Genomic DNA, 114,407 nt, shown 5'->3' with positions numbered 1-114,407 from the left:
GCAGGTGCTGTCCCCGGACCGCACCCTGTCCATCATCGCGCAGACTGCCCGCGCGCTCTCCGTCGCCCACGCCCAGGGACTGGTGCACCGCGACGTCAAGCCGGGAAACCTCCTGATCACCCCTGAAGGACGCGTAAAGGTCACCGACTTCGGCATCGCCCGCCTGGCTGACCAGGTGCCCCTTACCCAGACTGGCCAGGTCATGGGGACAGCGCAGTACCTGGCACCTGAGCAAGCCACGGGCCAGACGGCCACGGGCTCCTCGGACATCTACTCGCTGGGCGTCATCGGCTACGAATGCCTCTCGGGGCACCGGCCGTTCTCCGGTGAGTCCCAGATCGCCATCGCCCTCGCCCAGGTCAACGATGCGCCGCCGCCACTGCCGGAATCGCTGCCTACCCCGGTGCGCGCCCTCCTAATGTCCATGCTCGCCAAGGATCCGAAGAACCGGCCGGCCAACGCCATCAAGCTGGCAGAAGCAGCGGAAGCCATTCGGAACGGAGACGTGAGCGCCGCACGCGCTGCCGTCCCGGGCATGCTCCTGTTTGACGCTGACACGGGTCCCATCACAGCCCCCGTGGACACCGCAACTGCCCCTACCGGTGTTATCGGGTCCCAGCGGGACAGTTCGCCCACTCCCACCTCCGCGTTGCCGGTGTTCGGCGCTGGTGCTGCCGGTGCTGCAGCCGGAATGGCGGCAGGTGCTGGTGCTGCAGGGCCTTCGCCTGCGGATGCTGATGAACCCCAGGGTACGCTCGCCCGGGCCAATGCCCTCGCAGCCGAGCGGAAATGGGTTCCGGAAGAATCAACGTACGACGACGAGCCCGCCGATGAGCCCCGGCGCAAGGGCCGCAGCCCCTGGACCTGGCCCTTGATCGCCCTGGTCCTGCTGCTCCTGTTCGCGCTGGCCGGGTTCCTGGTGAACCAACTCGGAGTCTTCTCCCCGTCCGGCAATCCCTCGTCCAGTGCTCCCGCGACCAGCGCCCCAGCCACCTCGGCGACCCCCACTCGGACAACGCCGTCGGCCACACCCACCCAGACCCCCACCACACCCGAGCCCACCACCGCCCCGGTGCCGGAAACAGTGAACGTCATACCCGAGGCTTACCTGGGGAAGGACTACCGGACGGTTCAGTCCGAGCTGTCCGCGCTCAATCTAGATGTCACGGTGCAGCCCCAGGTTGATGCGAACTCCGCACCCAACTCGGTTATTGCCCTGTCCCGCTCGGGCCGGGTGGAAGTGGGCTCGCCGGTGACCATTACGTTTGCAGTGCCACCGTCGCCTGCTCCCACCACACCCGCTCCGGCACCGACGCCGACCCCGGCACCCACAACCTCCTCCGCAGCAGCAGCACCAACAGCACCGTCGCCACTCCCGAGTTGCGCCGCCGACGAGCAGCCGGGGCTGCCCCCGACCTGCCAGCCGTAATCCCCAGGACAACCCATGAACGAATCAGCGCGCACACCGTCGCACCGGGAGGACAACCTTCCGGTGGATAACCGGCGTGTCCTGAGCGGACGATACGAGTTGGGCGGCCTCATCGGCCGGGGCGGTATGGCGGACGTGCACCGGGGCCTGGACACCCGGCTGGGGCGTACCGTGGCCGTGAAGCTATTGCGCCCGGACATGGCGCGTGATCCCCAGTTCCAGGCGCGCTTCAAGCGCGAAGCCCAGGCCGTGGCTGCGTTGAACCACCCGTCCATTGTGGCCATTTACGATACGGGCGAGCACCTCGTCCACGACGGTTCGGATGACAACGTCCGGGTGCCGTACATCGTGATGGAATTTGTTGACGGCAAGACCATCCGGGACCTTATCCGGGCCAACGACGTCACGATCGCCCAGGCAATCGATTACTGCCTGGGTGTGCTCGCAGCCCTGGAGTACAGCCACAAGGCGGGCATCGTGCACCGGGACATCAAGCCGGCCAACGTGATGTATTGCGAAGGCACGGACTCGGTGAAGGTTATGGACTTCGGCATCGCCCGTGCCATTGCGGACTCCTCAGCCACCATGACCCAGACGCAGGCCGTGGTGGGCACTGCGCAGTACCTCTCCCCGGAGCAGGCCCGCGGAGAAACAGTGGATGCACGCAGCGACCTTTACTCCGCCGCCTGCCTCCTGTACGAAATGCTGACCTCGCGGCCGCCGTTCGTTGGCGACAGCCCAGTGTCCGTTGCCTACCAACACGTGCGTGAAATTCCAGCACCGGCCAGCAGCCTGAACCCGGAGATTTCGCCTGCGCTGGACACCGTACTGGCGAAGGCGCTGCAGAAGAACCGCGACGACAGGTTTCAGGATGCCGCCGCTTTTATGCGTGCCCTGCGGGCTGCCAGGGCAGGTATTCCTGTGCCCGCTGTCTCCGCCTCTGAGGCGCCCACCGATCCCAATGACCATATCCCAACGCCTTCCACTGGCCCTGTCACGGAAGCGTTTGCCGTGACCGGTGCCAGCTTCCTGGACGACGCGCCGACCGGCCGGCTCGCTGCCACGAGCGCACTGGCGGACGACGGCGTCAGCACAACTCCCGCCGCTTACGAACTTTCCACACGGGATGAATTACCCTTGGGCCTGCCTCCGGAACGGGAGCGAACTGCGCGCCAGAAGTCCCGCCGTCGTGCATGGATCAGCACCCTGGTGATTTTCACCGTCCTGGTCCTTGCCGGTGGCGGACTGTGGCTGTACAACATTGTGAACCGCCCGGCACCGCCGCCGCCCAAGATTGCGATTCCGGTGGTGGCCGCCATGACTGAGTCCGCGGCGCTGCAGGAGCTCTACGGCGCGGACTTCGAGCCCAGAATCGTCCGTTCGCAACACAATACAGTGCCCAAGGGCACCGCCATCGGCACGGATCCGGCCTCCGGCGTGGCCATGGAACCCGGGTCCGAGGTCATCCTGAACATTTCCGAAGGACCCAGCGCCGTCAAGATTCCTGACACCCTCCCGGGCAAGACCGAAGCTGCGGCGCGGGACATGCTGCGACAGATCGGGCTGGTGGGCGCACCCTCCACCACCACCGCCAACAGCGCCACGGTCCCGGCCGGCATCGTGATCACCACAAGCCCCGCCCCAGGGCAGAGCGTGGGCGTGGGCACAAGCGTTGAGCTGGTGGTGTCCACGGGCAAGGTGGCAGTACCGGAACTGCGCGGACTGACCCGGCAAGAAGCAGAAGCAGCCTTGAAGGAACTGGGCCTGGTACCTGCCGTCGCCGAGGCCGAGAACGCGCAGGTGGAACCAGGCAGGGTCACGGATCAGAGCGACGCCGTGAACGCCACGGTAGAACAGGGAAAGACCGTCACCATCGTGGTGGCCAAGGCGCCGCCCCCGCCGCCCACCCCTAAACCAACCCCTAAACCAACCCCTAAACCAACCCCTAAACCAACTCCGACTGAGACGGAGCCGGACCCAGACCCGGAACCGGAGCCGGACCCAGACCCGGATACAGAGAGGTCCGGCAGGAGGGGCTGACCCCCTACTGTCGCCTGCCTCAGCGGCTGGCTTCGGTCAGCAGCGTGCCGGACCGGTTCTGGTGGGTCAGTGCTGGATGAGCGGGCTCAGCTTGGCTGCCCGCGCAGCCGCGCCTTTCATGCCCAGGGACTCAAGCCAGTTTCCCAGCATCTGGTAGCCGCCCTCAGTCAGCACGGATTCCGGGTGGAACTGCACGCCGCACAAGGGCGCGGTCCGGTGTTGGAGGCCCATCACCACTCCGGTCGCGGTTTCCGCTGTGACCTCCAGGACGTCGGGAAGCGTGTCCCGCACCGCAGCGAGCGAGTGGTAGCGCGTGGCCGTAACAGGGGAGGGGAGACCGGAAAAAACACTGGTTCCGATGTGCTCCACCAGGGAGGTCTTCCCGTGCATAAGTTCCGGGGCATGGGTTACTTTGCCGCCGAAAGCTTCGGCCAGCGCCTGGTGACCCAGGCAAACGCCGAACATGGGCACGCTGTTCTCGCCGCACCACCTGATGAGTTCGATGCAGACGCCGGCTTCGGCCGGGTTGCCTGGGCCCGGAGAGATCAGCACGCCGTCGCGGGCGCCGGCCAGTTCAATGGCTTCCGCGAGAGTCACGTCGTCGTTGCGGACCACTGTGGTCTCCGCACCGAGTTCCTGGAGGTAGCCCACCAGGGTATAGACGAAGCTGTCGTAGTTATCCACCACGAGGATCTTGGTTGTGGTCATGGCTGGTTTGCGGAACCAATCGTTGAGTCGGTAAATGCGGTGTACTCGGACATCCAGGGAAAAAGGAACTGAACCATCAATACCAGTGCGACGGCGATGAGCACCAGCGAGGTGGCGATTCGCAGCCACAAAGGCCCTGGCAGATGGCGGAAGATCCAGCCGTACATGCTCAGCCCCTTCCAACCGCTGCGGCCACCTGGGCTGCGATTTCAGCTGGCGGACCGGCCGACGCAGGGCGCCAACTGTCCAGCAGGGCATAGGCGATGATGCGTTCTTCCGCCCCGAAGCGGGGGTTGCAGCTGGTCATGGTGAGGAACCTTTCCGTGGGGGTGACACCCGGAAGGGTGGGCACCGGTTCCAGGACGTCGGTCCGCGACGGCATCACGATCTGGTTGTTGCGGAAGACATACACGTAGTAGCCGTCCTTGGTCTGGACGTAGATCTTGTCCCCGGGCACCAGGGTGTGGATGTTGTCCAGAACGGCGCCGTGAGTCTGGCGGTGCCCGGCAACAGCGAAGTTACCCACCGCTCCGGGCATGGCCGTGTTGGCGTAGTGTCCCAATCCCAGCGTGTCCAGCACGTCGCCGGTGGTTCCTTGGACGATAGGCCGGGTGTAACTTTCGCCAAACCGGGGAATGTACATGATGCCGATGGTGCCGGCATGACCTGGCGCAGCTGAAACCACAGGGGGACCAAAATCCTGGGGAGCCGCCGGAGCTGCCGGCGCGTCCGGGGCGGCTGAAGCCGCAGCGCCGAGGTCCTGGGCGAACTCCTTGATGACTTCGCTCTGCTTCGCGTCAGATTCCACGTTGGTCCACCACAGCTGCCAGGCAACGAAGAGAAGAAGGACGATTCCTGCGGTAATGAGCAGCTCACCCACAACCTGGACGATACCGCGCAGAATTACGACGCCGGCAGCCGGCGCAGCGGCGGGCCTCGCCTTCTCCTGCAGTACCACGGGTTCTCCTCCGGGCGGGTGCGATGGGCATTGGTGACCCATGACTACGGCTAGAATTGGCTGCTAGTAAGAATCCAGATTTGACCAAGATCGCGCAGACCGCTGGCAACATCCTTCTTGCAGGATATCAAGCCCGGAACGCCGAGCTTGCCTCAGCCCGCCAAGGAGAGCCCGTGCCCGAGTCAAAGCCTCGCAAGAAGACCGCCAGCACCCCCCAGCAGGCTACGTCGCAGTCCTATAAGCCCAACCCCATCTGGTTCAAGCCGGTCATGTTCGGCCTAATGATCATCGGCCTCTTTTGGATCATCACCTTCTACATCAGTGAAGGCCGCCTCCCGGTCCAGGCGTGGGAATCCTGGAACATCGTGGCCGGCTTCGGCATCGCAATCATCGGCTTCCTGATGACCACCCGGTGGCGCTCATAGTTCCTGACCGCGGCGCAGTCGTCAGCGGTGCAGCTGCCGGTGGTGCAGTGGTCGGCGAGGACGGCCTCGCCCGGCCGGCGTGGGCATCGGTGGATCCGCTCCTGCGCGACTACTACGACCAGGAGTGGGGCGTTCCTGTCACCGACGAACAGGGGCTCTACGAGCGCATCTGCCTGGAGGGATTCCAGGCAGGTCTCTCTTGGGCCACCATCCTTCGGAAGCGCCCCGCTTTCAGGGCGGCCTTTGCAGACTTCAACCCCGACGCGGTAGCCCTTTTTACCGAGGCCGACGTCGAACGGCTTCTGCAGGACCCCGGCATCGTCAGGAACCGGCTGAAGGTCCGCTCTGCCGTGACCAATGCACAGGCCACCCTCGCGCTGCGGGACGAAGGCGGCCTGGTGGACTTCGTCTGGCAGTTCAAACCGGTTGATACGCCCCGCCCTGCAACCCATTCCGACATCCCCACCCAGTCGGCGGAGTCGATTGCCCTGTCCAAGGCACTTCGGAAGAAGGGGTTCTCGTTCGTCGGCCCCACCACCATGTTTGCCCTCATGGAAGCCATCGGCATGGTGGATACGCACCTGCTGGACAGCCACCGCCGAGGTTCTTCAGGAATCTGGCCGGGCCCCCGCCTCTAACTGGTTTTCCCCAACTGTTGGGAAAGTTATCCACACTGTTGAAAACCCCAACCTGCAAATAACAAGCAGGCTTCCTAAGCGCCCTGCAAGGCCCAACTGCTCATCATGCCGCCTAGATGCAGTTATTAACAGTGTGGAAGACCTGTGGATAACGAGGCCCCTCTGTGTGTGTCGTAAGTTAGCGATCCCGACGGACGGGGTGGTGGCTGGTAATGGAAACCCGGTTGAATGCGTTCATGGTGATTACCAGCCAACTGACAACCGAGAATTCCTCTTCCGTGAGGTGCTCGCGGGCGAACTCCTCCTCGTGAGCCTGTGAACGGTGGTCCGGCAACTCCGTAATGCTTTCAGCCAAGGCAAGGGCAGCCCGTTCCCTTTCGGTAAAGAGGGACGTCTCGCGCCAGGCGGGGAGCACCGCCAGCCGCTGGCCGCTCTCGCCGGCCTTCAGCGCGTCCCTTACGTGCAGATCCAGACAATACGCGCAGCCATTGAGCTGCGATATTCGGACGTGCAGGAGTTCCACGGTCTTCTCGTCCAACCCCGCCGCCTCGGCGGCCTCACGAACCTTGAGTCCCAGCCCGTTGAGCGCCCGCCACAGGACAGGATGCTGCTTGTCGAGGAAGACGTGCTTCGTGGTGGCGCTCAATGAATTTCTCCTCGTGGGAAGGCAATGGCAGCAGGTGCCGGAGCGCTGCCGTCAAGCAGCAGGCTGCCACCTAGCTTCGACTACGCAGCCAGAGTTGTCCACTTACCAACACAGCGATACCCACAACTTATCCACAGTTGTGGAAACAGCAGCTGCCAGGGTAAGCGAGCGGAGCCCTTCTCCCTGCGGAGCAGGCAATTGCGGAAGCACGATTACACCGCTGTTACTTATTAACACTGTGCACAAGCCTGTTGAAAGATACGCAGACCCGCCCGGGTAGGGCCCGCCAAGGGGTTCCTTCCCCGGCGATATCCACAGACGCCCGGATATTTCCCTCTTTGTCCACTTACGCACAGCGCTATCCCCACGAGTTATCCACAGATGTGGATTCCGGCTGGCACTGTTGCAGCGAACTCCCGCCACTTCGCTGGAAAGGCACCTTTCCCGTTTGAACTACAGGCGTGTAAGTTACGCACACTGTGGATAAGTCCTGTGGAAAAGAAAGGCCCCGACATCATAGATGTCGGGGCCTTTCAGGAGGACGTTTGCCCTAACCCTAGGGCGGACGTGTATGGGCTACATGGAGATTTTGGCCCAGCTCGCGGCGGCCAGCAGCACCAGGACCGCCACCAGGCCTGCCGCCTGGATGAGACCCTGCCGTGGTCCCCGTGGAGTGTAGGCGAGGACTGCCGCGCACAGAGCACCTGTTATCAGGCCGCCCAGGTGCGCCTGCCATGCGATCTGGGGGATCAGGAACCCAATCACACCGTTAATCGCAATCAGGACCCAGAGCTGGCGGGTATCCCCACCGCGATGGCGCTGCACCAGCAGCATGGCGCCGAAGAGGCCAAAGATGGCACCTGAAGCACCTACAACCCCCACCAACCCCTGTCCGGGCACCAGGACGGGATTCAGGAGCAGGTACCCAACGGAGCCGCCCACTGCAGAGATGAGGTACAACGCCAGGAAGCGGGCACGGCCCAGGAGTGGCTCGAGGGCCTGGCCGAAGATCCACAGCGTGTACATGTTCAGGGCAATGTGCAGGACGGAGTCCGGCGAATGCAGGAAAGCTGCGGTGAGCATCCGCCACGGTTCAAAGGCCCCGTATTCAGGGGTAGCAAACACGTTGTTGTAAGCGAACTGTTCGTAAACCACCTGGCCCGGAATGAGCCACTGCAGCGCGTACATCAGCGCGCAAACAGCGATGATTCCGTACGTCACCAGCGGTTTGCCCGACGCTGCGGCGCCGCCGTAGACCGTCCGGACCTCCGGCGTCGTGCGCCTTGTTTCGTTGACGCAGTCAATGCACTGGAATCCGACGGCGGCCGCCCGCTGGCAGTCGGGGCACGCGGGGCGCCCGCACCGCTGGCAGCGCACATAGGATGGCCGGTCCGGATGCCGGGGGCATACCGGAACCTGCGCGGACGGCTCAGCCGACGGAATTCCGTAACTCATGGGTTGAAATTACAGCTGTTCGATGTCGATGCTGTTGATGGTGACGTCCTCGACGGGACGGTCGCCCATGCCGGTACGGACGCCCTCGATGGCGTCGACAACCTTCTTGGATTCCTCGTCAGCCACTTCACCAAAGATGCTGTGCTTGCCCTGCAGCCAGTCGGTGGGAATGGTGGTGATGAAGAACTGGGAACCGTTGGTGCCCTTGCCCATCCGGATGCCGGCGTTTGCCATGGCCAGCTTGTAGGGCTGGTTGAAGCTGAGTTCGGGGTGGATCTCGTCGTCGAACTGGTAGCCCGGGCCACCCACGCCGCGGCCCAGCGGATCGCCGGCCTGGATCATGAAGTCCTTGATGATGCGGTGGAAGATGGTGCCGTTGTACAGCGGTGTGCCCGTCTTTTCCTCGCCGGACTCCGGGTGGGTCCACGCCTGCTCGCCGGTGGCGAGGCCAACGAAGTTTTTGACCGTCTTGGGGGCATGGTTGCCGAAGAGGTTAACGACGATGTCGCCGAGGCTGGTGTGGATGGTTGCTTTTGCGGTTGCGATTGCAGTCATAGGGCTCATTCTTCCATGACGGTCCGGGGTGGGGATGGCTGTGGCAACAGTTCCGCGCTGGGTGAAATCCGCCTAAAATCCGCCGAGAGAATAGCCGGTGAACACCAAGCCACGTAGGCTAACCACAGATCGTCACATTAAATCGGGAGGTAGTTGTGAAGAAATCGGATCGTATTGCCCGTGAGCTTGAGCTGTCAGTCACCAGCGCCGTAGAGAATGCCAGGGATTGGGCCGGCCCCCGTGTAGAAGCAGCGGTTGACCGCCTGCAGCACAGCCTGGATACCGCATCTCCCAAGATCCAGGAAGGGCTGAAGACGGCCGCGCACAGGGCAGCCGACGGCGTGGCCGTCGTGACGCCCCGCATCCAGGACGGCCTTGCGCAGCTCGCTCCCCGGATCAATGACGCGGTGGAGGGCGCTTCGCCTCGGCTGCATGAGGCCCTGGACAGGGCGACGCCGGTCATCCTTAATGCCCGGGACCGCGTAGTGGTGGAGTACCTGCCCCGCCTGTCGGACCAGATCGGTGTCGCGTCAGGGGTGGTGCACCGGACGCTGGAGAACACGCCGGCACACGTTGACGCCGTGGCCCAGAAGCTTGGGGACGTCGGGATCATTCACGCCCTGCAGGAGCAGGCCGTGGCCACCGGCACGCAGCTCAAGGCCGCCGCAACTCAGGCAGGCCGCACGGCTACCGTTCAGCTCGCTGAGCCGGAGACGCCGAAGAAGCGCGGCTGGCTAGTCTTCGGTGTTATTGCCGCGGCGGTCGCCGCCGGCGTGGCGGCCTGGAAAGCGTCCAAGCCGGTGGAGGACCCGTGGAAGACGCCGTCGCCCGTCACCGGGACTGGCACGCCTGCACCTGTTCCGGCCACCACCGTGAACGAGGTCCCGGAAGCGACCACCGGCTCCGCCTCCGAGGTTGCAGAGGCTGCCAAGGTCCCGGCCGGAGACGGCACTGACAAGGCCAAGCACGTGGCAGAGGACGTTTCCAGCAGCGCCGGCGGCGCGGACAAGGGCACCGTCCAGTCCTAGCAGACAACGTTTCTCTTGAGGGGTCCCGCCTTCCAGGCGGGGCCCCTCATTCGTCTCCGGGTATACCGCCCTCCCGGCGGGACATCTGATCGATGCTAGATTTGGACTGATGTCAGCCGACCAATCCTCTGGGGATGCCTTGAACGACGCAGCAGAACTGCCCCGCGTATCAATTGTTATCCCGGCATACAACGAGGAGAGCGTGATCCGGCAGTGCCTCATAGCTGCCATTTACCAGTCTGTCCCCGCCCACGAGATCATCGTGGTGGACAACCTGTCGAAAGACCGGACCGCGGACATTGTCCGGCAGATGCAGCTTGAGTACCCGGAAAGCCCCATCATCTTGCTGAGCCAGGACAGGGAACAGGGGCTCATTCCCACCCGGAACTTCGGCCTGGACAACGCCAGCGGCGACGTCCTGGGCCGCATCGATGCCGACTCCGTGGTGGAACCGGACTGGGTGGAACAGGTGCAGCGGGCTTTCGTAGACCAATCAGTCCAGGCTGCTACCGGCCCCGTGGTCTACTACGACATGCCCATGCGCCGCTTCGGCCTCAAAGCCGATGACAAGATGCGCCAGCTTATGCTGAAGCTCGCCAAACACCAGTACCACTTCCTGTTCGGCTCTAACATGGCCCTGCGTTCATCAGCCTGGCAAATCATCCGGTCAGAGACGTGCCGTGACGAGAAGGACGAGATGCATGAGGACATCGATCTTTCCCTGCACCTGGCGGACCACGACCTGAAGATCAGTTACTGTCCGCAGATGGTTTCCGGCATGTCCGCACGCCGGTTGGAGGACTCGCCGCGGGACTACCGCTATTACGTCACCCGGTTTGACCGGACCTACAAGGCACACAACGTCAAGAAGATGGCCCTCAAGGCGCCCATGGTGGTGTTTTTTTCGGTGTACTTCCCGGCGAAACTCCTGCGGGCCATCCACACAGTCAACACAGCCCAGCCAGTCCGCCGCGGCGGACAGTAGGCACTTCAGCAGCCTGGACTTCGCGCACGATCAGTCCGTCCCCAGTTCCGCCAGGGGACGCTCCGGCGGTCCATCAGCGTTGCCTGTACCTTTATCCCGTCCCCGCCACGCTGCCCTCCCGGGCTTTTGTCCGAGGACGACGACGGCGAGTCCCACCAGAATGAGCACCAGTCCGGCGTACGTGCCGGCAGGGAGCACCTCCTCGAGGAACATAGCTGCGAGAAGGGCCGCGCCGGGGATCTCCAGCAGGATGATCATCGACACCAGGAGCGGACTCATGGTGGCCAGCAGGTGGTTGAACGCAGTGTGCCCGATGAGCTGTGCGCAGACGGTGATGGCCGCAATGCCGAGCCACCCGGCCGCCTCGAAGCCCACCAGCGGCTGGCCGCCAAGCAGTGCCAGCATGGCCACCAGGGCAGCACACATGCCGTAGCACAGCGTGGTGTAGGTCCCCGTGGTCATGCTTTGCCGGGCCTTACCGCCCGCTAGCGTGTAAAGTCCGGCCAAGGCTCCACCGGCCACAGCCAAGAGGTCTCCCGTAAGGGCTTCGGGAGAAGATCCCATGTCGAAGCCAGTGATGGCCACGACGCCGCCAAAGGCGATGCCCAGCCCGGCCAGCACCTGCCAGCGGTGCCTGGTGCCCCGGAAAAGCTGGAAGACGGCGATCCACGCGGACTGGAGGCAGACCAGGGCTGTGGCTGCGGCAACCGACGTCAGCTGCAGGGACGTGATGAAGCAGGCAAAGTGCAGGGCCAGTGCGACGGCGGCCAGCACGGACCAGCGGAACTCCGCCTTTGTGACCCTGCCGAACTGGGCCGGCTCACGAATGAGGGTGGGGGTGGCCATGACGGCGGCGCCGATGGCATTCCGCCAGAAGGCTATGGCCAGCGCACTCACACTGGTAGCTCCAAGGGTGGCAGCTATCAGGGGGCCGGAGGACGCAACGCCCAGCACGCCCAGGGCCGCAAGAAAGAAGTTCACTGTCCAACCCTAATGTCGGCTGCCGCGGGGCAAAGCAAAAGTCCCGGCTAGCGCTTGACGCTAACCGGGACTTTCCTATGGTGGAGGCACGGGGACTCGAACCCCGAACCCCCTGCTTGCAAAGCAGGTGCGCTACCAATTGCGCCATGCCCCCATAAGAAGCAACCCGTCCATCATACCCTAGAACCAAGGGGCTGCTGACCAGCCCCGGGACCAGGTGTCCGGCCTAGTCAACCGTATCGGTTGACTTGCTCCAGACTGTTTTCCGGGCTTCAGATTCCTGTGCTTTGCGGTAGACCAGGATGCCTGCGATTGCGGCTGCCAGTACAAGCAACTTCTTCACATGCTCCCCATTCCGGTCCGGCCGCAGTAATGCGAACCAAACCTCCACTTGAACCTGCACAGGTTCCGTGGGCGTACCAGGACTTGAACCTGGGACCTCTTCGTTATCAGCGAAGCGCTCTAACCGCCTGAGCTATACGCCCCGATACCTCATCGGGCCGAGACATGACTTTACAGCACATCCCGGCCCGATCTCAAATCGGGCGCTTCCACCGGCAACTGTCCGGTGAAAACAGGGACCTAATCGTCGGTGAGGGTGACGCCGATGCCGCCCACCAGGGTGGCAGCGATGTTGTAGAGAACGGCAGAGAGCATGGAGAGCGCGGTCAGCAGGACAACGTTCACCACGGCGATAATGGTGGCAAAGGAAGCCACCTGGCCCAGCGAAGCAACCTTCTTCAGCTCGAAGCCGCCGCCCTCAGAGCCGGCAAGGGTACCCAGGAGGCTGTCCACCTGGTCGAAGATCCCTGTAAGGTCCAGGACGGTCCACAGAACAATTGCGGCCACCACGGTGACGATCCCCAGCGCCACCGACAGCAGGAACGCCATCTTCAACACAGACCAAGGATCCACCTTGCTGACCAGCAGCCGGGCACGCCTGACCTTGGCCTTCGGCGCCGGCTTCACCAGTCCGGGCGTGCCCTGCGCAGGACGCTGGCCCTGTGCGGGGTTTCCCTGTGCCGGCCGCTGGCCGGGCTGGCCCTGCAAGGGCCGCTGACCCTGTACGGGACTTCCCGGAGCCGTGCGTGGGGCTGGCTGGCCCGACGTCGGACGGTCACCTTGGACGGGGCGCTGAGCGGGAGCCGACGGGCGCTGGCCTGGAGCAGTTGCCGGGGCTGCCGGCCGCTGCTGGGGACGAACAGGAGCGTTCACGCGGGGCGCAGCCGAGGGCCGGCTTCCCTCGGGAACAGAAGTGTTCGGCTTGGGAAATGAGTCCGGATTACTCACTCGTTACCTCCGTGTTGTCTTCGTTCGGCTCAGCGTCGCCCGAGGCGTCCTCTGACTCTACGGCCGGTGATTCTTCTGCCAGTGCTGACTCTGCGGCTTCCTCCGGGGAACCGCCATCTTCTGCCAACGTTACGTCATCCTCAAGCGATTCCTCGCCCTCGAGACCGCGTTCGCTGTTGCGCGCCACTTCGATGATCCGGTCGTTTTTGTCCGGCTTGGCGAAGATTACGCCCATGGTGTCGCGCCCCTTGGCGGGGACACCGGCGACGGAGGAACGGACAACCTTGCCGCCCTCCATGACCACCAGCACTTCATCTTCTTCCTGGACAATCAGCGCTCCCACCAGGTCACCGCGTCCTTCTGCCAGCTTGGCGACCTTGATGCCCAGGCCGCCGCGTCCCTGGAGCCGGTATTCGTCGACCGCGGTGCGCTTGGCGTAGCCGCCCTCGGTCACGATGAACACGTACGAGCCGTCGGTCACCACGTTCGCGGCCAGCAACTCGTCCTCCTCGCGGAACTTCATGCCTGTAACACCGGAGGTGGCCCGGCCCATCGGGCGCAGGGCGTCCTCTGTAGCGGTGAAGCGGATGGACTGGCCCTTGCGGGACACCAGCAACAGGTCATCAGTTTCAGAAACCAGCTGTGCAGAGACCAGCTCGTCGCCGTCGCGGAGGTTGATGGCGATCACGCCGGCGGAACGGTTGGTGTCGTAGTCCTCCAGCCGCGTTTTCTTGACCAGTCCCCGCTTGGTGGCGAGAACAAGGTAAGGCGCCTGCTGGTAGTCCTTTAGGTCCAGCACCTGGGCGATGTGCTCGTCCGGCTGGAACGCCATGAGGTTGGCCACGTGCTGGCCCTTGGCATCACGGCCCGCTTCCATCAGCTCGTACGCCTTGGCGCGGTAGACCCGGCCGAGGTTGGTGAAGAACAGCAGCCAGTGGTGGGTGGTGGTGACAAAGAAGTGTTCCACCACGTCGTCGCCGCGAAGCTGGGCACCCTTGATGCCCTTGCCGCCGCGCTGCTGGGACCGGTAGTTGTCGCTCCGGGTCCGCTTGACGTAGCCGCCGCGGGTGATGGTGACAACCATCTCCTCTTCGGGGATGAGGTCCTCCATGGACATGTCGCCGTCGTAGCCCATGAGGATCTTGGTACGCCGGTCATCGCCGTGCTTGGCGACGATTTCACCGAGCTCATTGCTGATGATTTCACGCTGGCGCTGCTCGGAGCCGAGGATCTCGTTGTACTCGGCAATGAGGGCTTCAAGCTCTGAATGCCGGTCCTGGATTTTCTGGCGCTCCAAAGCCGCCAAGCGGCGCAGCTGCATGTCCAGGATGGCCCGGGCCTGCAGCTCGTCGATATCCAGCAGTTCCATCAGGCCGTCGCGTGCTGCCTCGGTGGTGTTGGAAGCGCGGATGAGGGCGATGACTTCGTCGAGCATGTCCAGTGCCTTGAGGAGCGCCCGCAGGATGTGGGCTTCTTCCTCGGCCTTGCGCAGCCGGTACCGGGTGCGCCGGGCGATAACATCCATCTGGTGGGTCACCCAGTGCCGAATGAAGGCATCGAGGCTCAGCGTCCTCGGGACTCCGTCGACGATGGCCAGCATGTTGGCGGAGAAGTTGCTCTGCAGCTCGGTGTGCTTGTAAAGGTTGTTCAGCACTACCTTCGGCACGGCATCGCGTTTCAGGACGATGACCAGGCGCTGGCCGGTCCGGCCGGAAGTTTCATCGCGCAGGTCGGCGATGCCCTGGATCTTGCCGTCCTTCACCAGTTCGGCGATCTTGATGGCCAGGTTGTCCGGGTTCGCCTGGTACGGCAGTTCGGTGACCACGAGGCAGGTGCGTCCCTGCAGTTCCTCCACGTTCACTACGGCGCGCATGGTCACGGAGCCGCGGCCGGTCCGGTACGCATCCTCGATGCCCTTGTGGCCCAGGATGGTGGCGCCGGTGGGGAAATCGGGGCCCTTGACCCGCAGGAGGAGCTCTTCCAGCAGATCCTCGCGGCTGGCGCCCGGGTTGGATAGGTACCACTGCACACCGTCAGCTACCTCGCGGAGGTTGTGCGGCGGAATGTTGGTGGCCATGCCGACGGCGATGCCCGAGGATCCGTTGACCAGCAGGTTGGGGAACCGGGCCGGCAGGATGGTGGGTTCCTGGTTCTTGCCGTCGTAGTTGTCCTGGAAATCGACTGTTTCCTCGTCAATGTCCCGAACCATTTCCATGGCCAGCGGCGCCATCTTCGTCTCGGTGTAACGGGGCGCAGCAGCACCGTCGTTGCCCGGCGAGCCGAAGTTGCCCTGGCCGAGGGCCAGCGGGTAGCGCATGGTCCAGTCCTGGATCAGGCGGACCAAGGCGTCGTAGATCGCGGTGTCGCCATGGGGGTGGTACTGGCCCATGACCTCGCCCACCACACGGGCACACTTGTTGAAGGAGCGCTCCGGGCGGTAGCCGCCGTCGAACATCGCGTAGAGCACGCGGCGGTGCACCGGTTTCAGGCCGTCCCGGACATCCGGGAGGGCGCGGCCTACAATAACGGCCATGGCGTAATCCAGATAGGACCGCTGCATTTCCGTCTGCAGGTCCACCTGCTCCACGCGGTCCGTCAGCACATCGCCTTCAAGAACGGTGTCCGGGTTCCCGGCCTCGGGGACCGGGTTCTCGGGTGTTTCGTCGCTCATTTTCTATTTCCGTTTCAGGTATATGTCAGTTCTGGAATATGCGAAAGCGGTGCGCTTAGATATCCAGGAACCTGACGTCCTTGGCGTTCTGCTGAATGAAGTTGCGGCGTGATTCCACGTCCTCGCCCATCAGGACGGAGAAGATCTGGTCCGCGGCGAGGGCGTCGTCCATGGTCACCTGAAGCAGGGTGCGGTGGTCCGGATCCATGGTGGTGTCCCACAGTTCTGTGTAGTCCATTTCACCGAGACCCTTGTAGCGCTGGATGCCGTTGTCCTTGGGGATGCGGCGCCCGGCTGCCTGGCCGGCAACCAGTTTCGCGTCGCGCTCCCTGTCGCTGTAGACGTAGTCGTGGGCGGCGTTGGACCACTTGATGCGGTACAACGGCGGCTGTGCGAGGTAGACGTAGCCGTTCTCGATCAGCGGACGCATGTAGCGGAACAGCAGGGTCATCAGGAGGGTGGTGATGTGCTGGCCGTCCACATCGGCGTCTGCCATCAGCACGATCTTGTGGTACCGCAGCTTCGCGAGGTCGAAGTCCTCGCCGATGCCGGTACCGAACGCCGTGATCATGGACTGTACCTCTGCGTTGCCCAATGCCTTGTCCAGGCGGGCGCGCTCCACGTTCAGGATCTTGCCGCGCAGCGGAAGGATGGCCTGGGTCTCGGGGTTTCGGCCGCGCTTGGCGGATCCACCTGCCGAGTCACCCTCCACGATGTAGACCTCGCACCTCTCCGGGTCCTTGGAAGAGCAGTCGGACAGCTTGCCCGGCATGCCGAAGGATTCCAGCGGGCTCTTGCGGCGGGCGTTGTCGCGTGCCTTGCGGGCGGCCATACGTGCCTGCGCAGCCGAAATTGCCTTGCGGATCACGTCCCTGGCTGGGCCGGGGTTCCGTTCCAGCCAGTCACCGAGGCCGTCGGTGACAACACGCTGAACGAAGCCCTTGACCTCAGAGTTGCCCAGCTTGGTTTTGGTCTGGCCTTCGAACTGGGGTTCAGCGAGCTTGACGGAAATGACGGCGGTGAGGCCCTCACGGATGTCGTCACCGGTGAGGTTGTCGTCCTTTTCCTTGATGATTCCCTTTTCGCGCGCGTAGCGGTTGATGAGGGACGTCATGGCAGCACGGAAACCCTCTTCGTGGGTACCGCCCTCATGGGTGTTGATGGTGTTGGCGTAGGTGTGGACGCTTTCTGAGTAGGCGTTGGTCCACTGCATGGCCATTTCCAGGGCTATCTTGCGGTCTTTGTCTTCGGTTTCGAAGGCGATAACGTCCTCGTGGACAACTTCCACCTTCTTGCCGGAGTTCAAGTGCTTGACGTAGTCCAGCAGGCCTTCGTTGTATTGGTAAACCACCGTGCGGTGCTCAGCGCTGACCTCGCCCTCGGTGACTACACCGTCAAGATCCAGGTCGGCGTCCGCTTCGCTGTCGCTGGCCGAGGTGCGTTCGTCCGTCAGGGTGATGCGCAGTCCCTTGTTGAGGAATGCCATCTGCTGGAAGCGGGCGCGCAGCGTCTCGAAATCGAACTCGGTGATTTCGAAGATCCCGGCGTCCGGGTAGAAGGTCTGGGTGGTTCCGGTGTGGTCGGTTTCCTCACCCTTGACCAGGCTGCCCTGGGGCTTGCCACCGTCGGCAAAGGACATCCGCCAGACGTGGCCCTGGCGGCGGACTTCGGTGTCCACCCTGCTGGAGAGCGCGTTGACAACGGAGATACCCACGCCGTGCAGCCCACCGGATACGGCATAGCCGCCGCCGCCGAACTTGCCACCGGCGTGCAGGATGGTCATAACAACTTCGACGGTGGGTTTGTGCTCGGTGGGGTGCATGTCCACGGGAATACCGCGGCCGTCGTCCACAACCTTCACGCCGCCGTCGGCCTGGAGCACCACCTCAATGTGTGTGCAGTAGCCGGCCAGGGCCTCATCCACGGAGTTGTCCACCACTTCGTACACCAAGTGGTGGAGCCCGCGGGGTCCGGTGGAGCCGATATACATGCCCGGGCGCTTGCGAACCGCTTCCAAGCCTTCAAGGACAGTGATGTCGCTGGCGCCGTACTCACGCGGGGTGGCAGCTTCCGCAGGGGTGTCAGGCGTGCGGGCATCCTCGACTGCGGGTTCAACTGCCAGAATATCCGTATTGTCGTTAGCCACAGGCGCTGTCGACTCCTCTGTTCTCGATGATGGCCGGCCGAATCTTTCCCTGGGTTCACCAGGAAAGTCATCTGCCGGCAGGCACAAACTTATAGCGCCGGTTACTAGCTGATGGCGGAACCCGATGTCCGCGTGCTGGAAGCCTGCGGAAAACGGACTCAGTCAACGTTTCACCCGCGCCCAGTTATCTACTCGATTCTACCGCGAAACGCGCAGTATCCCCGCATTCCAGGGGCGTGGATGGCGGCCGATGTGCCCACTGCAGGCCATAGATCCCACCTTGGGCGCTCCAACAGTCCGGCCTCCGGGTGCCTATACACCCTCCGGCCCTTGCAGGGCGCTACACGCCAATCAGGGGATTTTCAAGAGTTCGACGGCGGGCTATCCGTAGGTGTCGCGGGGTCCCCGGCCGTTGACGGACCGCCCACCCTTGCGCCAGCTCGGAGCGGAGGGTCCAAGGACCTGGATGCTGGTGACAACTCCATCACCCAGTTCCACCCGGAATTTCTCCAGCAGGCTCAGGCTGAGGAGCCGCAATTGTGTGGCCCAGGCCGTCGAATCGCACCTGACGTGCAGCGTGGTGTCGGTGAAGCTTTCCGGCGTGCAGTGGGCTGAGATTTCCGGTCCAACCAGGGTGGCCCACTCCGCCATGACGGAACCGACCGCAACCGGTGACGTCCAGCCGCGTTCAGCCACCAGTCGTCCCACTACTTTGCCGAGGCCCAAGGGATCGCGGCCGGTGGCATGGAATTGGCTGAAGCCGCGGGTGTCCCGGATTCCCCGTTTGGCCTTTTGGGTCCCGGGGCGCGTTGCAGCCCGGCGGATCTCGCCACGCGCTGCAGCGGCCTCCCGCATTCTGTTCAAGGCAGCCTGGGGCGCATCGATGTTGTCCGGGACGCGGCCGTCAGAGCCGCCGGGTTGTTTGCCGCCAGGTTGCTGGCCGCCGGATTCTTGCCCGTCCCTATTCATCGATACCTCCCGCGATGACCTTCACCCGCCGGCCGGACAGCTCTTCCGGGATATCGGCGTCGACGGCGGCGGTCACCAGGACCTGTTCCGCACCTGAGACTATTGCCGCCAGTTTACGCCGGCGCTGGACGTCCAGCTCGGCAAAAACGTCATCCAGGATAAGGATGGGGGCGGACCCTCCGGTGCGGGCATCGTCGAGCATCACGTAGTAGGAAGCGAGCCGCAGCGAAAGGCACATGGACCACGTTTCGCCATGCGAGGCATAGCCCTTCGCGGGTGCCTGGCCCAGGACCAGCTCCAGTTCATCGCGGTGCGGGCCCACCAGGGAGATGCCCCGTTCCAGTTCTTTCCGGCGTGCGTCGGCGAAGGCGCGAACGTACCGTTCCGTCAACTGCTCAACGGTCAGCTGGCGCAGGTCCTCCGCTTCCGCCAAAGCAGTCCCGGCTCCGGTGCCGCCATCACGCAGCAAGGTGGCGCCGTCGTCGTCCATCTGGTCCTGAAGCGTGGAGCGGTAAACGGCGTCAGCGGGCTTTGACGCGTCAGTCAGCTCAGCGTAGGCCCGGGCCAGGTGCGGGCGGAGGCGCTCCACCAGTTCAAGCCGCGCGTACAGCAGCTCGGCACCGGCCTTGGCCATGTGCTGGTCCCACACATCCAGTGTTGCCTCATGCGCGGAGGTGAACTTGCCGGCGCGGGCGGACTTCAGCAAGGCGTTGCGTTGTTTCAGCACCCTGTCGTAGTCGCTGCGCGTGGCCGCGTGGTGCGGAATGAGGCTGGCAAGCAGCTCATCGAGGAAACGGCGCCGGTTTGAGGGATCACCCTTGACCAGTGCCAGGTCTTCCGGGGCAAAGAGCACTGTCTGGCAGATGCCCAGCAGATCGCGGGCGCGCACAGGGTTACTACGGTTGATGCGCCCGCGGTTGGCGCGGCCGGCGTTGATTTCCAGTTCCAGGACTGTAATTTGCTCGCCGCGGACCAGCCTTGCCCGGACGAGCGCGCGGTCGGTGCCGAAGCGCAAAAGCGGCGCGTCCGAACTGACGCGGTGGGAGCTCAAGGTGGCCAGGTAGCCGATGGCCTCCATCAGGTTTGTCTTGCCGATGCCGTTGTACCCTACCAGGACGGTGACGCCCGGGCCCAGGGCAAGGTCAACCTGGGCATAACTGCGGAAGTCAGTCAGGGAAAGGTGTTCTAGGTACACGCGGGGTTCGGCAATTCTGGGAACCTTGAAGGTTCCCGGTGGTGGCTACTTGGCAGGACGGGTTGCGTGTCCGCCGAACTGGTGGCGCAGTGCGGACACCATCTTCATGGCCGGCGAGCTGTCCTCGCGGGACTCGAAGCGGGCGAAGAGCGCGGCCGTGATGGCCGGCGCGGGTATTGCGTTGGCAATGGCTTCTTCCACAGTCCACCTGCCCTCGCCCGAGTCCTCAACGTAGTCGTCGATGTTCTGCAGTCCCGGATCCTCGTCGAGTGCCTTGACCAGGAGGTCGAGCAGCCACGAACGGACCACCGTGCCCTTTTGCCAGGCGCGGAAAGTGCCAGGCAAATCGTTGATAATGTCCTTGGAAGCGAGCAGTTGGTAGCCCTCGGCGTACGCCTGCATGAGGCCGTACTCGATGCCGTTGTGCACCATCTTGGCGTAGTGGCCTGCGCCGACACCGCCCACGTGGACGAAGCTGTCTTCGCGTTCCCCCTCCGGACGCAGGGCGTCGAACACCGGAAGTGCCCGTTCGATGTCGGCTGCATCGCCGCCGGCCATCAGCCCGTATCCGTTCTGCAGCCCCCACACGCCGCCGGAAACACCGCAGTCCGCGAAGCGGACGCCCTTGGTGGCGAGGAGTTCCCCGTGCTTCTGGTCTTCGGTGAAACGGGAGTTGCCGCCGTCGATCACAAGGTCGCCCTCGTCAAGCTTTTCACTGAGTTCCCGGATGACGGCGTCCGTGATGTCCCCGGCGGGAACCATCACCCAGATCAGCCGTGGACTTGGAACTGCGGCAAGGAGCTCATCGATGGAGTCGGCGTCGGTGACGTCCGGGTTGCGGTCATACCCGGTGACGTCCACACCGCCCTTGCGCAGGCGTTCGCGCATGTTGAAGCCCATTTTGCCGAGGCCGATCAGTCCAATGTGCATAGTGCGGGTTCTCTTTCTGCATTGGGTGTCGGTTGTCGTTTTGGGGCCCAGAACGACAACAGCTGTCTGGGCCCACGCCGCCAGGGTTCCCTGGCCGAGCTTGCGAGGCGAGGGTGGCGGTGGGGACTAGTTGGGGAGGCGGACCGGCATCACGAGGTAACGGTAGTCATCCTGGTCCTCGCCATCGGCATCTGCCTGGGCGGTGATCATGGCGGGTTTTGGTGCCGTGGTGAATGAGAACCGGACGAACTTGGTTTCAATCACGCTCAGGCCTTCCACCAGGTAGTGGGGGTTGAAGGCAACCGTGATGTCGTCACCGGAAAGCTGGGCTTCCAGTTCCTCAGAGGCCTGGGCGTCTTCACCGGTGCCGGCGTCAAGGTTCAACAGGCCCTGAGTGAAGGCAAGGCGGACGGGGGTGTTGCGTTCAGCCACCAGGGACACGCGGCGTACCGCTTCCACAAGTTCCTGGGTCTGCACGGTTGCGTGGATTGGTGTTGAATCCGGGAAGAGCGAGCGGATCTTCGGGTAGTCGCCGTCCACCAGCAATGAGGTAGTGGTGCGGCCGCCGCTTTCGAACCCGATCAGGCGGCTGTCGTCATCTGCAAGGGCGAGATGGATATCGCCGCTGTTACCCAGGGTCTTGGCCACTTCATTCAGGGTTTTTGCCTTGACCAGGGCACTGGTGGAGATTCCGGGAGTTACCGGTTTCCACGGCACCTCACGCATGGCGAGGCGGTAGCGGTCCGTGGCGAGGAGCGTGATGAGGTCGTCCTCGATCTCCATCCGAACGCCAGTGAGGATGGGGAGGGTGTCGTCCTTGCTGGCAGCGATGATCACTTGGGAGACGGCCTGGGCAAAGGCGTCACCCGGAACCGTTCCGCTGACGGTCGGAAGTGCCGGAAGCGGCGGGTATTCAGCTTCGGGCATGGTGGCCAGGTGGAAGCTGCTTCGGCGGCAGGTCAGGGTCACCTTGTTGCCATCGGTCTCGACGTCGACCGGGGCCGAGGGGAGGCTGCGGCAGATATCTGCCAGGAGGCGGCCGGAAACCAGGATGGTGCCTTCGTCCCGGATATCAGCGGCGATTTCGAGGCGGGCGGAGGTCTCGTAATCAAAGCTCGAGAGGCTGACCGTGCCTGCTTCAGCCTTCAAAAGAAGACCGGAAAGGACGGGGACGGGCGGCCGCGGAGACAACGAGCGGGCTGTCCAGGTGACGGCTTCTGCCAGGACATCCCGATCGACTCTGAACTTCACGGAAGGGTGCCGCCTTTCATTGCTGCTGCGATTTTGCTCGGGAACTTCCCGCAGGAAGTCTCAAAAGGAGTTGTCCCGACACCTGAACCTGCATGGTCTGTACTGCCTGGACCACGCAGAAACCCAAGGATGGGAGCGCTGCTGACAGCTTAGCCGGAAGATCAGCGATTAACCCATCCCCCGTCCTGCAGTGCCAGGTCCCTTTGGGCCATGGGCCCCTCGGTGCGGGGCGGGAGATCGAAGTTGTTATTTGAGGGACTTCAAATTTTTGGGATTAGTAGTGTTAATAACTGCTGTGGAAACTGTGGATAACCTCGTCCGTCCGCAGGATCCGGCGGTTAAGCCCTGTTCATGGGGTGTGGGTGGAGCAGGTTTTAAACAGGGTGTGGATGGGGACAACATTTTTTGCGATTTTTCGAATCCACAGGCGCCTTAAGGGTTTTAAGCCCATTAACCGCGGTTGTCCCCTTAACTATCCACAGGCTTATCCACATGCACCTGTTAATAAGGTATAGATGCTCCCCTAGGAGTCGCGCTGCTGCTGCTTGATTCGGTTGGTCAGCTCTGTCACCTGGTTGTAGATCACACGGCGCTCTGCCATCAGTTCGCGGATCTTGCGGTCCGCGTGGATCACCGTGGTGTGGTCACGGCCGCCGAGTTCCTGCCCGATCTTGGGAAGGGACATGTCTGTCAGCTCCCGGCACAGGTACATGGCGATCTGGCGGGCGGTGACCAGGGTCCTGGTGCGCGACTTGCTGCAGAGCTCTTCCATGCTGAGCTTGAAGTAGTCCGCAGTCTGCGTGAGGATCTGGCTCGAAGTGATTTCCTGGGCGCCGTCGTCGGTGATGAGGTCCTTGAGGACCATCTCGGCGAGGGCGACATCCACTGGCTGCCGGTTGAGGCTGGCGAAGGCGGTCACCCGGATGAGGGCACCTTCGAGTTCGCGGATGTTGCTGGAGATCTTGGACGCGATGTACTCCAGGGCATCATCGGGGGCGGAGAGAGAATCGCTAAGCGCCTTCTTGCGCAGAATGGCGATGCGCGTTTCGAGTTCCGGCGGCTGGATGTCCGTCAGCAGGCCCCACTCGAACCGGGATTTCATGCGGTCTTCGAAACCGGCGAGCAGCTTGGGTGGCTGGTCCGAGGTGATGACCACCTGCTTGTTGTTGTTGTGCAGCGAATTGAAGGTATGGAAGAACTCTTCCAGCGTCCGGTCCTTGCCGGCCAGAAACTGGATGTCGTCGATCAGCAGGACGTCCACGTTGCGGTAGGTGGTTTTGAAGCTGGCACCTTCATCGTCGCGGATGGAGTTGATGAAGTCGTTGGTGAATTCTTCCGAATTGACGTACCGGACGCGGATCCCGCTGTACAGGCGCCGGGCGTAATGACCGATGGCATGCAGCAGGTGCGTCTTTCCCAACCCGGAGTCGCCGTAGATGAACAGCGGGTTGTAGGCCTTGGCCGGTGCTTCTGCCACGGCGACGGCGGCGGCATGGGCGAAGCGGTTGGAGGAGCCAATCACGAAAGTGTCGAACACGTACTTGGGATTCAACCGGCCGAACTCGTGGGAGGTGCTGGGCAGCATGGGCTGCGGCTTCTGCTCGATGAGCTGGTCTGGCGAGAAGGAAGGCTCGACGACGGGTTCCGGCTCTACGTGGACAGGCACCAGATCGGTGTCAACATCGATGGCACAGCGGATGTCTTCTGAGAACACGTTGTGCAGCGCATCGTCCAGAGCGTCCTTGACCTGGGTTTGCAGCACTTCGCGGGTGAGTTCGTTGGGGACGGCAACCAGCAGGGTGGAGCCGATCAGTCCCTGGGCCTGGGCCAGGATGACAAAGCCACGCTGCCGCGGCGTCACGCGGTGGTCCTGCTCCAGCAGGGTGATCACACGCCGCCAGGAACTTCCGACAGTATTGGCGTGGTTGGCTTCGTCTACTGTCATCAATCGGTTCCCTCAAAACTTGCTTTGCCTGCATTGCCTGCAGCCGCGAGTCTTGAACCAGGATGGGTTCAGCTTCATCCACAGGGTTATGCACAGCACGTGGATAATCGGCTACTGGGCAACTCTAGGGGATGAAAAGCCTAGAAGATAGCTGGCAAGTAGCTTGTGGATAATTACACCGTTGTCGTTCTGAAAAGGGCCCTGTGAGCCACTTCATCCACAGGTCGGAAGCGGCGGTTGGCCACAGCTGTGGATAGCACCTGCGCCCTGCTCCGGTTTGACTCAGGGGCTTAAATTGCCCTAACGTTGTGAAGTCCTTTGTGTCCGCTTTTTGGCCCCATCTGAATCTCTCAAACGCAGTGCGTTTGGGCAGCCGGGGGAAGCGTGCATATACAAAACTTAGCGTCGGCCAGTTCTTCCCCTTTACTGATCGGGTGGGCGCACCTTTGATCCACTGGAGTAACTAACGTGAGCAAGCGGACTTTTCAGCCGAATAACCGCCGTCGAGCCAAGAAGCACGGCTTCCGCCTTCGTATGCGTACCCGTGCCGGCCGCGCCATCCTGGCAGCCCGTCGTGGCAAGGGCCGTACCGAGCTGTCGGCCTAAATACTGACTCGTCGGTAGACATTTCTTTGCGAGTTTAAGGTGCTGGCCACCCGTAACCGTTTGAGGACTGCATCCGATTTTTCAACAACTGTACGTTCCGGTGTCCGCAATGGACGCCGGAACGTAGTGTTATATGCGGCAGCCATTGCTGCTGACGAACCCAGCCGGATCGGGTTTATCGTTTCCAAAGGTGTCGGGAACGCTGTGGTCAGGAACCTCGTTAAGAGGAGACTGAGAGAAGCGGGTGCTGCCTCGCTGCGCGAGTACGGTACTGGCTTTGCCATAGTGGTCCGGGCGCTTCCTGCGTCCGCGTCCGCGAGCTGGGATCAGCTGTTGTCGGATTACAACGCCGCACTGGCAGCGACTATGACCCGGCTGGCAAGCCGCCCTGCCCGGGCTGTTGGCAATGGTTCGGCCGGTACAACACAGGAGGGGACACTGCGTGCGTAACGCCACCGCCGTCGTCGTCACCTATCTCCGTCCTGCTGCTGCCGCTGCCGGAAGGTTTCTCTGGAACCTGCCCCGCAACATCCTTATTCTTCTGTTGACCGCATACCGCAAGGTGATTTCTCCCTTGTACGGCCAGGTCTGCCGATTCTTTCCTTCATGCTCGGCCTATGCCCTTGAAGCGATTACCGTCCATGGTGCCGTCAAGGGAAGCTGGCTTGCCGTCCGCCGCCTTGGCCGGTGCCATCCATGGAATGCCGGTGGTGTGGACCATGTCCCCGCCGGCCACCGGGAATGGCCTGTCAGCCAGACCCCCACAATTGTTGTGCTGAACAACCCGGACAAGTACCTGGCTGCTCGGACTGATGGAGAAGGCCGCACGGCGGCCTGACGAATAGGGATAAGTATGGACTTCTTTGAAACAATCATGTTTCCGTTCAAGTGGCTGGTGTCCATCATCATGGTGGGCTTCCACGAGGGCCTGAGCACCATTGGCATGCCCGAAGCCTCGGGCTGGACCTGGACTTTGTCCATCATCGGCCTGGTGTTGGTGATCCGTGCCGCCCTTATCCCGGTGTTCGTGAAGCAGATCAAGGCGCAGCGCGGCATGCAGCTGCTGCAGCCGGACCTGAAGAAGCTACAGGACAAGTACAAGGGCAAGACTGACCAGCTGTCCCGCCAGGCGATGGCCCAGGAACAGATGGCCATGTACAAAAAGCATGGGACCAACCCGTTCTCCGCCTGCTTGCCCATGCTGATCCAGATGCCGTTCTTCTTTGCGCTGTTCACGGTGTTGTCCGGGATTTCGACGGCGAGCCGCGAGGGCGAGGGCATCGGCGCCATGAGCCACGAGCAGGTTGTGCAGTTCGATGACTCCACCATCTTCGGTGCCACACTGTCCGCCTCCCTGCTTCATGGCGGCGACGGAAACCAGGTGGCTGTTTGGATCCTCTCCATCCTGATGATCCTTGCCATGACTGCCTCGCAGTTCATCACGCAGAAGCAGATCATGGCCAAGAATATGTCTGAGGAAGCCATGGCCAGCCCCTTCATGCGCCAGCAGAAGATGATGCTTTACATCCTGCCCATCGTCTTCGGTGTTGGCGGCATCAACTTCCCCATTGGTGTTCTGATCTACTGGACGACCACCAACCTCTGGACCATGGGCCAGCAGTTCTTTGTCATCCGCCGCATGCCGACGCCGGGATCCCCCGCCGCCAAGGCCCTCGCCGAGCGCCGTGCCGCCAAGGGCCTTCCGGCCCTCTCGATCCTGAGTGGCAAGAAGGACGAGGACGCCGACGCAGCTGCTGCCGCCGCTGCCGTGGCGCAGGCCAAGAGCCAGCGCATCCAGCCACAACGCAAGAACAGGAAGAAGAAGTAATGTCAGCCGAGAGTACCGAACACGCCCTTTCCGACGAGATCATCGACGATCAGGACGAGTCCGTGGCCGAGGACGCGTCCACCCCCAAGGTTCCCTCCGCCAGCCGGCTTGAGGAAGAGGGGGACGTTGCGGCGGATTACCTCGAGGAACTGCTGGACATCGCGGACATCGACGGTGACATCGACATCGAGGTCCGCAACGGCCGCACGTACATCTCGATCGTTACCGAGGAAGAGTCCGACACCCTGGACAGCCTGGTGGGCGAGGACGGCGAAGTCCTTGAAGCCCTGCAGGAACTGACCCGGCTCTCAGTCCTGTCCGCAACGGAAAACCGGTCCCGGCTGGTACTGGACATCAACGGCTACCGGCAGGAACGCACTGGCCACCTGCAGAAGATCGCCGAAGATGCAGCGGCCGCTGTGAAGAAGACCGGCGAGGCTGTGGCCCTCGAACCTATGAGTGCCTACGAGCGCAAGATTGTCCACGACGCTGTCGCTGATCTCGGCTTGGTGAGCGAGTCCGAGGGCGAAGGCGCCGGACGCCACATCGTTGTATCCGCGGACTAGAGAATTGCTGATTCGCTAATCATGGTTGATATCACGGCAGCTGAGCTTCTGGCGGCTGAAAAGATTTTTGGCGACCGCCTGGACCTTGCTAAGCGGTACGTGGAACACCTCGCCACCTCCGGAACTGAGCGTGGGCTTATCGGACCCCGGGAGATCCCCCGTTTGTGGGGGCGGCACGTCCTCAACTGTGCCGTCATTGAAAGCGAGATCGCGCAGGGAAGCCATGTTGCCGACGTCGGCAGTGGTGCCGGGCTGCCAGGCCTTTGCCTGGCGATCGCGCGCCAGGACCTGGAACTCACTTTGATCGAACCGCTGGAGCGCAGGGTGATCTGGCTGCAGGAAGTGGTCGATGATCTGGGTCTGGACAACGTGACGGTCATGAGGACACGCGCCGAACTTGCCGTTGGCCATGTGGAGGCCGACGTTGTGACGGCGCGGGCCGTATCTGCCCTTAGTAACCTCGCTGGCCTCACCATTCCCCTGCTCGGTGGGCATGGTGAAGTCGTTGCTATCAAGGGCCGCAGTGCGGCCGAGGAAATCGAGAAGGCAGCGAAGGTCATCCGCAAACTGGGGGGCGTTCAGACATCTGTCGTTACGGTGGGCGACAACCTGCTGGAAGAGCCCACCACCGTAGTGCGCATCGTTGTAAACAAGTCCCAAAAGAAGGCCTAGGGTAGGCCCGGCGGCAACAGTCTGCCGGGGTAAGCAGTTAGGCTAGTCAACGGCAGCAAAAATAGCTGAACGAGAGTGAGTGTGCCCCAGTGACCAGTAGCGAAGCCTCCACGCAACGGATACCGCCGTTCGTGTCATTGGGGTCAGCGCGTTCTCTCGCTGGTGCTGTTTCCGCCGCCTCGGGTTTCCTGGGAAATCAACCGAAGCGGGTATCAAACTCTTCGCCGGTGTTGGTTTCACGTGAAACAACGTCTACAGGTAGAGCTAACATCATCGACGCAATCGATGATTCGAGCCCCATCGCGCGTGAACTTGCCCACGAGACCCGCCGGCGTGAACGGCTGGTAGGGCGCCAGCTGCCTCGTCCCGAGAAGACGCGTATTTTCACGGTGTCCAACCAAAAAGGTGGCGTAGGCAAGACCACCACCACGGTGAACATCGCTGCCGCCCTTGCCGCTGCGGGCTTGAATGTCCTGGTTATCGACATCGACCCCCAGGGCAACGCTTCCACCGCCTTGGGCATCGAGCACCACGCGGATGTGGACAGCATCTATGACGTCCTCATCAACGATGTTCCCCTGGCCGATGTGGTTGCGCAGTGCCCCGATATCGGCAACCTCATTTGCGCACCGGCAACCATCCACCTGGCGGGGGCGGAAATTGAACTCGTGTCCCTTGTGGCTCGTGAGCAGCGGCTGCGCCGGGCCATTGATGTTTATGCAAAGGCGCGCGCGAAGAAGGGCGAAGAGCGCCTAGACTACATCTTTATCGACTGCCCGCCAAGCCTTGGGCTTTTGACAGTCAACGCGTTTTGCGCGGCGGGTGAAGTCCTCATTCCGATTCAGTGTGAGTACTACGCCTTGGAAGGCCTGAGCCAGCTTCTCAAGAACATCGAGATGATCCAGAAGCATCTCAACGCTGACCTCGTGGTCTCGACAATCCTTCTGACCATGTACGACGGCAGAACCAACCTCGCTGCCCAGGTCGCCGCTGAGGTCCGCCAACACTTCCCCGAACAAGTATTGTCTGCGGTCGTGCCGCGCTCGGTTCGTATTTCCGAAGCTCCGAGTTACCAACAAACCGTGATGACCTACGACCCCTCATCCAGTGGAGCTCTGTCCTACCTGGAAGCCGCTGCTGAAATAGCAGAACGCTAATATCTTCAAGAACTGCAACAACTGGAGTGCGGCCAGACCGTGCTCTACCACTGGAGGGATTTACCCATGAGCGAGAAGCGACGGGGCTTAGGCCGCGGTCTTGGCGCACTGATTCCAAGTTCCGCCGGTGCGAATGGGGCGGGCAATGGCGCAGCGGTTTCGCGTCCCGTCGATCTCTTTTTCCCCGAGGGGCGCAGGAAGACTGCTGAGCCCGAGGAAGTTGCGGTTACTTTATCGGTGGAGCAATCAGAGCCGACAAGTAATGGCGCCACCAAGCCTGCGGGCACCAAAGATTCTGCTTCCAGGACTCCGGGCAGCACCTCGCGTAAAACGACTGCAGCGAAGTCATCCGCAGTGCAGCGGGCATCTGAGTCAACGCCCGCTGTCAGTAACTCGGCCAGCGACTCAACACCGAAGACAGCCGGCAGTGCCAAGGCTGCAGGGAAGTCCGCGGTCACAACGGATTCTGAAGCGGCGAACTCCCCTAAAGGGGACTCCCCCAAAGTCCTGGAGACCCTAAACGAAGATTCCGTTGATTCATTTGGTTCGGATACCGGCGTGGAGCTTGTGCCGGTCCCCGGCGTCCGGTTTGCAGAAATTCGTGTTTCAGATATCCATCCCAACCGGAAACAGCCGCGTGCTGTCTTCGATGAGGACGATATGGCGGAGCTTGTTCACTCCGTCCGCGAAATCGGAGTCCTCCAGCCAATTGTCGTCCGAAACTCAACCGAATCCGGTGGAGAACCCTTTGAGCTCGTTATGGGCGAGCGGCGCTGGCGTGCAGTACAGGCTGCGGGACTGGACACCATCCCTGCAATCGTCCGGGATACCGCCGACGATGATCTGTTGCGGGACGCACTGCTTGAGAACCTTCACCGGAGTCAGCTCAACCCTTTGGAAGAGGCAGCCGCCTACCAGCAGTTGCTCGAAGACTTCGGTACTACGCACGAACAGTTGGCTGATCGCATAGGCCGCTCCCGCCCTCAGGTATCTAACACCCTTCGGCTCCTGAAGCTGCCGCCGCTGGTCCAGCGCCGGGTTGCAGCCGGAGTGCTGTCTGCGGGCCACGCACGCGCCCTGCTGGCACTTCCCGACGCGGCGGCTATGGAACGTTTGGCGCAGCGCATCGTGGCTGAAGGCATGTCCGTTCGCGCCACGGAAGAAGCTGTGGCTCTGTACCAGGACCCGACTAAACCGGCGAAGAACAACATTCCCCGCCCGGGAGCGCGTCACGAGCGCCTGGACTACCTCGCGTCTTCACTTTCCGACCGCTTGGACACGAACGTGAAGATCTCCTTGGGCGTACGCAAGGGCAGGGTCAGCATTGAATTCGCCAGCGTTGAGGATCTCAACCGGATCATGGACGTCCTCGCTCCTGGTTCTGAGAACTAGGTAGCCCGGGGCAAAGCGTTTTAGCCGTTTTAGGGGCTTGTAAGAGTGCGGCCTTGTGCTCAGGTAGTCGCGTGCCGAGCTCCTTTGATGCGCCAGTGCAATGAATCTTTCCCGCGTAAGCAGTGCGATGCGTCCTGTATGTACGTGTATTGCTCGTGGTACACGCGATTTGGCTGAACCAGTGATAGTCCTTAGCTCGGCCCGAGCTCGGACAGAGCTTTATCAGGACGTTCTCCCAGGTTTAGGAGCGCGGTTTCGGAGGTGCGGATTTCAGTACTTCTCTGCGTTTCGCCGGGTATGATTTTGGAGTTTCACGTGAAACAGTATGCGGGCCCGGCGCTAAGCCGGCCCGGGGTAGATGTAACTGCCTTATCCGCGCTGCTCTAAGTGCGTGAGGAACAGCGTAGGCTCCCCTGAGGCTGGAATTGTGTCCCGCTCGACTCTTAGGGCGGAACCCATCCGCGTTCCTTTGCTACGTATGCACTAGACCATCCCTTGTCGTTATCGGGAGCTTGAGGGACCATGCAGGGATCCTAGGCTGTTAGACCTTGGGAGCCGCCGGCTTTCGGTGTCTTGTTGACGGACAAGTGGTGAGTGCGCTCTGGATGGCGGCTGACATGGTTCTATTGCTCCAGCCTTCCCGCGTCGTCTGACACCACTATAGCTGGGCTGAGCCATTGAGCGCGGTGACACCTTGCAGCTTTCCTTGGCGCTCTTCGGTACTACTAGGCCGAAGACCGTCTTCGTTTCACGTGAAACAGCGCCACAGGCGTTGGCGCTGCATTCGCAGACGCGGAGGCTTTTGGGCGCGCAAATTGATAGTGACCAGTAGGCTGCGAATGACAACATAGGTGATTTGATTGCAGAGTACGTTGCGATGGATGTGGTGCTCACTAAGCGCTAACCGTTAAACCACTGGCGCTCCTCTCTACCACCGATGAAGGGTCTTGAAACCAGCCGAAACCACGCGCCTTCCGAGCTCTGGATCCTGCGACTCCTGCCTCTCCCATCAGTACCTCTATCCCGTCTACTAGTTCCGCTAAATAGCACTGTACGGTCAATTGCTCCTGTCGGAGATCTCAATTGGGCCTAAACTGCATGGTTGCCTTGTTGCCGTGCCGGTAGCGTTCATGCCTGGCTTCCTGCGAGTGGACTCAGCAACCAGAAACTTCCATGCCAAACGGTCAAGTGGGTTTGAACACTAAGGCGGTGCTTCGGACTGTATTCATGCATACCCGCTACTGGGGCTGAGGTCGGTTGCATAGGAGACGGGCGGTACCCGAGGCAACTGCGTGCAGCTGTAGCGCAGGCAGCCAGGCCGGCATCTCTAGGCTGCAGTACACCGATTTAGCCGGCCTCTTACCTTGGTTGGAGCTTTGTGCTCGGGCCGTGCGGGGATGGGCAGCTTTAGTCGCCATGGAGTCACCACTGGTGGTCCGATAAGGTGGGGCGTCCCTAGTAGCGTTCGGCTGACGCATATACTTTGAGCAACGTAGGGCGGGCCTGCCCAGTTCACTGTCTACAGGTGAGAAAAGTAGGGGTACATCTTTGTGATCGTAGCCGGCTCTGGATTCTTGTTTCACGTGAAACGCCCGCGCGGATGGTTACATGATTTCTCAATGAGCACTCGGGGTTCGCCGGAGTCGCCTGGCGCATGCCCACTGGCGACTTTTTGGTCCGGACGTACGGGGTTGCACATGCGGATCGGTGATCGATACGCGCTATTCCTCGACTCGGCTTCCAGGTGACGAGGCCGCCATCGGGTTACGCGCAGTACTTGCCCGTGCTTCTGCCAGCCGGAAGGCAGCGGGTTGTGGATCTGGGCCTCGCTTGACCGGACGAGTACTCGGCCTTCGGCGTAGGAGACTAGGCGCGCATCGTTCCGTCCCTGGCCTCCGCGCCACAGTCTCGATGAGAGTGAAACGACTGGAGCACCACCAGGCAAGCAGCTGCCCAGGGGGCGAGTTACTCTGGAAGGAAGACCGAGGGTTGCCCCGTCATCCTCTGTTAGGTGTAGGAGTAGTGCCATAGGGACGCGACACCGGGCGGCCTAGACGCGAAGCAATGCACTTGTAGGACGGGGGCAGTAGTTGCAGTCGCGTGATGGCCACCCCGAAAGAAGTGCCGTGGGCGCTGCTTCTCGATAACAGAGGTACCCCTCCCCGGCGTGTATGACCTGATGCCAACCATGCGCGACACGCCCGGTGGCAAATCCCCTGCACCTGCACATGTACTTGTGTAGTCCTAGCTGATGTTCCTATGGGACCCACTGGAATCGTGGACAATCATCATGAGGGTCTTGTGGAAAGCACTGTGGATAAGTCTGTGGATACCGGTGGCGGCGCATGTGGACTTCCCAGGCTCAGATCCGGCGTGGTTCGACCAACTTATGCCCGCAGGGTTCCGCGGCGTGGCTCGCAAGGTCCGCACCGTTTCACGTGAAACATCTGGAGCGGATTTTCCTTTACCAGTTTGAATGTTGGTGGGCCGGAAGTTTTGGTCGAGTGCCGGTTTCTGGTTGATTGACGGTCTGATAGGGGGCGTCTAGGCGCGCAGTCCGCCGTGGCCACCTAATAGTTGGGTCACCGCGGTTAGCACTTTCTACGGTGGGACCGAGCCTCGACTGCCGTCGAGAGGATGTAGCCGCTGTGAAGTCGCCGGGAAGCTGTGGATAAGCTTGGGGAAAAGGAGAACCGCGCCTGTGGATAAGAATGTGGACAAGTCGTTGACCTGCCGGCTTGGGGTTCCGTAATTCCGTGCTGAGGTGATTCCCAGTCAGCGCAAGAGATGCGTAGGCGCTCCACGACTCATTACGTCTTGGTCAAATGTTGTCGCGATCTGCCGCCCGTATCCAGCACGGGTCACCTAGCGGCCCGGTCAAGGGAGCGGCCCCTGATGCAGCCAGTGCTCGCCTTCGATCTCCCCGCACTGCCGGGTGGTGCGGCGCCACTACGTCACCCCCACTAGCTATCCGCATTCAAGAAGCGGTGCCGCCGCATTCCGCTGAGCCCCCTAGTTCCTAGCGTCCTTGGGCTCAGCCCAGTGCGGCATCACCTCGTCGTGCGCTGGCCCGGTGGTTTAGCTTTTCTATGGAGGCCTTGCTTGTGCGGACAGCCCGCACGGTGTGCAGGGTGTCGCATGCCCAACGTCAGTACGCGCAGAAGAAGCGTGGCGGCATTGACCAGCTAGGGCGCACCGAGGTTTGCTTCACCGTCGCCTGCCGAACTGCGGAATGATTCCATCGGGCATTAGAGCCCCCGCTGATGATCGATGTGCTAGATGGTGTGGGTGCAACGGAGATCTGGCGTGGGTCTCCTGTGACGGAGAAGGACGCGTGAGGACGAATACCAGACGTGTTAGCCGCCGTTTCACGTGAAACATCTGCCGGGCCCGTCCTGCTACATCTTAGGGTGTTGTGTGCACATCAGCGCATACACCTGCTGGCCCACGGGTTAGACGAGAACGACAAATGAGACGACGGCTAAGAGTTGCGAGCAAAGGTATCAAGAAGAGTGGCACTCACTCTTCGAGTTTGGCAAAGTTTCCATGCCTAGCGGTTTGTCGCGACCACCCGCATCGTAAGCTTCAGGTTTGGATCCGGGGTTCTGACCCTGCAGTGCACAAGGTGCGGGGCGGGTACGGTGGGCCGCCCCGCAAGTCCGCTCATCGGCGCTGGATAGGGCTTGTTCGTGGGCGCGCGCACGTCAGTGTGGCTAGTCCGCGCGGCCGGGCGTTGTTAAGTTTGGCGAGCTCTCACAATTCGGCCAGAAGCCTGAGTACGGTTTCAAGCCCACACAGATCAGGTGGAAATTCTGCATGGCTTCGTCACGAGTTCGACCAGTACTGTACTTCACCGTACTGGTCTGTCCAGCAACCGTCGTACGCGCTCTGCGGTGGGCCGGGAGCACGTGCGCGGCTGCATTCCGGAGGATGCAGGGCGAACAACTCCAAAGCGCTGGAGGCGCCAGGTCGCACGTCACGCAGCCGGACGTCCACCGGCGGGTTGAGGGCGGCGATGGCATCCCGAGCAGCCTGAATCTTCTGCTGGCCCACGTCGGCCACCCGTGGATGACCTGGCGCTGCAGGTCGCTTAGGTAAACACCGTCGGCGTCGATGATTCCCAGCCACTACTGAAGGACGTAACGTTCCCTCTACTCCCGGCGTCGTGCGATCAATTGAGCTTTCCAGTTCGAGAATGAGTTTCACGTGAAACACGGTAGGCGCTTCTCGCCACCCATTCTGGGGCGAACCGGTCCATGAACTTAGGCTCCAAGATCGCCAACGCCTCCCTGCATTTCTAGGCTTCCCAAGTGTGCAACAGCGAGCTAATTGCTTCACTCCCGCGATGGAGACCAAACCACTGATTCAGCCACTACCCGGGTTAGTAGCGGGGTGGTCAGCCCTGCCCACCCGCAACCCGCGCAGGCGCCTTTGTCATCAAAAAGGAACAACTACGCTGGGTTGCTGCTCTGACTATGTGGATCTATATGCCCACGAGGCGTATTTATTACGTCCTGGCCTGCGTGCTTGCCCTTGCAAAAGCCGTTGTGGCAAGCCGTCCTTTGCGGCAGAGGCTTCGGTCTGGGCAGTGTTTCACGTGAAACAAGATTCGGCGGTGGCTGGCGACCTCGGCCATCCTTTGCTGCCATAAGCAACGGAATCCAGGAGCGCAGATACACACGAGTTGCTGGTTCCGAACACTCATTTTGGGCCTTTCCGCTCCCCCCTGCCGTACCAACTCCGCCAATCCGGCAGACCCAAAGTGTAGCCCCTGCACGTCTGATTCACGTGAAACATGGGTGATTAGCACTAGTGAAAGGCGGCATCGCCGGATTGACCAGAACCCAGCGTCCAGGCCCATTCGCTGCGCGTTACCACATAAATCTGTGGCGCTCAGCGGGCGATACTGACCCCTCGTACAAGTGGCCCCCATTCCCTACGAGACTCGATCCGTATTTGAATGGGGCCGAGGAGCGACGACGAAGCCAGCGCAAAAAAGTGGCCACCGCTAAAAGCGGTGGCCACTTCGTAACTACTGGTCCGAGCCCAGCGTTCAACGCTCCTAGGAAAGGACGTCCGCGAATTCCTTCTCGAAGAACTGCTTGGGCTTTGCCCCGATGACGGTGCTCTTCACTTCCCCACCCTGGAACAGATAGACCGCAGGAATTGAGGTGATCCCGTATTCGGCGGCGATCCCCGGATTGTCATCGACGTTCAGCTTCACAACGTCAACCTTTTCGCTGTACTCAACGGAGATTTCGTCAAGAATAGGGCCGAGCTTGCGGCACGGGCCACACCACTCAGCCCAGAAATCCACGATGACCGGCTTATCTGAGGACAAAACATCCGTACCGAAACTGGCGTCTGTTACGTCTTTCGCATTGCTCATAGCTTTATCTCTCTCTTCGTATAGCGTTTAGGACTTATGCGGACAGGTCTGCAAGGTAATGCTCAACGTCGAGGGCGGCAACACAGCCGGAACCCGAGGCTGTGATGGCCTGACGGTACGTGGGGTCAATGACGTCGCCCGCAGCGAATACGCCGGGCATACTGGTTTTGGAACTCCGCCCTTCGACGGCGATGGTTCCCTCCGGCGTAAGGTCCAGGATTCCCTTGACCAGATCGGTGCGGGGGTCGTTACCGATGGCTACGAACACGCCCGTTACGGCCAGATCGGACACGGAGCCGTCAATGAAGTTCTTCAACTTCAGGCCGGTGACTTTCTGGTCGCCGACAACGTCGGACACGGTGCTGTTCCAAACAAAGTTGATCTTCTCGTGGGCCAGGGCACGGTCGGCCATAATTTTCGAGGCCTTGAGCGAATCGCGACGGTGGACAATCGTTACCGATTTCGCAAACTTGGTAAGGAACAGTGCTTCTTCCATAGCAGAGTCTCCCCCACCGATGACGGCAATGTCTTGGTCTTTGAAGAAGAAACCATCGCAGGTTGCACACCAGCTGACACCGTGTCCGGAAAGCCGCTTCTCGTTGGGCAGGCCAAGTTCGCGGTAAGCCGATCCGGTAGAGAGGATAACTGCCTTCGCCTGGAAGCTCTCACCCGTGGCGATGGTGACCGTCTTTACAGGCCCTTCAAGCTGGAGCGAGGTGACGTCCTCGAACTGAATCTCAGTTCCGAAGCGTGCTGCCTGCTTTTCGAAGTTCTCCATCAGATCCGGTCCCATGATGCCTTCAGGGAAGCCCGGGTAGTTCTCGACATCTGTGGTGTTCATCAGTTCACCGCCGGCAGTGACAGAACCTGCCAGCAACAGGGGCTTCAGGTTGGCGCGGGCAGTGTAGACAGCTGCCGTGTAACCAGCCGGGCCGGAGCCGACGATGATGACATCACGTAGGTCTGACGTGGTGTTTTCTGTGATGGTCACTGAACGGTGAACCTCTTCCTTATTCGACGCGCCCCGCTTTGGAGGCCGGCCACATGGCACAACTGATACTGCAGGCTGAATATTCCGGCGCCCGGGCACGGCAGATGGCCGGTGGACAGCAGTAAGCGAACTCCGCGAGACGCTTTTTCCAGATTACCGTCCCGTGACAAACCCGAGCGCCGGGCGAAGGACCTCCAGCCGCAGGTTCCGCGGAACCCGCGAAGGAGGCCGGAATTACTGGACTCTGACCTCGGCCAGACGGAGCCCGTAGCTGTAGCGCGTCTTCGGCGCAGCGAGCCTGGGAAGGGAGTTGATGGAGACTATGACGTACTGGGCGCGGACCGGTGCCGCGAGGGGCATGTTCAGGTCGGTAGAGGTAAAGCTGTTGGTCCCGACCGCCTTCGCACCGTCCATGGACGGCCGGTCGTTGGTGTACACGGTGATGTTTCCACCCGAGCCACCCAGCTGCGAAAGTGTCACGGATGAAACCGTTGCAGGGTTCTTTAGCTTTACCACCAGCGGCACGCCTTGGGCGGCGAGTCCGCCCCAGTTTTCAGTGGCGAACTCCATATCCGACCAATAGCTGGCTGCGTTACCGTCGTAGGCCTTCACCAGGTCTCCGTCGAAGGTCGCCGCGAAATCGAAACTACCCTGCCGGCTGACGCTCTCAATGGCGGGCGGGATGACGGGCGGAGCGGACGTGGGTGCCTGCGTTGGTGCGGTGGAGCCTTCGGGAGCAGCATTGTTGGTGGCAGGAGCGGACGGGTTGGCCTGTGGTTCCGGGGAGAAGAGGCTGCCAAGGTTGGTCACGGCGAAAATAAGGCCGGCAATCAGGACGACGGCCAGCAGCCCGCCCACAAGCCACCGCATGGACCGCGGTTCCCGTGCGGGTGCATCCCGGTCGTCGTCGTAGTCCTCCTGCTCAGCCTGGGAAGAGCCGGCAGCGGCAGAAACGGCGGCCGGGGCTGCCGCGCGAGCCAAGACGGAGGACTTTTTCCTAACCGGTCGGTGATCTTCCACCGGCGCATCCTTATAGCGGTCCTGGTTGTCAGCGCTGACATAGTCGTCCTCGGACCAGAGGGAAACCTTTGGCTTCCCTGAATTAGGCGCCTCCGCCTGATTGGAGTTCGATGCAAAACTGGCAGCGGCTGGGTCTTCGGCAGGCCGCGTCGAAGGGCCGGCGGGCCGCGCCAGTGGGCCGGCAGGGCGTGTCGGGGCGCTGGAGGCTGCAGCCCCGGCGGCGCCGCTAAGGGCTGCTCCCCCCAAAGGGGACGCGCCGGACGGCTTGCGGTAGGCCGGGGCTGTGGCTGGACGAACAGGAGACTTCGGCGGCATTGCAGGCGCGGCTCGGTAAGGATTTACCTGGCTGGGGTGCGCATCACCATAGTTGATGTAGCCCGCGTCCACGTGATCTTCGTCGTCGTAGGGCTCGGGCTCGTGGGACCGCGGCTGCCCGAAGATCTCGCTTCCGAGGGTGTCCGTAAAGAAGGGCTCCACATACGGAGGGTTGGACGCCACCACGAGATCCAGCAGGTCCGCGGCGGACGTGTGGTTGGTGATGAGGTATGTGGCAGCCTCGGTGACGCCCAAGTCAAGAACCTGGACCGTTCCGGGGCGTTCCCCGGTGGCAACTTCGCGGGCGCTCTGCGCAACCTGCTCCGTGTTGTCCGGTCCGGCAACCAGGATGCTGACGGGACGGTTAAGTACCTGGTCCACACCATCCAGCACCAGATCGTGGTCGTGCGAGGCCAATACAGTGGCAGTGACCTTGTAACGGCCGCCCAGTACTGATCCGACATCGATCGGGTTGGACACGTGTTCCTCCTAGACTGTCCGGTATTGCCGGCACGGATGACGCAACCACCGTTCAAGGGGCCGCCGGGGAGGCAGATCCTTGAATGCAACTACCCCTGTTCCCTTTCGATCCTAGCCGATTGCGCCCGGCGCACCGTGGACAAAGACAGCGGCAGACCGCGCAAAAATCACTTTTTCCGGGGCCGCCGTGGCTTGAAGTGCGGGTTGTCGCCGGACTTCCCCTGGAAGGTCCGGCGGCCCGGAAGCGGGATCTGGTCGCGCAACAATCCGCCCCGTGCGGTGCTGGGCTGATCTTCGCCGGGGAGATAGATGCCCTCAGCGTCGGTGCCGTCTCCGCCGTCGGACTCTTGCCTGTGGCCTGCAGCTCGCTCGGGAGCCGGCCCGGCGCGGAAGGAAACGGCGTCAAATTCACCTGAAATGCGTGGGATGAGTCCTGTATCAACAGAGGTGGTGGCGCGCTCCGGTGCGGGGCGCCGGCTGTCCTCGGAGGGCACATCCGGGGAAGAGCTCGACGGCGGGTTCCCGGCTTTTGCGGCAGGCGCGCCTTGCCCGCCGCGCCTCAGCCGTCCCAGGAGTGGTTGAAGCAGGTCCCGAAGTTCAGAGACCCGGAACAGCTTGAGCAGGAAGAAGTAGACCACGAGCATGACCGGGCCCACCACGATGACTGTGATGAGAGCTGTCAGCCGGTCACGCCAGGCGAACCCGTCAGGACTGTAGCTGCCCATCAGCCACAGCGCACCTGCGCCCGCAATAGCGGAGCCCAGGGCTGCATAACCCATCCGGATGTAGGAGCTGGCAATCCGTGGCCCATCCAGATGGCCCAGGAGCCGCCGCAGGAAGTAGGCGCTGATAATCACCGAGAGGATGTTGCCCACCATGTAGAGCACCGCGATGGCGTAGATGATCTGGTTCACCGGCAGGAACTGGATGGCGAAGGCCCCGGCCACGTAAACAACCGCCAGGAGCAGCTGGATGTAGAAGGGGGTTCGGGCATCCTCGTTCGCGTAGAAGACCCGGGACATCATAAAGTTGGCGCTCATGAACGGCGTGCTGAGCGCGAGGATGGTCAGCGTCTGGGCCAGCATCACGCCGTCCTGGCGAAGGCCGCCGGAGAAGAACATGCCGAGCGGACCTGCCAGGGCAAAGAGTGCCAGCGCACCGAAAACGGTGGCGACTGCCATGGTCCGGAGTCCGTGTGAGAGTGCATCGCGCAGTTCGGCGCGGTTGCCGTCCTGGGACGCGCGGGTCATGCGGTTGAACAGGACCGTGGCGAGGGACAAGGCAATGATGGAGTGCGGCAGCAGGTACAGCTGACTGGCCACCTCCAGCACGGCGTTGCCGGGCAGCATGCTGGCGGCGGCGTCGCCCGCCTGCTGGAGCCGGATACGCTCGGCGCCGGGAATGGTGGCGATGCGCATGACGTACAGGAAGGCGAGTTGCCCGACGGCGGCGGTCAGCAACGTCCACACGCTCAGCCTGGCTGCCTGGCCCAGTCCCACTCCGCGCCAGCCGAACCGCGGCCGGAGCCTCAGTTTCAGCCGGATCACGGGAATCATCAGGATGGCGGTCTGCGACACCACACCGATGGTGGAGAATCCTGCCACGAACAGGGTCTGGGTCTCACCCCAGTTGTCCAAGGTGTGCGGATTGAACTCGTTCGAGCCGAAAATCCAGATAAACATGCCCAGGCCGGCTATGGCCACGAGGTTATTAAGGATGGGCGCCCACATGGCCGGTCCAAAGGCGCCGTTGGCGTTAAGGACCTGGGTGAGGAGGGCATAGAGGCCGTAGAAGAAGATTTGCGGCAGGCACCAGAACGCGAAAGCCACGGCCAGCGCTTTCTGCTGCGGGGAATACCCCTGGGTGGTCAGTTCGATGACCCATGGAGCCGCCAGCGTCACCAGGGCCGTCAGTCCCAGCAGAAGCAGGACAGCAAGCGTCAGGAGCCGGCTGATGTAGTCCGCTCCCCTGTCCGGAGCCTTGCTGGCCTTGATGATCTGCGGCACGAGCACTGCGTTGAACACACCGCCGGCCACCAGCAGGAAGATCAGGTTGGGCAGGTTGTTGGCGTTAATGAACGTGTCATTGACCGTGGAACCGAGTCCGAGGGCTGTACCCAGCATCCAGGTCTTGCCGAACCCCAGGAAGCGCGAAACGAGGGTTCCGGCGGCCATGATGGCGCTTGACCTGGTTTCGCTCGCCTGCTCGGCGCCGGCTTGCCCGCCGTCCACCTGCCCGCCATCCGTGGGAGAGCCGTCCACCGGTGCAACCAAGTGCGCGGTTTCTGCGGGGGCACTGTCCTGGGTTGCGCTGTCCAGGGGTGCTGCGGCCTGGGGTGCGCCGTCAAGGGGTACACCGTCGGCAGGCACGCCGTGTGGAGCGCCGCCGGCCCGGCCGGCTTGATCGGAAGGAAAATTGGAAGCTGACATCGAGTTCATCGTCTCACCCGCGGGCGCCTATCATGGCACCGCTTGCGCCGGCAGTGTGGTCCTAGAGGTGTTCGGGCAGAACTTCGCGGGCCAGGTCTGCGATGCGGCGTTCGTTAGGGAAGGACAGCTTGCGTGCGAGTTCCTGGATCGGAACCCATGCAACGTCCACTGCTTCCTGGTCCGGATCGTTCTCGATGGTCAGCTCGCCGCCGGTGGCCCGCAGGAGGTAATGATGGACCGTTTTATGCACGCGGTGGCCGCTGACGGTGAACCAGTAGTCGATGCTTCCGAGGGGTGCGAGGATGTCACCTTCGATGCCGGTCTCTTCGGCAATCTCGCGGACCGCGGCCTGCTCGTTGTTTTCTTTGCCCTCGGGATGACCCTTTGGGAGGCACCACTCCAGGCGTCCGCCACGGTTGAGGCGGGCGATAATCGCAACCCTCAGTTCGGCGTCGGACGTGTCCACTACGACGCCGCCGGCGGAGACTTCCTCCACCGTAGGCAGCGAGGCCGGCGCGGAATGCTGGGCAGGCGCAACGTGCGCACCGATTGCCGACGGCAACGGTGCGTTTGTCCTCCTGCCTGGAGCGCTCGGTACTGGATGGGCCATGGAGTCCACTCTAACGACTGTTGCCCGTTCGTGATGACCGGAACATGACACCAACATGGACTGCATATGACGCGCTTTGCCGGCGGCGGACGGAATGAGCCGGATCTTGACGGTATTTTGGCCTGCGCTGCCGCTGGTTTCTGACAAGCTTAAGTAACTATGGCGCACGCACATCACAAGACTGAATCCCACACCGTCGATTTCCAGGTGGACCCGGTGGTCCTGGAGCTCGGCCAGCGCTTTGTGGACGCCGGCCACGAACTGTCGCTGGTGGGCGGCCCGGTGCGTGACCTTTTCCTGGGCAGGACCTCCCCAGACCTGGACTTCACCACAGACGCCACGCCGGACCAGACGGTGGCACTCATCAAGAAGTGGGCGGACAACTACTGGGAAATTGGCCGCGCCTTTGGCACCATTGGCATGCGCAAGGCCGGCTTCCAGATTGAAATAACCACTTACCGCGCCGAGGCCTACGATCCTGAGTCCCGGAAGCCGGTGGTGGCCTTTGGCTCCTCTTTGACTGATGACCTGCTCCGGCGTGACTTCACCATCAACGCCATGGCCTTGAAACTTCCCTCCCTCGAACTCGTGGATCCGTTTGGCGGCGTGCGCGACCTTCACGCCTCCGTCCTTGCCACGCCCGGCTCCCCTGAAGCGTCCTTCTCGGATGACCCCCTGCGGATGATGCGCGCCGCAAGGTTCGCGGCGCAGCTGGGTGTCTCCGTCCACAACGACGTCCGCCAGGCCATGACCCGGATGGCTGAACGGATCACCATCATTTCCGCGGAACGGGTGCGGGACGAACTCACCAAGCTCATCTGCGGTGCCCGGCCCCGTGTAGGCGTGGACCTGCTGGTGGACACCGGTTTGGCCGAGTTCGTGCTGCCTGAGGTCTCCGCCCTCCGGCTCGAATCGGATGAGCACCACCGGCACAAGGACGTATACCAGCATTCACTGCAGGTGCTGGAACAGGCAGCGGAGCTGGAAACAGACGCTGAAGGCTCCGTGCCCGCACCGGACTTTGTGCTTCGTTTCGCGGCTTTAATGCACGACGTCGGCAAGCCGGCTACGCGCCGCTTCGAACCGGGCGGGGCGGTGAGCTTCCGTCATCACGACATGGTGGGTGCCAAGCTCACCACCAAGAGGATGAAAGCGCTGCGGTTCGACAATGACACCATCAAGGCCGTAGCCCGCCTGGTGGAGCTCCACATGCGCTTCTACGGCTATGGGGAGGCCGGCTGGAGCGATTCCGCCGTGCGACGCTACGTGACCGACGCAGGGCCGCTGCTGGAACGGCTCCACCGGCTGACCCGGTCCGACGTCACCACACGTAACCAGCGGAAGGCCGAGCGGCTGGCTTTCGCCTATGACGACCTCGAAGTCCGGATTGCAGCACTGCGGGAACAGGAATCGCTGGACGCGGTGCGCCCGGACCTGGACGGTGCCCGGATCATGGCCCTCCTGGAGCTCAAACCCGGCCCCGTGGTGGGCCGAGCTTACAAGTTCCTGCTCAACGAGCGGATGGAGCACGGGCCCCTGCCCACCGAAGAAGCGGAGGCGCGGCTGCTCCGCTGGTGGGCGGAACAGCCCGAAGCTGCACCTGCCGGAACTGGGGTTGGAACGTCTCCTGCCGCCGTCGACCTTTCCTCCAAGGAGTCCAAGTGACCAATCCTGCCCTTGCCCCCCGGCCCCAGCTCTGGATCCTCCGCCACGGCGAGACCGAGTGGTCCAAAAGTGGGCAGTACACCGGACTCACTGATCTGCCCCTCACGGTTGAAGGTGAACAGCAGGCGGTGGAGGCCCGAAAGGTACTGGACCCGGTTGATTTCGATCTGGTGCTGACTTCTCCCCTCAGGCGGGCGCGCCGGACTGCGGAACTCGCCGGCTTCCCTGACGCGCAGCACGAGCCGCTCGCCGTGGAGTGGAACTACGGCGACTACGAGGGCATCAGCTCGGACCTGATCCGGAAGGACAACCCCGATTACCTGATCTGGACCCACGGCGTACCCAACGGCGAGACCCTGGACGAAGTGGCCGCGAGGGCGGACAAAATTATTGGGCGCGTACTGGAATCGGGAATGGACAACGTCCTCGTTGTGGCCCACGGGCACTTCTCCCGGATCCTCACCGCCCGTTGGCTCGAATTGCCTCCTACCGAAGGACGCCACTTTATTCTCGGAACAGCGAAAGTATGCACCCTGGGCTGGGATAAGAGGACTCCGGCAATTGTCCGGTGGGGTCTTTAATAGTTACTTACCGGTTTCTTTAGAAAGTTTTCCGAATTAGGTAGCCGCGGACTCTAATCGTGGTGTACTTTTATTCCTGACCCCAGAGCGTCTCGCCGGGGTCGTGGTGATCGTTGCCAGGCCAGTCAGCCGCAGCAACGGCAGAGCAGAAAAGGAGGTTGGGAAAATGATTACTTTGACTAGCGGACGGAAGACCACCGTCACCGCGGCCCCGGCCTCTGATGCTTTCCGGCGCCCATTTGCAGGGCCCGTCGGCTCCTAGCCCTTCGCCCTGCCGCCGGCCTTGATGCCGGCTGCGACGCTTTGGCTCTCCGGGTACCGGTGTCACTATCCTTGAGGTTTCCCCGGGATAACCCTGCCAATCTTTAGCCGGGCGGTTTGCTTTTAATGCAAACCTGCCGCCCTCGTGCTTTTTCGTGCATTCCCGTATTCACAATATAGCCCTTTTCGCGGGCGCACCCTGCCCTAATTTGCCCGAATTCGCGCCGCGAATTGAGGGCCTAATTGTCGCGCCCGGTTTGCGGGCATCAGTTCGAACAGGAGGTGACCACAATGATCAAGAAACTTCAGAAGCTCCTGTCTCCATCACGCAGGAGACGCAGCAGCCGCAGGCAATTCAACCGCCCGCTGCTGGAGAAGCAGCGGGAAGACGTATTCCTCCTGATGCACCAGCAGCTTGGCGGGATGCGATAACGGCCTGCCCACCCCCAGAAGAAGTTAAGTTGCATCTCAATGCCGTGCAGGAGCCCACGCGGCGACGCGTGGGCTCCCCCGGGCCCTCTCCCGATGGTGCCCGGCGGCGGCGGTAAGCTCGATTCCATGCAGGAGACCCAGCCGCCGGAGCATCGAGGACGGTCCCGCCTGGTAGTTCCCAGCCGCAGCGATGCCCTGCTGCGCAATTTCACCGAAGTCATCGGCGGCCCCCTCGGATCAAGGGCCGCCCCGGGCATTGTCTCCCCCGGCATCTTCACCGTGGAACGCGTACTGATACTCCTCACAGTCCTGGCGGCCGTCACGGGCATCCTGGTCAAAGGGTATTGCCGCGCCAACGGCTGGGAGTCCCCCACGCAGTTCTACGCCACCTGCTATTCCGACTTTCCCGAGCTCTTCCGGAACCGTGGACTGGCCGAGGGAACATTTCCCATCCTTGGCACCGGGAGCCAGTTTGAGTACCCAGTCCTGATTGCCCTCATCGCTGGGATAACGGCATGGCTCGTTCCCGGGACCGGGATCTCGGACCCGAGTGTGCTCGCCTACTTCGACATCAATGTTGCGCTTCTGGCCGCCGTCACCGTAGTCACGGTCCTGGCTACCGCCCGGATGACCAGCCGCCGCCCCTGGGATGCCGCCATGGTGGCCCTGGCCCCGGGCATCGTGCTGGCCGGCACCATCAACTGGGATCTTTGGGCTGCCGCGCTGCTCGCCCTGGGGATGTACTTCTTCTCAAGGCAGCGGCTGGTGCTTGCCGGGGTTTTTATCGGGCTGGGCACCGCCACGAAGCTGTATCCGCTGCTGGTTCTTGGCGCGATCCTGCTGCTGGCCCTTCGGACCGGCCGGTTCCGCCCCTTTTTGGTGACAGCGGGCGCTGCGGCTGCCTCGTGGCTGGCCGTCAACCTGCCGTTCGCGGCTGCCAACCCCTCCGGCTGGGCGTACTTCTTCCGGTTCAGCGCGGAGCGCGACGCCGGGTACAGCTCGCCTTGGTTCGCCTACAACCTGGTGGCGAACCGGCTGCGGTGGACGGAACTCAGCCCGGCCGCCGTCGACCTCTTGTCCATTGGTCTTTTCCTGCTGTCCTGCGCTGCCATCACAGCCGTTGCCCTGACTGCCGCCCGCCGCCCCCGCATGGCCCAACTGGCCTTCCTGATCGTGGCGGCCTTTATCCTCACCGGCAAGGTCTACTCCCCGCAGTTCGTGGTGTGGCTGATCCCCCTACTTGCGCTGGCGCGGCCGAGGTGGCGTGACTTTCTGATCTGGCAGGGAATCGAAGGCCTGCATTGGGCGGCAGTGTGGATGTACCTTGGACAGGTGACCAGCGCAGGCTCTTCCCAGCACAACCTGGATATGCCCTACTACGTCCTCGCCGTGGCCGCGCACATGGCTGCGGTGGGCTACCTCATGCTGCGCGTGACCTGGGACATTTGCAACCCGGACTATGACCCCATCCGGCGGCATCACCTTGATGACCCCCACGGAGGCTCCTTCGCCGGGACGCCTGACTGGCTCCGGTGGAACCCTCGGGACCGGTCGAACTCCAGACTGCCCTGGAAGGTCGGTTCCAATGCCTGATGTGTCGGTGGTGGGCGCCGGACCCAACGGGCTTGCAGCAGCAGCGGTGATGGCGCGGGCCGGGCTCTCGGTGGAGCTCTTCGAGGCCGGCAAAACAATCGGCGGCGGCACACGCACCAGCGAACTGATGCAGCCCGGACACTTCCACGACATCTGCTCAGCCGTCCATCCGATGGCTGTGGCTTCGCCGTTCTTTAAGGCTTTTGAATTGTCCCGCCGGATAAACCTCATTACCCCTGACCTGTCCTATGGATCCCCCCTGGATGGCGGCAGGGCGGCCCTCGCCTACCGGTCCCTGGACAGGACAGCAGCCGGGCTGGGCCATGACGGTGCTGCGTACCGGCGGCTGATGGCACCGCTCGTCGACCGTATCGACGCCGTTATGGACTTCACCCAGAACCAGCTCCTCCGTATCCCCCGCAATCCCATCGCAGCCGGAATCTTCGGGCTGCGGACACTGGAGCAGGGATCCGGCGTCTGGAACGCCCGGTTCAAGGAGGAATCCGCACCGGCGCTGCTCGCCGGAGTTGCCGCTCATGCCATCTCCCATCAGCCATCCCTTGCCGCTTCCGGTGCAGGGCTGATGCTCGGGGCACTCGGACACGCGGGAGGCTGGCCCATTCCCGAAGGCGGCTCAGCTGCCATAGCCGCCGCGATGGCGGAGGACCTCGTCGCACACGGCGGTGTTATCCATACGGATGCCCCGATCGACCGGCTGGAAGATCTTCCCGCCGCCCGTGCAACTTTGCTGAATGTCGCTCCCCAAGGGCTGCTGAACATGGCCGGCAACGCCCTGCCCGGGCGTTACCGCGGTGCTTTGGAGTCGTTCAGGTACGGGAATGGCTCGTGCAAGGTGGATTTCATCCTCTCGGGACCCGTGCCGTGGGCTGCAAAAGAATTGGCCGACGCCGGAACCCTCCACCTGGGCGGCACCCGGGCAGAAGTGGCACGTTCCGAGAACGAAGTGAACGCCGGCAAACACCCTGAACGTCCTTACGTCCTGGTGGCCCAGCAGTCCCGCTTCGACTCCGGGCGCGCGCCGGCCGGACACCACACCCTGTGGGCCTACTGCCACGTCCCCACCGGGTCCACCAGGGACATGACGGAAGCCGTAACGGCGCAGGTGGAGCGCTTCGCGCCGGGGTTCCGGGACCTGGTGGTGGAGTCCACGGCCATTACGGCTGCGGGGCTGGCAAAGTACAACCGGAATTATGTTGGCGGGGACTTCAGCGCGGGCACCATGGACATGCTGAACCTGGTTCAAAGGCCCGTCGTGTCCCGGGTCCCATGGCGGACGCCGTTGCGCGGCGTCTACCTTTGTTCCTCTTCCACCCCGCCAGGACCGGGTGTAACCGGCATGCCGGGCTATCACGCGGCGAAGTATGCCCTTCAAGACATGTTCGGCCTATCCGTACCCGCATTGGGACTGGCAGCAGCCTAGACGCCCGCCTCCCATTGCATGGAATGCGACATGTGCCAAACCAGCCCCAAAAGCGGGGGATAATGGCGCAATGGGGATATCAACAAAACTTTCTTTAGGCATCGCTGCCGTCATTCTCGGAACTTCGCTGGTTGCCTGCGACGACGGCAGGAACGGCGCTGAAGCGGCCGCTGGGCAGTTGGCCACCGCAGTCTCCGGACTCGATGTAGGCTCGGTGCCCTTCGATGGCAAGGAATCAGCGGCTGCGAACGACCAGCTGAAAAAAGTCTTTGCGGCGTTGGATCCGCAAAAGCCCGCCGTCCAGGCGGGCGAACTGGCCCTCGACGGCGACAACGCTTCCGCACCCCTGAACTACACCTGGAACTTCGGCGGCGCCGAGTGGAAGTACACCGTCTCCGCGAAATTTAGAAAGTCCGGGGACAAGTGGCTCACGGTCTGGGATCCCGCCACCCTGGCACCGGACCTTGCCGACAGCGAAATCCTGACCAAGGGTTCCCAGTCGCCCCAGCGGGCAGACATCCTGGGTGCCGGCGACGTTCCCCTGGTGACATACCGCCCCGTGGTAAACGTCGGCATCGACAAGCCCCAGCTGGGGGCAACGGATCCCGCTGATTCCGCCGCCAAACTTGCGGCTCTGGTAGGCGTGGACCCGGCCGCCTACGTCCAACAGGTAAAGGACTCCGGTGCCGAGGCCTTTGTCTCCGCGATCACCCTGCGCGAAGAAGGCCGCACCATCACCAATGAGGAGATCGCAGCGATTCCCGGGGCTCGCGCCATTGCCGCCACGATGCCCCTGGCTCCCAGCCGCACGTTTGCGCGCGCCGTGCTCGGCTCGGTCGGTGAGGCCACAGCGGAGCAAATCGAAGCATCCGGAGGCGAGCTGACAGCCGGTGATGTCACCGGCGTCGGTGGCCTTCAGCAGCAGTACGACGAGCAGCTTCGGGGGACGGACGCCGTCGTTATCCGTGCCCAGCGCGCCGACCTGACCAGGGAACAGATCCAGTCCGCCGCAACGGATCCCCGCCGGGTGCTCTTCGAGGTGAAGCCCACGCCCGGAACGCCGCTGAAGACGACCCTGGACCCGAAGCTGCAGTCGCTGGCCGAGAGCACCCTGGAAGGTGTGGACCCGGCCTCCGCCATCGTTGCGCTCCGCCCGTCCACCGGCGCAGTCCTGGCGGCCGCCTCCGGCCCGGGAAGCAACGGCTACAACACCGCGATGCTGGGCCAGTACGCTCCCGGCTCCATCTTCAAGATGGTGGACTCGCTGGCAATGTTCCGCAATGGCCTGACCCCCGAGTCGAAGGTTGAGTGCACGCCCACTTTGACGGTGGACGGACGGACCTTCAAAAACGCCGAGGGGTACCCGAAGGGATCACTCGGTTCGGTGACACTCCGCGATGCCTTCGCGCACTCCTGCAACACCGCCTTCATCGCCGCGCGCGACACGGTCTCGCAAAATCAGCTTGAATCGGCTGCAATGGCGATGGGCCTTGCCGTTGAAGCACCGACCCTCGGCGCAGCCGCCTTCCTGGGATCCGTCCCCGGCGAGGCCGCCGGAACGGAACATGCTGCCTCGATGATCGGCCAGGGAAAGGTGCTGCTGTCACCCTTGGCGGCTGCCATGATGGCCGGCTCCGTGGCCAAGGGCGCGCCGGTTTCCCCGCAGCTGGTCTTGAATACCGACGGCGGCGCCGCCGCTGAGGGAACAACCAGCGGTTCCACAGCTCCCGCTGCCCAGCCGTCCGCCACGGCTTCTGCCGAGGCACCGTCCCAGGCGTCCGATAACCCGATCAATGCTGAAGAGGCCGCGTCCCTGGCGGACATGATGCGTGCCGTGGTGACGTCGGGGCACGCGGGCTTCCTGTCCAGCGTCCCGGGCGCTCCCGTGGGAGCCAAGACCGGGACCGCCGAGTTCGGCAACGCGAATCCGCCGAAGACCCACGCCTGGATTGTTGCCGTGCACGGTGACCTTGCCGTCGCCGTGTTTGTTGAGGATGGCGGCCTGGGGGCAACAACGTCCGGGCCGTTGCTGCAGAAGTTCCTGACAGCCGCGGGGTAACCTCCGGGAGTTTTCGTCCACGCCCAGCGCGTTGAAGGCCCTTAAAAAGCGCTGGACGTGGACAAAAATTCGAGTGGGTGTGCCGTGGGAAGATGGAATACGTGGCCCATATTGACGTTTCCGGTATCGATTACTTCCTCTCCGACGGCACCCAGCTGCTCAATGGGGTGACCTTCAAGGTCCCGGACGGCACCAAAACAGCATTGATCGGCCCGAATGGAACTGGCAAAACAACGCTGTTCCGGATCATCGCCGGGGACCTGGTCCCCGATGAAGGCGTAATAGGGCGCTCCGGCAACATGGGCATCATGCGCCAGTTCGTGGGCCAGGTCCGCGACGGCTCCACCGTTCGCGACCTGCTGGTTTCCGCGGCGCCGCCCGCCCTGGCTGCGGCGGCACGCGAGGTGGACGAGGCTGAGCTGGCAATGGTGGAGGACGACGACGAACCCAGCCAGATGCGCTACGCCCAGGCCATCGTGGACTGGGGAGACGCCGGAGGCTACGACGTCGAGACCGTTTGGGATGAAGTGTGCATGGCCGCGTTGGGACTCCCCTTTGACCGCGCGCAGCACCGGCCGGCGTCAACCCTTTCCGGCGGCGAGCAGAAGCGGCTGGTGCTGGAGGCGCTCTTTGCCGGACCGGACGACCTGCTGCTGCTGGACGAGCCGGACAACTACCTTGACGTGCCCGGCAAGCGCTGGCTTGAGGACAAACTGAACGAATCGAAGAAGACCGTTTTCTTCATCAGCCACGACCGCGAACTGCTGAACAATGCTGCGGGCCGCATCGTCACGCTGGAACCGGGCATCAACGGCGCCGGCGCTTGGGTCCACGGCGGCGGGTTCGGCTCCTACGTGGAGGCGCGGGCGGACCGGAACGCCCGGTTCGAGGAACTGCGCAAGCGATGGGACGAGGAGCACGTCAAGCTCAAGGAACTCGTCAACATGTACAAAAACAAGGCAGCATTCCGCTCCGACATGGCCAACCGCTACCACGCGGCCCAGACCCGCCTCGCGAAATTCCTGGAGATCGGACCGCCCGAGGCGCTGCCCATCGAGCAGAACGTGCAGATGCGGCTCAAGGGCGGACGGACCGCCAAGCGCGCCGTCGTTGCCGAAAAACTCGAACTCACCGGGCTGATGAAGCCGTTCTCCACGGAAGTCTGGTTTGGCGACCGGGTGGGCGTCCTGGGATCCAACGGCTCGGGCAAATCGCACTTTCTGCGGCTGCTCGCCACTGGCGGCACCGATCCGGAACGTGAGCACCTGCCCGTGTCAGACGTCGAAATCGCCGAGGTGCCGCACGAGGGCACGGTGAAACTCGGCGCTCGAATCCGTCCTGGGTTCTTTGCCCAGACGCACGTCCGGCCGGACCTCCTGGGCAAGACGCTGCTGGAAATCCTGCACCGCGGTGACGAACACCGGTCCGGCCTGGGCCGCGAGGCAGCGGCCGGGGCGCTGGATGGCTACGGGCTGGCAGCCCAGTCCGAGCAAAAATACGAGTCACTCTCCGGCGGCCAGCAGGCCCGGTTCCAGATCCTGCTCCTGCAGCTGAGCGGGGCCACCCTGCTCCTTTTGGACGAGCCCACCGACAACCTGGACCTGCACTCGGCCGAGGCACTTGAACGGGCCATCGACCACTTCGAGGGCACTGTCCTGGCCGTGACGCACGACCGCTGGTTCGCGCGGACCTTCGACCGCTTCCTGGTGTTTGGATCTGACGGCAAGGTGTACGAGTCCGCCGAGCCGGTGTGGGACGAGAAACGCGTGGCGCGCGCCCGCTAAACAGGGCGTCAATAAGCAATTCAGTTCCGAAGAACGACGATGACGCGATGACAACTCTGTGGAAGTAGTGAATGTATGAGCATAAATACCGGAACGGCACAGCAGGCCGGGCTGAAAGCAGCAGCAGCAGCCACGTTCGTTGTCTTCGGCATCAACGGCCTGGTGTTTGCCAGTTGGGCGGCACGGATCCCCGCGGTCACCGAGACCCTGGAGATCACCTCCGGCCAGATGGGCACACTGCTGCTCTGCACCGCCGTCGGCTCCTTGCTCGCCCTGCCTACCGCCGGTTGGGTGGTGGGCAGGATCGGCACGGCCAACACGGTGCGCTTCGGCGGGCTGCTGGCCTCGGCGGCCGGTGTGGGCATTGCGCTCTCCCTGGCCGCGGCCTCCCTCCCGGGCACGGCCATCGCCCTGTTCTTCTTCGGCATAGCCATCGGCCTCTGGGATGTGTCCCAGAACATTGAAGGGGCCGACGTCGAACACAAACTTCGGCGCACCATCATGCCCCAGTTCCACGCTGCCTTCAGCGGGGGCGCCTTCGTGGGTGCCCTCGTCGGCGCAGGACTGTCGAATCTTGGCGTCGGACTGCCGGCGCACCTGCTGGTCATCGCGGGCATCGTGCTGCTGGTGACGATGACCGTTCCGCGCTACTTCCTTCCGCACATTACGGCGCCTGCCCCGGCCGAAGGAGAGCCGAAAGCTGCCAAGGGCCCTTCGGCCTGGCAGGACGGCAGGACCCTGCTCATTGGTGTTGTTGTCCTGGGAGCCACCCTGACCGAGGGCGCGGGTAATGACTGGATCGCCAAGGCATCCGTTGACGGACTGGGTACCTCCGAATCCACGGGCGCCCTGATGTTTGCCCTCTTTGTCCTGGCCATGACAGCCATGCGGTTCCTTGGCGGCCGCGTCATCGACCAATACGGCCGCGTCGCCGTCCTCCGCGCCAGCATGGCAGCAGCCGCCGCCGGCCTTTGCCTCTTCGTGTTGGCCGGGAACGTGTGGCTCGCTGCCGTGGGGGCCGCGCTCTGGGGCGTAGGCGCTGCCCTGGCCTTCCCCATGGGGATGTCCGCTGCCGCCGACGACCCCCGGCACGCGGCAGCGAGGGTCTCCGTGGTTTCTACCCTGGGATACATTTCATTCCTGGCCGGACCACCCCTGCTGGGATACCTGGGCGACCTCACGGGGATCCACCTCGCGCTGCTGGCGATCCTTGCCCCCATCCTCCTCGCTCTCCTGCTCGCCGGCGCCGCCAAACCGCTGAAGGTCAAGTAGGCGGCACAGCCGGAAGAAGGGCTGGCGAGCCGTTTCCAAGGCGGCCCCGGGCACAGCGGCGGCGGTATGGTGAGGGCATGCAGAGGAAATGGCGCAAGGGCCATCGGTGGATCAGCCGTACGGACAGATACCTTGTTCGGCATGTGTCAAAGCTGCCGGGCGGTAACCACGACGACTTCTTCCGGCGGCTCTCTGCTGCCGGGAACCACGGAAAACTCTGGATGGGTGTGGCAGCCGTCCTCGCCACCATCCCCGGCTGGCCACGACGCGCGGCACTTCACGGATTGATTGCGCAGGCGGTGGCCTCCGCTGTTACCAACGGAGTCTTCAAGACCTTGCTGCCCCGGGCCCGCCCGCTGCCCGAGCACCTGCCGGTATTCCGGTTCGTGCATCCACAGCCCCGGAGCTCGTCCATGCCGTCCGGCCATTCAGCTTCAGCTGTCGCGTTCGCTGCAGGGACAGGGCTGGTTAAGCCTGCCCTGGGTGCGGCATTGGCCCCGGCGGCGCTGGGGGTGGCGTACTCGCGCGTTCATACGGGCGCACACTGGCCCTCGGACGTGCTCTTAGGGTCGGTCCTTGGTGCCGGTGCCGCGCTGGTGACACGTCGCTGGTGGCCGGTCCGTCCGCCCATTCCGCCGGCAGCCCGGACCTGGACCACGGCGCCCCAACTGCCCCGGGGTGAAGGGCTGGCGATCGTGGTCAACACTCTCGGCGGTTCCTTCACGGAAGAGACAGCTGCCGCACTGCTGCAGGTATTCCCCGAGGCGTATATAAAGACCGTGCAGCCGGAGGATGACCTGCTGGCGGCAATCAGTGACACGGCGGATCTTCCTGGAACTCGGGCCCTGGGGGTGTGGGGCGGCGATGGAACGGTTGGAGCTGCCGCCGCTGCCGCCGTCGAGCGCTCACTCCCGCTGCTGGTCCTGCCCGGCGGAACCCTCAACCACTTTGCCCGCGACGCCGGAACGGGGGGCCTTAAGGAAGCCCTCATGGCGGCGTCGAAAGGCGAAGCTGCCTTGGCCGATGTCGGGACCGTTACGGTTGAACGCGGCCTCGCTGGGAAGCCTGAAACGGCGGAAGTGATCATGCTCAACACTTCGAGTGTGGGTTTGTATCCCGATTTTGTCCGGCGGCGTGAACAACTGCGGCCGGCACTGGGAAAACCCCTCGCCGGGGTGGTGGCCATGTTCCGGACTTTCGCGGCGGGCACTCCCACCACCTTGACGGTGGACGGCAGGCTGCACAAGGTATGGATCGCATACGTGGGACGGGGCCGGTACTTTCCCCGCGACCACGCCCCGCTGCTGCGCCCGGTGATGGACGACGGCGTCCTGGACGTCCGCATGATCACGGCAGACGAGTCCTTCGCCCGGCTGCGGCTGCTGTGGTCCGTGCTGACGGGCACGGTGGCCACCTCCCGCATCACCCACCTGTCGGAGGCAAAGGAGGTGCGCATCGAAGCAGGCGGATCACCGATGGCACTGGCCGTCGACGGCGAGGCGCTGGCCGGGGTCCGCAGCGTGGGCTACCGGGTCCTGCCCCGGGCCCTCGCTTACTACTCCCCCCGCCCCTGACGGACATCCTCCCTGGCGAAGACGTCCCGCGGCCCTGACCGGATGAACGGAGATCATCCAGGGGGACTACCCCGGTTCACCCCTGAATCATCCCTGAGACCGGCGAAAACAGTGCCGGGCCTCGGTAGCGTGGTGGATACACAAGCGTCCCTAAACATCTGCCGCAGCCACGCGCTGCCGTCCGAAGGAACAATCAATGATTGAGGCAACAGGCCTGACCAAGGTCTATGGCGGAAAAACCGCCGTGGCAGGGGTCAGCTTCACCGTCAAAGCCGGGCAGGTCACGGGCTTCCTGGGCCCGAATGGTGCCGGCAAGTCCACCACGATGCGCATGATTATGGGGCTGGACCGGCCGACGTCGGGCTCGGTCACCGTGAACGGCCGGCCATACGCGGAGCACAAGGCGCCGCTGCACGAGGTTGGCGCGCTGCTGGACGCCAAGGCCGTACACACCAGCCGCAGCGCCTACAACCACCTGCTGGCCATGGCTGCCACGCACGGCATTCCGAAGACCAGGGTCCGGGAAGTCATAGAGATGACCGGACTGGAAGCGGTGGCCCGCAAGAAGGCCGGCGGTTTCTCGCTGGGCATGGGCCAGCGGCTGGGCATCGCTGCGGCGCTGCTGGGGGATCCCCAGACGCTGATCCTGGACGAACCCGTTAACGGCCTGGACCCGGAGGGCGTCCTGTGGGTCCGCAACCTGGTCCGCTACCTCGCCGAGCAGGGCAAAACCATCTTCCTGTCGTCCCACCTGATGAGCGAAATGGCACAGACCGCAGACCACCTGATCGTGATCGGGCGCGGACGGATCATCGCCGATGCCCCGGTCAAGGAGATCATCGCCGGAACCCGGCAGGCCAGGACCCTGGTCCGCACCAGTGCGGCCCTGCAACTGTCTGCCCTGCTGGCCGGCGACGGTGTCACGGTGGACCAGAGTGAGCCGGAGACCATTGAGGTGTCGGGGATGGATTCCCGCCGGATCGCCCAGGTTGCCCTGGACAACGGCGTCCTGCTCTACGAGCTCACCCCGCAGCTGTCCTCCCTTGAAGACGCGTACTTCGACCTCACCAAGGACGAAGTGGAATACCACTCGCACCTGACCGGCGGACCCGCAGTGGCTGCCCCGGCAGCGGCAGGAAAGTAAGGACGATGAGCACCATGACTGAAACCCGTACCGCGCCCACCCGTTCCTCCGCGGGCTCGAAGGGCGTGACCTTTGGCGGCGTCCTGCGGTCCGAATGGATCAAGCTGTGGTCGCTGATGTCCACGCGCATCCTGCTGCTGCTGACGCTCGCTGCCATCATCGGAATCGGTGCACTGGCCGTACTGATCCGCTACACCTACCTGGATGAGATGGTGCGCAGCGCCAGGGACCAGGGCCAAGCCATGACCCCCGAAATGCTCGAGGCATCCTTTCCCCCGGGCTCCGGCTTCGACCTTTACAACCTGCCGAACGCGGGCCTCCAGATCGGCATCCTGATCCTCGGATCGCTGGCTGTCCTTTTTATGTCCTCCGAGTACGCCACCGGGATGATCCGTTCCACCATGAACGCCGTCCCCCGCCGCACGCCGGCCTTTGTGGCCAAGGCGATCATCCTTGCCGTCATCTCCTACGTGATCACCACCATCGCAGGAGTAGCTACTTTCCTGATCGCCATGCCGGTATTCCAGGGCATGGGCTTCGACCTCGACTGGTCCACCGACGGCGTGCTTTACAGCATCTTCACCGGCGGCCTCTACGTTGCCGGCGTTGCCCTGATCGGCCTTTCCCTGGGAACCCTGCTGCGCAACTCCGCTGGCGGCATCACCGTCCTGGTGGCAATGTTCTTCGTCCTGTCCATCGCGGCCGGCTTTATGACCCTCATCCCCGGCGAATTCTGGAAGTACGTTCCGCAGTACATCCCCAGCGAGGCCGGCGGACGGTTCCTGTCGATCGGCCACACGGACGGCGTGATCGATCCCTGGCACGGTGGCCTGATCTTCCTGGGCTACGTGCTGCTGTTCCTGATCCCGGCAATGATTGTGCTGAAGAAGCGCGACGTCTGACCGGGCAGGATCGAAAACCAGGACCATGACAGAAACGGCGGTTGGAAGGGACGCGCCGGCCGGACAGGCCGACGCGTCCCTTGCCGAGCTCACGGCCAGGCGCAGGGGACTCATTCGCCGATACCTGCACCGGCACCCCCGCGTTATGGACGCCGTGGTGGCCCTCAGCTACGGCGTGCTGGTTGCACCCACGGTGGCGGACGCCGTCAGGTCCGGTAACTGGCTTGCCATTGCCCTGCTTGCTGCAGTGGCCGTGGCGCTGTTCCTCCGCCGTTCCTACCCGGTGGGCGTCGTTGCCTTTGTGGCAGTGGCGGAGGTGGCCGTGACACTCCTGCATCCGTGGGGTTCCAACGTGTCGGCAGGCCTCTGGTTCTCGCTGTACGCAGTGGCGGTGGCCCATTCCCGCCGCTTTGCGCTCATCACCATGGCAGTGGCCACGGCGCCGCTGGCACTCCTTTACCTTCTTGCAGCTGTCGGGCCCATGGAGAACTCCTTCGTCCACGACACCGGAGTCAACCCCGGTGACTTCCACCTGCTGACCAGCATCGCCACCGGGGCCACCATCACCCTCTCCAACTTCATCGCCACGGGCATCGGCATCTCCGTCCGGCAGCGGCGGGAACACGAACAGGAAGTGGCCGCCTGGGCAGCGCGGACAGCCCGGCTCGCCTCAGTGAACGAACGGAACCGGATCGCCCGGGAGATGCACGACGTCGTAGCCCACTCGCTGACGGTGATGGTCAGTCTGTCGGACGGCGCCGCCGTCGTGGTCCGGAAAAGTCCGGAACGCGCCGGCGAGGTCCTTGGCGAACTGTCCCGGACCGGCCGGACTGCCCTCGCCGACATGCGGCGGGTCCTGGGTGTCCTCCGCGATGATGCGGGGGCCGCGGCGCCGCCGCTGCCGCTCGCTTCCGGGGACAGCCTGTCCAAGCTGCTGGAGGGATTCCGCACCGCGGGCCTGCCCCTGCACTATTCCCACACCGGCCCGGCATTGCCCGATGACGCCGCGTTCCAGCTCACCGTGTACCGGATCGTCCAGGAATCGCTGACCAACGTGCTCCGCTACGGCCGCTCGCTGGGACGGGTAGACGTTTCGATCGTCCGAAACGGTTCAACGGTCACCATTGACGTGCTCGACGACGGCGCGGGAGTCCCGGGGGTTCTTGCCCCTGACAGCGGTGCGGCCCCAGCCCCGGGGCCTGGTTCGTACGGCACCGGCCAGGGACTCACCGGAATGGCGGAGCGCGCCCGGATTTATGCCGGAACCGTAGAAGCCGGCCGCAGCGGACGCGGCTGGCGGGTGCACGCCGTCCTTGCCTGGCCTGGCGATGACGTTTCCGAACCCCTCCGTCCCTACGAACTCCAAGGCAAAGCATGACCAATAATCCGGCCATTACCGTCCTTCTGGTGGACGACCAGCCGCTGCTCCGCATGGGCTTCCGGCTCATCCTTGAGGGCGAGGACGACCTGCGGATCGTGGGCGAAGCGTCAAACGGCGCCGACGCCGTCCGCCAGGTCCGTGAGCTGGACCCCGATGTTGTGCTGATGGACGTCCGGATGCCGGTGCTGGACGGCATTGCGGCGACGCGCGCCATCACCGAATCCGGGGCCTGCTCCCGGATCATCATCCTGACCACTTTCGACGTGGATGAATATGCGTTCGCCGGCCTCCAGGCAGGCGCGTCCGCGTTCCTGCTGAAGGACGCAGCGCCGTCGGAACTGATCAATGCCGTCCGGCTGGTGGCCAGCGGTGACGCCGTGGTGGCGCCCCGGATCACCCAGCGTTTGCTCGAGACCTATGTCCGGGGTGCGGCCAAGCCGGCCCCCGCGGCCCCTGCGGCCGATCCGCTCCTCGCCGACCTGACGCCCAGGGAAACAGAAATGCTGCAGGCCATGGCCGAGGGCCTGTCCAACGCGGAGATCGCGCACCGGTACTTCCTGTCCGAGGCCACGGTGAAGACGCACGTCCGGCGCATCCTCACCAAGCTCCATCTCCGTGACCGTGTGCAGGCAGTGGTCTATGCCTACGAAACCGGCCTGGTGGTTCCCAGCAACCCGGACTACTGACTCGCCCCGCACAGGAAACCCCTATGCAGACGGTGGGCGGGCGGGTTGGATGGTTCCATGACCAACCGCGCCCCTCACCCGAACCACGACCGCGGCCTTGAATTCGACCTGTCCACCATCATGAGCCGCCGGTCGCTGGGCGTGTTTCTTAGCGCGGGCGGCGCCGCCGCTGCCTTGGCCGCCTGCACCCCTGGCGGGTCCCCCAACGCCGGCCCTTCGACGTCGTCCGCCGCCTCTGCAACCGCTGCCGGGACCGGCACTCCTGCGGCGACCGGCCCTGCTGCTGCGGCGTCGCCGTCGCCCACCCTGACCCGGGCCATTGCTGAGTGCGGGGTGGAAATTCCGAAGGAAACCGCCGGACCGTTTCCGGCCGACGGCTCGAACGGGCCCAACCTGCTTGAAGCCTCGGGAGTAGTGCGGCGGGACATCGCGTCCAGCTTCGGGGCCGGGACCGCCAAGGCTGAAGGTGTGCCTCTGACCTTCACCCTCACACTGCTGGATAACGCCAAGGGGTGCGTTCCGCTGGCCGGCGCGGCCGTGTACGCGTGGCACTGCGACCGGGAAGGCCGGTACTCGATGTACGACTCGGAGCTGGCCAACGAAAACTACCTGCGCGGCGTGCAGGAAGCAGACGCGAACGGCCAGGCGACCTTCACCTCCGTCTTCCCGGGCGCCTACTCCGGGCGCTGGCCGCACATCCACTTCGAGGTGTTCGAGTCCATGAGCAACGCGACGGCGGCGGGTCAGGTGCTGGCCGTTTCGCAGATCGCGCTCACCAAGGCAGCATGCGACGACGTCTATGCCACCCCGGGCTACGAGGAGAGCCTGCGAAACATGGGCCGCACCACCCTGCAGTCGGACAGCGTGTTCAGGAGCGACGGCGGCATCTACCAGCTCGCCACCATGACAGGATCAGCGGCGGCGGGCTACACGGCGGGGCTCAACGTCACCATCTAGACTCGGGAGCATGCCTTCTTCCTCCGCCGCAGACCATATCCAGGACCTTGGCGCATACGTCAGCGCATCGCCGTCGAGCTTTCACGCGGTGCACGAAGCTGGCCGCCGGCTGGTGGAGGCGGGGTTTGTCCGCCTGGATGAGCTGGAGCCCTGGGAGGGCGGCGCCGGTTCGTTCTTTATTATCCGCGACGGCGCGCTGATCGCCTGGGTGGTCCCCGAGGGTGCCGGGCCCACCACCGGGTTCAACATCCTGGGGGCGCACACTGATTCGCCGTCCTTCAAGCTCAAGCCCAAGCCCACCATCGGTGCGCACGGATGGCTGCAGGCGGGAGTGGAGGTGTACGGCGGGCCTCTGCTGAACTCCTGGCTGGACCGGGAGCTGCAGCTCGCCGGGCGGCTGGTCATGCTGGACGGGGCCGAGCACCTGACGGCCACCGGTCCCATGCTCCGCTTCCCGCAACTGGCCATCCACCTGGACCGGGCCGTCAATGACGGCCTGACGCTGGACAAGCAGCGCCATATGAACCCGGTGTGGGGGCTCGGAAACCCAGGTGATTTTGACCTGCTCGCTGTGCTGGCTTCCCACGTTCCCGGCGCTTCCGTGGACAAGGGCCGGATTGGCGGCTACGACGTCGTTATTGCAGACACGCAGGCCCCTGCCGTTTTTGGAGGGAACAGGGAGTTCTTCGCGTCCGGGCGGTTGGATAACCTTTCCGCCACGCATGCTGGCCTGGTGGCGCTGATGGGGCATGCCTCGTCCGGTGTTCCTGGTTCTGATGGCGCCGCCTATGGGCCGATCGCTGTGCTGGCCGCCTTCGATCATGAGGAGATCGGCTCCAATTCCCGCTCCGGGGCCTGCGGGCCCATCCTTGAGGATGTGCTGATGCGCATCTCTGACGGCCTTGGCGCTACGGCGAGCCAGCGGCGGCAGGCGCTGTCGGCGTCGTTCTGCGTATCTGCCGACGCGGGCCACGCTGTCCACCCGAACTACGCCGAGCGGCACGACCCCGCCAACCATCCGGTACTCAATGGCGGCCCGCTGCTGAAAATCAATGCCAACCAGCGGTACGCCACGGACGCGAACGGGGCGGCTTTGTGGGCGCGGCTCTCCCACGAAGCGGGGGTCCCGTACCAGGAGTTTGTGTCCAACAACGCGATTCCCTGCGGCTCCACGATCGGCCCGCTGACTGCCACCCGCCTGGGCATCCGGACGGTGGACGTGGGTGTTCCGCTGCTTTCCATGCACTCTGCCCGGGAGCTGTGCGGGGTTGAAGATCCGCGGCGTTTGGCTGCGGTGACGGAGCTGTTTTTCCGGACGGCTTTGTAGGTCTCGAGATGGGGACCCGCCCGGTCCCCAGAAGCGCATTTTGTGCCACTGCACAATCCGGAATGACCCCTGCCGAGTTTAGGGTGGGAGAAACCTGTGACCCATCGCACTGGATGCTGCGTCCCGGCGCCCGGCCTCGTCCGCGCCACTTGCGCCATCCATTCCCAGAGAACTAAGGACGGCGCATCATGCCCGCTGACCAGCAATTAGCCAAGTCGCTCAAACCGCGGCACCTGTCCATGATCGCGATAGCCGGCGTAATCGGCGCCGGGCTCTTCGTCGGTTCCGGCGCGGCCATCCAGCAGGCCGGCCCCGGAATCCTGCTGGCCTACATGGCCGCCGGCGTAGTGGTGATCCTCGTGATGCGCATGCTCGGCGAAATGGCTGCCGCCAACCCTGAGACGGGTTCCTTCTCCACCTACGCCGACAACGCCCTTGGCCGTTGGGCCGGGTTCAGCATCGGCTGGCTGTACGCCTGGTTCTGGATCATCGTGCTCGGCATCGAAGCAACCGCCGGCGCCGCGATCATGCACCGCTGGGTTCCCGGCATCGACCAATGGGTTTGGGCGCTGATCCTGATGGTCCTGCTCACCCTCACCAACCTGGGCTCCGTCAAGTCCTACGGGGAGTTCGAGTTCTGGTTCGCCTCCATCAAGGTTGCCGCGATCGTGCTGTTCCTGCTGTTCGGCGTGGCCGCCATCCTGGGGCTCGTGCCCGGCGTACCTGCGCCCGGATTGAGCAACCTGGTCGAGAACGGCGGCTTCCTGCCCAACGGGCCGGGGGCAGTGCTGGCGGGCATCCTGGTGGTGGTTTTCTCCTTCTTCGGTGCCGAAATCGCCACTATCGCGGCCGGTGAATCCGAGAACCCGGTGGACGCCGTCAAGAAGGCCGTGAAGTCCACTGTGTGGCGCATCCTGGTGTTCTACATCGGCTCCATCGCCATCGTTGTCACCCTGCTGCCGTGGAACGACGCGAACGTTGCCAAAAGCCCATACGTGGCAGTGATCGAGCTCTTCGGAATCCCTGGAGCGGGCACCATCATGGACATCGTGGTCCTCACGTCCGTGCTGTCCTGCCTGAACTCCGGCCTCTATACCGCCAGCCGCATGCTCTTTTCCCTGTCCCGCCGCGGCGACGCCCCCGCGGCCTGGACGAAGATCTCAAAGCGTGGGGTGCCGGCTGCTGCCGTGCTCGCCTCCACCGTGGTGGGGTTCGTTACCGTGGGCCTGAACTACATCGCTCCGGACACCGTGTTCCTGTTCCTCGTCAACACCTCCGGCGCCATCGCCCTGTTCGTGTGGCTGGTCATCGCCTCTTCCCAGCTGGTCCTGCGCAGGCGCATGGGCGCTGCGGCCAAGGACCTTGCCCTGAAGATGTGGCTCTTCCCCTACCTCACGTGGGTGGCCATCGTCAGCATCGTCGCCTTGCTGATCGGCATGGTGATTCTGGAGTCCACGCGCGAGTCCCTGTTCCTTTCGCTGGGCCTGGCGGCCCTGGTGGTGGGAATCGGCGTATGGCGCTACCGCAAGGGCGGTCCCGGCGCTGCTGCCGAGGGCGACGCTGGACGCGACGACGTCCCCGTGGGTGCAGGCCCGGCGTTGTAGGCCACTGGGGGTTTTCCACATAGCCGCATTCGTGCTGCCGTGCGGGTAACCATGGCGCCTAGCCTTGAGTCAAGCGCGAATCGCCTTACCGGTCCAAATGCACTAAGATATTGAAGTCTGTGCTGCGTCCTGCCTCCGTTCCGGCGGCGGGGCATCGCATGGCATCGCAAATGAACCTCCTGTTACGGAAATGCCGTAACCGCTTAGCCCAAAGGAGGTGGGTTCACATATGCGTCCTTACGAATTGATGGTAATCATCGACCCCGAGGTCGAAGAGCGTACCGTTGAGCCGTCGCTTCAGAAGTTCCTGAACGTCATCACCAACGATGGTGGAACCATCGAAAAGGTTGACATCTGGGGCCGTCGCCGGCTGGCTTACGACATCAAGAAGAAGTCCGAAGGTATCTACGCCGTGGTGAACTTCACCGCCAAGCCGGAAACCGCCAAGGAACTTGACCGCCAGCTGTCTCTTAACGAGACCATCATGCGCACCAAGATCACCCGCCCCGAAGAGCAGAAGGTTGTTGCTGAGTAATTTCAGCCCAATCTTCATTCTTTACCCGCAGGAAACGCACTCTTCACCCAGGATCGAACAAGGAGGCAGTAGATGGCAGGCGAGACCACCATTACGGTCATCGGTAACCTCACCAATGACCCGGAATTGCGGTTCACACCGTCCGGTTCGGCAGTAGCGAACTTCACCATCGCTTCCACCCCCCGCACCTTTGATCGCCAGTCCAACGAGTGGAAGGACGGGGAAACCCTGTTCCTCCGCGCCGCGGTGTGGCGTGAAGCGGCCGAGAACGTCGCCGAGTCCCTTACCAAGGGCATGCGCGTGATTGTTACCGGGCGCCTGAAGAGCCGTTCCTACGAAACCAAAGAAGGCGAAAAGCGTACCGTCATTGAGCTTGAGGTCGACGAAATCGGCCCGAGCCTGCGCTACGCCAATGCCAAAGTCAACCGCACCCAGCGCTCCGGCGGTGGGGGTGCCGGAAACGGCGGTCAGGGTGGCTTCGGCGGCGGCAACAGCGGCGGTGGCTTCGGAGGAGGCAACACTGGTGGAAACCAGGGCGGCAACTCCGGTGGAGGCTGGGGCGGCGGCAACCAGCAGGCTGCACAGGACGATCCTTGGGCAACGCCCGGTGTCTCCAGCGCAGGCGGCTGGGGCAACGGCCCCGATTCCGAACCTCCCTTCTAAAAACCAATTAAGGCCCGAAGCCGGGACCACCTAACGTGCCGCAAGGCACCAGGGTGACTGCCGCCGTCGGACCACCACCATCCCGTGGATCAATATCCACGGGCTCCCTAGAATAGGAGCTCCACGATGGCTAAGGCTGAACTCCGTAAGCCCAAACCAAAGTCCAACCCCTTGAAGGCCGCTGACATCACTGTCATCGACTACAAGGACGTAGCATTGCTGCGCAAGTTCATCTCCGACCGCGGAAAGATCCGCGCCCGTCGCGTCACTGGCGTCACGGTGCAGGAACAGCGCAAGATCGCACAGGCAATCAAGAACGCCCGCGAAGTTGCCCTGCTGCCTTACTCCGGCGCTGGCCGCGGCTAAGGAAGGGATTAACTAACATGGCAAAGCTCATTCTGACCCACGAAGTAACCGGTCTCGGTGCTGCTGGCGATGTTGTCGAGGTCAAGGACGGTTACGCACGTAACTTCCTGCTGCCCCGCAACTTTGCCCTGACCTGGTCGAAGGGTGGCGAAAAGCAGGTTGAGTCCATCAAGGCTGCCCGCGCTGCCCGTGCGCATGCTTCCCTGGAAGATGCTCAGAAGCAGGCCGCTGCACTCTCCGCCAAGCCGGTCAAGCTCGTTGTCAAGGCTGGCGAGACCGGACGCCTGTTCGGCACCGTCAAGCAGGCCGACGTAGCCGACGCTGTCGAGGCCGCTGGCCTTGGCCGCATCGACAAGCGCAAGGTTGAACTGCCGGCACACATCAAGTCGGTTGGTTCCTACCAGGCCAACGTCCGTCTGCACGACGACGTTGCTGCTGTGATCGAACTCGACGTAGTAGCGGGAAAGTAGCCCTAAAAGCTACACAGTCCTGAACTGCACGAAGACCCCCGTCGCCGGACTCCGGCGGCGGGGGTCTTTTGTTTGTGAGCGCCGCGTCTCGCTCGAAGATCAGGGGCTGTGCAGTTCCGCCATGACGTGCTCGTAGCCGGTCCGGATCATCTCGGTGAGCACCTTGCGGTCCACGTCCTCAAGCTTGTTGATGTAGAGGCAGGCGACCCCTGTCTTGTGCTTGCCCAGCTCGGGAAGGAGCCTGTCAGCGTCAGGGCCGTAGGTCAGGCCGTACAGAGCCAGATTGGTCTTGCGGGGTGAAAAGCCGATGGCGGCTGCGTCCCCCTCCCGCCCGCTGCGGTACCGGTAGTGGTAACTGCCGAAACCAACAATCGTCGGTCCCCACATCACGGCATCCTGGCCGGTGATGCCGCGCATGAGTCCGAGCAGTTCCAGGCTGTCGGCCCGCCGCCCGGGGTGCTCCACCGCCGCCAGGAACTCCTCAACGGGCACGGTGCTGGGCTGGGTCTTGTTCTCTGCCATGGACGTAGTGTCGCAGACCAGCGGGTTGCCTGCCAGCACCGGTGATAGCCTGCAGCCGTGAGTTCACCTTCCCCGCGCAGCCGCCCCTTCCACCAGGTTGATGTCTTTTCCCGCGAACCGTACCGCGGCAACCCGCTCGCCGTCGTCGCCGACGCCGAGGGACTGACCGCGGAGCAGATGCAGCAGTTCGCCAACTGGACCAACTTGTCCGAAACGACATTCCTGTTGCCCCCAACAGACCCCCGCGCAGACTACCGCGTGCGCATTTTTACGGGTACTGAGGAATTTCCGTTCGCCGGGCATCCCACACTGGGTTCGGCCCACACCTGGCTGGAGTCCGGGGGCGTGCCCCAGGCCGAGGGCTTTGTGGTGCAGGAATGCGGTGTCGGTTTGGTCCGGGTGAAGCACGACGCCGGCCGGCTGGCCTTCGCGGCCCCGCCCCTTAGCCGCTTCGGTCCAGTCGAGGGGGAGCTTCGAAGCCAACTGGCCGCAGGCCTCCGCGTGCCCGTATCCGACATCCTTGATGCCTCCTGGCTGGTGAACGGACCTGAGTGGATCGGTGTGCTGCTCGGATCTGCTGACCAGGTGCTGGCGATCCAGCCCGACTTTGCGGCGATGGGCGAACTGAAGGTGGGAGTCGTCGGAGCCCACGGGCCGGGGACCGAGGCGGACTTTGAAGTGCGCACTTTCCTCCCCGGTGATTCAATCACTGAGGACCCGGTCACTGGCAGTTTCAACGCCGGGGTGGCGCAGTGGCTGATCAACAGCAAGAGGGCTCCGGGCGAGTATGTAGCCGCCCAGGGCACCGTCCTGGGCCGCGCCGGTCGCGTACACGTCACGGCCAAAGACGGCGATATCTGGGTAGGTGGACACTCCACCACGTGCATCCGGGGAACTGTGCTGCTGTAAACGCAAAAGCGGGAATACCCCGGGAGCCTGTTCCGTTCAATAGGTAGATGCATATGCATGTATGCTGGAACTAACGAGCAACAGGAGAACGCCATGGAGATCCGCCGCATCACAGTCCTTTCCGCCGGACTCGGCGTACCGTCGTCGAGCCGCCTGCTGGCTGATCAGCTGGCGGCATCCGCCGAGCGGGAACTGAGTGCCGCAGGCTTCAGCGTGCAGGTGGACGTCGTCGAACTCCGCGATCTGGCCGTGGATATCGCCAACAACTTTGTGACCGGCTATGCGGCCCCCCGCCTGGCTGAGGTCATCGCGGGCGTGGAAGCCTCGGACGGAATCATCGCTGTAACGCCGGTTTTCAGCGCCTCCTACAGCGGCCTCTTCAAGTCGTTCATCGACGTTCTCGACCCCAAGTCACTTGACGGAAAAGCGGTCCTGCTCGGCGCCACCGGCGGCACGGACCGCCACCAGATGGTCCTGGACTATGCCATGCGGCCGCTGTTCAGCTATCTTCGCACCCGGATAGCCGCCACCGGCGTCTTCGCCGGCCCCCAGGACTGGGGCACCACGGACGACGGCGGCTCCGGCCTGGCTGAGCGCATTAACCGGGCTGCGGGCGAATTTGCGCGCCTGCTTGAAGGGCCGCAGCCGGGGCGGAAGCCCGCCCCGATGGAGTCCCTGCCCTTCGAACAGCTGTTGGCGGGCATCTCGGGAATGCGTTAGGCCGGCTGCGCCGAACTTTCGGACAGCGCCGGACGTTGTGTGGGCATGAAATGTCCTGTGGATTCCGTGGAACTGATGATGACCGAACGCAGCGGGGTGGAGATCGACTACTGCCCCCAATGCCGTGGCGTGTGGCTTGACCGCGGGGAGCTGGACAAGATCCTGGACCGGGCGGCAGATATGTCCGGTCCTGCACCGTCGCGTCCGTCAACCCCCTCTCCCGGAGTATCACCCCCGCCGCTGTATCCCAACTTTGAACCGCGCCGGGAGCACCGTGGCTACGACGACCGCCGCCACGGCAAGCAGGACTATGACCGGGACTATGACCGGCGCCGGCCCAAGAAGAAGGAAGGCTGGCTGGGCGAGATGTTCGACTTCTAGCCCGGGTATCCCGGGACGCCGTGCCCCTTGGGATTTCGGCGCCTCAAGCGTCAGTCGTCCAACAGTTCGATAAATTCCCGCGCCTGCTTCAAGGTGATGTCCGAGTGCCGCGTGAGGGCGGTTGCTGCAGCTTCGGTGTCCCCGCTGCGGGCCAGCGTGCGGATTCTGCCGTAGATCTCGTCATTGAGCATGTTGCTGCTGACTTCGCGCGTCACATCGCCCTTGCTGGCAATGGCGCGGTAACGGTAGGGGAAACGCTGCGGTTCTTCGTCCTCGTCGTCCTCGACGGCGGCAGGCGGAGCCTCCGCACCCCGGTACGGCTGGGGATGGGCTGCCAGTGCCCCGACGGCGTCCCGGGACGCCCGCAGGCCGTCTCCCGTGCTCTCGTAGTACAGCTTGATGGCCGCCATTGCCTGGCCCTGGGCGATCAGGGCATAAAGCCTGCGGTGTTCTTCCTCGGAAAGTTTGGCCGCGGCTGTCCGCGCCAGTTCAGCGGGGGTAACGGCCGGCTCCGCCGGTTCGGTGCTGCGGGCGGCCTTCCGCCTGCTGATGGCGCGGGCAGCCAGCGTTACTCCTGCAAGCACTGCCAGGAGGATAAGGACGGGGGCCACAAGCGATTCCATTGTCTAAAGCCGTTCTATGTGCTTCCTGGCAGCAGCCAGATCTGATTGCATTGCCTGGGCGGCGTTCTGGCTGGGCTTTATAGTCCGTTCCAGGCGGGCGCGGGCGGCGGTGGCTGCCTGGACCTGGGCTGCGTAGTGCTGCGCCGAACGCTCCGCAAGGTCACGCTGGTACTTTTCGGCGTCGGACATGCCCGAATCGCGCGGGCTCAGGGCTGTGAAAAGACCCCAAATGAGCGCCACCAAAACGATCGCAGGCAACAGCACCAGCAGTAGTTCGCCCATGCATAGAGCTTATGCCAGATCCCGGTTATCCACAGCAGTATTCGGCATAGTGCGTGGAGGCGGTCCGGGGGCCGGGACAAATCGGCGGAGCGGAATATGAGGACCGCCACAAGGGCGTCCACCTATCGGCTGACGTCTCCCGAAGCCGCTCTCCCCGCCCAGGGCCGGAACGCAGGCTGTGGATGAAATTCCACAAAAGAAATATTTCCTCCACATGCCTGCAGGAACGTTTTCGCAGGTCAGGGCCCTGGTCGGTTCCAAAGTTTTTTTGTTTCCACAGCTTTCCCCACAGGCTGTGCACAAGCTATGCCGGGTACTGCACAGGTTATCCACATCCCTTCCGGCATGCTGGCTTTGAGGCTGAACCCAAGGCGGCTAGCGTAGCGGGGTACCTGTTCTTCGGCGCCTGTGGCGGCTTTCAAAAGGGGCGCCGGGACTGTACAGGGCGGACCGCTGCAACCGCAGGGACGGCCGATGTGGAAAACCTGTGGATAGTGGGGATAACTCCGACGGAAGCCCGCGCACCCGCGGGCAGCGCGGGATTGTCAGACCCTGCCGGTAAACCTGGACAGGTGGCGGAGCGCAGCTTTTGCGGCGCAGCGCCTTTAGCAGGATGGTTAGCCACCGGGCATTTTCGGTCCCCGGTACACAGTGGAGGACGGCAGCTTTGTCAGTAGCGCATCTGGACCCGATCGAGGCCACCCGCGGATCGGACGTGAGCCGGAAGCCTCCACAGGACATTCCCGCCGAACAATCCGTCCTCGGCGGAATGATGTTGTCCAAGGACGCCATTGCCGACGTCGTGGAGATCCTCCGCGGCCAGGACTTTTACCGGCCCGCGCATGAAACCATCTATGAAGCCATCATCGACCTCTACGGCCGCGGTGAACCGGCTGACGCCGTCACGGTGTCCGATGAGCTCACCAAGCGCGCGGAGATCAACCGGATCGGCGGCCCTGCGTACCTGCACGAGCTGATCCAGACTGTTCCAACCGCAGCCAACGCCGGGTATTACGCGGAAATCGTCGCTGAACGCGCGGTCCTCCGGCGCCTGGTGAATGCCGGCACCAAGATTGTGCAGCTGGGTTACGGCTCGGACGGCGAGGTGGAGGACCTGGTCAACCAGGCCCAGGCCGAGGTTTATGCCGTGGCTGAGCGGCGCACTGCCGAGGATTACGTGGTGCTCAAGGACGTGATGGAGTCCACCGTGGACGAAATCGAGGCGTCCGGCCACCGCGGTGAGGGCATGACCGGCGTGCCCACAGGTTTCTACGAGCTGGACGAGCTCACGCACGGTCTCCACCCCGGCCAGATGATTGTCATCGCAGCCCGGCCTGCAGTGGGTAAGTCCACGTTTGCCCTGGATTTTGCCCGCTCCGCCGCCATCAAGAACAACCTGGCCACCGTGATGTTCTCGCTCGAAATGGGCCGGAACGAGATTGCCATGCGCCTGCTGTCAGCGGAGGCAACCATCGGTCTGCAGGATCTCCGCAAGGGAACCATCAAGGACGAGCAGTGGTCCAAGATCGCCACCACCATGGGCCGGATGAATGACGCCCCGCTGTTTATCGATGACAGCCCCAACATGTCCCTGATGGAAATCCGCGCGAAGTGCAGGCGGCTGAAGCAGCAGCACGATCTAAAGCTCGTCATCCTCGACTACCTGCAGCTGATGAGCTCCGGCAAAAAGGTGGAGTCCCGCCAGCAGGAGGTCTCGGAGTTCTCCCGCGCCCTGAAACTGCTGGCCAAGGAACTCCAGGTTCCGGTCATTGCGCTGTCCCAGCTCAACCGTGGATCCGAGCAGCGCCAGGACAAGCGCCCCATGGTCTCGGACCTCCGTGAATCCGGCTCCATCGAGCAGGACGCGGATATGGTGATCCTGCTCCACCGTGAGGACGTTTACGACAAAGAATCACCGCGTGCGGGTGAAGCAGACATCCTGATCGCCAAGCACCGTAACGGCCCCACCAAGGACATTGTGGTGGCCTTCCAGGGCCACTACTCCCGCTTCGCCAACATGGCCGCCGACGCCGGCGGCGGAGGCTTCTAGGGCCGAGCGCGTCCCTGCCCGGCGCGTCAGCCGCGGGTATTTTTGGGCAGTGACTTTCAGCCCTGCGCCAGCAGGTGGTTGGGCAGCCGGTTCCCGGGCGCCGTTCCCCTGATTTCCAGCAGTTCGCGGGCATGGGCGTGGAGCCGTATGTCCTCTTCGCTCGCAGGCACCCAGGCGGGGACGGGCACGGAGTTGCCTTCGTCGTCGCGCGCCACCATCACGGTGAGGCAATAGGTGGTGAGGTTCATTCCGCCACCCTTCGGATCGCCGGAGCGGACATGCACGGCGACGTGCATGCCCTTCGTCCCCGTGTACACGAGGCGGGCTTCAACCTCCACGACGTGGCCGATCAGCAGCGGGCGGTAGAACCGGACGCCGCCCGAGAACACCGCCACCGTGTCCATACCGCAGTAGCGGGACGCGCAGACGTAGGCGGCTTCGTCAATCCACTTCATCACGATGCCGCCGTGGACTTTACCGCCCCAGTTGACGTCCGTCGGAGCGGCCATAAACCGCAGGGTGACGCGCTCTGCTGTACCGGCGTCGGTATATTCCTGCCGGTTCATAACTTCCACAATCTGCTCGCGGATCCTGACGCGCGCCAGGGCATGGTCCCGCTGCTCGATCTCTTCAGTAGTGACAGGTTCGAACTGCTGCACCGGGATGGGTTTGCCGTCCTCGCCGACGGCCACGAAGATCACCATGCACTGGCTTCGCATCGTGGCAGGGCCGCCCTTGGGGTCCCCCGAGGACACCACTGTCCGGATGTGCATCGACGACCGGCCGGTGTAGACGATGGTCGCCTCCACCTCCACCATGTCGCCGCTGTTGACGGGGTCTGCGAAGTGGATGTTCCCGACGTAGGCGGTGACGCAGTAGGACTTTGCCCAGCCCACGGCGGCAGCGTAGGCGGCCTTATCCACCCACTCCAGAACGGTTCCCGCGTCCACGGAGCCACTGTGCCCCACGTCCGTGGGGGCGGCAAGGAAGCGGAGGGTCACGGTGTTGGAGGTGCCGGTCTCAGTCATGGTGCGAGCTTACTGACGCCACCGGTTACCCATCAGTCGGGCCTGCAACACTGGAGCCAACAGCAATGCCCCGCCCGCCGAAGGGCGGACGGGGCAGGGCTTGGTCACCTTAGTGCGGCCGCGGCAGCCTAGCCGGCGCGGGTGTACACGATGTCCGGCTGGGCAGGAAGCTCCATGCCCTCGCCGATGAAGAAGCCGGGGTGTGGCGGCTGGTTGTAGGCGATGTTCTCGCGTGCAACCGAGAGGCGGTACACCGGATCATGCATCAGGGTACGGAGGCGGACGTCCGTGGACTCGGAGGTGGTGTAGATCCGCACTTCCGTGCTGTCAGCCGAAGGCCACGCCAGTTCCTCCCGCCAATCACCCAGGAGGTCGGCCTGGATGGCCGGGTTCCCCTTGGTGCTGTTGTTGGTCTTGGCACCGGTGGCCGTCAGCAGCCGGTCGCTGGACTCCGTTTCCCAATTCCACTTGGCGATGCTGGGCGTGCCAGTGTTGGTTGCGGCGTTCCAGTCGTGGTCCACGATCTCACGCAGCAGGTCCCCGTCCCACCAGGCCAGGAAGTTGGCTGCCGGGATGCTGTTGGCGATCAGCTGGCCCTTTGCCGACCGGAGCTCGCCGACAGGGGAGTTCCAGGCGGCGTCGCCGCCGATGGCCCAGCCTTCGGCACCTGCGTGGCGGGGGTCGATATCTCCGGACGCAGCGCGTCCGGTGTCCTTGGTGGCCGGGATGCTCCAGAGCACTTCACCAGTCCGTGAATCCCGGAAAGTGGCACCCTTGTTGCCACTTGAGCCCATGTCTTCGTGGGCTGCAAAGGTTTCCAGCCCGGGGCGGGACGGATCGAGGTCGCTGGTGTGGATGGCGTCGCCGTGGCCGAGGCCGGTGTTGTACAGCGGCTTGCCGTTGTCATCGATGGTCATGGACCCGAAGATGAACTCGTCCTTGCCGTCGGCGTCAACATCCGCGACGGACAGGTTGTGGTTGCCCTGGCCGCGGTACTGTGAGCCGGCAGCGTCCGAATCGAAGACCCAGCGTTTGACGATCTTGCCGGCAACCAGGTCGTAGGTGGCCAGCACTGCACGGGTGTAGTAGCCGCGGCTGAACATCATGGAGGGGTGCTCGCCGTCAAGGTAGGCCACGGCTCCAAGGAAGCGGTCCACGCGGTTGCCGTAGGTGTCACCCCAGGCCCCCACGTCGCCGCGCGGCGGATCGTACTTCACGGTGTCCATCACAGTGCCGGTGGCGCCGTGGAACACGGTCAGGAATTCATCGCCCGTGAGCACGTAGCCGCTGCTGTTGCGGTGGTCGGCGCTTGGGTTGCCCACCACGGTGCCTGCCGCGTCCCGGGTGCCGTCGGCCGTCTTCATGGCGATCTCAGCCTTGCCGTCGCCGTCGAAGTCGTAAGCGAGCAGTTGGGTGTAGTGGGCGCCGGCCCGGATGTTCGGGCCCATGTTGATGCGCCAGAGCTTGGTGCCGTCCATCTTGTAGGCGTCAACGTAGACCGTGCCGGTGTAGCCTGCCTGCGAGTTGTCCTTGGAGTTGGACGGTGACCACATCTGGATGACCTCGTAGGTGCCGTCGCCGTCCAGGTCCGCGACGCTGGAGTCACCCGCGGAGTAGCTGTAGGGCTGGCCGTCCTTGGTGTAGTCGTCGGCCGGCTTGTCCAGCTTGATGGCCAGGTAGTCCTGGGCAAACGTCGCGAACTCGGCGGTGAGCTGGTCCCCGCCGTTGCCCACTGCCTTGATGACGTACCTGGAGGCCGCGGTACCGGTGGTGTCCAGGTACGTGGTGCTGTTGCGGATCGGCTCGTCGGTGAGCTGGACGCCGTCGCGGATCACATGGAAGCCAATCTGCTCCGGGTCCAGGCCAAGCATCCGCCAGCCCACCCGCACGCCGTCACCTGTCAGCAGTGCCACGGGCGCGCGGTCCAGCTTCTCCATCTGCCGGTTCACCACGGTGACCTTGTCAGTGCCGATCACAGCGGACGGCGCGGATTCCCCGCCTTTATTCACCGAAGTGACGCGGTAGTAGTACTTGATGGTAGTCAGCACCGTGGTGTCCGTGTAGTTCACCTCGGTGGCGCGGCCAACGTACTCAAAGGGGCCGTCGGGGGAGGTGGACCGGTAGACCTGGTACGCCGCAACGCCGGAGACTTTCTGCCACTTGAGCGTGACACTGGTTTTCTCCCCCGCCTTTACGTCCAGCTTGCCGGTGGCCGCAGGGACCGGGGTGTTGGGATCGATCAGGGCGGTCTGCACCGTGTTCGAAGGGACGGATTCCAGTCCGGTGCTGTCCAGCGCCGTGACGTAGTACTTGTACTTCAGGCCGGCGAAGGCCGTGGTGTCCTGGAAGGACGCTGCGGTGACGTTTTCCGCGATAACCTGCGGTTCCGCTTCGAAGGAGGCCTGGCGGAACACCTTGTAGGTTGCGGCATCCGCCACGGCATCCCAGGCGAGGTCAACGGTGGGTGGTTCGGCAGCGGCGTTAACCGCCGCGGTGTGCAGGTTGGTGGGTCCCACCAGCAGCGGGGTGACCTCCAGGCCGTTGAGCCGCTGGCCGGAGCCGGTGATGGCCAGGTTCAGCTGTCCGTCGGAAACCAGGACCTGGTTGATGATCTTGGTGGCCGAGGACGCCCTGCTGGAGGACACCTGGCCGAAGGGAGTGCCCTCGGCAGCCACGTCCGTCCTCGTGGAGCCGATCCAGTCGCTGTGGTAGGTCTTCAGGGCGTAGGTGCCGTTGGGGACGTCGAGCTGGAACTCGAAGCTGGAGCCGCTGAGGACAAAGTCGCGCAGCAGGTTGCTGGTGACAGCTCCGCGGTCCCGGTCGCTGAGCACCGAGATGTCCTTGAAGCCGAAGCCCCGCTCCGGGGTGTAGGCCATGGTCCGGTTGACGTCGGTATAGCCGGCCTCGAGCGGTGCTCCCACCGGTCCGAAGTCGAATTTGTACTTTGCCTGCTTGGTGGTCACGGTGAGGGTGTCGCTGGGCTCGGAGAGGCCCTTGCCGTTCATGGCTGCGACGCGGACGTTGTAGGCCGTACCTTCGGCCAGTCCGGTGAGGTTGGCGGTGGGGACGGTTGCGGTGGTGGTGAGCTTGTAGGCGCTGTCCGGCTCCGAGGCCAGTTTGCGGTACACCTTGTAGATGTCCGCACCCTCAACAGGTTGCCACTTAAGAAGCGCGCCGGCGTTGGAAACGCTGCCGGCCACCAGGCCCTGCGGCTTGGCAGGAACGGACGACGGCGGCGCAACTTCCTTCACGCGTGTTGCCAGGGGAACGCTGAGCTGCTTGACTCCGCCGGCCACCAGGCGCGCGATCTGGATGGCGCCATATTCCTGGAAGTGGGTGTTGTCCACCGTGCCGGTGGGGCGGTTGGGGTAGACGCCGGCATCGACGTGGAGGAAGACGGACTTGGTGTCCTCCGGGCCGATGGTGTCGTAGTAGGCGCGGCTGGAGGCGGACAGGTCCACCAGGGCCACGTGTTCCTCAGCGGCCAGTTCCTGCATCTTGGCCACGTATTCGGGGAAGCTGACCCGGAACTTGCCGGTGGCTTCGTCGTAGTCCCGGCGCCCCACGGGGGTGACCAGTACCGGGGTGGCCCCGCGCTGGCGGGCGCCGTTTACGTACGTCCGGAGGTATTCCTTGTAGTCGGCGGGGGAGGCATACCTGTCGTCAACACCGATGGTGGCATCGTTGTGGCCGAACTGGACCATCAGGTAGTCACCGGGATTGATGACGCGCAGGATCTCGTCCAGCCGGCCCTGGCTGATGAAGTTCTTGGAGCTTCGGCCGCCGATGGCGTGGTTTTTAAAGGACACGCCGTCATCGAAGTAGCGCTCGATCATCTGGCCCCACCCAGCTTGGGGCGCAAAACCGGGGTCGTAGGTCTGGACGGTTGAGTCCCCGGCGAGATAGACGCCGGGATCTGTCGTAGCGGTGCGGGGAGCGCGGGCCGCGACGACCAGGGAGTTGATCTTCGCGGCTGTTCCCGTGAAGTCGAGGTTGAGCTGGCCGTCCACCAGGGAGATGGGGAATTCCATTTCCAGGTACTGGCCGGCCGGCTTGTCGGTTGCCTGGACCTTGGCCATCTTCTCGGCCGTGATGGCGATGTTCGTGGCTTCTGCTGCATCGCCGGCGATGAGCTTGACGGTGTAGTCGCCGTTGGGCAGGTCCACCAGGAAGGAGCTGCCCTGGGCCTGGACAAAGTCGGACCGCAGCGGGTCCCCCGTGCCGCGGTCCACGCCCGAGGTAAGGGCGGTATCGGTGAAGCCGAACTTGGTGCCCGCCGAGTACTGGGTGCCGGCGGCTACAGCCGTGTAGCCGTCCGCCAGGGCTCCGGGACCGAAGTCGAATTTGAAGCCGCTTCCCACCGCCGGGAGGGCGGTATCGGCCTGGACTGCGGGAAGCCCGGTGAAGGCGATGGCGGCCGAAGCAACGGCGGCGGTGATTGCTTTCGCTCCGGCGGGGATCCTGCGCTGGCGGGGTGGCGGCGCTTCCTGGGAAAGCGGGGTCACTTGCGGGGGTATGTTCACGGACATCTCCTTCGATGAGCGGTGGCAAAGCGGTACCCAGGCAGGTTGGAACGATTCAAAGACGTAGTTGCATGAACTGCATGAGGTTACGGCTTGAGGGGTTTCGGAGTGAGGATCCGGAGTGGCTGAGACCTGGGGAAGGGTGATGCAGTTCTCACTGCAGCACTAATGGTTTATCAGCTCCCAAGGGTTTGTGGCAAGCGTTTTCCCAACTTTCCCGTGAGTTTCTGGTGCCGATTGTTCCCGTTTGTTCGCGTTGCCCCTTGAAGGCTGCGCAACACATCGGACCGCAGCCTTGCAGTCGCGAGCCTTAACGCACGACGGCGGGTGCGCACCCAAGTGCCCACCCGCCGTCGCGCGCTTCCCGGCTTAAGCCGGAGGTAGTGATCAGGCCAGGACCGCCAGCTTTGAGTTGCTGCGGCCGAAGAGAGCGCGGTCCACCGAGAGGCGGCCTGCGCCGGTAAGGGCCAGGGCGAAGGCTGCCGCTGCCAGGAGCAGCACCAGTTCGTAGCCGCCGTTTGCGGCGAAGACTCCGGCAGAGGCGTGGACCAGGAACAGGGCGCCCAGCATGTTCAGTGCCAGGAGTGCCGCGACCACTCGGGTGAGGATGCCGAGGATCAGGGCGATGCCGCCGGCCAGTTCCAGTACGGCGACGGCCGGTGCGGCAATCTCCGCTGCAGGGACCCCCATCTTGGCGAATGACGCTTGCGTGCCTGCAATGGTCCATTCATTGAACTTCTGCCAGCCATGGGCGGCAAAGAGGAAGCCCAGGATGATCCGGAGGGCGGTAATGGCGGTGGTGGTAAGTCGTGACTGGTTCATAGGACTTAAGTCTCCCGGCAAATACTTGAAGAGTCAACTATCTGCGTCATATTGTGGGCTTTGTCATGCACCTGCAGTCACAGGCCGGCAGCGCATTAGGCTGGCTGGGTGCCCTCATTACCTGCCCCGGCGCCGGCCGCGCCACCGAAGGGGCATGCCCGCGAAATCCTCCGTCTGGCTGTTCCGGCTTTCGGTGCGCTCGTCGCCGAACCGCTGTTCCTGCTGGCTGATTCGGCCATTGTGGGCCACCTTGGCGTCGCCCAGCTGGCGGGCGTGGGCCTGGCGTCGGCGGTGCTGCATACCGCCGTCGGCCTGATGGTCTTCCTCGCGTATTCCACTACCCCCGCCGTGGCCCGCGCCGTCGGGGACGGCCAGCTGGGCAAAGCCCTCGCCGCAGGGCGCGACGGCGTCTGGCTGGCACTGCTGCTCGGCACCGCTCTGGCAGTGGCCGGCTTCCTGGCCGCCGACCAGCTGGTCGGCCTTCTGGGAGCGGACGGCGAGGTACGCACTTTCGCCGTCGACTACCTTCGCTGGTCCATGCCGGGGCTGGTGGCCATGCTGCTCGTCTTTGCCGGCACCGGCCTCCTCCGCGGCCTGCAGGACACCCGGACGCCGCTCGTGGTGGCCACCGCCGGGTTCGGCCTGAACATCGTCCTGAACCTGTGGCTCGTCTACGGCATGGGCTGGTCTGTTACCGGTTCCGCCGTGGGTACGAGCGTGGCGCAGTGGGCCATGGCCGCCGTCTACCTGGTGATGGTGAAGCGGAATGCCCAGCGCAACGGCGTCAATCTCCTGCCGAGCTGGCGCGGCATCAGGAGCATGACGCGGGTCGGGTCCTGGCTGATGCTGCGGACCCTCAGCCTGCGGGTGGCCATCCTGGCAACCGTGGTTGTGGTCACCGCGCAGGGGCCCGTCAACCTCGCTGCCCATCAACTGGCCATGACCATCTTCTCGTTCCTGGCCTTCGCTTTGGACGCCCTCGCCATCGCCGCGCAGGCGCTGATTGGCAAGGAGCTCGGTGCCTCGAACCCAGCAAGGGCACGGCTCCTGACCGGGACCATGACCCGCTGGGGACTCGGCTTCGGAGCGGTTACCGGGGCACTGCTCGCCGTTGCCGCGCCGTGGGCGGGCTCTCTTTTCACCTCCGATCCCGACGTGCACTCGGCGTTGGCTGTAGCGCTGTGGATCCTTGCCGCAGGCCAGCCCGTCGCCGGATACGTTTTTGTACTGGACGGGGTGTTGATCGGCGCCGGGGACGCGAAATACCTCGCGCTCGCCGGTGTGGTGAACCTCGCCGTGTACGCGCCGCTGCTGCTCGCCGTGGCCCTGTCGGGTGCAGGCGGCGCCGCGGGGCTGGGCTGGCTGTGGGCAGCCTTCGCCCTTGGTTACATGGCAGCACGCGCTGTCACACTGGGTGCCCGCGCCCGTTCTGACCGCTGGATGGTGCTCGGTTCGACGTAGGCCCGGCCCCCACTAAACTGGACCGGTGACCCCACCAAAAACCCCCGCCGGCGCTGCTTCCGGAACGGCTCCCACGGCTGAGCTGTGGAAGCCGGTGCTGCTGCGTTCTGCGGCAGCGCTGGTTTTTGGGGCTGTGACCATTTTTTGGGCGGCGCCCTCCGTGGAGGTTATGGGCTGGTCCGGCGGGCTTTACCTGCTGGCAACAGGCCTGCTCCTGATGTGGGGCATTTCCGCGACGGGCTTCCAGCGGGACGGTGCGACTGGCAAGATGCTTTCCGCCGCCGGGTCCGTGCTGGCCGGCGCCGGGTTTGCGCTGGCACTGTTGCACGGGGACCTGCTGTTCGGAGTGATTGCCGCCCTCGGCCTGGGCGTCGCGGGGGCCCTCGAGCTGACCTGCGGGCTGAAATTCCGCGGCCGGCACGTGCTGGCCCGGGACTGGATCGCGTCGGGGCTTATTGGCCTTGGCACCGCCGTCATCCTGCCCTTCTTTATCAGCCTCGGCGCGCATGCACTGCTGGGCGTTGCCGGCGGCGGGGCCATCATCTCCGGCGTGCTCTGGGCACTCGCCGGGCTGACCATCCGGCACGATGCCCGCAGCGAAGCGGTGAACCCGTAAACTAGGAGTGCGTCCGGTTCTACTTCTCGTAGAAAATAGCCGGGCGCACTACCGAAAGACATTGACCCAGGCGGCCCACGCACCGCCTGCAGGGAGGAATCACCGTGGCAGACCAGCGACCAGGAAATCCGCGCAAGATGCGGACCTCGGTGAAGGGCCCGCTGATGTTCTCTGCGTTCTGGGCCGTAATCGCCTTCGTCGCCGTCGTGATTTTCGCCTCCGGCGGCAGCGCGCGGGCCCCCCGCTTAGATCTGGCCTTCACCGCTGCCGGCATTGCCTTCATTGTCACCCTGGTGATTGCCGCGATGCTCTCCATGAGCCACAAGGACAACGCTGATTACCTGGGCAAGGGATCCGGCGTAAACCTCAGCTCAGCACCGAAGCAATCCCACGGTTTTGGAGCTCCCCGCCCGCAGGACCCGGCTTCCCCTGACGAAACTGACACCCCGGGCTCCCGCTAGTCTTCTGCTAGCCGGTTGCCGCCTGGCGTGCCCGGTAGGCAGCCACGTGCGCGCGGTTGGCGCAGTTCCCCGTATCGCAGTACCGCTTTGACCGGTTCCTGCTGAGGTCCAGCACCGCAGCGTCGCAGTCCTCCGCCTCGCAGATACGCAGCCGGTCCATCTCCTTGCCGCGGATCACGTCCGCCAAAGCCATGGCCGCTTCCGTGCTCATCCGGTACACCAGCGGGGCCTCGCGGGTAGTGGCGTGCAGGTGCCAGTCCCAGTGATCGTGCTTCGCCAGTTGAGGCAGCGCGCGGGCCTCCCGCAGCAGGCGGTTCACCGTCTCCACCGCAGCGTCTTCGTCCGCGGTCCACAGCGCCGAGAGCTGTTGGCGCAGTTGGCGCACGCTGGTCAGTTCGTCGTTATCCCGGGTGCGCGATCCGGTAACTCCTTCAGCTGCCAGAAAGTTGTCCAAATCCGCTACCGACCCAAGCCCTTCGCCTCCGTTGGCCGCTGAATTGACCAGGTGGACCACGGTGCGCAGAGCCACCTCAGTGTCAGGGGCAAAAACCATCTTGACTCCTTACAGTGCTTCCCGTACTGTCATGACCATTACCCCACTTTACTCCTGACAGGAGGCAACGATGCCTGCCGCCAACATCCGCACCCCCAGCCTGAGGGTGCCCGCAGACAAGCACAACTTCCTGGCCTCCGGCCTCGGCATCGCGCTGTTCTCGTCCGCGGTGTTTGGCCTCTCCGGATCCTTCGCCAAGGCCCTGCTGGAAACAGGGTGGTCTCCCGGAGCTGCGGTCACTGCCCGGCTCACCGGCGCTGCCCTGATTCTCGCCGTCCCCGCGGTTCCCGCCCTGCGCGGCCGCTGGCACCAGCTCCGGGACAACTGGCTGACCATCCTGCTTTTCGGACTGATCGGCGTCGCCGCCTGCCAGCTGTTCTACTTCAACGCGGTGGCCAGGCTTTCGGTGGGCGTGGCGCTCCTGCTTGAGTACCTGGCGCCGGTGATCATCGTGCTGTGGCTGTGGGCGGCCAGCCGGAAGCGGCCGCGGGTAATGACCTTCGCCGGAACGCTGCTTTCCCTCGCCGGCCTGGTCCTGGTCCTTGACCTCACGGGTGCAGTCAAGATTGACCTGGTAGGTGTTTTCTGGGGCATGGCTGCAGCAGTCTGCCTCGCCATCTACTTCTTTATCACCGCGAAGGAGAACGACTCCCTTCCGCCCATCGTCCTGGCCTCCGGCGGACTTCTGGTGGGGGCGGCCATCATGTGGCTGGCTGCGGCAACCGGCCTGCTGCCCATGGCCTTCAGCACCGCCGACACCAAGCTCGGCCCGTGGATCACTCCCTGGTGGGTTCCGCTGGCAGGGCTGGTCATCCTGGCCACAGTGCTGGCTTACGTCTCCGGCATTATGGCCGCCCGTGCTCTAGGCTCCATGGTGGCGTCCTTCGTGTCGCTGACAGAAGTCCTCTTCGCCGTGGTGTGGGCGTGGCTGCTGCTGGGCGAACTGCCGGGCGCCATCCAGCTCCTGGGCGGCGTGCTGATCGTGGGAGGCGTCATCCTCGTCCGGCTCGACGAGCTGCGGCGCCCTGCGGCCGTGCCTTCCGGAGGGGCCATGGAGGCACCCAGGGCGGCGTCCCCGCTGGAACACGCGAACGACGTCGAACCCGTCCCTTAGGCGCGGAGGTCACCGGCTGGGGCCGTCACCTCAACTTGAAGTCAAGGCCGGCAAGTCACCCTTGAAGCCAAGAGGCCCGGACACCTTAGGTGCCCGGGCCTGCCAAGTGTTCGCAACGTGAAGGCTAGGCGCCCTGGGAAGCGTTGGACTGCTCTTCGGCGTTCCGCTTTGCCTTGTTGCCGGCTTCCTTGAGTGCTTCAGCAACCTGGTTCAGCATCTTGGTGTGCTCGCCGTTCCACTGGTCCTTGAACCTGTCCGCGTCCGGTCCCCTCCACTCGGTGTTATTCAGGAGACTTGTCAGGTTAGTGCGCTGCGACTCGATTTCGGACGCACCCGCCTGAAGCTTGCTGCCCAGCTGACGAAGCTGCTGAACGTCTGCACCCCAAATAGCCATCAGTTTCTCCTCGTAAGATCGTGGATCCGAATCAGGTCGGCATCCCCAGCGGCCCCCCGGCTCATCCGGAAGATCCATTGCCTACAACCTACCCCGGTCCTCAAAACAGTGTCGATGGGCACCCCTGCCCATGCCGCGCTCCCCATGGACGGAGGCCCTAAATCCTTCGCGGAGGGGTCGATCCCAGGCGATCCAGAGCCTAGCATGGCTGTATGTGCCGGAATATCCGAACCCTTCACAACTTCGAACCCCACGCCACGTCCGAGGAAGTGCACGCCGCAGCGCTGCAGTACGTGCGCAAGGTCAGCGGGAGCACCAAGCCTTCCAAGGCCAACCAGGAAGCCTTCGAGGAGGCGGTCCACGAGATCGCCCACATCACCCAGCACCTTCTGGATGCGCTGGTGACGCAGGCCCCGCCCAAGGACCGGGACGCGGAGGCCGCCAAGGCGCGGGCGCGGGCATCCGTGCGGTACGGGGCTGCCTGAAGCTAGCCTTAGCCCTGCTTCCCGAAGCTCCTCAGGCGCAGTGAGTTGGCGACCACCAGGACGGAACTGGCTGCCATCGCGGCGCCCGCGATCATCGGATTGAGCAGTCCCAGGGCCGCCACCGGGATGCCCACCGCGTTATAGAAGAACGCCCAGAACAGGTTGGTTTTGATGGTGGCCAAGGTCCTGCGGGACAACTCGATGGCCTGGACCACCTGCGAGAGGTCGTTGCCCATCACGGTGAGGTCGGCCGCCTCGATGGCCACGTCAGTGCCGGACCCCATGGCGATCCCGAGGTCGGCCTGTGCCAGCGCTGCGGCATCATTGATGCCGTCTCCGGCCATAGCTACGGTCGCGCCGCGGGACTGCAGTGTGCGCACCACCTCCACCTTGCCTTCGGGCAGGACCCCCGCGTAGACGTCTGCGGAATCAATGCCGACGGCGGCGGCCACCTGGGCGGCGACGGCAGCATTGTCGCCGGTCAGGAGGATGGGCCGCAGGCCCAGGGACTTCATCCGGCCGACGGCGGCTGCCGAGCCGTCCTTGATGGTGTCCCGCAGGTTGATGATGCCGGCAGCAGTACCATCCACGGCAACCCAAATGGCGGTGGTGCCTGCGGCTTCCGCCGCTGCCAGCAGCTTCAGCTGCCCGGGAGCCATAGTGATGCCGTTTTCCTCAAGCCAGCCGCTGCGTCCGGCAATTATCTGCCTGCCTTCGACGGTTCCGGCGACTCCGCCGCCCGGAGCGGAACGGAAGGCCTGCACCGAAGGCAGGCTGGCGCCGTCGGACGCTGTTTGGGTGGCTGTCACCGCCTGCTGTAACCGTGCCGCGGCGGCGATTGCACGGGCGATGGGGTGCTCGGAAGCCGCTTCCACAGCGCCGGCCAGCCTCAACACCTCACGCTCCTCGAAGCCCTCAAAGGCAAGGGTGGAGTTTACGGCGAGCAGTCCGGTGGTGACGGTGCCGGTTTTGTCCAGCAGGATAGTGTCCACGGTGCGGGTGTCCTCCAGGACCTGCGGGCCCTTGATGAGGATGCCCAGCTGGGCGCCCCGGCCAGTGCCCGTGAGCAGGCCGACGGGAGTGGCGAGCCCCAGCGCGCACGGGCAGGCGATCACCAGGACGGCGACGGCGGCGATGAAGGCCGAACGCAGCGCATGTCCTTCCGCTCCGGCGAAGAGCAGCCAGAGTACGAAGGTCAAAGCGGCGATCGCCAGGACGACGGGAACGAATACAGCGCTGATGCGGTCTGCGAGGCGGGCGATGGGAGCCTTGCCCGTCTGGGCCTGGGACACCAGCCGGGCCATCTGCGCGAGTGTGGTCTCGGAACCGACACGGGTGGCCTTGACCAGCAGTCGGCCGGAGGTGTTGATGGTTGCGCCCGTAACGCGGCTGTCCGGGCCCACCTCCACGGGTACTGATTCGCCGGTGACCAAGGAGGCGTCCACAGCCGACATCCCCTCAACCACCACGCCGTCGGTGGCGATCTTCTCGCCCGGCCGGACCACCAGGACATCGCCCACCTTCAGCCGCTCAGCAGGGATCCTGTGTTCCGTTCCGTCCTGTAAAACGGTGGCGTCCTTGGCGCCGAGGCTGAGGAGGGCGTGCAGGGCGTCACCGGCTTTTTGCTTGGCGTTGGCCTCAAGGTAGCGGCCCAGGAGCAGGAAAGTGGTGACGACGGCCGCAACCTCAAAATAGAGGCCGCCCTGCTCCATCCCCTCCATACCGGGGTGCTGGGTCAGCAGGGGATCCGCAAACAGCTGCCAGGCCGAGAACACGTACGCTGCGACAACGCCGATCGACACCAGGGTGTCCATGGTGGAGGTGAAGTGGCGGGCGTTGATGGCGGCGGCACGGTGGAACGGCCACGCTGCCCACGTAACCACGGGCAGGGCCAATCCGGCCGCCACCCAGCCCCACTGCGGGAACTGGAACGCAGGCGCCATGGAAATCAGGAACACCGGCACGGTAAACACGGCCGCCAGGATCAGGCGGGGGCGGAGCCGGCCGGGTGTGTGCTCGGTCTCCGCTGCAGAGGTGGGCTTGCGGACCGTTGCTTTGTAACCGGCGGCACTGACCGTATTCAGTAGCTGTTCGTCGCTGATGGCGGCCGGGACTGTTACGTGGGCCGATTCCAGGGGCAGGTTGACCAGGGCCTGGACGCCGTCGAGCCTTCCGAGCTTCTTTTCCACCCGGTTGACGCAGGAGGCGCAGGTCATGCCCTCGATGTCGAGTTCCACCACCCGGGTTTTGGGTTGGTGGAGAAGTTCGTGGCTGCTCATGCGGCTCCTCGAAGCGGTGGTGTTGTTTTACGCTTCGTTGGCGACGACCAGGTAGCCCGCCTCTGCAACGGCCTCGCCGATCTCGGAAGGGGACAGCTGGTTGCTGGACGTGATGGTGACTGTCGAAATGCCGCCGGCGTTGAGTTCGACGTCCACTTCCTCTACGCCTGCCAGGGCCTCAAGTTCTTCGCTGACAGCTGAGACGCAGTGCCCGCAGGTCATTCCGGAGACGCTGACGGTGGTGGTGGTAGGGGAAATGGTGCTCATGTGCTGCTCCTTGTTGGGTGGGACGGCATTGTTGAATAAAGTTTGGGATGCGTCGACGGCAGGCAGTTGTTACCGGAGGAGCCGGCCGATGGCGTCGGCGGCTTCCTTGACTTTGGCGTCGATGGCTTCTGCGCGAAGTGCAGGGTCCGGTTCGGAGGCGGCACCCACCACGCAGTGGCCAATGTGCTCCTCGACGAGTCCAAGGCTGACGGCGTGCAGAGCCTTGGTGACGGCGGAGACCTGGGTGAGGATATCGATGCAGTACTTGTCCTCATCCACCATGCGTGCGATTCCCCGCACCTGGCCTTCGATGCGCTTGAGCCGGCGGAGGTAGGCATCCTTGTTCCCGGTGTACCCGTGCTCCGGCTGGTCGGTGATGGTTTCCGTGACAGCCTCATCCGTTGCGCTCATGCCTTTCACCCTATACCCCTTGGGGGTATAGTGCAAGTACCCCTAGGGGGTATCCGGGATAGCCGCTTGCCGGTAACTCTGAGCACAAAAAAGCTCCGGAGTGCGTTATTGGGGGATACGCACTCCGGAGCAGCTCTTGGGCAAGGCCAGCTTCCACATTGCTGGAATCGGCCTGCTTCAATTAGCTTACGGGCTGGTAGCCAGGTCCGCCAGCACCCCGAATAACTACTTTCGCTTTACTTTCTTAGCCGTATTTTTCTTCGGGTTCGGGAGGGCTTCCGAAGGTCAGGATCGGTCCTCGTGGGCTGCCATCCGGTAGGGGACGATGAGGACAGGCCTGCTCTGGTGGTGCGTGAGCCAGGCGCCAACCGATCCACTGAGTGCTTCCGCAAGGCGGTGCGAGAAGCCCCGCTCGGAAGTTCCCACGATGATCATCGGCGCGTTGGTTTCCGCTGCGAGTTGGGCCAGGGCGCGGGCGGGATCCCCTGCGAGCGTTTGCAGGGTCCATTCCGCAGCCGCGGTTCCGGGCGGCACCTGGGCTACCGCGGCTTCAATCGCAACCTTAAGCTCCGACGTCACGCCGCCGATGTTCTCCGCGTCGGTGTCAGGGTGCAGGGAGAGTCTGTGAGCGGACCGTGCCGGGTCCCATTCCACAAGGTAGCTGGCCTCATCCACGTAGGCGCAGAGCAGGCGGGTCCCCAGCCGGGCGGCGAGGCTGGCGGCGGTTTGCAGGACCTCTGGATGCTGATTGGGGGCGACGCCTACCAGCAGGGGTGAAGTACCGCGGATGTGTTCTGACGACATAGCTTATTCTCAGCCTGCCCGCACCCTCTTGAACAGCACCGGTCCGCTAAGGAGGGTCAGGATCTGGCCGGCGAAGCGGTCACCACCACGTTTTTGCCCCAGGGATCTTCGGTATAGCAGCTGATCAGGACCAGCCGGTTGGGCACGATGTCCCAGATGGGGCTGTCTTTCAGGCCAGACTTCAGGTACGTCGTCACGCTGTCCACCCGATACTGAATGGTGCCGGCGGCGGTGTCCACTTCGAACACGTCGCCCACGGTGGCTGCTGAGCTCAGATGGTTGAAAGGCGCGTCTGCGCCTTCCCAGCTGTGGCCGATGACATAAGTGGTGTTGGCGGAGCCGTTTCCCGGGGTGCCGAACGGGGTCAGCCAGTAGCCGTCCTTAGTGGCCGGAGGCACGATCGTTTGGCTGGTCTGCGCGGCGGAGTCCAGTTCGAGCGCATGCACCGGCACATCGAACGCGGCGGACGCGTAGCGGATGCGCACCGGAGCCGCTGCTGCCGGCAGGACAGGAGCCGGTGCCTGCCGAAAAGTGGAATTGGAGGGGGCTGGCGTTGCTCCTTCCGGCGTCCCCGTGACGGCCATGGGCCCAGGTTCCATGGAACTGCTGGCGGAGGGAGGCGAAGTAACTGCTGTCCCGCTGACACCGGCGGACAATCCCGCCGGTTGGAACAAGGGGGCGCCGAACGTGATGGATAAAAAGGCCAGGATGCCGCACAGGAGAATGACCAGGTCGCCACTGTTCCAGCGCCTCCACCTGCGTGCCTTCGCGGCTGCGTGCCTGCTGTGTTCCTTCGACATGCTGCTCCTCACCTGTTGCAACGGCGAATCGGGAAAGGAAGGAAGGCGCCCCGCCGGGCACTGGCGGGACGCCTTCCTTGTCAGGTGGCCACGAACTGCGGCTAAGCCATTGTCAGTCGCCCTGGCGCAGAGTGCGGGACTTGCGGCGGAATGCGACCACCCCTCCCGCCGCGAGCAGTGCACCCATGCCGGCGAGCCAGGACGGTGCGCTGTCCGGGCCACCGACGGCAGTCTGGGCGTTGTACCCCTGATTGGTTCCGGGGTTTGCGTTGGCAGTGGCTCCGGCAGCCGGGACCCCTGTTGCGGCCTGAGGCGCTGTAGCCTGCGCTGGGACGGCCGACGGCGGAACAACCGTGGACTGGTCGGCTGCAGGTGCACCCGCGGGCGGGTTCACGACGGGCTGGTTTGCGACAGGAGGCGCGACCGCCGGCGGATCCACGGGTTGAACCACCACGACGGGAGGAACCACAGGCGCGTCCACTACCGGCGGCTTCACGACGGGTGGGTTGACGACGGGCGGGTTCACAACAACCGGCGGCACTACGGGTGGTACGACAACGGGCGGCACCACAGGCGGGACGTCAACATTAGTAACCACGCATCCCGCAGCATGGATAGCCCTCCCAACAGCATCCCAGTTCTGTCCGTACTCCATTCCATCGTTAGGCGGAATGATGTCTGCGCCGTGCTCGTCATGGCCGTTCATTGACGGGACGGCCACAGTGATGGTGCTGAAGTGCCCGGAGTTGGAGCCCGAACCGGCGTGGCAGACGACAACTTTGTCGTCGTCGGCACCCCCGCGGTCCGCCACGGCCGGAGCGGCGGCGGCGAACGCCGCCAGGCCCAGCACCCCCAACGTTGTTATGGCGCGTTTCATAATGATTCTCCCCAGCTGTCGACGTGAAAAGGACCATGATGAGGAGGACCAGCGAATGCACCGATTGCCCCAGCAGCACGGTCAGCTTGCTTGAGTTTTCAGGCTAGGTGGGGCCGTTGTTGCCAGTCGCGAGTAGGCACTACTCGTCTTTGCCGTGCTCCCGGGGGCCCGGTTACTTGCCGGTACCCAACAAAATGGGATGCACCACTTGGTGCCGCCCCAATGCCTTGTAGCCCGCCCTGCCCGCGCCTACCGTTGAATCAGTCGACGAAAGGGCGTGAGGGCATGGAAATTTTTATGTGGTGGCTGGACCTGGACCTTGCAAGCAAGGAATGGCTACGGGAGAACCTTCGTACCGAGGAACTTCCGCTTCCAGTGCTGCAAGGCATCGCGGAGGCAGGTGGACCCCACCCGGATAACCCGGCGGCAGCGCTGTCAGCAGCAGACTGGGACTTCATCGAGACCCAGTCGGAGTTCGTGGACTAACAGCCGCCAAGACGGTCCCGATGGCCAAGAAAACCGTTGCGGGCCGACCGGGGCGGTGGTTGCATGGTGGGCATGACAACCGCAGAGAGTTTTGTCTTAGCGATCGGGACCAAAAAAGGCCTGTGGCTGGCCACCAGCCAGGACAGGCGCCAATGGTCCTTCACTGGTCCGCACTTCCTGATGGCTGAGATCCCCAGCATTGGCATCGACACCAGGGAAGGCCGCACCCGGATCATGGTCGGGGTCCGGAACGAGCATTGGGGACCTACCGTTGCCCATTCCGATGACCTTGGCACCACCTGGACGGAGCCCGAGCAGGGCGCCATCAGGTTCCCCGAGGATACCGGCGCCGCATTGGAACGGATCTGGCAGATTTATCCGGACGCAGAGTCCCGTCCGGGTGTGGTTTGGGCGGGAGCCGAGCCCATCTCGGTCTGGAAGTCCACCGACGGCGGCGAACATTTCGAACTCAACCGCGGCCTCTGGGACCACCCCCACCGGAGCGAATGGGGCGCCGGATATGGCGGCGCCGCCGCGCACTCCATCGTGGTCCACCCCGCCCGGGAAACCGTGCACGTCGCCATGAGCACCGGCGGCGTTTACCGCTCGCTCGACGGCGGCACCTCGTGGGAAGCCCGCAACAGGGGAATTTCCGCCTATTTTATGCCGGACCCCAACCCCGAGTTCGGCCAGTGCGTACACAAGATAGCCGCGGACGCCGCCGTCGACGGCCGCCTGTACGCCCAAAACCACCACGGCGTCTACCGCACGGATGACAACGCCGAGAGCTGGAATTCCATTGCCGAGGGCCTGCCGGCCGACTTCGGATTCGTGATGCTGACCCATCCCCGCCGGGAAGGTACCGCCTGGGTTGTCCCGCTCAAGGCCGACGGCGAGCGGATCCCGCCCAACGGCGAGCTGGCAGTCCATCGCACGGACGACGCCGGCGGCACTTGGAAGAGGCTCAGCAACGGGCTGCCAACAGGGGAGTACAACAGCGTGCTGCGCGACGCCGCCTCCGTGGACACAGCGGAACCCGCCGGTGTGTACTTTGGTACCCGCGGCGGCACCGTCTACGCCAGCGCGGACGAGGGGGAGACGTTCGCCGAGGTGCTGGCCCACCTGCCGGATGTGCTTTGCGTCCGGGCAGCAGTGGTGGCCGGTGCCTGACATCACTGTGGTTCTTCCCAGCATCCTGCAGCCCCTCGCCGGCGGGCAGTCCGTACTGACTGCGCCCACCGACGGGCCGGTGACGGTGGTGAAACTGCTGGACTCTGTGACTGCCGGCTTTCCTGTGCTGGCCAGGCGGCTCCGTGACGAAACAGGCGCGCTGCGCCGATACGTGAACATCTATGTGGCCGGTGACGAGGTGCGGCGCCTGCAGGGCCTGGAAACGGAGGTGGCGCCCGGCCAGGAGGTGCTGGTCATCCAGTCAGTGGCCGGAGGCTAAGCGCGGTTCAATCGGGGCCATGCTACTCGGGCGGCGGGCAGTCCTTACTGACTACACCCGCCGCTGCGAAGCTAAAGGCCCTGGGAAGCGCTACTGCACGCGAACAGGCGTCAGGCGATCCGCCATACGCTGCATTCGTCGGTATTGATTGCTTTGCGGAGGCCGGTGATTCGGTCCAGGATCCACACCACGCCAATGCCTGGCGCTGTTTCCTGGACGCTGCCGCGCCGGACCACTACGTCATCGTAGGAAGGGCCCACCGAGAGGCGGGCTTCAATCTCATCGCCGCGGCGGAGCTGGTCCAGGGCGCGGACTCTGGTTACATGGGCTGCTGCTTCCTTCAACATGGCGGGGGCCTCCTGGCTGGAGCTGGTGCCGGCTCTTGCCTGCACTACCCAGTGTGGGCGCCCAATGTTGCGCGTTGGTTTCATGAGGGTTAGGCGCCGGTTAGTTCTTGAAGCCGGTACTGTTTCCCAGCGGCCGGCCGGGGCAGCCCGGCCCTAAAGTGGTGCCATGGAGTTCTTCGAAGGGATCGGGGCCGCCTTGCTGGGTGCGGCGGCCATAGCGCCGCTGGCCACGTTCGGCGTGGTTTTGGTGGCCTACCTGACCTACCGGCAACGCTCGCGGGCCGACAGGCGCGACCAATGGTGGAAGCGTGCGCAATGGGCCATTGACTCCGCACTGGACGACGCCGACCCGCAGCGCCGCCTGGCCGGCCTGAAGGTGCTGGTCCAGCTCATCGGCAGCGACCTTGCCACCGCCGAGGACGCAGACTTGATGAGCGCCCTGGCCGTGGGCATCCGCGACCAGGAGCAGGACGGCCGGCGCACAGTCACAGTGTCCCTGCCCGTGAGGGAGCGGATCCTGGCCGAAGCTGAACGCCTGTTGCAGGCGTCCTCAGCCTGCCGATCGCCATCCTGATCCTAAACGGCGCCGCGGCTGCCCGCCCGGAGACTGCACCCTTAGGGTGCCAACCGGTCACCTTTCCCGCGCACCCGGAACCAGCGGTAGCCGTAGCGTCCCAGCTCAACCGTGAAGCCGCCGTCGGGCTCCAAGGGCACGTTGTCGCCGTCGAGCAGGTCCAGCAGGATTGCGCCCTTGAACGCCTGCCGCGGCCCGTCCTCCGCACCGGCCTTGCCGGTGACCTTCACCGGTTCCTCGCCGAGGTTGTGCAGGAGGACCAGGGTGCCGCCGTCGGAGCTGCAGGTGTGCGCGAAGACCGCCGGCTCCGGCTGGTCGATGATGGCGAACGTGCCCCAGCCCAGCTCCGGGGATTCGCGGTAACGCAGGATCAGGGTGGTCATGAAGTTGAACAGCGAGTCGGGGTCGCGTTTCGCGGCGGCGGCGTTGACGCGTTCCGGGCCGTACTCCCCGCGGGCCAGCGGCACCACCAGGTCTGATGCTTTGGCCGTAGAGAAGCCACCATTTTTCGCGTCGCTCCACTGCATGGGGGTGCGCACCGCGGCGCGGCTCTTCTGCCGGAGGTCCTCGCCCATGCCGATTTCCTCGCCGTAGAACAGCACCGGGGTGCCGGGGAGGCAGAACATCAGCGAGTACACCATCCGCAGGCGTTCCGGGTCGCCGCCCAGCATTGGCGGAAGCCGCCGGCGCAGGCCGCGCCCGTAGATCTGCATGTTCTTCTCCGGCCCGAAGGCGGCGAAGACCTCCCCGCGCTCGCCGTCGTTGAGCTTGTCCAGGGTGAGTTCATCGTGGTTGCGAACGAACATGGCCCACTGGTTGTCGGGATGGAGTGCCGGGCGGCTCTTGAGGGTCTCCGTCAGTGGCCGCGCATCCTGCCGGGCCAGCGACAGGTAGAGGTGCTGCATGGTCATAAAGTCAAACTGCATGTTCAGTTCGTTGCCCTCAGGGCCTCCGAAGTACTCCACCTGTTCCTTGTATGGCAGGTTCACCTCGCCCAGCAGCACCGCGCTCCCGTTCCGGCGGGTGACGAAACTCCGCAGCGCCGTCAGGTAGCCGTGCGGATCCAGGTTGGCGGCCTCGTCCTTCGGCTGGCCGCGGGTTTCCAGGAAAAAGGGCACCGCGTCCAGTCGGAAGCCGTCCAGCCCGAGTTCGAGCCACAGGCCCATCGCCTTGGCGATTTCGTTCCGTACCGCGGGGTTGGTGACGTTCAGGTCCGGCTGGTGCTTAGCGAACATGTGGAGGTACCACTCTCCGGTGGTGTCATCCTGGGTCCACAGCGACGTTTCTTCGCCGGGGAACACCACCTCCGAGGATGTGTCCGGGGGAGTGTCGCTCCGCCACACGTAGAAGTCCCGGTACGGGTTGTCCGTGGATTTCCGGGCCTCGACAAACCACGGGTGCTGGTCCGAGGTGTGGTTGACCACGAAGTCCGCGATCACCCGCATTCCCCGGTCCTTGGCTGCGCGGATGAACTCCACCAGGTCCCCCATGGTGCCCAGCCGGGGGTCCACAGTGAAGAAATCCGTGACGTCGTAGCCGTCGTCCCGGTCCGGGGAGGGGTAGAACGGCATAAGCCAGATGCAGGTCACCCCCAGCGCTGCCAGGTAGTCCACGCGCTGGGTGAGGCCGGCGAAATCACCGGTGCCGTCACCGTCGTCGTCAAAGAAGGTCTCAACGTCCAGGCAGTAGATCACCGCGTTCTTCCACCACAGGTCCGATGTCTCTGCGATCCTCACGCGCCGGTCCCGGCCGCGGGCCCAGCTGCCGCACTGGTCGCTGCGGCAGACGTGGCCAAAGCGGGGGAAGGGCGAAGCTGAGGCAGGACTTCACCGGCGAACGCATCAATGAACCGTTCCTGCTCCTGGCCCACGAAGTGCAGGTAGAGCTCGTCGAAACCCAAGTCCGCGTAACCGGCCAGCCACTCAACATGCCGGTCAAGGCTGGCCGAGATGTTCACCGTTTTGCGTACTTGGTCCTCACCCACGTGGTTCCCTACGCCGTCGAAATGCCCGGCGGTGGGGAGATCCCACGGGATGGGCGGATCGAAGGTGTTGGTGCGCCACTGGTCCAGCGCGACGGCGGTGGCCTCGCCTTCGCCGGGAGCCCAGGAGAGGTGCACCTGCAGGATGGCCTTTCCCCTGCCCCCGTTGTCGCGGTAGACGGCAAGCATCTCCTTGAGCTTGTCCGCCGGCTGGTTCACGGTGACCAGGCCGTCCGCCCAGGCCGCTGCGCGGCGGGCAGTATCCACGCTGATGGCAGGGGCAATGAGCTGCGGGGGAGTGTCCGGGACTTCCCAAATCCGTGCCTGTTCCACGGTGACGAGGCCGTGATGGGTGACCTCCTCACCCCGATGCAGGCGCCGGATGACCTCCACGCTCTCCTCCAGCCGCCGTTGGCGCGTCTCCTTGGGCGGCCAGGCGTCCCCGGTGATGTGTTCATTCATGTTCTCGCCACTCCCGGTGGCCATCCAGAAGCGGCCCGGGAACATGCTGGCCAGGGTGGCCGAGGCGTGCGCGATGATGGCCGGGTGGTACCGCTGCCCCGGCGCTGTCACCACTCCGAAGCGCAACTTTGTTGTGGCCAGCGCAGCCCCGAGCCACGACCATGCGAACCCGGAGTGCCCCTGCCGGGCGGACCACGGCTCGATGTGGTCCGAGCACATGGCAGCATCGAAGCCCGCGCGTTCCGCGTGCTGGACGTCCTTGAGCAGCTGGCCGGGACTGATCTGTTCGTGGGAGGCGTGGAAGCCGACAGTAACCATCGTTAACCTCTACCGTCCGGCGTGGTGTTGTGTCGAGGATTTTCTGGCCTGGATTGCCGGGGAGGGGTCGGCGTGCCGGCGACGGGCCACTTGTCCGATAAGTTTGGAACTTGTAGTACTGCGCTTCCCGGAACTCCTGCGCAGGCGGCGGAACTGGAAGGAAGTACCTCTCGTGGGTGGTGTGCTGATCGGGCTGGCGGTGATCGGTGTCGTTATTGCCGTGGGGTACATTGCCGCTCGGTGCGGGCTGGGCGGGGAGCCCACAGTTTCGGCGCTGACCCGTACCGCCTTTTTCATCACCAACCCCGTCCTGCTGTTCACGGTGGTGCTGGAATCCGACCTCACCGTGGTCTTCTCCGCCTACGTACCGTTGGCGCTGATCACAGCGGCCGCCACCGCCCTGCTGTACATCCTGGCCAGCCGGCTGTGGTTCCGGCGGCCGCTGGCTGAAACCACTATTGGTGCGATGGCCAGTTCCTATGTGAACGCCAACAACATCGGCATCCCCATCACGCTGTATGCCCTGGGAGATGCGACCCCGGTGGCACCCGTACTGCTGGTCCAGCTCCTTCTGTTGGCCCCGTTGGTCCTTACCGTGCTGGATCTGTCCGAGGCCGGCCGGTTCTCGCCGCGGCTGCTGCTCACCCAGCCGTTCCGGAACCCCATGATCATCGCCTCCCTGCTGGGCGTGGTCCTGGCCGCGTTCAACGTGGAAATTCCCGATCCGGTGATGGCGCCGCTGACCCTGCTGGGCGGTGCGGCGGTCCCGGTGGTGCTGCTCGCCTTCGGCATGTCCCTGCACGGTACACGGATGCTGCAAGGCGGCGGGCACACGGCGGAAATCCTGACTGCCACCGCGCTGAAGTCAGCGGTGATGCCGGCGGTGGCGTTCGTTGTCGGGCGCTTCGTGTTCAACCTTGACCAGCACATGCTCCTGGGCGTGGTGCTGATGGCGGCGCTTCCCTCGGCGCAAAACGTGTTCCTGTTTGCCGGCAAGTACGGGCGCGGCGTCGCGGTGGCCCGAGAAACGATTCTCCTGTCGACGGCGGCAGCGGCCCCGGCGCTGATCCTCATCGTCTGGCTGCTGGCAGGCTAAGCCTGGACTTCCCTGCGTGGCGTGTGCGGGGTTCCGCGAGCGGCCGCCTCCGGGCAAGAATGGGCACATGGAACTTCCCGTGATGCCGCCCGTCCCGCCCATGCTCGCCAAGGCCGTCAGCGGCGTCCCGGAAGGGGATCTCAGCTACGAGCCAAAATGGGACGGCTTCCGGTCCATCATCTTCCGTGACGGCGACGACCTGGAGATCGGCAGCCGCAACGAAAAACCGATGACCCGCTACTTCCCCGAGCTCGTTGAAGCGCTGAAGGAAAACCTGCCGCCGCGCTGTGTCATCGACGGCGAAATTATCTTAGTGGGTGCCGCAGGGGACCGGCTGGATTTCGACGCCCTCCAGCAGCGCATCCACCCCGCCGCCAGCCGCGTAAAACTGCTCGCTTCCCAGACACCCGCCAGCTTCGTGGCGTTCGACCTGCTGGCCCTGGAGGACGACGATTACACAGACCGGCCCTTCACCGAGCGGCGGGCGGCGCTTGAGAAGGCGTTCGCGGCCAGCAAGGCCCCGGTCCACCTCACCGCCGCCACCACTGACAAGGACACGGCGGAACAGTGGTTCCGGCAGTTCGAGGGGGCAGGCCTGGACGGCATTGTGGCCAAGCAGCTGGACGGCCGGTACCAGCCGGACAAGCGGGTGATGTTCAAAACCAAGCACGAACGCACCGCCGACTGCGTGGTGGCCGGGTACCGCGTGCACAAGAGCGGACCGGACGCCATCGGCTCGCTGCTGCTTGGTTTGTACACGGACGACGGCGGCCTGGCCAGCGTGGGCGTAATTGGGGCCTTCCCAATGAAGCGCCGGCAGGAGCTGTACGAACAGCTCCAGCCGCTGGTCACGGACTTCGACGGCCATCCGTGGGCGTGGGGGAAGCAGGAGGAAGGGGAACGGACCCCGCGCAAAGCCGAAGGCAGCCGCTGGAGCGTCGGCAAGGACCTCTCCTTTGTGCCGCTGCGTCCCGAACTGGTGGTGGAGGTCCGGTACGACCATATGGAGGGCGACCGGTTCCGCCACACCGCACAGTTCAACCGCTGGCGGCCGGACCGGGATCCGGAATCGTGCACCTACGCGCAGCTGGAGGAACCGGTCGGCTTTGACCTGGCGTCGGTGCTGGAGACCGGGCGGCCGTAGGGCGGCTCTGCGGATGGCCGCTTAGGGCTTCGCAACATCCAGGACACTCCACAGCCCATCCGCCCGGCAGGGGATCGAGGCTTCCACCAGCGCCTGGCTGTGCTGGTGCTGCGGCGCCGCGAAGAAGTCTCTGGTTTCCGCCACCTCAACGACGCGGCCCTCGAGCAGCACGGCAACCCGGTCGCACATGTACCGCACCACGTCCATGTCATGCGAGATGACGATCAGGGACAGGTTGTGCTCCCGCTGCAGCCGCAGCAGCAGGTTGAGGATGGTGCGCTGCGTGAGGGCGTCCAGGGCGGAGGTGGCTTCATCACAGATCAGGACCTGCGGTTCCAGCAGCAGGGCCCGCGCGATCGTGGCGCGCTGCAGCTGGCCACCCGAGCACTGCGCCGGTCTCTTGTCCAGCAAAGCCGCATCCAGCTCCACCTCGGCCATAGCGGCGGTAATGCGCTCGTTCCGCTGTTCCGGCGAAAGGTCATGGTGGGCGCGCAGCGGGGCCTGCAGGCTGGTGCGGAGTGTCATCCTCGGGTCAAAAGCGCCGTGCGGTTCCTGGAACACCAGCTGCACGGCGGTGGCCTCACGTGATCCGGCAGGGTCCAGCTGCCGCGTGATGGTCCCCGCGCTTGCCGTTTCCAGGCCCACGATGGCCTTCGCCAAGGTGCTCTTGCCGGACCCCGACTGGCCCAGCACGCCCAGGATCTCTCCGCGCCGGAGGGTCAGCGAGACGTCCTGCAGCGCGGCGTGGCCCAGCTTCCGCCGCGACCCGAAGTGCTTGCCCACGCCGTTCAGCACCAGGATTTCGCGCTCCCTGGAGGGCGGACGACGGCGGGACTCCGGCGCCAGGCGGGCGGCGGCCAGCAGTTCGCGGGTGTACGCGGTCCGGGGCCGGGTAAGGAGCGCGCCGGCCGGTCCGGCCTCCACGATGCTGCCGGAGTTCATCACGAGCACCCGGTCGGCGAAGGAGGCAACGGACGCGATGTTGTGCGTGATGTAGAGAATACCCAGGCCGCGTTCCCGGCGCTCGCGGTCCAGCAGCTGCAGGATCTGGCGTTCCAGCACCTTGTCCAGCGCCGACGTCGGCTCATCCGCGAGCAGCATGCCGGGTTGTCCGGCTAAGGCCAGCGCTGTCATCGCCCGCTGGGCCATGCCGCCGGAAAGCTGGTGCGGGTAGGCCCGGATCCCCTTCACGGGATCGGCGAACCCCACCTCCCCAAGCAGCTCCAGGGCCTTGCTGCGGGCCTTCGAGCCGCGCAGGCCGCCGTGGAGTCGCAGCGGCTCCTTGAGGTGCTGCTCAACGGTCCGGTTCGGGTTGAACATACGCTTGGGCTGCTGGAACAGCATCCCAAGCCGGCCGCCGCGCACCGAGTTAAGCTCCTGTTCGGACGCGCGGGTCAGGTCCAGGTCCCCGAGCTTGATGGAACCGCCGGTGATGCCCAGGCTGGGCGGCAGCAGCTGCAGGCAGGACATCGCCGTCAGCGTCTTGCCCGAACCGGAACTGCCCACAAGCGCAACGAACTCACCGGGATCAACGGACAGGGAGATTCCGGACAGCAGGTGCTTGCCCGAGGTCCCGCCGTCGGAATCTTTATGGCTTACCTCCAGGTCCTCCAGGACCAGGCGCGTGTTTACTGGGCTCATTTTTCCGCAGCCTGCGGCATCAGAAGCGGCGCCGCAGCCATATGGGCGGCCCGCTGGCCAATCAGCGTCACGCAGAGGGCCACCGTGAAGATGACCATGCCCGGGGCGAGGATTCCCAGCGGGGCGCGGTCCGCGAACGGTTGCGCCGCCGCCAGCATGGAACCCCAGTCCGACTGCGGCGGCTGGACGCCCAGGCCCAGGTAGGAGAGGGCGCCCACGCTGATGAGCAGGTGCCCGAACCGCAGCGTCGCCTGGCCCAGGATGGGCGCTGCGAGATGCGGCAGGACGTGCCGGAAGACAATAAACGACGGCGGGCAGCCCACCACGCGCGCGGCGTCGACGAAACCGCGCGCCGAGACGTCGTACGCCAGGGTGCGGGCAAGCCGGGCAAAGGGCGTCCACCCCGTGACCACCAGCGCGAGCAGCAGCGGCCCGAAGCCCGTGCCCAGCGCCGCCACGATGAACAGTGCCACCACCATTTCCGGCAGGGCGAGCAGGACGTCGTTGGTCCGGGTCAGGAATTCATCCACCCAGCCGCGCCGCCGTGCACTGAGGATGCCGATGGCCACGCCCAGGAGGCACGTCAGCACTGTGGCCAGCGCCGCCACGGACATGGAGAACCGGCCGCCTTCGAGGATCCGGCTGAGGGTGTCCCGGCCCAGGTTGTCCGTTCCCAGCCAGTGCCCGGCCGAGGGCTGAGCCAGGCGCTCCGCCAGATTCTGCTCCGCCGGCGGGTAGGGCGAGATCCAGGGGGCCAGCAGCACCGCCAGCACAATGAGGGCAAGCACCGCCGCGGCCAGCGTGCTGACGTTCCACCATTTACGCAAGGGAGGCTCCCACCGTGCGGCTGAGGAACCTGTGTATAAAGTCCGCCAGGGTGGTCACGCCGACGGCGAGGGCCACCACGACCACCACGCCGCCCTGGGCGAGGGGAATGTCGCTGTTGACTACTGCGTCGAAGAGCAGCCTGCCCATGCCGGGCACCGCGAAAATGACCTCCACAATGACCGATCCACCCAGCAGCCCCGCGAACCACACGGCGAACAACGTGGAAAGCGGCACCAGCCCGTTCGGCACCACGTGGCGGAGGATGGCCTGGCCCTGGCTCAGGCCGCGTGCCCGGGCGGCCGGCACGTGCTCCGCGGCTGCGGCGTCGATGATGCCGGCCCGGACCGCCGAGGTGAAGAAACTGATGGGCCGCAGAGCCAGGGTCAGTGCGGGCAGGACGGCGGACGAGAGATCGTTCCAGCCTGCCGTGGGAAGTACGGACAGCTTCAGGGCGAAGACCAGCACCAGCACGGGAGCCACCCAGTATTCCGGCATGGCGATCAGGGCCTGGGTGACGGCAGTGATGGCCTTGTCCAGGCTGCTTCCCGGCCGCAGCCCGGCAACGATTCCCAGGGGGAGCGATACCGCCGCGGCCAGGACCAGCGCCATGGTGACCAGACTCAGCGTGACGGAGAGCGCCGGCAGCACCTGATCGGCCACGGGCGTGCGGCTGACGAAGGACAGCCCCATGTCGCCGCTGAAGAAGTCTCCGAGCCAACGGAAGTACTGGACGGCCAGGGGGTCGTTCAGGCCCAGGCTCTCGCTGAGGCCCTGCACCGCGGACGCGTCGACGGCGTCCCCCGCCACCCGCGAGCGGATAATCTTCCGCACCGGATCACCTGGCGTGAAGTACGGGATCAGGAAGACCGCAAACGAGGACACCACAACGGCGGCCACCAGGGTGGCCGTCCGTTTAGTGATGAACTGCAGCATTCGCGGGAGCTTCGGGGAACGGGACTAGGACGCGGCCTTGGCCGTCTTCGCCGTCAGGACGTAGCGGGACAGCGGGTCCTGGACGTAGGAGAGGACGTTGGTGCGGACCGCGTCGGTTGCCTGTTCGTTGACGAGCCAGGCGTTGACCGCCTTGTCCTGGAGGATCTGGCCTGCGTCCGCGTACAGCTTGTAGCGTTCGTTGGTATCAACGGTGGTGGCGGCTTCGGCGACGATCCGATCGTATTCCGCGTCGCAGAAGTGGCTCAGGTTGTAGGTGCCTTTGCAGGTGTAGTCGGCGGTGAGGAACCCGATGGGATCGGCGATGTCGATCAGCCGGTTCCGCTGGCTGAGCAGCATGTCGTAGTTTCCGGCCAGGACGTCCGGCTCCGCCGAGGCGTATTCCTTGGACTCGATGGTGACCGGGATGCCGATGTTCTTCAGGTTTTCCTGGACGACGGCGGCAACATCGGCGAATTCGGCGCGCTCCACTATGGCGATGATCTCCAGGGGGCGGTCGGCCGTGTAGCCTGCATCGGCGAGCAGCTTGCGGGCTTCCTCAAGGTTCTGCTGCTGCTTGTCCTGGTTTTCGCCGGCCCATGGCTCGGAGGGTGCGAACGGCCCGGTGGCGGGCAGGGCGGCACCTTCGTAGACACTGGCAGCGAGGGCGTCCAGGTCCAGCGCCCCGCGGATGGCCTTGCGGACGTCAACGTTGTCCAGCGGTGCGCGGCCGTTGTTCATGTACATCGTGGCAGTGCGGGGGGAATCGGCACCCAGCACGGAGACGCCGTCGTCCGCCTTCAGCGCGGCAAGGCTCGCGACCGGGATGGACAGCGAGATGTCTGCTTCGCCGGTCTGCACCTGGGCGGCGCGGGTGGCGCCGTTGGTGATGAAGCGGATCTCGGCGCCGGCGAGCTGCACGTTGCCACCCCAGTAGTTCTCGTTCCGGTCCAGGGTGAGGGACTGTTTAGCCTTCTCGGAGACGGGAGTAAAGGGACCTGTGCAGTGGCCGAACGGGTCCAGGCCTTCGGCCTTGTAGGCGGCGGGCGCCAGGATCCCGGTATTGACGCTGGCCAGCCGGTATGGCACCAGCGGGTTTTCTGCCGGGGTGCTGACGCGGATGGTCTGTGAGTCCACTGCGGTGACGCTGCTGATCATGGTGCGGTTGAAAGCGCGGGCGGGGACCTTTGCGTCAAGGACGTGGTTGAGCGCCGACACCACTGACTCGGCAGTGAGGTCGGTGCCGTCCTGGAACTTGACGCCCTGGCGGATGCTGAAGTCCCAGTCCAGGGGCGAAGTCTGCTTCCACTCGGTGGCCAGCGAGGGGAGGACCTTGCCCTCCGCCTGGCTGTAGGTGGTCAGCGTCTCCAGGCAGCCGGACAGGGACAGGATGTAGGCGGCGTCCGACTCAACAGCCCAGTTGGCTACCGGCGCGCGGAAGTTGTCGACGACAATCCGCTGGCTGGTGTCCGCAGCCGCGGAGGGCTGCGGGGCCTGGGTCGTGGTGCCGCTGAAACCGCAGCCGGTAAGGGCCAGGGCAGCGGCCGCAGCCATCAGGACGCGGGGACGGAAGTAGGAACGCACAGAGAACCGCCTTGCAGGGCTGCCGTGGGGAAGGGCAGAAATAAAAAAGGGGACGACTTAGGGTAGCCTTCCCTTCTGCTAAAGCGTGAATTGATGACGTGGCTGCTCAGCCCTGTGGGAGGGGAGCCCTGAGCCCCCGGCCACCCGCCGGCGGACGTTTTTGCCCGCTTGCTCGCCAGGCCGCTGCCGCCCGGGGCGCCGGAAAGCCCGCCACTCCGGGGGAATTGGCGGGCTTTCGATCGGTGTAACCGGGGAGGAGCGTACGCCGCTCCCGGAAAACTACTTCAGGCCGAGCTGCTTGGTGGGAACCTTGAACGTTTCCTTGGCGGTCAGCGCGGAGATGGCTGCCACGATGCAGATGGCGGCGGTGAAGATGCTGATCTGCACCCAGCCGCCGGGCTTGATGCCGCCCATGGCCGCAACGATGGCCGGCGCGAATCCGGCCATCAGGAAGCCGAGCTGGGTACCGATGGCCAGGCCGGAGAACCGGACCTTGGTGCTGAACATCTCGGCGTAGAAGGACGGCCAGACGGCGTTGGAGGCTGCGTAGCCGCAGGAGAAGAAGCCGATGGCGGCGAGGAACATCAGCGGGACGCTGCCTGATTCCAGGCTGAGCAGGAAGACCGGGGTAAGGGCGGCGCTGGACAGGGCGCCGTAGATGAAGACGGGTTTGCGGCCAATCTTGTCAGCCAACATCCCGAACAGCGGCTGGGTGCCAAGGGCCACCAGGTTGGCACCCACCACGAGCCACAGGGTGGTGGTGCCGTCCACGCCGGCAACGGTCTTGGCGTAGCTGATGGCGAGCGTGCCGAACACCGTGGAAACGGCGGCGATAAACGCGCAGCAGATAACGCGCAGGACGTCGCGCCAGTGGCCCCTGAGGAGGTCGGCGACGGGGAGCTTGGAAATCTGGGCGGTCTTCTGGGCTTCCTCGAAGGCCGGCGGTTCGTGCAGCGTGCGGCGGATGAAGAACGCTACCACTACGACGACGGCGCTCAGCCAGAAGGGGATCCGCCAGCCAATGCCGTACTTGATCTCGTCCGGGAGGGCCAGGACGGGGATAAAGACCAGGGCGGCGAGGATCTGGCCGCCCTGGGTGCCGGTGAGGGTCCAGGAGGTAAAGAAGGAGCGCCGGTTGTCCGGGGCGTGTTCCAGTGTCATGGAGGAGGCGCCGGCCTGCTCGCCGGCGGCGGAAAGTCCCTGGCAGAGGCGGGCCAGCACCAGCAGGGCGGGAGCCCACCAGCCAACGGTGTTGAAGTCCGGGAGGCAGCCGATCAGGAAGGTGGAGGCACCCATCAGGAGGAGGGTGAACATCAGGACCTTCCGCCGCCCCACCCGGTCACCGAAGTGGCCCAGGATGACGGCGCCCACGGGCCGGGCCACGTAGGCGAAGCCGAAGGTGGCGAAGGACATGATTGCCGCGTTGGCGTCAGCATCCGGGAAGAAGACCGTGGGGAAGATGAGGGCGGCGGCGGAACCGAAGATGAAGAAGTCGTAGTATTCGACGGCGCTGCCCAGGAAGCTGGCGAGGGCTGCCTTCTTCGGCGTCCCGGCCGGGGCAGCGATGCCTGGCTCAGCGGACGGAAGTATCTGGCTCATGGAGTTCCTTTGATGTGACGACGTTGTCGCGGATGGATCAGGGACTCGCAGCCGGCGCTGCCTGGGGTGGTGGCTTGGCGCGGCACGGCTGGAGGTGCGGGAGAACCCGGACAGTAGCCACATTGTGGGAGCTACTTGTGCGATACAGCAATAGTGGCTGTGAGGACTGTCACTTGTCAAGAAAATAATCACGCTCTGGCAATAGCTCTCACATTGTGGCAACATCGAAGTATGAGTGTGAACCAAGCCACAGCAGCCGATGACGTCGCTGAAGACGAAACTCCTCCCAAGGCGGGGCGGTCTGCGGACCGGACCGACATGGTGGGCAAAGCCCTGGGTCTGCTGGTTTTGCTGGGGGATGAGCCGAAGGGTGCGAGTGCGGCGGAGATCTCCCGCCGGGCCCAACTGCCCTTCAGCACCACCTACCGCCTCCTTGGCTCTCTTACCAGGGACGGCTTTGTTGACTACGAGGCGGAGGGCCGCCGGTACCACCTGGGCCTCCGGATCTTCCAGCTGGGGCAGCGGGTGTCCAACCACCACGGCTTCGCCGGGACTGCGATGCCCGTGCTCCGCCGGGTAACCGGGCAGACGGGGGAGGCCACCATCCTCAGTGTCCGCGACGGCCACCACCATCTGACCGTGAATAAGGTGGACGGCCCGAAGATGTTCCGGGTGACCAGCGACCCCGGCCACCTGGGCTCGCTCTCCACCACCGCCGTCGGCAAGGCCCTGGTGGCATTTGCCGAGGACTCGGAGCGGGAAAAGCTCCTGGCGGAACTTCCGCTCGAGCCGCTCACGGAAAAATCCATCACCGACCGGGACGCCTTCCGGGCCGAAATCGAAAAGATCCGGCGCCAGGGGTTCGCGGTGATGGATGAGGAGAACGAGACCGGCATGCGCGCCGTCGCGGTCCCGCTGTTCAACGACCAGGGGCACGCGTTCGCCTCGCTGGCCACGGCCGTCCCGGTGTTCCGCCTGAATCTCGAGGAGCTTGAGGCGCACGTCCCCCTGCTGCAGGAAGCCGCGGCGGAACTTGCTGCCAGGCTGCCGCAGCGGTGAGAGCGCAGCTTTCGCCTTCGCAGTGCCGCGTTCGTATGTCGAACACTAGTGCGGTCAGTGAACAAATCATGTATCGTAATTTCCATCACCTGGCAGCAGGCTCTACAGCAACCGCCCGGTGCCGTATCAAAGGAGCTGCACGGATGAGTAATCGAACTGAGTCCTACCTGGTGGGACTGGTCGGCGATGGTGTATTGCCGTCACTCACCCCGCCCATGCACGAACGTGAAGGGGATGTGCAGGGCCTGCGCTACCTTTACCGGCCCATCGACCTGCTGGAACTGGGCCTGCCCGGCGAATCCGTGGGCCAGCTGCTCCAGAGTGCCCGCAGCCTCGGCTTCAACGGCCTGAACATCACCCACCCCTGCAAGCAGCTGGTCCTGCAGCACCTTGATGAGGTGTCCCCGGACGCCCTGCGGCTCGGGGCTGTCAACACCGTGGTGATCCAGGACGGCCGATTTGTTGGCCACAACACTGACTTTTCCGGCTTTGCCGCCGCCCTGGCCTCAGGCCTGCCCGGCGCCGGGCTGGACCGCGTGGTGCAGTTGGGGGCCGGCGGCGCCGGATCCGCAGTGGCCTACGCCCTGCTCACCGCCGGGGTCCGCCACCTGGACCTGGTGGACATGGACGCGGCCCGCGGTGCGGCACGGGCAGCGGAACTGGCAGGCTTCTTCCCGAACAGCACCGTCACAGCACGTACGACGGCGGAGCTGCCGCAGCTGATGCCCCTTGCCGACGGACTGGTGCACTGCACCCCGGTGGGCATGGCCGCCCACCCCGGTGTCCCGCTGGACCTTGACCTGCTGGAGTCCCGCCACTGGGTGGCCGACATCGTCTACCGCCCCATCGACACCGAACTGGTCCTGGCTGCCCGGGCCAAGGGCTGCGATGTGCTGGACGGCGGCCGGATGGCCGTGGGCCAGGCAGCCGACGCCTTCCGCATCTTCACCGGTCTGGAACCAGACCCGGACCGCATGCGCAGCCACTTCCTGGAACTCGTGGCAGCCGAAGAGGTGGCTGCCTGATGCGCACCGGAATCGCCACCGTCTGCCTGTCCGGCACGTTGAAGGAAAAAATGCAGGCCTGCGCCATCGCGGGTTTCGATGGCATCGAAATTTTTGAGCAGGACCTGGTCACGTCACCGCTGGGCCCCGAAGACGTCCGCACAATGGCCGCCGACCTGGGCCTGGGCCTGGACCTCTACCAGCCGTTCCGGGATTTCGACGGCGTCACCCCGGACCTGCTGAAGGCCAACCTCCGGCGGGCCGAGGCAAAGTTCAAACTGATGTCCCGGCTGGGTATGGACACCATCCTGGTCTGCTCTAACGTGGCCACAGCGACCATCGACAACGATGACCTCCGCGCGTCCCAGCTCGCCGAACTCGCGGAGCTGGCCGGGGACCACGGCGTCAAGGTTGCCTACGAAGCCCTGGCATGGGGCAAATACGTCAACGACTACGAGCACGCATACCGGCTGGTGGAAATGGTGGACCACCCCAACTTCGGCACCTGCCTGGACTCCTTCCACATCCTCTCCCGCGACTGGGACACTGCGCCCATCGAAAACATCAATGCGGAGAAGATCTTCTTCGTCCAGGTGGCGGACGCCCCGAAGCTCTCCATGGATGTGCTGTCATGGAGCCGCCACTACCGGGTCTTCCCCGGCGAAGGCCAGTTCGAGCTCGCCAAGTTCATGGGCCACGTGGTCCGCGCCGGCTACACCGGCCCGGTTTCCCTCGAAGTCTTCAACGACGTCTTCCGCCAGTCAGACGTTGAGCGCACCGCCGTGGACGCCATGCGGTCCCTGATCTGGCTCGAGGAACAGAGCGCCAAGTGGCTCGCCGGCACCTCGGCGGAAGGCGCGGCCGGCAACAGCGCCGCCTCCCGCCGTCGTTATCCCATGGAACTCGCCACGCTGCCCAAGGTCAGCGAACCGGCCGGCTTCAACTTCGCCGAGGTGAAAGCCGATGACACGGCGCAGCTCGAGAAACTCCTGGGCCAGCTCGGCTTCGCCTTCGAGGGACGGCACCGCACCAAGGACGTCCAGCTCTGGAGCATGGGCCAAGCCCGCGTCATCATCAACGAGCAGGCGGCGTCGGACTCGGAGCCGGCGATCGCCGCCCTGGGGTTCGACGTCGATTCCCCGGTGATTGCCTCCGCACGGGCCCAGCAGCTGAAGGCGCCCGTGGTGGCCCGTAAGGTCCAGGCGGACGAGGAAGTCTTCCAAGGCATCTCCGCGCCGGACTCCACGGAAATCTTCCTGTGCCAGGGCAGCCCCGACGGCACCGCCGCCTGGACCCATGAGTTCGGCGAGGGGCTTGAACACGGCAGCACCGGGCGGAGCGCCGTCATCGACCACGTGAACCTTGCGCAGCCCTGGCAGCACTTCGACGAAGCCGTCCTCTTCTACACCAGCGCACTGGCCCTCGAACCGCAGCCGTTCGCGGAGGTGCCGAGCCCCAGCGGACTGGTGCGCTCGCAGGTCATGCAGACTTCCGACGGCGCGGTGCGGCTGGTCCTGAACCTCGCGCCCAACCAGCAGGCACCGGCCCAGCGGGCGCACAAGACGTACCAGGAACACATCGCGTTCGCGGTGGACGACCTCGTGTCCGCGGCCAGGTCCGCACGGGACCGGGGCCTTGAGTTCCTGCAGATTCCGGCCAACTACTACGAGGACCTGGACGCCCGTTTCGACCTTGAACCGGGATTCCTGGCCACGCTCCAGGAGCTCAACCTCCTGTATGACCGGGACGCCGACGGCGAATTCCTCCATTTCTACACCGCCACCGTGGGCAGTGTGTTCTTTGAGATGGTGGAACGCCGCGGCAACTACGACGGCTACGGGGCGCCTAACGCTCCCGTGCGCCACGCGGTCCAATACGACTCGCTCCACCGAAACTGAACCACACCCATAGAAACCACCTCACGAAAGGAGCCAGCCGTGCCGCAGGACATCAACACCCAGCCTGAGACCGACGAGCTCGTACAGGCCGCCGAACCCCACGCCGCGCACCTGCCACAGAACCGCGGCGTCGAGACCCAGGCTGATCTCAGTGCAGAGATCAACGCCCTCGGCGACGCCTATGTGCGGGCCCTCAAAGACGGAGCTCCGGCCGAGACCCAGCCCCGGCTGGACTACCCGCCGTACCGCAGCAGCATCCTGCGGCACCCCACCAAGAGCCTGCACCACACGGACCCGGAAACCATCGAGCTGTACTCCCCGGCGTTCGGTCACCAGGACGTGCACGCCCTGGAATCGGACCTGACTATCCAGCACAACGGCGAACCCCAGGGTGAGCGGATCATCGTGGCCGGCAAGGTCCTGGACGGCAACGGCCGCCCGGTGGCAGGCCAGCTCGTGGAGATCTGGCAGGCCAACGCTTCCGGCCGCTACATCCACAAGCGCGACCAGCACCCGGCCCCGATCGACCCCAACTTCACGGGCATCGGCCGCTGCATCACCGGCCCGGACGGCTCCTACCGGTTCACCACCATCAAGCCCGGCGCGTACCCGTGGAAGAACCACCTGAACGCCTGGCGCCCGGCCCACATCCACTTCTCGCTGTTCGGCACCGAGTTCACCCAGCGCATCATTACCCAGATGTACTTCCCGGGGGACCAGCTCTTCCCGCTGGATCCGATCTACCAGACCATCGTGGACCAGGACGCCCGCGATCGTCTCGTGGCCAACTACGACCACACCCTCACGGAGCCGGAGTGGGCGCTGGGCTACAACTGGGACATCGTCCTGACCGGCCCCAAGCGGACCTGGACCGAAAACGAAGCGCTCGGCGCAGAAGGCGATGAGGAATAGGCACATGAGCAACCCGACCACCCAGCTAGTCCCCACCCCCGGCCAGACCGTGGGCCCCTTCTACGGCTACGCGCTGCCGTTCGAGAAGGACAACGAACTCCTGGCCCCCGGCTCCCCGGGCTCCATCCGCCTTCAGGGAACCGTGTACGACGGCGCCGGCGAGACCGTTCCGGACGCGATCCTGGAAATCTGGCAGCCCGACTCCGAGGGCAACGTCGTCCAGAAGACCGGTTCCCTGGTCCGGGACGGCTACACCTTCACCGGCTGGGGCCGCGGCTCCGTGGGCTACAGCGGGGTGTTCACCTTCACCACTGTCAACCCCGGCCCCACCAAGCCGGGCGCCGCGCCGTTCATCTCGGTGGCCCTCTTCGCCCGCGGCCTGACCAACCGCCTCTTCACCCGCATCTACCTGCCGGACAACGAGGAGGCGCTGGCCAATGACCCGCTGCTCAGCTCGCTGGAGCCGGAACGCCGTCAGACCCTGATCGCACGCCGCGATGCCGACGGCGGACTCACCTTTGATATCCGCCTTCAGGGTGAGGGCGAGACAGTCTTCCTGGACTTCCAGTGACCGAAGCGGCCAGTTTAGTGGGCGACGTCGGCCTGCTCAGCCCTGTCTCGGCGTCGCCGTTGGTGGGGGCGCTGACGGGGGACCGGGCAGTGCTGGCAGCAATCCTCGCAGTCGAGTCCGGCTGGGCTGCCGTGCTGGAGAAGGCGGGCCTGGCGCCTGCCGGTGCCGCCGCCGTCGTGGCTTCCGCTGCTGAGCCTGGCCGCTACGATGCCGCCGACATCGCACGCCGTGCGCAGGGTGGCGGCAACCCGGTGATCCCGCTGCTGGCAGACCTCCGCGAGCACGTCGCGGCGCTGGATACCTCCGGTGCCGGGGCGGGAAAAGCGGTGCACACCTCGCTGACCAGCCAGGACGTGCTGGACACGGCGCTGATGCTGGTTGCCCGGAACACCGTCGAGGCGCTGCTGGCCGACCTGAAAGGCACCACGACGGCGCTCGCCGCCCTGGTGGAGCAGCATGCGGACACGCTGTGCGTGGGCAGGAGCCTGACGCAGCATTCCCTGCCGTTTACGTTCGGGCTTCGGGCGGCGCAGTGGTTCCACGGCGTGGCTGCCGCTGGACGGCACCTGGAGAATATGGAGTTTCCGGTGCAGTTCGGCGGTGCTGCCGGCACCCTGGCCGCAGGGACCGTCCTTACCTCCGGTTCACCGGCGACGCCCTTCAGCTTGGCGGATGCAGTGGCATCCCAGCTGGGCCTCGCCGCTGCTGCCGCACCCTGGCACACCAACCGGCTGGCCGTCACGTCGCTGGGCCATGGCCTTGCCGCAGTGCTGGATTCCTTCGGCAAGATCGCCGCGGACGTTCTGTTCCTGAGCCGTCCGGAGGTTGGTGAGCTGGCCGAGCCGCGGGCGGCCGGCCGCGGCGTTTCCTCGGCCATGCCGCAGAAACAGAACCCCGTACTGTCCGTGCTGGTCCGCAGCGCCGCGCTTCAGGCACCCCAACTGGTGGCCCAACTGCACCTGGCCGCCGCCAACTTCAACGACGAACGCCCGGACGGCGCCTGGCACACCGAGTGGCCCGCACTCCGCCAGCTCCTGTCGCTGGCCCTCGGCGCGGCCAGCCACATCCGGGAGCTCGCCGAGGGGCTGCAGGTTTTCCCGGACGCCATGCGCCGCAACCTGAACCTTGCCGGTCCGTTGCTCCTGGCTGAGGGGGTGGGTGCCGCCGTCGCGCCTTTGCTTGAGGACAGGGGCGGCCGCAACGGAAAGCAGCAACTCCAGGCCGTGGTGGACCGGACCCTGCAGGCGCCGCCCGCGGAGCAGGCAGCCACGTACCGCAAGCTGCTCCGCGAAGCTGTCCCCGCTGGGGTTCTTACGGATCTCCGGCTGGAGGAACTCCTCAGCCCTGCCAGCTACCTCGGCGAGTCCGCGGAGATTTTGCGGCGCATCCTCGCCGCCTATCCGGACTTTGTCCTTTCAGCATCTGCAGATACCGACCCGAACGGAGCCCGCCGTGGCTAAACCTGCCTTGAAAGCCGCCCTCCTGTCGCCCCAGCGGCCTTTGGGTGACCACCCCCTGCTGGTGGTGGGCCCGTCCCTGGGCACCTCGTCCATCCTGTGGAACCGCGCTGCTTCCCTGCTGGGCAACGACTTCGATGTTGTGGCCTGGGACCTGCCCGGCCACGGCGTTTCACCTGTCGCAACGGAAGCGTTCGACGTCGCAGCCTTGGCTGACTCGGTGGTGGACCTTCTCGACTCGATCGCCCCAGGCGAGTCCTTCCACTACGCCGGGGTCTCCCTGGGCGGGGCCACCGGCCTGCAGCTGGGCATCAAACACGGTGAGCGGCTGAAGAGCCTGTCCGTGCAGTGCAGCGGTGCGAAGCTGGGCACGCCGGAGGGGTGGCTGGAGCGCGCCGAAACGGTCCGCAGCCAGGGAACACCGGTGATGATCCAGGGCTCGGCGGAGCGCTGGTTTGCCCCGGGCTTTATGGACCGCGAGCCCGAGCTGAGCAGCCGCCTCCTGCACGCCCTGCGCGACGCCGACCGCTTCAGCTACGCCTTCTGCTGCGAAGCCCTGGCGGCCTTCGACGTCCGCGAGGAACTCGGCAGCATCAGCGTCCCCACCCAAGTTATTGCAGGGGCGCTCGACGGTGTGGCCCCGCCGTCGTTCGCTGAGGAAGTGGCGGCAGGCATCACCGCCGGCGGCGGCACCGCCACGGCTGTCACGCTCGAGGGTGTGGCACACCTGGCCCCCGCCGAGGCGCCTGCGCACGTGGCGGAGCTGATGCGCGGGCTTCTTTCCTGGGCCGAATCACGGGGAGCAAGCGAATGAGCGGCACGGAACAGCAGGGCGCCGAACGGCACGGCGTGGTCCAGCCCGGGGCCACCGGCCAGGAGATTTACGACGGCGGCATGGTGGTCCGCCGCGAGGTCCTCGGTGACGCGCACGTGGACCGCGCCAACGCCAACAAGGACGAGTTCACGGAGGACTTCCAGAACATGATCACGCGGATCGCGTGGGGTGGCATCTGGACCCGCCCGGGCCTGACGCGGCAGATGCGCTCGGCCGTCACCATCACCGCGATGGTGGCTCACGGGCACTGGGAAGAGCTGGCCATGCACATCCGCGCGGCACTCACGAACGGCCTGAGCAGGGACGAGATCAAGGAAATCCTGCTCCAGACCGCCATCTACTGCGGCGTCCCCTCCGCCAACAGCGCCTTCAAAACCGCCCAGCAGGTCTTCCGTGAGCTGGACACCACGCACACCCCCACCGACGAAACCCCCGCCCCACCCCACTAGCGCCCCCCACCCAACTGACGGGCAGTTGACGTCCTCATTCGCGCGAATGACGACGTTAACTGCTAGCTAGTTGGGCCCGCAGACAGATTTAGAGGAGCACCATGAACCAGGCTTTTGTGTACGACGCCGTGCGCACCCCGTTCGGCAAATTTGGCTCTGGCCTCGCGGCCGTCCGCCCGGACGACCTTGCCGCGCACGTGATCAGGGAATCCGTGAAGCGCGCCCCCGGGCTTGATCCGGAGCGGATCGACGAGGTGGTGTTCGGCAACGCCAACGGCGCCGGCGAAGAGAACCGCAACATCGCCCGGATGGGGACCCTGCTGGCGGGCCTGCCGGTGTCCATTCCGGGCACCACGGTGAACCGGCTCTGCGGCTCGTCGCTGGACGCCGCGATCATCGCCTCACGGCAGATCAACGCCGGCGACGCCGAGCTGATGTTGGTGGGCGGGGCCGAGTCGATGTCCCGAGCCCCGTGGGTGCTGCCCAAGACGGAGAAGGCCTACCCGGCCGGTGACATGACCCTGGCCTCCACCACGCTGGGCTGGCGCCTGGTGAACAAGGCGATGCCGAAGGAATGGACCATCTCGCTGGGCGAGGCTACCGAGCGGCTGCGCGAGAAGTACGGCGTAACGCGCGCGCAGCAGGACCAGTTCGCCGCCGATTCGCACAACCTCTCCGCCGCCGCTTGGGACGAGGGGTTCTACGACAACCTCGTCGCCCCGGTGCCGGGCACTGACCTGGTGCGGGATGAGGGCATCCGCGCGGGTTCCTCGGCTGAGAAGCTGGCGGCGTTGAAGACGGTGTTCCGTAACGAACCTGAGGGTGCTGAGGTGGGTGGCACGGTCACGGCCGGGAATGCTTCCCCGCTGTCCGACGGCGCCTCCGCGGCCTGGATCGGATCCGAGAGTGCCGCCGGGCTGCTCGGGCTGGACCCGCTGGCTCGTATCGCGGGGCGCGGGGCGCACGGCAACGATCCGCAGTACTTCGGGTTCGCCCCGGTGGAGGCGGCGAACAAGGCCCTGGCGAAGGCGGGCATCGGCTGGGACCAGGTGGGCGCCGTCGAACTTAACGAAGCGTTCGCCGCGCAGTCCTTGGCCTGCATCAACGCCTGGGACATCGACCCCACGATCGTGAACCGGCACGGCGGGGCCATTGCGATGGGCCACCCGCTGGGTGCCTCCGGCACCCGCATCCTCGGCACCCTCGCCCGGTCCCTACAGGCCTCCGGCGAACGCTGGGGCGTCGCGGCGATCTGCATCGGCGTCGGCCAGGGCCTCGCCGTCGTCCTCGAAAACGTCACAGCTTCCAATGGAAAGGCCTAAGCAATGCTGAACTTTGTAGATTCGGTCCAAGAGGCCGTGGCCGGGATCAAGGACGGCTCCACCGTGATGATCGGCGGGTTCGGCAATGCCGGGCAGCCGTTCGAACTGATCGACGCGCTGATGGACTGCGGCGCTTCCGGCCTGACCGTGGTGAACAACAATGCCGGGCAGGGCGACCAGGGCCTGGCGCTGCTCATCAAGGAAGGCAGGGTGCGGAAGATGATCTGTTCCTTCCCGCGCCAGTCCGACTCGTGGCACTTTGACACCAAGTACAAGGCCGGCGAGATCGAGCTCGAGCTGGTGCCGCAGGGCAACCTGGCCGAGCGGATCCGTGCCGCAGGGGCTGGGATCGGCGGGTTCTTCACCCCCACCGGGTACGGGACCATGCTGGCCGAGGGCAAGGAAACCCGGATCATCGACGGCCGCGGCCACGTGTTCGAAACACCCATCCACGCCGACGTTGCCCTGATCAAGGCCCTCAAAGCCGACGGCAAGGGCAACCTCGTGTACCGCAAAACCGCACGGAACTTCGGGCCGATCATGGCCGCCGCGGCCAAGCAGAGCATCGTCCAGGTCTCCGAGATCGTGCCCACCGGCGGGCTGGACCCGGAAAACGTGGTCACCCCGGGAATCTACGTCAACACCGTGGTCCGGGTACCGGCCGCCGGCACGGCCGCCGGCACAACAGAGAAGGTGGCCTGACATGAGCGTCCAGTCCAACGAAACGTCCATCCAGACCTCGGCCACACCCCTGGGACGTGACGACCTCGCCCGCCTCGTGGCCCGTGACATCGCCCCGGGATCCTTCGTGAACCTGGGCATCGGGCAGCCCACGCTGGTGTCCAACCACCTCACCGCGGAACAGAACATCACGCTCCACACCGAGAACGGGATGCTCGGCATGGGCCCGGAAGCCGAAGGGGACGAAATCGACGGCGACCTGATCAACGCCGGCAAGATCCCCGTCACCGAACTCCCCGGCGCCTCCTACTTCCACCACGCGGACTCCTTCGCGATGATGCGCGGCGGTCACCTGGACATCTGCGTCCTGGGCGCGTTCCAGGTCTCGGCCACCGGTGACCTGGCGAACTGGCACACCGGCGCACCCGGTGCGATCCCCGCCGTCGGCGGTGCCATGGACCTCGCCACCGGCGCCAAGGACGTGTTCGTGATGATGACGCTCCTGACCAAACAAGGCGCCTCCAAGATCGTGGACGCCTGCACCTACCCGCTCACCGGCGTCGGCTGCGTCACCCGCGTGTACACCGACAAGGCAGTCTTCCTCACCGGACCCGACGGTGTCACCGTCCGCGAGACCTTCGGCTGCACTTTGGAGGAGCTCCAGGAACTCGTGCCCGTGCCGCTGAAGGCCGCAGCCGCCGTCGGTGCATGAGCCCGGAACCTGAGTCTGTCGCCGCCACCTAGGATTGGTAACCATGACCGACGCCGTCCGTACAGACAACCAGCCTGCCCCGCAGGCCAGCGACCAGTACGTCCAGTCGCTGGCGCGCGGGCTCGCCGTGATCCGCGCGTTCGACACGGACCACCCCGTCATGACCCTCACCGAGGTGGCGGCCCGGACCGATTTGACGCGGGCCACGGCACGGCGGTTCCTGCACACCCTGGTGGAGCTGGGCTACGTGCGTACCGATGGCAAGACGTTCGCCCTCACGGCCAAGGTGCTTCAGCTGGGGTACGCGTACCTGTCCGGGTTGTCGCTGCCGCAGTTGGCACAGCCGCACCTGGAGGAGCTGTCCCTCAAGCTTGGCGAATCCACGTCCGCCGCCGTCCTGGACGGAACGGATATCGCCTACATCGCCCGGGTGACCACGCGCCGCATCATGAATGTCGGCATCACAGTGGGTACCCGCTTCCCGGCCTACGCCACCTCCATGGGCCGAGTGCTCCTTGCCGGGTTGCCGCCGGCAGAGCTGAAGGGCTACCTCGCCGCTGCAGACATCAAGCCGCTGACTCCGCGCGCCCTGGGAACGGTCAAGGAACTGCTCGCCGTCCTGGAAACCGTCCGCGCGCAGGGCTGGTGCCTGCTGGACCAGGAGCTGGAGCTGGGCTTGATGTCCGTGGCGGCTCCGGTCTATGACGGATCCAAGGTGGTGGCGGCGGTGAACGTGTCCCTGCAGGCCCAGTCCGTGGCAGCGCAGCCGGACCCGGACGCCTACCTCGCCGCCCTTGCGCAGGAAATCGTGGCGACGGCGAAACTCGTTTCAGCGGATCTCACCGCCCGGGGATAGTCGCTCATGGTCACCGAAGACGACGTTAGAAAGACTGCCCTCGCGCTGCCGGGCGTCACCGAGCGGCTGAGCTGGGGCCAGCCCGCGTGGTTCGCCAAGACCCTGCTGGCCCGGATCTGGGAGCCCGGAGTCCTCACGGTCAAAACGGAAGAGCGCGAGGCCCTGGCCGGAACCGAGCCGGAAACTTTCTTTTGGACTCCGCATCACGAGCGCTCTCCCCAGCTGGTCCTGGTCAGGCTGGACCGGATCGATGGGAAGCTGCTGGCGGAACTGCTGGAGGATTCCTTCCGGCTCGCGGGAGGGGGAGGCAGCCACCGCCAGCCGGGGGACCAGTAAAGGTAACTGTTTGCCACCCAAGCCCGCGCACTACTCCCGCCGCAGCGGTGCGGGCCATAGACTCTAGCCAACTACGTGCAGCAGCGCCGCTCCGCGAAGCCCGCGGATTCAGGAACCAGGGTAGGGCCCAGCAGGGCAGCGCTGCCGGACTCGTGCAGCGATTGGAGTCGGCGGTGAAACTGGGCATACCGCGGGAACGCCGTGAGGGTGAACGGCGGGTGGCCGCCACGCCGGAAACGGTGAAGCAACTGGCGGCACTGGGCGTGGAAATACTCCTCGAGGCGGGCGCGGGTGCACCCGCCGGGCACCCGGACGCCGACTACCGCCAGGCCGGAGCCAGCATCGTCCCGGAACTTGATGAAGCCCAACTGGATGTCCTCACGCACGTCCGGCCGCTTGATCCGCAAACCGTGGCCACCCTGAAAAGGGGAGCGGTCACGGTGGGGCTGGCATCGCCGTCGTCCGAACTGCCCACCGTCCAAGCACTTGCCGAAGCCGGCGTCACATCCTTCGCCCTCGAACTGGTGCCCCGCATCTCGCGTGCCCAGTCCATGGACGCCCTCAGCTCCCAGGCGCTGGTGGCCGGTTATCGCTGCGTCCTGGAGGCGGCCATCCGGCTGCCCCGGTTTTTCCCTTTGTACATGACCGCCGCCGGCACCGTCCCGCCCGCCCGGGTCCTGGTACTCGGGGCGGGCGTCGCCGGCCTCCAGGCCATCGGCACCGCAAAACGGCTCGGCGCGCGCGTCTTCGCCAACGACATCAGGCCCGCCTCGGCAGACGAGGTTGCATCCATGGGCGGGACCTTCATCCGGCTGGACCTTGAAACCGCCGAGGCAGCGGGCGGTTACGCGCGCCAGCTCAGCTCCGACGCCGGCACCCGGCAACGGCAGCTGCTCGCCCCGCATGTGGCCCAGGCGGACGTCCTGATTACGACGGCGGCCGTCCCGGGCAGGCGCGCCCCGCTCCTGGTCACCACTGAGATGGTGCAGGGCATGCGGCCCGGGTCCGTCGTCGTCGACCTCGCCGCCGAGTCCGGCGGCAACGTCGAAGGGGCTGTGCCTGGGCAGGACATTCCCATCCTCACGGCCGACGGTTC

At 64.5% G+C, this 114,407-nt stretch carries 106 protein-coding genes and 2 tRNA genes (2 of these 108 running past the window's edge); 63 read left to right on the top strand and 45 right to left on the bottom strand.

Annotation, left to right across the window (positions count from 1 at the left end):
- Both CXQ88_RS09310 and pknB read left to right on the top strand, forming a co-directional pair.
- On the top strand, nt 1–1,429 hold the 3' portion of the coding sequence (locus CXQ88_RS09310) for a serine/threonine-protein kinase (protein WP_104043866.1). It extends 314 nt beyond the left edge of the window; the window shows 1,429 of its 1,743 coding nt (coding positions 315–1,743); the start codon falls outside the window, past its left edge; the stop codon is at nt 1,427–1,429.
- Nucleotides 1,430–1,444: 15 nt separating this feature from the next.
- Complete coding sequence (gene pknB / locus CXQ88_RS09305) at nt 1,445–3,469, top strand: Stk1 family PASTA domain-containing Ser/Thr kinase (RefSeq protein WP_104043865.1); 2,025 nt, start codon at nt 1,445–1,447, stop codon at nt 3,467–3,469.
- A 66-nt stretch (nt 3,470–3,535) separates the two neighbouring features.
- On the opposite strand, the gene CXQ88_RS09300 is transcribed toward pknB, so the two are convergent.
- The 3 genes from CXQ88_RS09300 to CXQ88_RS09295 are packed head-to-tail and all read right to left on the bottom strand — an operon-like array spanning nt 3,536 to nt 5,135.
- A complete protein-coding gene (locus CXQ88_RS09300) occupies nt 3,536–4,177 on the bottom strand; it encodes an anthranilate synthase component II (RefSeq protein WP_104043864.1) in 642 nt (213 codons plus the stop codon).
- Nucleotides 4,174–4,344 carry a hypothetical protein gene (locus CXQ88_RS21745; RefSeq protein ID WP_181037454.1) on the bottom strand — a complete coding sequence of 57 codons (171 nt, stop codon included), beginning with the start codon at nt 4,342–4,344 and terminating at the stop codon, nt 4,174–4,176. Before CXQ88_RS21745 ends, CXQ88_RS09300 begins: the two co-directional genes overlap by 4 nt.
- A 2-nt stretch (nt 4,345–4,346) precedes the next feature.
- Complete coding sequence (locus tag CXQ88_RS09295; protein ID WP_258061787.1) at nt 4,347–5,135, bottom strand: class E sortase; 789 nt, start codon at nt 5,133–5,135, stop codon at nt 4,347–4,349.
- 173 nt (nt 5,136–5,308) lie between these two features.
- Here CXQ88_RS09295 and CXQ88_RS09290 point away from each other — a divergent pair, with 173 nt between their 5' ends.
- Both CXQ88_RS09290 and CXQ88_RS09285 read left to right on the top strand, forming a co-directional pair.
- Nucleotides 5,309–5,560: a cell division protein CrgA gene (locus CXQ88_RS09290; RefSeq protein WP_104043904.1), complete on the top strand. Its 252-nt coding sequence runs from the start codon at nt 5,309–5,311 to the stop codon at nt 5,558–5,560.
- Complete coding sequence (locus CXQ88_RS09285; RefSeq protein ID WP_373637738.1) at nt 5,557–6,198, top strand: DNA-3-methyladenine glycosylase I; 642 nt, start codon at nt 5,557–5,559, stop codon at nt 6,196–6,198. The genes CXQ88_RS09290 and CXQ88_RS09285 overlap by 4 nt, the downstream gene beginning before the upstream one ends.
- A 178-nt stretch (nt 6,199–6,376) precedes the next feature.
- On the opposite strand, the gene CXQ88_RS09280 is transcribed toward CXQ88_RS09285, so the two are convergent.
- From CXQ88_RS09280 to CXQ88_RS09270, 3 genes are all read right to left on the bottom strand, one after another.
- Entirely contained in the window at nt 6,377–6,844 is a 468-nt protein-coding gene (locus tag CXQ88_RS09280; protein ID WP_104043862.1) for a carboxymuconolactone decarboxylase family protein, read from the bottom strand.
- A 576-nt stretch (nt 6,845–7,420) separates the two neighbouring features.
- Nucleotides 7,421–8,299: a rhomboid family intramembrane serine protease gene (locus tag CXQ88_RS09275; RefSeq protein ID WP_104043861.1), complete on the bottom strand. Its 879-nt coding sequence runs from the start codon at nt 8,297–8,299 to the stop codon at nt 7,421–7,423.
- A gap of 9 nt (nt 8,300–8,308) precedes the next feature.
- A complete protein-coding gene (locus tag CXQ88_RS09270; protein ID WP_104043860.1) occupies nt 8,309–8,854 on the bottom strand; it encodes a peptidylprolyl isomerase in 546 nt (181 codons plus the stop codon).
- Nucleotides 8,855–9,009: 155 nt separating this feature from the next.
- On the opposite strand from CXQ88_RS09270, the gene CXQ88_RS09265 reads away from it, so the two are divergent.
- The gene (locus CXQ88_RS09265; protein ID WP_104043859.1) at nt 9,010–9,882 is read left to right on the top strand and encodes a hypothetical protein; all 873 of its coding nucleotides are present in this window, start codon (nt 9,010–9,012) and stop codon (nt 9,880–9,882) included.
- A gap of 109 nt (nt 9,883–9,991) precedes the next feature.
- Nucleotides 9,992–10,867 (top strand): glycosyltransferase, encoded by an 876-nt coding sequence (locus CXQ88_RS09260; RefSeq protein WP_104043858.1) that lies wholly within the window; start codon nt 9,992–9,994, stop codon nt 10,865–10,867.
- A 30-nt stretch (nt 10,868–10,897) separates the two neighbouring features.
- Here CXQ88_RS09260 and CXQ88_RS09255 read toward each other — a convergent pair whose 3' ends face one another.
- From CXQ88_RS09255 to dnaA, 12 genes are all read right to left on the bottom strand, one after another.
- The gene (locus tag CXQ88_RS09255) at nt 10,898–11,848 is read right to left on the bottom strand and encodes a DMT family transporter (RefSeq protein ID WP_104043857.1); all 951 of its coding nucleotides are present in this window, start codon (nt 11,846–11,848) and stop codon (nt 10,898–10,900) included.
- 78 nt (nt 11,849–11,926) lie between these two features.
- A tRNA-Ala gene (locus CXQ88_RS09250) sits at nt 11,927–12,002 on the bottom strand.
- A gap of 72 nt (nt 12,003–12,074) precedes the next feature.
- A complete protein-coding gene (locus CXQ88_RS22100; RefSeq protein ID WP_018769884.1) occupies nt 12,075–12,191 on the bottom strand; it encodes a DLW-39 family protein in 117 nt (38 codons plus the stop codon).
- 68 nt (nt 12,192–12,259) lie between these two features.
- Nucleotides 12,260–12,333 (bottom strand) — tRNA-Ile (locus CXQ88_RS09245).
- A 97-nt stretch (nt 12,334–12,430) separates the two neighbouring features.
- Nucleotides 12,431–13,138 carry a DUF3566 domain-containing protein gene (locus CXQ88_RS09240; RefSeq protein WP_104043856.1) on the bottom strand — a complete coding sequence of 236 codons (708 nt, stop codon included), beginning with the start codon at nt 13,136–13,138 and terminating at the stop codon, nt 12,431–12,433.
- The gene (gene gyrA / locus CXQ88_RS09235) at nt 13,131–15,809 is read right to left on the bottom strand and encodes a DNA gyrase subunit A (protein ID WP_104043855.1); all 2,679 of its coding nucleotides are present in this window, start codon (nt 15,807–15,809) and stop codon (nt 13,131–13,133) included. The genes CXQ88_RS09240 and gyrA overlap by 8 nt, the downstream gene beginning before the upstream one ends.
- Before the next feature lie 55 nt (nt 15,810–15,864).
- Nucleotides 15,865–17,955: a DNA topoisomerase (ATP-hydrolyzing) subunit B gene (gene gyrB, locus CXQ88_RS09230; protein WP_104043854.1), complete on the bottom strand. Its 2,091-nt coding sequence runs from the start codon at nt 17,953–17,955 to the stop codon at nt 15,865–15,867.
- A gap of 381 nt (nt 17,956–18,336) precedes the next feature.
- The gene (locus CXQ88_RS09225; protein ID WP_258061785.1) at nt 18,337–18,924 is read right to left on the bottom strand and encodes a DUF721 domain-containing protein; all 588 of its coding nucleotides are present in this window, start codon (nt 18,922–18,924) and stop codon (nt 18,337–18,339) included.
- Nucleotides 18,917–20,119, bottom strand: coding sequence for a DNA replication/repair protein RecF (gene recF / locus CXQ88_RS09220; protein WP_104043853.1), 1,203 nt, complete (start codon nt 20,117–20,119; stop codon nt 18,917–18,919). Before recF ends, CXQ88_RS09225 begins: the two co-directional genes overlap by 8 nt.
- A gap of 45 nt (nt 20,120–20,164) precedes the next feature.
- Nucleotides 20,165–21,049, bottom strand: a complete 885-nt coding sequence (gnd, locus tag CXQ88_RS09215; RefSeq protein WP_104043852.1) for a phosphogluconate dehydrogenase (NAD(+)-dependent, decarboxylating) — start codon at nt 21,047–21,049, stop codon at nt 20,165–20,167.
- 126 nt (nt 21,050–21,175) lie between these two features.
- Nucleotides 21,176–22,300 (bottom strand): DNA polymerase III subunit beta, encoded by a 1,125-nt coding sequence (gene dnaN, locus CXQ88_RS09210; protein ID WP_104043851.1) that lies wholly within the window; start codon nt 22,298–22,300, stop codon nt 21,176–21,178.
- 523 nt (nt 22,301–22,823) lie between these two features.
- Entirely contained in the window at nt 22,824–24,245 is a 1,422-nt protein-coding gene (dnaA, locus tag CXQ88_RS09205; RefSeq protein WP_104043850.1) for a chromosomal replication initiator protein DnaA, read from the bottom strand.
- 468 nt (nt 24,246–24,713) lie between these two features.
- Here dnaA and rpmH point away from each other — a divergent pair, with 468 nt between their 5' ends.
- The 8 genes from rpmH to CXQ88_RS09165 all read left to right on the top strand — a co-directional run bounded on the left by rpmH (nt 24,714) and on the right by CXQ88_RS09165 (nt 30,466).
- A complete protein-coding gene (rpmH, locus tag CXQ88_RS09200; RefSeq protein WP_003800212.1) occupies nt 24,714–24,851 on the top strand; it encodes a 50S ribosomal protein L34 in 138 nt (45 codons plus the stop codon).
- A 39-nt stretch (nt 24,852–24,890) separates the two neighbouring features.
- Nucleotides 24,891–25,301 carry a ribonuclease P protein component gene (rnpA, locus tag CXQ88_RS09195; RefSeq protein WP_104043849.1) on the top strand — a complete coding sequence of 137 codons (411 nt, stop codon included), beginning with the start codon at nt 24,891–24,893 and terminating at the stop codon, nt 25,299–25,301.
- Nucleotides 25,294–25,689: a membrane protein insertion efficiency factor YidD gene (gene yidD, locus CXQ88_RS09190; protein ID WP_258061784.1), complete on the top strand. Its 396-nt coding sequence runs from the start codon at nt 25,294–25,296 to the stop codon at nt 25,687–25,689. The genes rnpA and yidD overlap by 8 nt, the downstream gene beginning before the upstream one ends.
- 15 nt (nt 25,690–25,704) lie before the next feature.
- Nucleotides 25,705–26,679, top strand: a complete 975-nt coding sequence (gene yidC, locus CXQ88_RS09185; protein ID WP_104043847.1) for a membrane protein insertase YidC — start codon at nt 25,705–25,707, stop codon at nt 26,677–26,679.
- Nucleotides 26,679–27,245, top strand: a complete 567-nt coding sequence (locus CXQ88_RS09180) for a Jag family protein (protein WP_104043846.1) — start codon at nt 26,679–26,681, stop codon at nt 27,243–27,245. The genes yidC and CXQ88_RS09180 overlap by 1 nt, the downstream gene beginning before the upstream one ends.
- A gap of 21 nt (nt 27,246–27,266) precedes the next feature.
- Nucleotides 27,267–27,917: a 16S rRNA (guanine(527)-N(7))-methyltransferase RsmG gene (gene rsmG / locus CXQ88_RS09175; RefSeq protein ID WP_104043845.1), complete on the top strand. Its 651-nt coding sequence runs from the start codon at nt 27,267–27,269 to the stop codon at nt 27,915–27,917.
- A gap of 89 nt (nt 27,918–28,006) precedes the next feature.
- Entirely contained in the window at nt 28,007–29,074 is a 1,068-nt protein-coding gene (locus tag CXQ88_RS09170; protein WP_306736559.1) for a ParA family protein, read from the top strand.
- Nucleotides 29,075–29,140: 66 nt separating this feature from the next.
- Nucleotides 29,141–30,466, top strand: a complete 1,326-nt coding sequence (locus CXQ88_RS09165) for a ParB/RepB/Spo0J family partition protein (protein WP_104043844.1) — start codon at nt 29,141–29,143, stop codon at nt 30,464–30,466.
- Nucleotides 30,467–35,528: 5,062 nt separating this feature from the next.
- On the opposite strand, the gene trxA is transcribed toward CXQ88_RS09165, so the two are convergent.
- The 5 genes from trxA to CXQ88_RS09135 form a co-directional block, all read right to left on the bottom strand.
- A complete protein-coding gene (gene trxA, locus CXQ88_RS09155; protein WP_104043843.1) occupies nt 35,529–35,855 on the bottom strand; it encodes a thioredoxin in 327 nt (108 codons plus the stop codon).
- 34 nt (nt 35,856–35,889) lie between these two features.
- Complete coding sequence (gene trxB / locus CXQ88_RS09150) at nt 35,890–36,846, bottom strand: thioredoxin-disulfide reductase (RefSeq protein WP_104043842.1); 957 nt, start codon at nt 36,844–36,846, stop codon at nt 35,890–35,892.
- Between the two features lie 234 nt (nt 36,847–37,080).
- Entirely contained in the window at nt 37,081–38,661 is a 1,581-nt protein-coding gene (locus CXQ88_RS09145) for an ABC transporter substrate-binding protein (RefSeq protein ID WP_104043841.1), read from the bottom strand.
- 167 nt (nt 38,662–38,828) lie between these two features.
- On the bottom strand, nt 38,829–41,090 hold the full coding sequence (gene murJ / locus CXQ88_RS09140) for a murein biosynthesis integral membrane protein MurJ (protein WP_258061783.1): 2,262 nt from the start codon (nt 41,088–41,090) through the stop codon (nt 38,829–38,831).
- 61 nt (nt 41,091–41,151) lie between these two features.
- Entirely contained in the window at nt 41,152–41,652 is a 501-nt protein-coding gene (locus CXQ88_RS09135) for an NUDIX hydrolase (protein ID WP_050057127.1), read from the bottom strand.
- A gap of 207 nt (nt 41,653–41,859) precedes the next feature.
- Between CXQ88_RS09135 and CXQ88_RS09130 the strand changes: the two genes are divergently transcribed.
- The 20 genes from CXQ88_RS09130 (at nt 41,860) to rplI (ending at nt 64,397) form a co-directional block, all read left to right on the top strand.
- Nucleotides 41,860–43,365: a CCA tRNA nucleotidyltransferase gene (locus CXQ88_RS09130; protein WP_104043840.1), complete on the top strand. Its 1,506-nt coding sequence runs from the start codon at nt 41,860–41,862 to the stop codon at nt 43,363–43,365.
- Entirely contained in the window at nt 43,362–43,946 is a 585-nt protein-coding gene (locus CXQ88_RS09125) for a histidine phosphatase family protein (RefSeq protein ID WP_104043839.1), read from the top strand. The genes CXQ88_RS09130 and CXQ88_RS09125 overlap by 4 nt, the downstream gene beginning before the upstream one ends.
- A 552-nt stretch (nt 43,947–44,498) precedes the next feature.
- Nucleotides 44,499–44,639: a hypothetical protein gene (locus CXQ88_RS21740; RefSeq protein ID WP_181037453.1), complete on the top strand. Its 141-nt coding sequence runs from the start codon at nt 44,499–44,501 to the stop codon at nt 44,637–44,639.
- A gap of 126 nt (nt 44,640–44,765) precedes the next feature.
- Nucleotides 44,766–46,232, top strand: coding sequence for a glycosyltransferase family 87 protein (locus CXQ88_RS09120; protein ID WP_104043900.1), 1,467 nt, complete (start codon nt 44,766–44,768; stop codon nt 46,230–46,232).
- Complete coding sequence (locus CXQ88_RS09115) at nt 46,225–47,673, top strand: phytoene desaturase family protein (RefSeq protein WP_104043838.1); 1,449 nt, start codon at nt 46,225–46,227, stop codon at nt 47,671–47,673. The genes CXQ88_RS09120 and CXQ88_RS09115 overlap by 8 nt, the downstream gene beginning before the upstream one ends.
- Before the next feature lie 70 nt (nt 47,674–47,743).
- Nucleotides 47,744–49,732, top strand: coding sequence for a penicillin-binding transpeptidase domain-containing protein (locus CXQ88_RS09110; RefSeq protein ID WP_104043837.1), 1,989 nt, complete (start codon nt 47,744–47,746; stop codon nt 49,730–49,732).
- 101 nt (nt 49,733–49,833) lie between these two features.
- Entirely contained in the window at nt 49,834–51,516 is a 1,683-nt protein-coding gene (locus CXQ88_RS09105) for an ABC-F family ATP-binding cassette domain-containing protein (RefSeq protein WP_104043836.1), read from the top strand.
- Nucleotides 51,517–51,591: 75 nt separating this feature from the next.
- Entirely contained in the window at nt 51,592–52,788 is a 1,197-nt protein-coding gene (locus CXQ88_RS09100) for an MFS transporter (RefSeq protein WP_104043835.1), read from the top strand.
- A 77-nt stretch (nt 52,789–52,865) separates the two neighbouring features.
- Nucleotides 52,866–54,362 carry a bifunctional phosphatase PAP2/diacylglycerol kinase family protein gene (locus CXQ88_RS09095; protein ID WP_104043834.1) on the top strand — a complete coding sequence of 499 codons (1,497 nt, stop codon included), beginning with the start codon at nt 52,866–52,868 and terminating at the stop codon, nt 54,360–54,362.
- A gap of 196 nt (nt 54,363–54,558) precedes the next feature.
- A complete protein-coding gene (locus CXQ88_RS09090) occupies nt 54,559–55,506 on the top strand; it encodes an ABC transporter ATP-binding protein (protein WP_104043833.1) in 948 nt (315 codons plus the stop codon).
- Between the two features lie 14 nt (nt 55,507–55,520).
- Complete coding sequence (locus CXQ88_RS09085; protein WP_258061782.1) at nt 55,521–56,408, top strand: ABC transporter permease; 888 nt, start codon at nt 55,521–55,523, stop codon at nt 56,406–56,408.
- Between the two features lie 25 nt (nt 56,409–56,433).
- A complete protein-coding gene (locus CXQ88_RS09080) occupies nt 56,434–57,786 on the top strand; it encodes a sensor histidine kinase (RefSeq protein WP_104043831.1) in 1,353 nt (450 codons plus the stop codon).
- The gene (locus CXQ88_RS09075) at nt 57,783–58,475 is read left to right on the top strand and encodes a response regulator (protein ID WP_104043830.1); all 693 of its coding nucleotides are present in this window, start codon (nt 57,783–57,785) and stop codon (nt 58,473–58,475) included. The genes CXQ88_RS09080 and CXQ88_RS09075 overlap by 4 nt, the downstream gene beginning before the upstream one ends.
- 57 nt (nt 58,476–58,532) lie before the next feature.
- On the top strand, nt 58,533–59,432 hold the full coding sequence (locus CXQ88_RS09070; RefSeq protein ID WP_104043829.1) for an intradiol ring-cleavage dioxygenase: 900 nt from the start codon (nt 58,533–58,535) through the stop codon (nt 59,430–59,432).
- 10 nt (nt 59,433–59,442) lie between these two features.
- Nucleotides 59,443–60,759, top strand: coding sequence for a M18 family aminopeptidase (locus CXQ88_RS09065; RefSeq protein WP_104043828.1), 1,317 nt, complete (start codon nt 59,443–59,445; stop codon nt 60,757–60,759).
- Between the two features lie 188 nt (nt 60,760–60,947).
- Complete coding sequence (locus CXQ88_RS09060) at nt 60,948–62,363, top strand: amino acid permease (RefSeq protein WP_104043827.1); 1,416 nt, start codon at nt 60,948–60,950, stop codon at nt 62,361–62,363.
- Between the two features lie 229 nt (nt 62,364–62,592).
- Nucleotides 62,593–62,898, top strand: a complete 306-nt coding sequence (gene rpsF, locus CXQ88_RS09055) for a 30S ribosomal protein S6 (RefSeq protein ID WP_015939036.1) — start codon at nt 62,593–62,595, stop codon at nt 62,896–62,898.
- Nucleotides 62,899–62,970: 72 nt separating this feature from the next.
- Complete coding sequence (locus CXQ88_RS09050; protein WP_104043826.1) at nt 62,971–63,561, top strand: single-stranded DNA-binding protein; 591 nt, start codon at nt 62,971–62,973, stop codon at nt 63,559–63,561.
- A gap of 126 nt (nt 63,562–63,687) precedes the next feature.
- Nucleotides 63,688–63,927, top strand: coding sequence for a 30S ribosomal protein S18 (gene rpsR, locus CXQ88_RS09045; protein ID WP_003800144.1), 240 nt, complete (start codon nt 63,688–63,690; stop codon nt 63,925–63,927).
- 17 nt (nt 63,928–63,944) lie between these two features.
- Nucleotides 63,945–64,397, top strand: a complete 453-nt coding sequence (gene rplI / locus CXQ88_RS09040; protein WP_104043825.1) for a 50S ribosomal protein L9 — start codon at nt 63,945–63,947, stop codon at nt 64,395–64,397.
- 99 nt (nt 64,398–64,496) lie between these two features.
- Here the strand turns inward: rplI and CXQ88_RS09035 are convergent, their stop codons facing one another.
- Nucleotides 64,497–64,919 (bottom strand): DUF1801 domain-containing protein, encoded by a 423-nt coding sequence (locus tag CXQ88_RS09035; protein ID WP_104043899.1) that lies wholly within the window; start codon nt 64,917–64,919, stop codon nt 64,497–64,499.
- Nucleotides 64,920–64,976: 57 nt separating this feature from the next.
- Between CXQ88_RS09035 and CXQ88_RS09030 the strand changes: the two genes are divergently transcribed.
- The 3 genes from CXQ88_RS09030 to CXQ88_RS09020 all read left to right on the top strand — a co-directional run bounded on the left by CXQ88_RS09030 (nt 64,977) and on the right by CXQ88_RS09020 (nt 66,929).
- Complete coding sequence (locus tag CXQ88_RS09030) at nt 64,977–65,828, top strand: PhzF family phenazine biosynthesis protein (RefSeq protein ID WP_104043824.1); 852 nt, start codon at nt 64,977–64,979, stop codon at nt 65,826–65,828.
- Between the two features lie 93 nt (nt 65,829–65,921).
- Nucleotides 65,922–66,548, top strand: coding sequence for an FMN reductase (locus CXQ88_RS09025; protein ID WP_104043823.1), 627 nt, complete (start codon nt 65,922–65,924; stop codon nt 66,546–66,548).
- 57 nt (nt 66,549–66,605) lie between these two features.
- Nucleotides 66,606–66,929, top strand: coding sequence for a TFIIB-type zinc ribbon-containing protein (locus CXQ88_RS09020; RefSeq protein ID WP_258061781.1), 324 nt, complete (start codon nt 66,606–66,608; stop codon nt 66,927–66,929).
- Nucleotides 66,930–66,979: 50 nt separating this feature from the next.
- On the opposite strand, the gene CXQ88_RS09015 is transcribed toward CXQ88_RS09020, so the two are convergent.
- Together CXQ88_RS09015 and CXQ88_RS09010 are read right to left on the bottom strand one after the other, a co-directional pair.
- On the bottom strand, nt 66,980–67,552 hold the full coding sequence (locus CXQ88_RS09015) for a hypothetical protein (protein WP_104043822.1): 573 nt from the start codon (nt 67,550–67,552) through the stop codon (nt 66,980–66,982).
- Nucleotides 67,553–67,555: 3 nt separating this feature from the next.
- Nucleotides 67,556–67,834: a hypothetical protein gene (locus CXQ88_RS09010; RefSeq protein ID WP_104043821.1), complete on the bottom strand. Its 279-nt coding sequence runs from the start codon at nt 67,832–67,834 to the stop codon at nt 67,556–67,558.
- A gap of 667 nt (nt 67,835–68,501) precedes the next feature.
- Between CXQ88_RS09010 and dnaB the strand changes: the two genes are divergently transcribed.
- Entirely contained in the window at nt 68,502–69,884 is a 1,383-nt protein-coding gene (gene dnaB, locus CXQ88_RS09005; protein ID WP_104043820.1) for a replicative DNA helicase, read from the top strand.
- A 56-nt stretch (nt 69,885–69,940) separates the two neighbouring features.
- Here the strand turns inward: dnaB and CXQ88_RS09000 are convergent, their stop codons facing one another.
- The 3 genes from CXQ88_RS09000 to CXQ88_RS08990 form a co-directional block, all read right to left on the bottom strand.
- Nucleotides 69,941–70,912 (bottom strand): acyl-CoA thioesterase, encoded by a 972-nt coding sequence (locus CXQ88_RS09000; protein WP_104043819.1) that lies wholly within the window; start codon nt 70,910–70,912, stop codon nt 69,941–69,943.
- 128 nt (nt 70,913–71,040) lie between these two features.
- Nucleotides 71,041–75,441, bottom strand: coding sequence for a rhamnogalacturonan lyase family protein (locus tag CXQ88_RS22590; RefSeq protein ID WP_306736545.1), 4,401 nt, complete (start codon nt 75,439–75,441; stop codon nt 71,041–71,043).
- Nucleotides 75,442–75,822: 381 nt separating this feature from the next.
- Nucleotides 75,823–76,257 (bottom strand): DoxX family protein, encoded by a 435-nt coding sequence (locus CXQ88_RS08990; RefSeq protein ID WP_104043818.1) that lies wholly within the window; start codon nt 76,255–76,257, stop codon nt 75,823–75,825.
- Between the two features lie 108 nt (nt 76,258–76,365).
- Here CXQ88_RS08990 and CXQ88_RS08985 point away from each other — a divergent pair, with 108 nt between their 5' ends.
- The 3 genes from CXQ88_RS08985 to CXQ88_RS08975 all read left to right on the top strand — a co-directional run bounded on the left by CXQ88_RS08985 (nt 76,366) and on the right by CXQ88_RS08975 (nt 78,795).
- The gene (locus CXQ88_RS08985; RefSeq protein WP_104043817.1) at nt 76,366–77,718 is read left to right on the top strand and encodes an MATE family efflux transporter; all 1,353 of its coding nucleotides are present in this window, start codon (nt 76,366–76,368) and stop codon (nt 77,716–77,718) included.
- 25 nt (nt 77,719–77,743) lie between these two features.
- Complete coding sequence (locus CXQ88_RS08980; RefSeq protein WP_181037452.1) at nt 77,744–78,334, top strand: hypothetical protein; 591 nt, start codon at nt 77,744–77,746, stop codon at nt 78,332–78,334.
- Between the two features lie 104 nt (nt 78,335–78,438).
- Nucleotides 78,439–78,795, top strand: a complete 357-nt coding sequence (locus tag CXQ88_RS08975) for a hypothetical protein (RefSeq protein ID WP_104043816.1) — start codon at nt 78,439–78,441, stop codon at nt 78,793–78,795.
- A 7-nt stretch (nt 78,796–78,802) separates the two neighbouring features.
- Here CXQ88_RS08975 and CXQ88_RS08970 read toward each other — a convergent pair whose 3' ends face one another.
- Nucleotides 78,803–79,348 (bottom strand): CGNR zinc finger domain-containing protein, encoded by a 546-nt coding sequence (locus CXQ88_RS08970; protein ID WP_104043815.1) that lies wholly within the window; start codon nt 79,346–79,348, stop codon nt 78,803–78,805.
- Nucleotides 79,349–79,418: 70 nt separating this feature from the next.
- Here CXQ88_RS08970 and CXQ88_RS08965 point away from each other — a divergent pair, with 70 nt between their 5' ends.
- On the top strand, nt 79,419–80,462 hold the full coding sequence (locus CXQ88_RS08965) for an EamA family transporter (RefSeq protein WP_181037451.1): 1,044 nt from the start codon (nt 79,419–79,421) through the stop codon (nt 80,460–80,462).
- Nucleotides 80,463–80,586: 124 nt separating this feature from the next.
- Here CXQ88_RS08965 and CXQ88_RS08960 read toward each other — a convergent pair whose 3' ends face one another.
- On the bottom strand, nt 80,587–80,856 hold the full coding sequence (locus tag CXQ88_RS08960) for a WXG100 family type VII secretion target (protein ID WP_104043814.1): 270 nt from the start codon (nt 80,854–80,856) through the stop codon (nt 80,587–80,589).
- 212 nt (nt 80,857–81,068) lie between these two features.
- Between CXQ88_RS08960 and CXQ88_RS08955 the strand changes: the two genes are divergently transcribed.
- Nucleotides 81,069–81,341, top strand: a complete 273-nt coding sequence (locus CXQ88_RS08955; protein WP_104043813.1) for a DUF2277 domain-containing protein — start codon at nt 81,069–81,071, stop codon at nt 81,339–81,341.
- Nucleotides 81,342–81,349: 8 nt separating this feature from the next.
- Here CXQ88_RS08955 and CXQ88_RS08950 read toward each other — a convergent pair whose 3' ends face one another.
- The 6 genes from CXQ88_RS08950 to CXQ88_RS21735 all read right to left on the bottom strand — a co-directional run bounded on the left by CXQ88_RS08950 (nt 81,350) and on the right by CXQ88_RS21735 (nt 86,779).
- The gene (locus CXQ88_RS08950) at nt 81,350–83,620 is read right to left on the bottom strand and encodes a heavy metal translocating P-type ATPase (RefSeq protein WP_104043812.1); all 2,271 of its coding nucleotides are present in this window, start codon (nt 83,618–83,620) and stop codon (nt 81,350–81,352) included.
- Between the two features lie 27 nt (nt 83,621–83,647).
- On the bottom strand, nt 83,648–83,887 hold the full coding sequence (locus CXQ88_RS08945) for a heavy-metal-associated domain-containing protein (RefSeq protein ID WP_104043811.1): 240 nt from the start codon (nt 83,885–83,887) through the stop codon (nt 83,648–83,650).
- Between the two features lie 69 nt (nt 83,888–83,956).
- Nucleotides 83,957–84,298, bottom strand: coding sequence for a metal-sensitive transcriptional regulator (locus tag CXQ88_RS08940; RefSeq protein WP_104043894.1), 342 nt, complete (start codon nt 84,296–84,298; stop codon nt 83,957–83,959).
- Between the two features lie 285 nt (nt 84,299–84,583).
- On the bottom strand, nt 84,584–85,102 hold the full coding sequence (locus tag CXQ88_RS08935) for a universal stress protein (protein ID WP_104043810.1): 519 nt from the start codon (nt 85,100–85,102) through the stop codon (nt 84,584–84,586).
- 56 nt (nt 85,103–85,158) lie between these two features.
- Nucleotides 85,159–85,902 (bottom strand): class F sortase, encoded by a 744-nt coding sequence (locus CXQ88_RS08930; protein WP_104043809.1) that lies wholly within the window; start codon nt 85,900–85,902, stop codon nt 85,159–85,161.
- Between the two features lie 112 nt (nt 85,903–86,014).
- Entirely contained in the window at nt 86,015–86,779 is a 765-nt protein-coding gene (locus CXQ88_RS21735) for an LPXTG cell wall anchor domain-containing protein (protein WP_258061780.1), read from the bottom strand.
- Between the two features lie 285 nt (nt 86,780–87,064).
- Between CXQ88_RS21735 and CXQ88_RS08920 the strand changes: the two genes are divergently transcribed.
- The 3 genes from CXQ88_RS08920 (at nt 87,065) to CXQ88_RS08910 (ending at nt 88,715) form a co-directional block, all read left to right on the top strand.
- On the top strand, nt 87,065–87,265 hold the full coding sequence (locus CXQ88_RS08920; protein WP_104043808.1) for a hypothetical protein: 201 nt from the start codon (nt 87,065–87,067) through the stop codon (nt 87,263–87,265).
- A gap of 63 nt (nt 87,266–87,328) precedes the next feature.
- Entirely contained in the window at nt 87,329–88,435 is a 1,107-nt protein-coding gene (locus CXQ88_RS08915) for a WD40/YVTN/BNR-like repeat-containing protein (protein WP_104043807.1), read from the top strand.
- The gene (locus CXQ88_RS08910; RefSeq protein ID WP_104043806.1) at nt 88,428–88,715 is read left to right on the top strand and encodes a MoaD/ThiS family protein; all 288 of its coding nucleotides are present in this window, start codon (nt 88,428–88,430) and stop codon (nt 88,713–88,715) included. The genes CXQ88_RS08915 and CXQ88_RS08910 overlap by 8 nt, the downstream gene beginning before the upstream one ends.
- A gap of 110 nt (nt 88,716–88,825) precedes the next feature.
- Here the strand turns inward: CXQ88_RS08910 and CXQ88_RS08905 are convergent, their stop codons facing one another.
- A complete protein-coding gene (locus CXQ88_RS08905) occupies nt 88,826–89,062 on the bottom strand; it encodes a hypothetical protein (RefSeq protein WP_104043805.1) in 237 nt (78 codons plus the stop codon).
- 166 nt (nt 89,063–89,228) lie between these two features.
- Here CXQ88_RS08905 and CXQ88_RS08900 point away from each other — a divergent pair, with 166 nt between their 5' ends.
- A complete protein-coding gene (locus CXQ88_RS08900) occupies nt 89,229–89,636 on the top strand; it encodes a hypothetical protein (protein WP_104043804.1) in 408 nt (135 codons plus the stop codon).
- Between the two features lie 41 nt (nt 89,637–89,677).
- Here the strand turns inward: CXQ88_RS08900 and CXQ88_RS08895 are convergent, their stop codons facing one another.
- Nucleotides 89,678–91,372, bottom strand: coding sequence for an alpha-amylase family protein (locus tag CXQ88_RS08895; protein ID WP_104043803.1), 1,695 nt, complete (start codon nt 91,370–91,372; stop codon nt 89,678–89,680).
- Entirely contained in the window at nt 91,369–92,397 is a 1,029-nt protein-coding gene (locus CXQ88_RS08890; RefSeq protein WP_104043802.1) for a TIGR03885 family FMN-dependent LLM class oxidoreductase, read from the bottom strand. Before CXQ88_RS08890 ends, CXQ88_RS08895 begins: the two co-directional genes overlap by 4 nt.
- Before the next feature lie 172 nt (nt 92,398–92,569).
- Here CXQ88_RS08890 and CXQ88_RS08885 point away from each other — a divergent pair, with 172 nt between their 5' ends.
- Together CXQ88_RS08885 and CXQ88_RS08880 are read left to right on the top strand one after the other, a co-directional pair.
- Entirely contained in the window at nt 92,570–93,493 is a 924-nt protein-coding gene (locus tag CXQ88_RS08885) for an AEC family transporter (protein WP_104043801.1), read from the top strand.
- A 67-nt stretch (nt 93,494–93,560) separates the two neighbouring features.
- Nucleotides 93,561–94,637 (top strand): ATP-dependent DNA ligase, encoded by a 1,077-nt coding sequence (locus CXQ88_RS08880; RefSeq protein ID WP_104043800.1) that lies wholly within the window; start codon nt 93,561–93,563, stop codon nt 94,635–94,637.
- 21 nt (nt 94,638–94,658) lie between these two features.
- Here the strand turns inward: CXQ88_RS08880 and CXQ88_RS08875 are convergent, their stop codons facing one another.
- From CXQ88_RS08875 to CXQ88_RS08855, 5 genes are all read right to left on the bottom strand, one after another.
- Complete coding sequence (locus tag CXQ88_RS08875) at nt 94,659–96,278, bottom strand: ATP-binding cassette domain-containing protein (protein ID WP_104043799.1); 1,620 nt, start codon at nt 96,276–96,278, stop codon at nt 94,659–94,661.
- Nucleotides 96,275–97,105: an ABC transporter permease gene (locus tag CXQ88_RS08870; RefSeq protein WP_104043798.1), complete on the bottom strand. Its 831-nt coding sequence runs from the start codon at nt 97,103–97,105 to the stop codon at nt 96,275–96,277. Before CXQ88_RS08870 ends, CXQ88_RS08875 begins: the two co-directional genes overlap by 4 nt.
- Nucleotides 97,098–98,039, bottom strand: a complete 942-nt coding sequence (locus CXQ88_RS08865; RefSeq protein WP_104043797.1) for an ABC transporter permease — start codon at nt 98,037–98,039, stop codon at nt 97,098–97,100. The genes CXQ88_RS08870 and CXQ88_RS08865 overlap by 8 nt, the downstream gene beginning before the upstream one ends.
- Before the next feature lie 24 nt (nt 98,040–98,063).
- Complete coding sequence (locus tag CXQ88_RS08860; protein WP_104043893.1) at nt 98,064–99,590, bottom strand: ABC transporter substrate-binding protein; 1,527 nt, start codon at nt 99,588–99,590, stop codon at nt 98,064–98,066.
- Between the two features lie 309 nt (nt 99,591–99,899).
- Nucleotides 99,900–101,219, bottom strand: coding sequence for an MFS transporter (locus tag CXQ88_RS08855; RefSeq protein ID WP_104043796.1), 1,320 nt, complete (start codon nt 101,217–101,219; stop codon nt 99,900–99,902).
- Between the two features lie 231 nt (nt 101,220–101,450).
- Between CXQ88_RS08855 and CXQ88_RS08850 the strand changes: the two genes are divergently transcribed.
- From CXQ88_RS08850 to CXQ88_RS08785, 14 genes are all read left to right on the top strand, one after another.
- Nucleotides 101,451–102,278, top strand: a complete 828-nt coding sequence (locus CXQ88_RS08850; protein WP_104043795.1) for an IclR family transcriptional regulator — start codon at nt 101,451–101,453, stop codon at nt 102,276–102,278.
- A 143-nt stretch (nt 102,279–102,421) separates the two neighbouring features.
- Entirely contained in the window at nt 102,422–103,303 is an 882-nt protein-coding gene (locus tag CXQ88_RS08845) for a shikimate dehydrogenase (RefSeq protein WP_104043794.1), read from the top strand.
- A complete protein-coding gene (locus CXQ88_RS08840) occupies nt 103,303–105,180 on the top strand; it encodes a bifunctional sugar phosphate isomerase/epimerase/4-hydroxyphenylpyruvate dioxygenase family protein (protein ID WP_104043793.1) in 1,878 nt (625 codons plus the stop codon). Before CXQ88_RS08845 ends, CXQ88_RS08840 begins: the two co-directional genes overlap by 1 nt.
- Before the next feature lie 39 nt (nt 105,181–105,219).
- Entirely contained in the window at nt 105,220–106,092 is an 873-nt protein-coding gene (gene pcaH, locus CXQ88_RS08835) for a protocatechuate 3,4-dioxygenase subunit beta (protein WP_104043792.1), read from the top strand.
- A 4-nt stretch (nt 106,093–106,096) separates the two neighbouring features.
- Nucleotides 106,097–106,663, top strand: coding sequence for a protocatechuate 3,4-dioxygenase subunit alpha (gene pcaG, locus CXQ88_RS08830; RefSeq protein WP_104043791.1), 567 nt, complete (start codon nt 106,097–106,099; stop codon nt 106,661–106,663).
- A complete protein-coding gene (locus CXQ88_RS08825; RefSeq protein ID WP_258061779.1) occupies nt 106,660–108,123 on the top strand; it encodes a lyase family protein in 1,464 nt (487 codons plus the stop codon). The genes pcaG and CXQ88_RS08825 overlap by 4 nt, the downstream gene beginning before the upstream one ends.
- On the top strand, nt 108,116–108,934 hold the full coding sequence (locus tag CXQ88_RS08820) for an alpha/beta fold hydrolase (protein ID WP_104043790.1): 819 nt from the start codon (nt 108,116–108,118) through the stop codon (nt 108,932–108,934). The genes CXQ88_RS08825 and CXQ88_RS08820 overlap by 8 nt, the downstream gene beginning before the upstream one ends.
- Nucleotides 108,931–109,404: a 4-carboxymuconolactone decarboxylase gene (pcaC, locus tag CXQ88_RS08815; protein ID WP_104043789.1), complete on the top strand. Its 474-nt coding sequence runs from the start codon at nt 108,931–108,933 to the stop codon at nt 109,402–109,404. Before CXQ88_RS08820 ends, pcaC begins: the two co-directional genes overlap by 4 nt.
- 101 nt (nt 109,405–109,505) lie before the next feature.
- Complete coding sequence (locus CXQ88_RS08810; RefSeq protein ID WP_104043788.1) at nt 109,506–110,726, top strand: thiolase family protein; 1,221 nt, start codon at nt 109,506–109,508, stop codon at nt 110,724–110,726.
- A 3-nt stretch (nt 110,727–110,729) separates the two neighbouring features.
- The gene (locus CXQ88_RS08805; RefSeq protein WP_104043787.1) at nt 110,730–111,428 is read left to right on the top strand and encodes a 3-oxoacid CoA-transferase subunit A; all 699 of its coding nucleotides are present in this window, start codon (nt 110,730–110,732) and stop codon (nt 111,426–111,428) included.
- A 1-nt stretch (nt 111,429) separates the two neighbouring features.
- Nucleotides 111,430–112,119 (top strand): 3-oxoacid CoA-transferase subunit B, encoded by a 690-nt coding sequence (locus CXQ88_RS08800; RefSeq protein ID WP_104043786.1) that lies wholly within the window; start codon nt 111,430–111,432, stop codon nt 112,117–112,119.
- A gap of 43 nt (nt 112,120–112,162) precedes the next feature.
- Nucleotides 112,163–112,975, top strand: coding sequence for an IclR family transcriptional regulator domain-containing protein (locus tag CXQ88_RS08795; RefSeq protein WP_104043785.1), 813 nt, complete (start codon nt 112,163–112,165; stop codon nt 112,973–112,975).
- A 6-nt stretch (nt 112,976–112,981) separates the two neighbouring features.
- Entirely contained in the window at nt 112,982–113,311 is a 330-nt protein-coding gene (locus CXQ88_RS08790) for an MmcQ/YjbR family DNA-binding protein (RefSeq protein ID WP_104043784.1), read from the top strand.
- Nucleotides 113,312–113,484: 173 nt separating this feature from the next.
- Nucleotides 113,485–114,407: the 5' portion of a Re/Si-specific NAD(P)(+) transhydrogenase subunit alpha gene (locus tag CXQ88_RS08785; protein ID WP_104043783.1), read on the top strand. The gene runs 247 nt beyond the window's last position; 923 of the gene's 1,170 nt are visible here — the first part of the coding sequence; it begins with the start codon at nt 113,485–113,487; the stop codon falls past the right edge of the window.

The organism is Arthrobacter sp. ZGTC412, from assembly GCF_002929215.1.
Classification (GTDB): domain Bacteria; phylum Actinomycetota; class Actinomycetes; order Actinomycetales; family Micrococcaceae; genus Arthrobacter.
The sequence above is the reverse complement of the archived record's forward strand: the minus strand, read 5'-3'. Positions and strand labels throughout refer to the sequence as shown.

Coding starts and splice junctions, on each gene's coding strand:
- CXQ88_RS09015 (WP_104043822.1), bottom strand. CDS start 67,552: ATGGAATCGCTTGTGGCCCCCGTCCTTATCCTCCTGGCAGTGCTTGCA.
- CXQ88_RS09165 (WP_104043844.1), top strand. CDS start 29,141: ATGAGCGAGAAGCGACGGGGCTTAGGCCGCGGTCTTGGCGCACTGATT.
- CXQ88_RS09050 (WP_104043826.1), top strand. CDS start 62,971: ATGGCAGGCGAGACCACCATTACGGTCATCGGTAACCTCACCAATGAC.
- CXQ88_RS08965 (WP_181037451.1), top strand. CDS start 79,419: ATGCCTGCCGCCAACATCCGCACCCCCAGCCTGAGGGTGCCCGCAGAC.
- CXQ88_RS09130 (WP_104043840.1), top strand. CDS start 41,860: ATGGCGCACGCACATCACAAGACTGAATCCCACACCGTCGATTTCCAG.
- CXQ88_RS09115 (WP_104043838.1), top strand. CDS start 46,225: ATGCCTGATGTGTCGGTGGTGGGCGCCGGACCCAACGGGCTTGCAGCA.
- CXQ88_RS08920 (WP_104043808.1), top strand. CDS start 87,065: ATGGAAATTTTTATGTGGTGGCTGGACCTGGACCTTGCAAGCAAGGAA.
- CXQ88_RS08990 (WP_104043818.1), bottom strand. CDS start 76,257: ATGAACCAGTCACGACTTACCACCACCGCCATTACCGCCCTCCGGATC.
- CXQ88_RS09260 (WP_104043858.1), top strand. CDS start 9,992: ATGTCAGCCGACCAATCCTCTGGGGATGCCTTGAACGACGCAGCAGAA.
- CXQ88_RS09090 (WP_104043833.1), top strand. CDS start 54,559: ATGATTGAGGCAACAGGCCTGACCAAGGTCTATGGCGGAAAAACCGCC.
- CXQ88_RS09025 (WP_104043823.1), top strand. CDS start 65,922: ATGGAGATCCGCCGCATCACAGTCCTTTCCGCCGGACTCGGCGTACCG.
- CXQ88_RS08945 (WP_104043811.1), bottom strand. CDS start 83,887: ATGAGCACCATTTCCCCTACCACCACCACCGTCAGCGTCTCCGGAATG.
- CXQ88_RS08840 (WP_104043793.1), top strand. CDS start 103,303: ATGCGCACCGGAATCGCCACCGTCTGCCTGTCCGGCACGTTGAAGGAA.
- CXQ88_RS09110 (WP_104043837.1), top strand. CDS start 47,744: ATGGGGATATCAACAAAACTTTCTTTAGGCATCGCTGCCGTCATTCTC.
- CXQ88_RS21745 (WP_181037454.1), bottom strand. CDS start 4,344: ATGTACGGCTGGATCTTCCGCCATCTGCCAGGGCCTTTGTGGCTGCGA.
- CXQ88_RS08795 (WP_104043785.1), top strand. CDS start 112,163: ATGACCGACGCCGTCCGTACAGACAACCAGCCTGCCCCGCAGGCCAGC.
- CXQ88_RS09080 (WP_104043831.1), top strand. CDS start 56,434: ATGACAGAAACGGCGGTTGGAAGGGACGCGCCGGCCGGACAGGCCGAC.
- dnaA (WP_104043850.1), bottom strand. CDS start 24,245: ATGACAGTAGACGAAGCCAACCACGCCAATACTGTCGGAAGTTCCTGG.
- CXQ88_RS09075 (WP_104043830.1), top strand. CDS start 57,783: ATGACCAATAATCCGGCCATTACCGTCCTTCTGGTGGACGACCAGCCG.
- CXQ88_RS08850 (WP_104043795.1), top strand. CDS start 101,451: ATGAGTGTGAACCAAGCCACAGCAGCCGATGACGTCGCTGAAGACGAA.
- rpsF (WP_015939036.1), top strand. CDS start 62,593: ATGCGTCCTTACGAATTGATGGTAATCATCGACCCCGAGGTCGAAGAG.
- CXQ88_RS09275 (WP_104043861.1), bottom strand. CDS start 8,299: ATGAGTTACGGAATTCCGTCGGCTGAGCCGTCCGCGCAGGTTCCGGTA.
- trxA (WP_104043843.1), bottom strand. CDS start 35,855: ATGAGCAATGCGAAAGACGTAACAGACGCCAGTTTCGGTACGGATGTT.
- CXQ88_RS09070 (WP_104043829.1), top strand. CDS start 58,533: ATGACCAACCGCGCCCCTCACCCGAACCACGACCGCGGCCTTGAATTC.
- CXQ88_RS09225 (WP_258061785.1), bottom strand. CDS start 18,924: ATGAATAGGGACGGGCAAGAATCCGGCGGCCAGCAACCTGGCGGCAAA.
- CXQ88_RS08880 (WP_104043800.1), top strand. CDS start 93,561: ATGGAACTTCCCGTGATGCCGCCCGTCCCGCCCATGCTCGCCAAGGCC.
- CXQ88_RS08905 (WP_104043805.1), bottom strand. CDS start 89,062: ATGTTGAAGGAAGCAGCAGCCCATGTAACCAGAGTCCGCGCCCTGGAC.
- CXQ88_RS08805 (WP_104043787.1), top strand. CDS start 110,730: ATGCTGAACTTTGTAGATTCGGTCCAAGAGGCCGTGGCCGGGATCAAG.
- pknB (WP_104043865.1), top strand. CDS start 1,445: ATGAACGAATCAGCGCGCACACCGTCGCACCGGGAGGACAACCTTCCG.
- CXQ88_RS08810 (WP_104043788.1), top strand. CDS start 109,506: ATGAACCAGGCTTTTGTGTACGACGCCGTGCGCACCCCGTTCGGCAAA.
- gnd (WP_104043852.1), bottom strand. CDS start 21,049: ATGCACATTGGACTGATCGGCCTCGGCAAAATGGGCTTCAACATGCGC.
- CXQ88_RS08960 (WP_104043814.1), bottom strand. CDS start 80,856: ATGGCTATTTGGGGTGCAGACGTTCAGCAGCTTCGTCAGCTGGGCAGC.
- CXQ88_RS08915 (WP_104043807.1), top strand. CDS start 87,329: ATGGTGGGCATGACAACCGCAGAGAGTTTTGTCTTAGCGATCGGGACC.
- CXQ88_RS08875 (WP_104043799.1), bottom strand. CDS start 96,278: ATGAGCCCAGTAAACACGCGCCTGGTCCTGGAGGACCTGGAGGTAAGC.
- CXQ88_RS09120 (WP_104043900.1), top strand. CDS start 44,766: ATGCAGGAGACCCAGCCGCCGGAGCATCGAGGACGGTCCCGCCTGGTA.
- CXQ88_RS09270 (WP_104043860.1), bottom strand. CDS start 8,854: ATGACTGCAATCGCAACCGCAAAAGCAACCATCCACACCAGCCTCGGC.
- CXQ88_RS08800 (WP_104043786.1), top strand. CDS start 111,430: ATGAGCGTCCAGTCCAACGAAACGTCCATCCAGACCTCGGCCACACCC.
- CXQ88_RS22590 (WP_306736545.1), bottom strand. CDS start 75,441: ATGTCCGTGAACATACCCCCGCAAGTGACCCCGCTTTCCCAGGAAGCG.
- CXQ88_RS08955 (WP_104043813.1), top strand. CDS start 81,069: ATGTGCCGGAATATCCGAACCCTTCACAACTTCGAACCCCACGCCACG.
- CXQ88_RS09095 (WP_104043834.1), top strand. CDS start 52,866: ATGCAGAGGAAATGGCGCAAGGGCCATCGGTGGATCAGCCGTACGGAC.
- CXQ88_RS08950 (WP_104043812.1), bottom strand. CDS start 83,620: ATGAGCAGCCACGAACTTCTCCACCAACCCAAAACCCGGGTGGTGGAA.
- CXQ88_RS08865 (WP_104043797.1), bottom strand. CDS start 98,039: ATGCTGCAGTTCATCACTAAACGGACGGCCACCCTGGTGGCCGCCGTT.
- pcaC (WP_104043789.1), top strand. CDS start 108,931: ATGAGCGGCACGGAACAGCAGGGCGCCGAACGGCACGGCGTGGTCCAG.
- rsmG (WP_104043845.1), top strand. CDS start 27,267: ATGGTTGATATCACGGCAGCTGAGCTTCTGGCGGCTGAAAAGATTTTT.
- CXQ88_RS08790 (WP_104043784.1), top strand. CDS start 112,982: ATGGTCACCGAAGACGACGTTAGAAAGACTGCCCTCGCGCTGCCGGGC.
- CXQ88_RS09035 (WP_104043899.1), bottom strand. CDS start 64,919: ATGGCAGAGAACAAGACCCAGCCCAGCACCGTGCCCGTTGAGGAGTTC.
- CXQ88_RS09100 (WP_104043835.1), top strand. CDS start 51,592: ATGAGCATAAATACCGGAACGGCACAGCAGGCCGGGCTGAAAGCAGCA.
- CXQ88_RS08845 (WP_104043794.1), top strand. CDS start 102,422: ATGAGTAATCGAACTGAGTCCTACCTGGTGGGACTGGTCGGCGATGGT.
- CXQ88_RS09010 (WP_104043821.1), bottom strand. CDS start 67,834: ATGGGCGAACTACTGCTGGTGCTGTTGCCTGCGATCGTTTTGGTGGCG.
- CXQ88_RS08940 (WP_104043894.1), bottom strand. CDS start 84,298: ATGAGCGCAACGGATGAGGCTGTCACGGAAACCATCACCGACCAGCCG.
- CXQ88_RS08900 (WP_104043804.1), top strand. CDS start 89,229: ATGGAGTTCTTCGAAGGGATCGGGGCCGCCTTGCTGGGTGCGGCGGCC.
- pcaG (WP_104043791.1), top strand. CDS start 106,097: ATGAGCAACCCGACCACCCAGCTAGTCCCCACCCCCGGCCAGACCGTG.
- rplI (WP_104043825.1), top strand. CDS start 63,945: ATGGCAAAGCTCATTCTGACCCACGAAGTAACCGGTCTCGGTGCTGCT.
- gyrA (WP_104043855.1), bottom strand. CDS start 15,809: ATGAGCGACGAAACACCCGAGAACCCGGTCCCCGAGGCCGGGAACCCG.
- CXQ88_RS08860 (WP_104043893.1), bottom strand. CDS start 99,590: ATGGCTGCGGCCGCTGCCCTGGCCCTTACCGGCTGCGGTTTCAGCGGC.
- CXQ88_RS09300 (WP_104043864.1), bottom strand. CDS start 4,177: ATGACCACAACCAAGATCCTCGTGGTGGATAACTACGACAGCTTCGTC.
- CXQ88_RS08855 (WP_104043796.1), bottom strand. CDS start 101,219: ATGAGCCAGATACTTCCGTCCGCTGAGCCAGGCATCGCTGCCCCGGCC.
- CXQ88_RS21735 (WP_258061780.1), bottom strand. CDS start 86,779: ATGAAACGCGCCATAACAACGTTGGGGGTGCTGGGCCTGGCGGCGTTC.
- CXQ88_RS08930 (WP_104043809.1), bottom strand. CDS start 85,902: ATGTCGAAGGAACACAGCAGGCACGCAGCCGCGAAGGCACGCAGGTGG.
- CXQ88_RS08935 (WP_104043810.1), bottom strand. CDS start 85,102: ATGTCGTCAGAACACATCCGCGGTACTTCACCCCTGCTGGTAGGCGTC.
- CXQ88_RS21740 (WP_181037453.1), top strand. CDS start 44,499: ATGATCAAGAAACTTCAGAAGCTCCTGTCTCCATCACGCAGGAGACGC.
- CXQ88_RS09180 (WP_104043846.1), top strand. CDS start 26,679: ATGTCAGCCGAGAGTACCGAACACGCCCTTTCCGACGAGATCATCGAC.
- murJ (WP_258061783.1), bottom strand. CDS start 41,090: ATGTCAGCTTCCAATTTTCCTTCCGATCAAGCCGGCCGGGCCGGCGGC.
- CXQ88_RS09065 (WP_104043828.1), top strand. CDS start 59,443: ATGCCTTCTTCCTCCGCCGCAGACCATATCCAGGACCTTGGCGCATAC.
- yidC (WP_104043847.1), top strand. CDS start 25,705: ATGGACTTCTTTGAAACAATCATGTTTCCGTTCAAGTGGCTGGTGTCC.
- CXQ88_RS08970 (WP_104043815.1), bottom strand. CDS start 79,348: ATGGTTTTTGCCCCTGACACTGAGGTGGCTCTGCGCACCGTGGTCCAC.
- CXQ88_RS09060 (WP_104043827.1), top strand. CDS start 60,948: ATGCCCGCTGACCAGCAATTAGCCAAGTCGCTCAAACCGCGGCACCTG.
- rpsR (WP_003800144.1), top strand. CDS start 63,688: ATGGCTAAGGCTGAACTCCGTAAGCCCAAACCAAAGTCCAACCCCTTG.
- CXQ88_RS08890 (WP_104043802.1), bottom strand. CDS start 92,397: ATGGTTACTGTCGGCTTCCACGCCTCCCACGAACAGATCAGTCCCGGC.
- CXQ88_RS09085 (WP_258061782.1), top strand. CDS start 55,521: ATGACTGAAACCCGTACCGCGCCCACCCGTTCCTCCGCGGGCTCGAAG.
- CXQ88_RS09000 (WP_104043819.1), bottom strand. CDS start 70,912: ATGACTGAGACCGGCACCTCCAACACCGTGACCCTCCGCTTCCTTGCC.